Origin of the sequence: Pseudomonas sp. CFBP13508 (assembly GCF_005233515.1) — a bacterium.
In the GTDB taxonomy this organism is placed as follows: domain Bacteria; phylum Pseudomonadota; class Gammaproteobacteria; order Pseudomonadales; family Pseudomonadaceae; genus Aquipseudomonas; species Aquipseudomonas mercuritolerans.
Genome location: NZ_QFZZ01000005.1, coordinates 1 through 115,343, shown reverse-complemented (window position 1 = coordinate 115,343; position 115,343 = coordinate 1). Strand labels below are relative to the sequence as shown.

The following is a 115,343-nucleotide window of genomic DNA, read 5'->3' as shown; positions in this document are numbered from 1 at the left end:
TAGTCGAGACCAAGACGTTGCAGGCTCTGGTCGAGGCTGGCCAGCACGTATTTGCGCGAGCCGCCGCCCTGACCGTACGGGCCGGGCCACATGTCCCAGCCAGCCTTGCTGGAAATGATCAGTTCGTCGCGATACTGCTTGAAGTCTTCGCGCAGCAGGCGACCGAAATTGATCTCGGCGCTGCCGTATGGCGGGCCGTAGTTGTTGGCCAGATCGAAATGGTTGATGCCCAGATCGAACGCGGTGCGCAGCAAGGCGCGCTGGGTGTCGATCGGCGTGCTGTCGCCAAAGTTGTGCCACAGGCCCAGCGACAATGCCGGCAGCACCAGACCGCTGCGGCCGACGCGGCGGTAAGGAATGGAGTCGTAGCGGTTTTCGGCAGCGGTGTAAGTCATCGAATCCTCTCTTGTCTGTCTTGAAATGGGTGTCGACTGCTTCGCGAGCAGGCTCGCTCCCACACCTGGAATGCATTTTCCTGTGGGAGCGAGCCTGCTCGCGAAAGCTGTTACGCAAATCTATTGCCGGGTCGAGCCAGCCCCAGGTTCTGCCGCAACGTGCGCCCTTCATACTCGGTTCTGAACAAGCCACGCCGTTGCAGTTCCGGCACCACGCCATTGGCGAAATCTTCCAGCCCGCCCGGCAGGTGCGGCACCAGCACATTGAAGCCGTCCGCCGCGCCTTGTTCGAACCACTCCTGCAGGCAATCGGCAATCTGTGCCGGCGTGCCGACCAGGCTGTGATGCCCCCGCCCGCCAGCGATCCTGCGACCAAGCTCGGCGAGGGTCAGGTTCTCCCGCCCGGCCAGCTCGGTCAGCAGTTTCTGCCGGCTCTGCTGGCCGCTGTCAGTCAGCGGCAACTCTGGCAGCGGCCCGTCCAGCGGGTACTTCGATAAATCGAAGTTGCCCAGCATACGCCCAAGCAGCGCGACGCCCACCTCGGGTTCGACCAATTGCTGAAACGTTTCACACTTTTCCTGCGCTTCAGCCTCGGTAGCAGCGACCACCACGAACACACCGGGCATGATTTTCAGCGAATCGGTGCTGCGCCCGAACTTGGCCAAGCGTCCCTTGATATCAGCGTAAAACGCCTGTGCGGCGGCCAGCGAAGTCTGCGCGGTGAACACCACTTCCGCCGTTTGCGCCGCCAGTTCGCGCCCGGCTTCGGAAGAACCGGCCTGGACGATCACCGGTTGCCCCTGCGGCGAGCGCGCGACGTTCAGCGGGCCTTTGACCCGGAAATGTTCACCGACATGATCGAGCACATGCAGCTTGTGCGGGTGGTAATAGGCGCCGCTGGCCTTGTCACGGTGGAAGGCATCGTCTTCCCAACTGTCCCAGAGCCCGGTGACCACCTGATGAAATTCACGGGCGCGGCTGTAGCGTTCGGCATGGCCGATGTGTGCGTCGCGGCCGAAATTAAGCGCCTCGGCGGCGTTGTCCGAAGTCACCAGATTCCACCCGGCCCGTCCGCCCGATAAGTGATCGAGCGAGGCGAACTTGCGCGCCACGTGGTACGGCTCGTTGTAACTGGTGGTGGCCGTGGCGATCAGGCCGATGTGCTCGGTCACCGCGCTCAGTGCCGAGAGCAAGGTCAGCGGCTCGAAGTGATCGGAGCGCGCCATGCGGCTGGCGATATCTCCGGTCGGTGCGGCGACGCTGTCGGCGACAAACAGCGCATCGAACTTTGCCGCTTCGGCGATCTGCGCCAGACGTTTGTAGTGGGCGAAATCCAGCCCCGCATCCGCAGGCACATCGGGGTGCCGCCACGCCGCCACGTGATGCCCGGTGGCCATGAGAAATGCACCGAGTTTCATCTGTCTGCTCATCTCAGAAATCCTTGCGCAATTGCACGCCGAAGTAGCGCTCGTCATCGCGAGGCACGGCGCGATAGACGTAGCTACCGCCACTGGCCAGCAACGGCGAATAGGACTTGTCGGCGAGATTCTTGCCGAGCAGCGCGACGCGCCAGCCATTGCTGTAATCGGCCAGGGCGACGCTGGCGTTCCACAGCCCGTAAGCGCCCTCTTTGGTATCGGGGTTCTGGCTGATGTCGTACTGCACTTCGCTCTGCCAGCTGTAGTCGGTGCCCAGTTCGATATCGAGACCGTTGTCCAGCGCAATTGTGTAGTCGGCGCGCACGTAGCTTTTCCAGTCCGGGCTGAACGGCAATGGTTTGCCGTTGACGTTGCACGACGCCGCCGCGCCGGCCGGGCAGGCGAATTCGTCGATGCGTGCGCGGGTGTAGGCCAGTGCGCCGGAGAACTTCAGTTGCTGGGTAGCTTGCAGGGCATAATCGAGTTCGATGCCTTCGCTGGTGACGCTGCCGGCGTTGATCAAACGCGTCACCACTTGCCCGGCGACGGTGTCGAAAAAGTTCGCCTGATAGTTGTCGTACTCGCTGTGGAAGATCGCCAGGTTGGTGGTCAGGCGGTTGTTCCAGGAGGTGGCTTTGATCCCCGCTTCCCAGGTGTTGGAGGTCTCCGGTTTCAGCGCTTCGGTGTCGCGCGGCTGCATGTTGAAAAACACGTTGTACGCCGGGCCTTTGTAACCGCGCGAATAGGTCAGGTACGTGGTGACGGTATCGCTCAGGTCGTACTGCAAACCGAGGCGACCGGACCAGCCATCTTCGTCCACCGAACCTGAGCTGCTGGTCGCCGGTTGAATGCCGCTGACGGTGGTTGCTGATGTTGAAACGCGACGGTGATCGTATTCCAGATCGTCGTGGGTGTAGCGCAGGCCGGCGATGCCGCGAAAGTGCGAAGTGAAGTTCAGCGTGCTCTCACCAAACACCGCGTAGCTGTCGCTGGTGGTGCTGTAATCGGCAACGCCACGGTCGGTGCGTGTGGTGGTCGTGAGGGTGCGCTGATAGGTCTCGTCGTCCTTGCCGTGCATGTAGAACAGGCCGCCGACGTACTCGAGAAACTCGCCCTTCGGTGAGGCCAGCCGCAGCTCTTGCGAATACTGGTCGAAGGCCAGATTGCCCTTGTCGGCGGTGCCGGGGAACGCCGCCGTCACGGTGCCGAGGCGATCACCATCCTGATACTGGGTGTTGTCCCAGCCGCGCCACGCGGTGATCGACGTCAGCGTGAAATCACCCAGTTGCCAGTCGAGCTGGCCGGACAGGCCTTTGTTGATGTCCTCGATGTGAGAGCGGGTATCGGTGTTGATGTCGCGATTGTGGCTGGTCGCATTCACCGGACTCAGCGCGTTGCCGAAGGCCGGCGTCAACGCTTGGCTGACGACGCCATTGGGCGCGTCGTCGTGGGACTGCATGTAGTCCGCGATCAGGGTGAAGGTGATGTCGTCATTCGGAGTGAATTCGAGTTTGCCGCGCACGCCGCGATGGTTGTAACCGTTGACCTCGTGGCCGTTGTGCTGGTTGTCGACGTTACCATCGTACGTGCCGAACAAGGTGCTGATCGAGCCCTTCAGCGTGTCCGGAATCAGACTGCCGCCAAGGCCGAAACGGCTGCGGCTTTCGTTGCCGCTGTAGTACGACTGATCGATGTAGCCGTGGGTCTCGACGGTCGGTGCTTTGCTGGTGATGTTGAGTACACCGGCCGAGGCGTTCTTGCCGAACAGCGTGCCTTGCGGGCCGCGCAGCACTTCGACGCGCTCCAGATCGAGCAGATCCAGCGTGGCCTGGCCGGGACGCGCATACACCACGCCGTCGATGACCGTGGCCACGGTCGGCTCGACGCCGGGCGAGGTGGAAATGGTGCCGACCCCGCGCACGAATAACGAGGTGTCCTTGTTCGAGGCGCCGGTACGGAAATTCAGCGATGGCACTTGCTGAACGATGCTCGCCACGCCGTTGCGGTTGTCGCGTTCGAGCTGTTCGCCGTCGAGCACGGAAACCGCCACCGGTACTTTTTGCAGTGACTCTTCGCGGCGAGTCGCGGTCACCGTGACGGATTTCAGCGTCGGTTCCTGATCGCTGCTGTCAGCGGCAAACGCCGTGGGCAGCGGCAGCGCCGCCAGCCCGGTAAAAATCCAGCCCGCCGCGCGAATCGACTGCGTCAGTGTGTGTAATGCCCCAGGAAAATTACGCATAGATGTTCGCTCGAAAATGGCCCTGAACCGCTGCCGTTCTGTGACGACAGCGCCTGAATCTGTCGTGGGCATTCGCTCGAGCGAGTAGCAGACAACGCGCATTGTTAGCGCTAACATCGCGAATATTGGCGATCTGGCTATAGAGCGTCCAATACTGAAAAATTACTTTTATATGCGATTTGGTTTTTAGAAAGGATCGAGTCTTGAACGTTGAAAAGCCGCGTAAACGCCGGGGCGCCGGACGTGTGACGCTGAACGCCGTGGCGCGCGCAGCCGGGGTGTCGGCGATTACCGTGTCGCGGTATTTCAATCAGCCCGAGCAGGTTTCGCCTGAGCGGCGCGAGCGCATTGCGGCGGTGGTCGCCGAGCTCGGTTATGTGCCTAATCTGGTCGCGGGTGGTCTGGCCTCGGCGCGGGGGAAAATCGTCGGCATGGTCATTCCGAACATCTCCGGGCCGATCTTCGCCAACACGATCCAGGGCTTCAGCGACACCCTCAGTCGTCACGGTTATCAACTGTTGCTGGCGTCGAGTTATTTCGATATCGAGCAGGAAGAAAATGCCGTGCGCGCCTTTCTCGGCTGGTCGCCGGCAGCGCTGGTGCTGACCAGCCACTTCCATAGCGAAGGCACCGAGAAGATGCTCGCCGAGGCCGATATTCCGGTCATCGAAACCTGGGATTACCAGCCGGAGCGCGAGCCCATGCAGATTGGCTTTTCGCACTTCGAAGTGGGCGTGACGGCAGCAAGGCATTTGCTCAAGAAAGGCTACCAACGCATTGCTTTCGTACAGAACAGTGCGCCGGGCGACTTCAGTGCACTGGAGCGCCGCGATGGTTATGCCGCCACTGTGCGTGAAGCAGGACGTGAGCCATGGATCTTCGCCCCAGACGCCGACCGCGCACCGTTCGAGGCCGGCAAGCAAGCGATGGACGCCCTGATGAACGCCTCACCACGCCCCGACGCGATCATCTTCGCCAACGACAACCTCGCCGCCGGAGGTCTCCTCGCCGGACAGCGCGCGGGTATCAAAATCCCCGCAGACTGCGCCGTGCTCGGCTTCGGCGATTACCCGTTTGCCGAGATGTTATTGCCCAGTCTGAGCACGATCAAACCACCGGCACTGGAGATCGGTGTACTCGCCGCGACACGCGTGCTGGAAAGCCTTGGCGTGTTGCCGAGCGACGAAGTGCAGCGGCTGAATCTGCTGCGATGCCAAGTGATCGAGCGCGAAAGCATCTGATGAATATGGCGGGGGCTGGATTGGCTATGCTCTAGGTCATACCGAGGTGGCCCCTTCGCGGGCAAGCCCGCTCCCACAGGTTTCAGTGTTGGATACAAAATCTGTGAACGGCGCAAAACCCTGTGGGAGCGGGCTTGCCCCGGTGGCGGCGGTGGTGCTGTTCATGGTGCTGAGCGCCGAGGCGTAAAAACCTCTCGGCGCTCAGCCGTTGGATCAACGCACCAGATGCAGGAACTGCATGTGCCGTTCGTACTGGTCGAGGATGTCGTTGATGATCTGCTCTTTGGTGTAGCCGACCAGATCGTAGTCCTGACTGCCCTCGCTCAAGTGCACTTCGGCGCGGTAGTAGCGACGATTGTTGAGTTGCTTGGAACCCATGCCGCCGCGCGCGAACGATGGCGTGAAGTAGCCGCGCATCTGCACCTGATAGATGAACGGATGCTGCTCGCCATGGCCGATTTCCAGGCTGACGTTGTCATGCGCCGGATCCGGCTGGGTGACCACGTGCAGACCTTTTTCGACGAACACGGCGGTCACTTCCTCGATCGCCGGGCGCACCGTGCTTTCCATGAAGCGGTACACCTCGTCGCGGGACGGGAAGTGCACCGCCTGACTCAGGCGCTGACGCCAGCCACCGGTGCCACGCCTTGAACCGGACACCGGCGCCAGCGAATGCAGCTGGGCGATCTGCTTCTGCGATTCCAGGTAGAACGCCTTGTGCAGGCCCCACATCATCAGCAGCAGAATCAACGAGAACGGTAACGAGGTCAGCACCACCGCTGACTTCAGCGCGTCGATGCTGCCGGAGAACAGCAGCGCGCTGGTGATCAGCGCGGTCATTGCGCCCCAGAACACCCGCAGCCATTTCGGCCCGTCTTCATCCGGGTTGCCGCCCTTGGCCGACAGGGTCGAGAGCACCACGGTGCCCGAATCCGCAGACGTCACGAAGAACACGAAGCTGATGAACACCGTCACGGCAATAACGGTCTTGCTCCACGGGTAGGTTTCCAGCAGCAGGTAGATACTCATCGACGGATTGTCGATGGCCGACATGCCCAACGCACTCATGCCGTGATTGAGTACCTGATCCAGGGCGCTGTTGCCGAAAATCGACATCCACGCCAGGGTGAAACCGAGCGGAATCAACAGCACGCCGAAGACGAATTCACGGATGGTGCGACCACGGGAAATCCGCGCAATGAACAGGCCCACGAACGGCGACCATGCGATCCACCAGGCCCAGTAGAACACGGTCCAGCCGCCCAGCCAGTCGCTTGGTTTGTCATAGGCGTAGAGGTCGAAACTTTTCATCGGCAGGGCGCCGAGGTAATCGCCGACGTTCTGGATCAGGGTGTTGAGCAGGTGCTGTGTCGGCCCGGCAAACAACACGAACAGCAGCAGCGCACAGGCGAGCAGCATGTTGATGTCGGACATCACCCGCACGCCTTTGTCGACGCCAGAGACGGCAACGATGATCGCCGCGCCCATCATCAGCGTGATCAGGCCGACCTGAATCCACTGGGTGTGGGCGATGCCGAACAGATAATCCAGGCCCGAGTTGAGGTGCAACACGCCGAAGCCCATGTCGGCACCAAGACCGAACACCGTGGCGATGATGCCGAAGCCGTCCACCGCATAGCCGATCGGGCCGTTGATGCGTTTGCCGATCAGCGGATACAGCGCCGAACGCAGGGCCAGCGGCAGATTGTGCCGATAAGCGAAATAGGCCAGTGCCATGCCGACAAAGGCAAACACGCCCCAGCCATGCAGGCCCCAGTGCAGAAACAGAATCTGCATCGCCTGGCGCGCGGCGTCAGCTGTGCCGGCCTCGCCTTGCGGCGGCTGCAACATGTGCGTCAGCGGTTCGGAAACGCAGAAGAAGAACAGCGTGATGCTGATCCCGGCGGCGAACAGCATGCCGGCCCAGGACAGGTAACTGAATTCGGGCTCGTCGTGGTCGGCACCGAGTTTTATCTTGCCGTAGCCGGATAACGCGGTGACCACCACGAAGACCAGATACAGGGTCATCGCGAGCATGTAGTACCAGCCGACCGTATTGGCCGCCCAGTTTTGTGCTTCCAGCAACCAGGCGCCGGCCTGCTCGGGGATGGCAATGACGACAAGACCAAACAGCAGAATGACCGTCGCGGCGAAGTAGAACACCGGCGGATTCATGCGCACCAGACCGCTGGCGGGGGTAGACGATGCACTCATGAAACGTGCACCTCAAGGGGTTGAAACGTGGCTGAAATGATCGGACTCAGCAAAGGCAAGCCTCCTGTTGTGAGCGGGCAGCGAACCACCGGTTTAACTTGAATGAACGTTCAAGTTAAACATGAATGGGGTGGTAAGGACTAATCGCAGGGCTGGGCGGTAGGTTTCCTACAGCGCCCGAGGAGAGGTATGACGTGTGTTTGGAGGGATTCGTTCACTGATGAATTGGCTGAAGGCCACTACCTTGATCCGGCCTGGAGATCTTTCGCGAGCAGGCTCGCTCCCATATATGAAACGCATTCCAATGTGGGAGCGAGCCTGCTCGCGAAGAGGCCCGATACAACAACGCAGATTCAAGACTTACTTCTGCGTCCCGTCATCATGCTGCAGATTCGCCTGAGTCAGATTCGCCCCCGCCGGCACGCTACGCGTCAGCCAGACGTTGCCGCCAATGGTCGAGCCCTTGCCTATGGTGATCCGTCCGAGAATCGTCGCCCCGGCGTAAATCACTACGTCATCCTCAACGATCGGGTGGCGCGGGTGGCCCTTCTGCAACTGGCCGTCCTCATCCGCCGGAAAACGCTTGGCGCCCAAAGTGACCGCCTGATAAATCCGCACCCGCTCGCCGATGATCGCAGTCTCGCCAATCACCACACCGGTGCCGTGATCGATAAAGAAACTGCCGCCGATCTGCGCGCCCGGGTGGATATCGATGCCCGTCGCCGAATGCGCGATCTCCGCGCTGATCCGCGCCAGCAGCGGCAGGCCGGCACGATACAGATGGTGCGCGAGACGATGGTGGATCACCGCGAGAATGCCCGGATAGCACAGCAGCACTTCATCGACACTGCGTGCCGCCGGGTCGCCGTGATAAGCCGCCAGCACATCGGTGTCGAGCAGCGTGCGCAGACCCGGTAACGCGAGAGCGAAGTCCTGCACGATCTGAATGGCCCGGGCCTCGACTTCACTGTCATCCTGCGCGCTGTGGCGAGCAACGTAACGCAGCTCCAGGCGCGTCTGCGCCAGCAATGCATTCAATGCTACATCTAGTGTGTGGCCGACGTAGAAGTCTTCACTTTCTTCACGCAGATCGACCGGCCCCAGGCGCATCGGGAACAGCGCACCACACAGCGCCTCAAGAATTTCCGCCATCGCCGCTCGCGACGGCAACTCGCGGCCGCCCTGCTCCCCTGAAGCGCGACCATTCTGTGCGCGCCACTGATCCCGCGCGCTGCGCAGCTGGCCGACGATGGTCTGCAATTGCCAATGGCTGGAACGCTCGCTCACGGTAAAAGACTCCTTACGGGCGGCCGGACTGTCTGGCCGCGTCATCGCCGCCTACTTTACGGCATGCCTTTGCCGACGAATTAAGAACCGATAGTGCTGGCCTCAGTCCATTTGGCTATAAGCGATTGACGGTTGCCCGGGCAAAAACGCGTGCCTATAGTCCTTTCATTCTTCTGCGCCAGTACAGACCCATGATCAAACAACAGCTGCAACGCTTCCCTCGTCTCGAACTGCTGAGCCACCCCACGCCGCTGGAAAAACTCGAACGCCTGTCCACCTGGCTCGGTCGCGAGGTGTACATCAAGCGCGATGACCTGACGCCGCTGGCGATGGGTGGCAACAAGCTGCGCAAACTCGAATACCTCGCCGCCGACGCGCTGGCACAAGGCGCCGACACGCTGATCACCGCAGGCGCGCTGCAGTCGAACCACGTGCGCCAGACCGCTGCCCTCGCTGCCAGACTTGGTCTGGGCTGTGTGGCGCTGCTGGAAAACCCGCTGGGCACTGACGACAGCAATTACACCGGCAACGGCAACCGCTTGCTGCTGGATCTGTTCGATACCAGGGTCGAGCTGGTCGACAACCTCGACAATGCCGACGAACAACTGGCCGCCCTGGCCGTGCGCCTGCGCAGCAACGGCAAGAAGCCGTATCTGGTGCCGATTGGCGGCTCCAACGCGCTCGGCGCCTTGGGTTATGTGCGTGCCGGGCTGGAGCTGGCTGAGCAGATCAAGGACAGCGGCCTCGATTTCGCCGCGGTGGTGCTGGCCTCCGGCAGTGCCGGAACTCACAGCGGTCTGGGGCTGGCGCTGAATGAGGCGCTGCCGCAACTGCCGGTGATCGGCGTGACCGTTTCGCGCAGTGAAGAAGATCAGCGCCCGAAGGTTCAGGGTTTGGCCGAACGCACCGCTGAGCTGCTGGGCGTCGAGTTGCCGGCCAGCTTCAAGGTCGAGCTGTGGGACGAATATTTCGGCCCGCGTTACGGCGAACCGAACGCCGGAACGCTGGCGGCGGTGAAACTGTTGGCGGCTCAGGAAGGTCTGTTGCTTGACCCGGTCTACACCGGTAAGGCGATGGCCGGTCTGCTCGACGGGATCGGCCGGCAGCGCTTCGATGACGGCCCGATCATCTTCCTGCACACCGGTGGCGCGCCGGCGTTGTTTGCGTATAAGGATTCTTTCTAAGAGCAGATCAAGAGATCGCAGCCTTCGGCAGCTCCAACATGAGATCACCTGTAGGAGCTGCCGAAGGCTGCGATCGTTTAAGAAGTCACTGATATTCCTTAAATGAATAAAAGATTCCATATTAGGTATTTTCAAGTCTAAAACAGACATCTTATAGTCTCGCCGCAGGCGAATTTCGGGCGAGACGCTTAAGCTGCTTTAAGGCAGGATAGCGCTGTCGTTCAAATCACCAACTTGCCTACATTCCTTAAGCGTCTTCCATAAGAAAACACAGGGGCTTGTCATGAATTTTTCCGCACTACGTCGCACTCTGCTGGTCGGTTCGCTGGGTCTGGCGCTCAGCGCTGGCCTGATCGGTCAGGCAGTGGCCGGTGAGCAGTTGCAACAGATCAAGGACAAGGGCGTTCTCAACGTCGGCCTGGAAGGCACCTACCCACCGTTCAGCTTCGTCGACGAGAACGGCAAGCTGTCGGGTTTCGAAGTCGAGCTGTCCGAAGCGCTGGCGCAAAAGCTCGGCGTCAAGGCCAAGATCCAGCCGACCAAATGGGACGGTATCCTCGCTGCGCTGGAATCCAAGCGTCTGGATCTGGTGGTCAACCAAGTGACCATCTCCGACGAGCGCAAGAAGAAGTATGACTTCTCCGAACCCTACACCGTGTCCGGCATCCAGGCCCTCGTGCTGAAAAGCAAAGAGTCGGCCCTGAACATCAAGACTGCCGCTGACCTCTCCGGCAAGAAAGTCGGTGTCGGCCTGGGCACCAACTACGAGCAGTGGGTCCGCGCCAACGTGCCGGGTGCTGACGTGCGCACCTACGATGATGATCCGACCAAATTCGCCGACCTCAACAACAGTCGTACCGATGCCATCCTGATCGACCGTCTGGCTGCCCTCGAATACGCCAAGAAAGCCCCGAAAACCGTGGCTGCCGGTGAGGCCTTCTCGCGTCAGGAAAGCGGTATCGCCCTGCGCAAAGGCGAGCCGGAACTGCTGGCTGCGGTGAACAAGGCGCTCGACGAACTGCGTGCTGACGGCACTCTCGAGAAACTGTCGAAGAAGTACTTCAACGCAGACGTCACTAAATAATGGAAGAGGCTTTCCAACTCGCGCTGGATTCCGCGCCCTTCCTGTTGAAGGGCGCGTATTACACGGTAGTCCTCAGCCTCGGCGGAATGTTCTTCGGTCTGCTGCTGGGTTTCGGCCTCGCGCTGATGCGCCTGTCGCGCTTCAAATCAGTCAGTTGGCTGGCCCGCATCTACGTGTCGTTCTTTCGCGGCACGCCGTTGCTGGTGCAGCTGTTCGTGATCTATTACGGCTTGCCGCAACTGGGCCTGGAGCTTGATCCGCTGCCGGCAGCGCTGATCGGTTTCTCGCTGAACATGGCCGCCTACGCCTGTGAAATCCTGCGTGCCGCGATCGGTTCGATCGAACGCGGCCAGTGGGAAGCTGCTGCCAGTATCGGCATGACCCGCGCGCAGACCCTGCGCCGGGCCATCCTGCCGCAAGCGATGCGCACGGCTTTGCCGCCGCTGGGCAACAGCTTCATTTCACTGGTCAAGGACACGGCGCTGGCCGCGACCATTCAGGTGCCGGAACTGTTCCGCCAGGCGCAACTGATTACCGCCCGGACTTTCGAAGTCTTCACCATGTATCTTGCCGCCGCACTGATCTACTGGATTCTGGCCACGGTGCTTTCGCACTTGCAGAACAAGTTGGAAGAGCGGGTCAATCGGCACGACCAGGAGTCCTGACGCGATGATTGTCGTGGAAAAACTGACCAAGCAATTCAAGGGTCAGGTCGTGCTCAACGGCATCGACCTTGAGGTGAAGGAAGGCGAAGTCGTCGCGATCATCGGCCCCAGTGGCTCGGGGAAAACGACGTTCCTGCGTTGCCTGAATTTCCTCGAAGAACCCACCAGCGGCCGGATCAAGGTCGGCGACATCGAGATCGATACCAGCCGTCCGCTGAACCAGCAGCAAAGCCTGGTACGCAACCTGCGCCAGCACGTCGGCTTCGTGTTCCAGAATTTCAACCTGTTCCCACACCGCACAGCTTTGGAAAACGTCATCGAGGGCCCGATCGTGGTCAAGAAGATGCCGCGCGACCAGGCAGTTGCCCTGGGTAAAAAGCTGCTGACCAAAGTGGGGCTTGCCGGCAAAGAGGACGCGTATCCGCGCCGTCTCTCCGGTGGCCAGCAACAGCGCGTGGCGATTGCCCGGGCGCTGGCGATGGAGCCGGAAGTCATTCTGTTTGACGAACCGACCTCAGCGCTCGATCCGGAACTGGTTGGCGAGGTGCTGGCAACCATTCGAGGACTTGCGGAAGAAAATCGCACCATGGTGATTGTCACCCATGAAATGGGCTTTGCCCGTGACGTGGCCAATCGCGTAGTGTTTTTCGACAAAGGCGTAATTGTCGAGCAAGGTGAAGCCAAGGCACTGTTTGCCAATCCTAAAGAAGAACGCACTCAACAGTTTCTCAGCAAGTTTCTGAATCACGCCTGAGAACTTCTTCTGCAACAACCAAAACTTCCACGGATGGAAGTTACACCTCCCCGCCCCTCACTTGAAACTTCAATTAATCATTGCGAGCGCATACAAATGTACATTGCGCAACGGTTGAGTGCTTACTTGGATCGTCATACTCCTACACGTTTGCCCTTGAATAAACACGCTGGATAAGTCGAGCAATTGCCGATTATTTGTAGCTGGTTTCGCCACTACACCTAGGCGTATTGCCTCGATGACGTAGGAGCTTTCTGATTAGTTTGTAATTTAAGGATTAACTAAACCCCTCTATTGACACCCCTCTCCGCAGACTTTTATCTAGTCGGCAACCGGCGCCACTTAGTTCAAAACCTTGCATTAAAGCCGAGCTAATACTTGTCGCTTTTATTGCCAGTTGATTCGCGCCTTTTTTTGCTTTCCAGAAACGGATTTCGCTGCAAGACTTCAAGGAGAGAAACCGATGACCCGCACTTCGCACACCCCCGAACTTGCAGCGCCAACGCTGGCATGCGCACAAATAACCGGCATCAACCAAGCGACAGCGGCCCACCTGCTGATCGATGTACCGCCCTACGGCGACATGGACGTTGGCGATCTGATCGAACTGTTCTGGAACAAATGCTATGTCGCGTCAAAAGTCCTCAGCGCGGCCGATGTGGGTGAGTCAGTCAGCCTACGGGTGCCGGAGAGTTTCATCAGCAACGGCATCGCGCGCATTCACTACCGCGTGATGCAGGTCGGCCATGGCCCGGCACTGTCGGCAGCGACCCGGGTGCAGGTCAAACTCGATTGCCCCGGTGGCCAGCCCACCGGGCAGTGCGAAGACGAAAATCAGCAACTGGCACCGGTGATCATCCCCGAAGCGATTCGCCGTCAGGGCGTGAACCCCAGCCAGATCAAACGCGGCGTGCCGCTGACCATCGAGCCCTACGTGAACATGGCCGAAGACGACGCCATCACCCTGCGCTGGGGCGATGTGCGCATGGACCTGGCGCCTGTCACGGCGGCCGACGTCGGGCTGCCGATTCAGGTCTGGGTGCCACCAGCGGTCATTGTCGAAGCCGGTGAAGACCTGCGCTTGGACGTGACGTACTGCATTCTCGACCGGGTCGGTAATAACTCGCGCTGGGCGCCGCCGCGTACGTTGAAAATTGGTTGCGTGAATCCGTACGTAAAAGTCCCGTTGAAACCCGAATTCAAGGCTGCCGAATCGCGTACCAAGTGAGACCTGCCTAAGGTGGGAGGTCAGTCACCTCTCACCTGAAACTCGTTAACCAAGCCGAACATCCCTCCTTCTATGCATATTCCTAAAAGTTAGTTTATTTAATATTTATACACGCTTAGGGTATATACACCGGACCACCGGACATTCTTTCAATCGTCGCACTTCGCGGCGTTTTTCATGAGATGTGAGGTAGGTATGGTCCGGAACACAATCACCCCAGTGCAGATCGCCAGGGCATTGCGTGCAGCCAGGGAGCGGCACTGATGTCCAGTCTTGCAGATGCCAACGTGCAGTCCGATCTGGACATCGCCCCGCTGTTGTTGCCCGCGCAAGTACTGCGCAACGATGCTCAAGCGATCAAGGCAGCCCAAGACCTGGCGCAGATCGCCCGCGTGCAGGCGGCCAAACGCGACCGTCAGCGCAAGCTGCCTTGGTCAGAAATTGAGCAGTTCACCCGCAGCGGTCTGGGCAGCATTGCTATCCCGCGCGAATACGGTGGCCCACAGGTTTCGTTCGTTACGCTGGCTGAAGTATTCGCGATCATTTCCGCCGCCGACCCGGCCCTCGGGCAGATCCCGCAGAACCAGTTTGGCATCATCAATCTGGTGCTCGGCAGCGCCACCCAAGCGCAGAAAAAACAGCTTTTCCAGAGCGTTCTGGAAGGCTGGCGCATCGGCAATGCCGGCCCGGAACGTGGCACCAGAAACACCCTGGAACTGAAGGCGCGAATCAGCGCCGACGGCGACGATTACGTGATCAACGGCCAGAAGTTCTATTCAACCGGCGCGCTGTTTGCGCACTGGGTCGCGGTGAAAGCGCTGAACGATGACGGTAAACAGGTGCTGGCCTTCGTCCGGCGCGGCACGCCGGGTTTGCGCATCGTCGATGACTGGTCGGGCTTCGGCCAGCGCACCACCGCCAGCGGCACGATCCTGCTGAACAACGTGCGCGTCGAGTCGAGCCTGGTCATCGACAACTGGAAGATCAACGACAAGCCGAACACCCAGGGCGCAGTGTCGCAGCTGATTCAAGCGGCCATCGACGCTGGCATCGCCCGTGGTGCCATCGACGACGCCATCGACTTCGTCAAAACCCGCGCACGGCCATGGATCGACGCCAAGGTCGAGCGCGCCAGCGATGACCTCTACGTGATTGCCGATATCGGCAAACTGAAAATTGAACTGCACGCCGCCGAAGCGCTGCTGCGCAAGGCCGGGCAAGTGCTTGATCAGGTTCACGCGGCGCCACTCACAGCTGAGTCCGCTGCTCGCGCTTCGATCGCCGTGGCTGAAGCAAAAGTACTGACTACCGAGATCTCGCTGCTGGCCAGCGAAAAGCTCTTCGAACTGGCCGGCAGCCGCGCGACCCTCGCCGAATTCAATCTCGACCGCCACTGGCGCAACGCCCGCGTGCACACCCTGCACGACCCGGTGCGCTGGAAATATCACGCGGTCGGCGCCTATCGCCTGAACGGCACTTTGCCGGCTCGCCATTCCTGGATCTGAGACGACCAGTCATCTGGAGAACCCCCTATGACGCTTTCCCATCACGTCGCGCTCATCACCAGCGATGAGCAAGCCCTGATCGTCGCCAGCGACCTGGCCGAAGATTTCAAACGCGACAGCGCCCTGCGCGACCGCGAACGCCGCCTGCCATTGGCCGAGCTGGAAGTGTTTTCCCGCTCCGGCCTGTGGGGCATCAGCGTGCCGAAAGAATATGGCGGCGCGGGCGTATCCAACGTCACCCTGGCCAAAGTCATCGCACTCATCGCTCAGGCCGACGGCTCGCTCGGGCAGATTCCGCAGAACCATTTCTACGCACTGGAAGTGCTGCGCGTGAATGGCAGCGATGAACAGAAACAGCGCCTGTACGCCGAGGTCCTCGCCGGCCAGCGCTTCGGCAATGCGCTGGCGGAACTGGGTACCAAAACCGCTCATGATCGTGTCACCAGTCTCAAACGCGACGGCGCTGGTTATCGCATCAACGGTCGCAAGTTCTACTCGACCGGGGCGATTTACGCGCAGCGCATTCCGACGTCGGTGGTCGATGAAAACGGCGTGCAACATCTGGCCTTCGTCCCGCGCGAGAGCAAGGGCCTGACGGTGATCGACGACTGGAGCGGCTTCGGCCAGCGCACCACCGGCAGCGGCTCGGTGGTGTTCGAAGATGTGTATGTAGCGGCCGAAGACGTGCTGCCGTTCCAGAGCGCTTTCGAACGCCCGACCACGGTCGGCCCGCTGGCGCAGATTCTCCACGCCGCCATCGACACCGGCATCGCCCGCGCCGCTTACGAAGACGCTTTGCACTTCGTGCGCAGCAAGACCCGTCCGTGGATCGATTCGGGCAACGACAAGGCTACCGACGATCCGCTGACGCTGAAGAGCTTCGGCCACTTGAGCATTCGTCTGCACGCCACCGAAGCCTTGCTCGAACGTGCCGGTGAATTCCTCGATGCCGCGCAAGCTGAAACCAATGCCGAAACTGTCGCCGCCGCGTCGATAGCAGTTGCCGAAGCGCGGGCGATCAGCACGGAAATTTCCCTCGCCGCTGGCAGCACGCTGTTCGAGCTCGCCGGCAGTCAGGCGACGCTGAGCGAACACGGCCTCGACCGGCACTGGCGCAACGCTCGCGTGCACACCCTGCACGACCCGGTGCGCTGGAAGTATCACGCCGTGGGCAATTACTACCTCAACGATGAAAACCCTCCGCTGCGAGGGACGATCTGATGAGCGCTGCGAAAAAGAAGATTCTGCTCAACGCGTTCAACATGAACTGCATCGGCCACATCAATCACGGCCTGTGGACCCATCCGCGCGACACCTCGACGCGCTACAACACGATCGAATACTGGACCGAACTGGCGCAGTTGCTTGAGCGCGGATTGTTCGATGGCTTGTTCATCGCTGACATCGTCGGCGTCTACGACGTCTACCAGAACTCGGTCGACGTCACGCTGAAAGAGTCGATCCAGTTGCCGGTCAACGATCCGCTGCTGCTGGTTTCAGCGATGGCAGCCGTCACCAGAAACCTCGGCTTTGGCCTGACCGCCAATCTCACTTACGAGCCGCCGTATCTGTTCGCCCGACGCATGTCGACGCTCGATCATCTGAGTCGCGGCCGCGTTGGCTGGAACATCGTCACCGGTTATCTGGACAGCGCCGCCAAAGCCATGGGTCTCAACGAGCAGGTCGAACATGACCGCCGCTACGACCAGGCCGAAGAATATCTGCAGGTCTTGTACAAGCTCTGGGAAGGCAGCTGGGAGAACGGCGCGGTGCTCAACGACCGCGAGCAGCGCATCTACGCCAACCCGGACAAAGTGCACAAGGTCGAGCACCAGGGCGAGTTCTATCAGGTCGAGGGTTATCACCTCTGCGAGCCGTCACCGCAGCGCACACCGGTGCTGTTTCAGGCCGGCAGCTCCGACCGCGGCTTGCTGTTTGCCGGGCGTCATGCCGAGTGCGTGTTCATCAGCGGCCAGAACAAACCATCGACCAAAGTGCAGGTCGACAAGGTCCGCGCCAGCGCCGTCGAAGCCGGGCGCGATCCTCGAGACATCAAGGTGTTCATGGGCCTCAATGTGATCGTTGGCGCGACTGAAGAAGCGGCGTGGGCCAAGCATGCCGAGTACCTCAGCTACGCCAGCGCCGAAGCCGGCGTGGCGCATTTTTCCGCGTCCACCGGCATCGACTTTGCCCAATACGAAATCGATGAGCCGATCCAGTACGTGAAGAGCAACGCCATTCAATCGGCAACAAAAAATCTGCAGAACAACGACTGGACCCGGCGCAAATTACTCGACCAGCACGCCCTTGGTGGTCGTTACATCACCGTGGTCGGTTCGCCCGAACAAGTGGCCGATGAACTGGAATCGTGGATCGCCGAAACCGGTCTGGACGGCTTCAACCTCACTCGCATCGTCACCCCGGAAAGCTATGCCGATTTCATCGAACTGGTGATTCCCGAGTTGCAGCGGCGCGGCTCGTACAAGACTGCGTATGACAGCGGCACCCTGCGTGAGAAGTTGTTTCACGGTGAGGCGCAGTTGCCTGAGCAACACAGCGGATCTTCGTACCGGCATTAAAAGCTTCGCGAGCAGGCTCGCTCCCACATTTGAAATGCGTGCCTCTGTGGGAGCGAGCCTGCTCGCGAAGAGGCCCTCCCCGGCACAACAAATTCATGCACTGACTGGAAAAACCACCATGACCAAAAAAAACCTGTCCCACCCAGTCAAAGCACTGGCCTTGGCCTTCGGCCTGTTCAGTTCGGCAATCTTCGCCGCCGACGCCCCGTTGAAAATCGGCACCACTGCCGCTTTCGCCATTCCGCTGGAAGCCGCCGTCGAGGAAGCTTCCAAACAAGGCCTGAAAGTCGAGCTGGTGGAATTCACCGACTGGATCGCGCCCAACGTCAGCCTCGCCGCTGGCGACATTGATGTGAATTATTTCCAGCACATTCCGTTTCTGGAGAATGCCAAAGCCGCGTCCGGTTTCGATCTGGTGCCGTTCGCACCCGGGATCATCAACAACGTCGGCCTGTATTCGAAGAAATACAAAAGCTTCGATGAGCTGCCCGAAGGCGCCAGCGTCGCCATCGCCAACGACCCGATCAACAGCGGACGGGGTTTGCAATTGCTCGCCAAGGCCGGGTTGATCACCCTGAAACCGGGCGTCGGTTACAAGGCCACCGAGGACGACATCGTCGCCAATCCGAAAAAGATCAGGATCCTTCAGGTCGAAGCCGTGCAGCTGGTGCGCGCCTATGACGACGCCGATCTGGTCCAGGGTTATCCAGCCTATATCCGCTTGGCGAAGACCTTCGATGCCGGCTCGGCGCTGCTGTTCGACGGTCTCGACCACAAGGAATACGTGATCCAGTTCGTCATCCAGCCGAAGAGCAAAACCGACCCGCGCCTGATCAAGTTCGTCGACATCTATCAGCATTCACCGGCCGTTCGCGCAGCACTGGACAAGGCCCACGGCAAGCTCTATCAGGCCGGCTGGGAAAGCTGAACATGACTGCGGCGATCCAACGGCGACTGGAGTTTCCAGAGCCACACCACGCTGAAAAAACCGAGCTGCACCCCGAGCTGAATCGCGCCCACGTACGCTTTATCGGCGTGGGCAAAACCTACGACGGCCGACAAGGTCCGGTCGCGGCTTTGCAGGGCATCGACCTGGCGATTCAGCGCGGCGAAGTGTTCGGCATCATCGGCCGCAGCGGCGCTGGCAAGTCGTCGCTGATCCGCACGATCAATCGCCTGGAGCAGCCAACGTCGGGGCGGGTGTTGATCGATCAGGTCGATATCGGCGAGTTCGATGAAAACCGCCTCGTCGCCCTGCGTCGGCGCATCGGCATGATCTTCCAGCACTTCAATCTGATGTCGGCCAAGACCGTCTGGCAGAACGTCGAGTTGCCGCTGAAAGTCGCCGGCGTGCCGAAGGAGCAGCGCGACAACAAGGTCCGCGAACTGCTTGAACTGGTCGGCCTGCAGAGCAAGCACAAGGCCTATCCGGCGCAACTCTCCGGTGGGCAGAAACAGCGTGTCGGCATTGCCCGCGCGCTGGTGCATGACCCGGAAATTCTGCTCTGCGATGAAGCGACATCGGCGCTCGACCCGGAAACCACGCAGTCGATCCTCGGCCTGTTGCGCGAGATCAACAAACGCCTGGGCCTGACCATTGTGCTGATCACTCATGAGATGGCGGTGATACGCGAGATTTGCGACCGCGTCGTCGTCCTCGAACATGGCCATGTGGTCGAGCAAGGGCCGGTGTGGCAAGTGTTCGGCAATCCGCAGCACGAGGTCAGCCAGACCTTGCTCGCACCACTGCAACACGCCTTGCCGGAAGAATTGCAAAGCCGTTTGCAGGCGCAATCCACGGCTTCTGATGCAGCGGTGGTGTTGCGTTTGCAGTTCACCGGCGGTGCCGCTGATGAACCGGATCTGGCTGCATTATTTGCGGCGTTGGGCGGCCGAGTGAAGCTGCTTCAGGGCGGCGTGGAACGGATTCAGGGTCATGCGCTGGGGCAGCTGTTGCTGGCCGTCAGCGGCTCGGCGTACAGCGCCGAGCAATTGCGCGAGCGCGCCGGGCAGTGGGCGCAACGAGTGGAGGTATTGGGCTATGTGGTTTGATCGCTTGCTGCAGGGTTTTATCGACACTTTTTTGATGGTCGGCGTGTCGTCGCTGATCGCGCTGCTGGCGGGGATTCCCATGGCGGTGATTCTGGTCACCAGTGACAAGGGCGGGATCTATGAGGCGCCGCTGTTGAACCGTGCGCTGGGCGCCTTCGTCAATCTGTTCCGCTCGATCCCGTTCCTGATTCTGATGGTCGCGCTGATTCCATTCACCCGCCTGATCGTCGGCACCACGTATGGCGTGTGGGCCGCTGTGGTGCCGCTGACAATCGCCGCAACGCCCTTCTTCGCGCGGATCGCCGAAGTCAGTCTGCGCGAGGTCGATCATGGTCTGATTGAAGCTGCGCAGGCCATGGGTTGCCGACGCTGGCACATCGTCTGGCATGTGCTGTTGCCCGAGGCGCTGCCGGGGATTGTCGGCGGTTTCACCATCACCCTGGTGACGATGATCAATTCGTCGGCCATGGCTGGGGCAATTGGTGCTGGTGGGCTGGGGGATATCGCTTACCGCTACGGTTATCAGCGCTTCGATAGCCAGATCATGTTGACGGTGATCGTCTTGCTGGTGGCGCTGGTGGCGGTGATTCAGTTGGGTGGCGACAGGCTGGCGCGGGGGCTCAATAAGCGCTAAGGTCGATAGCGGCAGGTGGCCATCAACCAGGCCAATGTGATCGCAGTATTTTGGGCGATGCCCTTCGTGAAAATCAGATGCTTCCTACACGAATTTTGTCTTTTCGCCAGCCCGAACCACGCGGGTTTGCAGGACGATTCCTAGAATAATTTACCCGCTTGTACCCGAAATATCCTGTAGCTAATCTCCGGTCGTCACTGTTTTGCGGTGACTGGATTCAGTTGTCCGGCCGGCAACTGATCCGCGTGCAGCCGCCGTCCTGCTCGTTTAGTCGCGAAATGGTTGGCTCCCACTTGAAGTCAGGAGTTTACCCATGGAAAAAAATCTTGCCGATCCGCCACTCAGCCTTACCTCAAGCAAGCGGTTCACCGAGGATTTGCTCAAGGATCGCTCTGCACTGTGCCGCGCCGTCGACTCACATCTGGCCGGCAATCAGGTCACGTTGGCGGGGCAGAAACGCGTCTACAGCATCAGCGAAGATGTGACGCTGGAGGACGCCCAACTGTATGTTGCCGATCTGCTGCGCTGCGCTTCGGTGACCGTCCATCAATGCGGTGACCAGCTCGGGGGCGCGGATCGGGCCATGGTGTTCTCGGTCTGGCATCTGCTGGAAATGGCCAAGGCGATGATGGACCGCTCGATCGATTGTCTGGGAGCGAAGCAGCACTGAAGCCTGGCACCCATCGCCGCCTGCACTGGCCCCAGCGCAGGCGGCGTTTTTTTGCCGGTGAAAAAGCTTATAGTCCGCCCTCACACCGCCAATACAGCATCGATCATGAAGCAAACGCCCAGCGACCTCGAACAGATCACCGCCACTACCCTCGGTCACTACAACTCGGTGGCCGAGGACTTTCGCGAAGGCACTCGCGACCACGATGTCAGCCAGAACATCGAGGCCTTGCTGCGCCACATTCAGTCTGAGTCGCCGTTGACGATTCTCGATTTCGGCTGCGGTCCGGGCCGAGATCTGCAGACCTTTACACGTATGGGCCACGTCGCGATCGGCCTCGATGGCTCGCAGGAATTCGCGCGCATGGCCCGCCAGGACAGCGGTTGCGAAGTCTGGCAGCAGGACTTTCTCAAGCTTGATCTACCCGCCGAGCGCTTCGACGGCATCTTCGCCAATGCCGTGCTGTTTCATGTGCCGTTGCAGGTGTTGCCGCAAGTGCTACGGCAACTGCACGGCACCTTGAAACCGGGTGGCGTGCTGTTCAGTTCCAATCCGCGTGGCGACAACCAAGAGGGCTGGAACGGGCCGCGCTACGGCTCGTATCACGATCTCGAAGCCTGGCGCGGGTTGCTGACGGCGGCGGGGTTCGTCGAGCTGGAGCATTACTACCGGCCCGCGGGCTTACCGCGTGAACAGCAGCCTTGGCTGGCGAGCGTGTGGCGCAAAGTCTGAGTCAGGGCGCTGCCTGTACCTGATATTGGCTGACGCTGCCGTCCGCGAACAATGCAGTCAGGGTGTGTCCCGGTAACGTCCGGCCCTGCCAATTGCGTGGAGCGGCGTCGAAATTGGCCAGCAGTCGCGTGCCGTCGGCAAACGTCGTCTGCTGTACCAGGCGGTCCTCGCTCAACCAGTCAAAAGCGGTCAGCGCTTGCGTCGCCAGACGTTCGTGCAGCGGACGAAAGAATCGATCCTGACGCACGATCAACGGCAAGCGCTGATCAAGGCTGGCCGCACTCAGGTGGTACAGCGGCGGTACGTTGTAGAGCAACTGGGTGAGCTCGTTTTCCACCCGCACGTCGCTCAACTTCAGGTTATCGAACAACCAGTGATGACTGGTGATGACAGAGCCGTGGAATACCGTCTGATACAGCGGTAAACGGCTGGCGGCGGCGAAATGAACGCGTCGGTAGTCAGCCTTCAACCGGGTCGGTTTGAAGAACACCGCTGGCTGCTCCGGTGGGTACCATTGGCCGACGAAAAAGTCCGCTGTGCCCGGCTGCTGCATGTCGCGATCGCCCCAACCGATCACTGGCGTCTGCATGCCATGTGCGAACAGAACTCCCCGAGCGGTGGCGGCATTGCCATCCTCGGAGCCGCTCGGCAGCTGCAACACCTCGTTGATCCAGCGCGATGCTGCAACATTGCCCGCGGCATTCTGCGCCTGGGTCATCGGTGCGCCGGGACGATAACTGTCGAAGAGCATCCCAGCGGCATAGGCATCGAGAAACCAGCTGTTAAAGCCGGCAACCTTCTGGATTGCATCGATGCGCCGCTCAAGCAACGGGCGTACACATCGCGGATCGGTATAGTGGCCGGACTGCTGAAATCCACTTTTCAGCGCACCGTTTTCCTCCACGATCGCGCACTCGGTATTGGCCCGATCACCGAGGTGCGCAGTGGTCCAGTCCGGATTTTCATCCCGGCGCAGCGCGGTTTCGTAGGAGTCATAGGGGGCAATCAGATACCCCGCAGAGACGGCGGCGCGCACCGCCTCGGGATGCCAGAGTCCACCTTCCCAGCCCTCGCCGAGCCCAAGCCATAAACGCGAAAGTCCAGCGCTCTGCAAGCGTTCAATGGTTCGCCGCGACAAGGTACGCCCCCAGCGCGAAGGATCAGGCGCCAGCGTACCCTTCAGAACAACGGCCAGCTGCTCGCGCACCTCAGCGTACCCGTTGACCAGCGCCTGCATGTCCGGCACCGCCCGCGCCTGCCAGGTTTTGCGCGCCTGAGTGTTCAGCGCGCGATTGAGACTGCGCAGCATCACAGTCTGTTGATAGCGATTGAGTACGGTCTCGCTGGCGAGCAACCGCAGCGCTTCAGGATCCATCGCCGCCCGAAGTTCACTGACCAGCACACCCGGGCCGCGCAATCGGGCAATCAGCAGCGGCCAGTTGCGCACATCGTCGGGGCCGAGCAGATCGTTGCCCCACAGATAGACATGCGCGGCACCGATCAGCTTGGCGGCTTGCGGGGTCTTGATCAGCTTGTTCGCCAAGCTTTCAAATTGATCGCTATCGATGAGCCACTGCTTGTAGCGCTTGGCCCCGGCCAACGGATCGGCAGCGCCGAGAAACAGGCTGAAGGTCAGCGGCTTCGAGGGTTCAAGCGTAGTGAAACGGTGCCTGGCCGACAGCCCCAGCGCATCGCCATTGGCCTTGAAGCGCAGTTGATTGTTGTAAGGGTTGGTCAGCAACCAGTGCAGGCTGAACTTCTCGTACTCCATCCCCCAAAGCGGCAGGCTCAAGTCCTGGGTGGTATCGAGCGCGCCCTGCGCGACCAGGAATTTTTGCCACGCCCGGTCACCGCGCGGCACGTAGCGCCCTTCGGCAAGCGGCCAGATCAGCGCCTGGCCCATTGCACTGGCGGGCTGATGAATAAACTCGATTTGCGAGGGCGAGTTAGCCGTAATCGAAAACGTCAGGTCACGCTGGTCCAGGTCAACACTGAGCAACCAGCGCCCATCGTCCCATTGCCAATCAATGCGATTGCCATGCCTGACCATGTCGCTGACCTTGTGCCGCAGCACGCCTGCCGAAGCTTGCACTGGTGGCGCGCCGGCCGATTCAACCCGCACCGCCAGCGTCGCAGGATCGACCTGCACCCGCCACAGCTGGTTTTCCAGCAGCACTTCGGCCAGCACTGCCGGCGACAGGCTCACGCCAGCGAGCAGCAACCATCCGCGCAACCAGCCGGAAACAGTCGACATGGCACGTCCCTCCTCGAATGAAGAAGGGACGTTAGCGCAGTCCTCTTACGCTGTAAGTCAGACCTTTCCCAAATATCGCAGGGCGATCTCACTGCGCCGGTTTTTCATCCTTCTGCGGTTCGCGGATCTTGTACCAGGCGACATACAGCGCCGGCAGAAACAACAGCGTCAGCAGCGTCGCCACGACGATGCCGCCAATCATCGCGTAGGCCATCGGCCCCCAGAACACTTCGCGGGCAATCGGGATCATGCCCATGCTCGCTGCCGCTGCGGTCAGCAGGATCGGCCGGCGCCGGTGTTCGGTTGCTTCCACGACCGCGTCCCACGGCGCATAGCCTTTCTGCTCGAACTCATCGATCTGCGTTACCAGAATCACCGAGTTGCGGATGATGATGCCGATCAGCGCGAGAATCCCCAGGATCGCCACGAAACCCATCGGCGTGCCGGTCGGCACCAGTGCCAGCACCACGCCGATCAACCCCAGCGGCGCAACACTGGCGACCAGGAACATCTTCTGCACGCTGTGCAATTGAATCATCAGGAACGTCGCCATGAGGAACAGCATCAGCGGCAGCACCTTGGCAATCGGCCCCTGGGCCTTGCCGCTTTCCTCAACCGTACCGCCGGTAGCGACCTTGTAGCCGACCGGCAGTTTCGAGGCAAAAGCATCGATCGACGGCTTGAGCAGTTTCACCAGATCGGTCGGCTGGATTTCGTCGCGCACCGAGGCCTTGATGGTGATGGTCGGCAAGCGGTCACGACGCCACACCAGCGGCTGTTCCAGTTCATAACGCACGGTGGCGAACGCCAGCAGCGGAATCGAGGTGCCGCTCGGCGTGACGATCTGCAGGTTCTGCAGGGTTTCCGGCGTGCCGCGTTCGGAATCCACCGCGCGACCGACCACGTTGATCAGATAGATATCGTCATCGACCTGGGTCAACGGCGAGCCACTGACGATGCTGTTCATCAGGTTGGCGACGTCTTCGGACGACAGCCCGAGTTGCCGCGCCTTGTCCTGGGCGATGTCGATGCGCAGGACTTTGCCCGGCTCGTTCCAGTCGTAAATGATTTCGCCGATGTGCGGGTTCTTGTCCAGTTCGGTGGCCAGGTCGATGGCGTGTTTGCGCACCTGATCGACATCTTTGCCGCTGACTCGATACTGAATCGGACGCCCCACCGGCGGGCCCATTTCCAGGGCCTGCACGTAGCTGCCGATGCCGACGAAGTCTTTGTGCAGGCGCTCACGCAGGCGCTGACTCAACGCCTCGCGGGCTTCGAAATCCTTGCTGACGATCACCAGCTGCGCGTAGTACGGGTTCTGCAATTGCTGATCCAGCGGCAGGTAGAAACGGATCGCCCCCTGGCCGATGTAAGTGCTCCAGCGCACGATGTCCGGGTCGCCTTTGAGCGTCGCTTCGAGCTTGTCCACCGCTTTGCGGGTTTCGTCGATCGAGGCGTTTTGCGGCAGGTTCAGGTCGACGAGGATTTCCGGGCGATCCGAAGCGGGGAAGAACTGGTTCTGCACGAAACGCATGCAGAACACCGCCAGCACGAACAGCAGCACGGTGATGCCGATCGCCCACCAGCGGTTGCGCATGGCCCACAACAGGCCGCCGTTGAAGGCGCGACCGATGCGCCCCGGCTCGGCATCATGCGCCTTCACGTTGGCGCTGAGGATGTGCACGCCGATCACCGGTGCAAAGAACACTGCGACTACCCACGAGACGATCATCGCCACGGCGATCACCGCAAACAGCGTGTAGGTGTACTCACCGGCCGAACTGGCATTGAGACCGATGGGCACGAAACCGGCGACGGTCACCAGCGTACCGGTGAGCATCGGGAATGCGGTCGAGGTGTAGGCGAACGTCGCCGCCTGCTCCTTGCTCTCGCCCATCTCCAGGCGCGTGACCATCATCTCCACCGTGATCATCGCGTCGTCCACCAGCAGACCGAGGGCGATGATCAGCGCGCCGAGGGAAATCCGCTGCATGGTGATGCCGCTGTATTCCATGAACACAAAAACCATCGCCAGCACCAGCGGAATCGAGCAGGCCACCACCAGACCGGCGCGCACGCCGAGGCTGATGAAGCTCACCACCAGCACGATGATGACCGCTTCGAACAGCGCGCTGGTGAAACCGCCAACGGCCTCTTCCACCACCACCGCCTGATCGGACACCGTGTGCACGCCGACGCCGACAGGCAAGTCAGCGGTGAGCTGGTCGATGCGCTCGTGCAGCGCCTTACCGAATTCCTGAACGTTGCCGCCCTTCTGCATGGCAATCGCCAGGCCGATCGCCGGTTTGCCGTCGAAGCGGAATTCCGGTGTCGCCGGATCGACGTAGCCACGGCTGATCTCGGCGATGTCCGCCAGACGATAGAAGCGATCGTTGAGCTTGAGATTGACCTCGGCGAGGTCTTTTTCCGAAGCGAACTGGCCCGAGGTGCGCACGGAAATCCGCTCAGGTCCCGCCTCGATCACGCCGGCCGGAGTCACGGCGTTCTGCGATTGCAGGCTCTGCACCACCTGGCGCTGGTCGATACCCAGCGCTGCGAGTTTGCGCGTGGAGAAATTCAGGTAAATCGTTTCGTCCTGCTGGCCGATCATTTCGATCTTGCCCAGCCCCGGCACGTTGCGGATTTCTGCGCGCGCCTGTTCCACGTAATCGCGCAACTGACGCATGGTCAGGCCGTCGGCGGTGAAGGCGTAGACCGAGCCGTACACGTCACCGAACTCATCGTTGAACCCCGGCCCCTGAATGCCCTGGGGAAACTGGCCGCGAATATCGTCGATCTTCTTGCGCACCTGGTACCAGATTTCCGGGATGTCCTTGGCACTGGTGGTGTCGCGCAGGTACACGTACACCGTCGATTCGCCGGGGCGTGTGTAGCTTTTCACGTAGTCGAGGGAATCGAGCTCTTCGAGTTTCTTCTCGATGCGGTCGGTGACCTGCTTGAGGGTTTCTTCCTGGGTCGCGCCCGGCCATTTGGTCTGGATCACCATGGTCTTGATGGTGAACGACGGGTCTTCTTCGCGGCCGAGATTGAAGTACGAAAACACCCCCATCAGCAGCCCGACGAACATCAGGTACCACACGAAAGACTGGTGCTTGAGGGCCCATTCGGAGAGGTTGAAAGAGCCTTTCATTGACTGTCCTCGTCAAGTTTTACCGATTGTCCGGGTTTGAGACTGTTGACGCCGGCGCTGACCACGCGCTCGCCGTTTTGCACGCCACCGGCCAGCACCACGCTGTGGTCGCCACGGCTGACCACACTGACGTCGCGCGGGTTGACGGTTTTGTTTTGCGTGTCGATCACCCAGATTCGGGGTTTGCCATCGACTTCCTGCAACGCCGTCAGCGGCAGTTCGATGCGCGGCTTGATCGCCGAGCTGAGGGTCACGCTGATCGCGGTGCCGAGGCGGAAACCGTCCGGCGTATCCGACAGGGTCAGGCGCGCGCGGCGGGTGCGCGTGGCGCTTTGTGCCTGGGGTTCGATCTCGCGGATGATCGCCGTGGTGTTGATGCTCGGATCGAGTTGCGCAGCCACCGAGAACACCACGTCGCTGGGCAACTGATCGACCAGGGTATCGGGCAGATCGATCACCGCTTCCTTGATGTCCGGTTGCGCCAGCGTCACCACTTGTTGCCCGGCGGTTACCACTTGCCCGGCTTCGGCGTTCCACGCGGTGACCACGGCTTTGTGATCGGAGCGCAGCTCGGTGTAGCTCAGTTGATCCTTGCTCTGGCTGACCGCCGCGCGCGCCTGATCGAGCGAGGCCTGAGTGGTTTTCAGATCGGTGTTGGCGACGTCCAGTTGCGCCTGCGCACCGACGCCGCGATCGAACAGCGCTTGCTGACGGCGCGCGTTGGCCTGGGCGTTGATCAGTTGCGCCTGGATCCTCGCCAGATCGCCCTGGGCCGAACGTAACTGGTTCTGCTGGTCGGATGGGTCGAGAGTGGCGAGCAAGGTGCCCTTCTGCACCTCGGCGCCGACATCGACGTTACGGCTGGCGATGCGTCCGCCGACGCGGAAACCGGTGTTGCTCTCGTAGCGCGCCTGAATGCTCCCGGCAAAGCGTCCGAGGCTTTCTTCGTTGAGCGCTTTGACCGTGACCGAAAGCACCGGGCGTACCGGTTCCGGCGGCGTTTCCTTTTCCGAGCAGGCGCCCAGCAGCAGCGCCATGCACAACAGGCCGAGACGCTTCATGGCTGCGCTCCGGGTTGCAGATCCTTGTAGGTGTTTTCGGCAATCTCGACTTTCATGCCTGGGTGCAGCAACTGGCCGCCGGCGACAATGACTTTCTCGCCGCCCTTGAGGCCTTCGCTGATGATCACTTTGCCGGTCAGGTAACGGCCGACCGTGACCGTATGCAACTGCGCTTCGCCTTTGTCATCGACCAGCCACACCGCCGGGTCGCTGATGTTTTTTGTCAGCGCCGACCAAGGCAGTTCCACCGCCGATTTACCGGTGCCTTTGGCGGTGGCACTCACTACCGAACCGAGCTGCATGCCCGGCGGCAGTTTGTCGAGGCTGACCTTGACCTGCACGGTGCCCGATTGCGCCGACACTGAGGGGGTGATTTCACGCACGGTGCCGGTGGTTTTGATCTCGGGGTTGTCGAGCAGGCTGACCACGATCGAGCGATCGGACGGCCGCTCGGCCAGCAGCGATTCGTAGACATTGAATACCGCGTCGCGGTCGCCATCGCGGGCAAGGCTGAAAATCGGCGCGGTGGCCTGCACCACTTGGCCGACTTCGGCCTGGCGCTCGGTGATTACCCCGGGTGCATCGGCGATCAGCGAGGTGTAACTGAGCTGGTCCCTGGCGTTGGCCAACTGCGCCTGCGCCGCGCTCAATGCGCTCTGGCTGCTGCGCAGCGCCGCTTGTGCCGAATCGTATTCGCTCTGGCTGGTGTAGCCCTTGGGCAGGAGTTTTTGCTGACGCACAAAAGCGGCCGCCGCTTGCTTCACGCGGGCCTGTTCGGCGACAACTTGGGCTTGAGCGGAATCGACGTTGGTCTGCAGATCTTTCGGATCGAGTTTGGCCAGCACCTGTTTGGCGGTGACGCGGTCGCCGACATCGACCATGCGCTGGATGATCTTGCCGCCGACGCGGAATGAAAGCTGCGTCTGCACCCGCGCCTGCACGTCACCGGTGAGGGTCACCGCGGCGGCGTAGTTGGCCGGTTCGACCTCTTGCACAAAGACCCGTGGCAAATATTCCTGAGCAGGTTTCTTGTCGCCGCAAGCGCTGAGCAAAGTGAACAGACTCAGCATGACTGCTGTTTTCATTCCGGGACTTGCCATGCAGACTCCTTCCTGTGTACGAACGTGCAAGTGACGATACGACTGTGAGCTTAGAACAGGGTTCAACGTTCGCCTGAGCGATCACAACATTTCCGTGCAGGAGCTGCCGAAGGCTGCGATCTTTGCTTTTTCAAGATCAAAAGATCGCAGCCTTCGGCAGCTCCTACAAGGGCCGCCCGAAGAGAAGGAATTCCATGCTTTATACCTTGGCCGTGGCCAATTACCGCTCGATCAACAAACTGGTGATTCCGCTCGGGCGTCTGAACCTGATCACCGGGCCGAACGGCAGCGGCAAGTCGAATCTCTATCGCGCGTTGCGCCTGCTGGCGGAAACCGCCCAGGGCGGCGTGGTCAACGCGCTGGCGCGTGAAGGCGGGCTGGACTCGACGTTCTGGGCCGGACCGGAAACCATCAGTCGACGCATGCGCAACGGTGAGGTGGCGATCAAGCCGACTGTGCGCCACAGCGTGAAAAGGTTGCGCCTGGGATTCGCCGGCGAGGATTTCAGCTACGCCATCGGCCTGGGCCTGCCGGAGCCGAGCACTTCATGCTTTTCCCTCGACCCGGAAATCAAGCGCGAGTGCATCTGGGCCGGCCCGGTGTTTCGCCCGGCGAGCCTGCTGGTTGACCGCAACGGCCCGATGATCCGCGCCCGCGAAGGTCGCGCCTGGGATGTACTGGCGCAACACACGCCGAATTTCGACAGCCTGTTCGATCAGGTCGGCAATCTGCGCAGCTCGCCGGAAGTGTTCCAGATGCGCGAATTCATCCGGCGCTGGCGCTTTTATGATCACTTTCGCAGCGATGCCGACGCGCCGGTGCGTCAGCCGCAACTGGGCACGCGCACGCCCGTGCTGCATCACGACGGTCGCGATCTGGCGGCAGCCTTGCAGACAATCATCGAGATTGGCGATCCGCAGGCGTTAACAGCGGCGATCAGCGATGCCTTTCCCGGTGCGCGGCTGAACATCGCGCCGTTGGCCGGTGGACGCTTCGCTATCGAGTTTCATCAGGAAGGCTTGTTGCGGCCATTGTCAGCGGCGGAGCTGTCGGACGGCACCTTGCGTTATCTGCTGCTGGTTGCGGCGTTGCTGACCCCGCGACCGCCAACGCTGATGGTGCTCAACGAACCGGAAACCAGCCTGCATCCGGACTTGCTGCCGGCGCTGGCACGGCTGATCATTCGCGCTTCGGAGCAGTGTCAGGTGTGGGTGGTGTCACATGCACGGCGGCTGATCTCGGCGTTGCAGGAAGATCCCGAGTGCAATTGCATCGTGCTGGAGAAAACGCTGGGGCAGACCGGGATTGTCGGGCAGCGGGTGCTGGATGAGCCGGCGTGGCATTGGCCGGATTGAGCGGTGACTGAAAAATTCGCGAGCAGGCTCGCTCCCACAATCGTACGCGGTCGAATGTGGGAGCGAGCCTGCTCGCGAAAGCGATTCAAGCGTCACCGCTGAATCAAGGCACTAGCCCTGCCACTTGCCCCCTTCAACAATCACACTCTCAGGCCGGGTCTCATCGCTCAGTTCTTTGCGCACATATTGGTCATACAGCTTGAGCAGGTATTTCTCCTCGCCCAATTTGGCCAGCTCGGTATTCACCCAGTCACGCAACTCGAGGTTGCCCTTCTTCACGGCTGGCGCAATCGGCGCCTCGGCTCCGAGCTTTTCTTCGAGCACGCGATAGCCCGGGTTCTGCTTGGCCCAGCTGAACAGCACCAGATTGTCCTGCGCATAGGCATCGCCACGGCCATTGGCCAAGGCTTGCAGCGATTCGGAGTTCTTCTCGAACTTGAGCAGTTTCCAGTCCGGGTGGTTCTTGGTCAGCCAGATATCCGCGGTGGTGCCGGTGGTGACAATCGTGGTGCGCGTCGCCAGGTCATCAAGTTTCTTCACCGAACTGCCCTGCGGCACCAGCGCCTGCACGGCCACCTTGAGGTTCGGGTTGGTGAATTCCACGGCTTCCTTGCGCTCCGGGGTGACGGTCATGTTGGCGAGGATCAGGTCGACCTTGTCGCTCTGCAGAAACGGAATGCGGCTCGCTGGTTCGACGGCGACGAACTCGACCTTGTTTTCATCGCCGAGCAGATCTTTGGCGAAGCGCCGACCGATGTCGGTGTCGAAACCGACGTAGCGTCCGGCCTCATCGACGAAGCCGAACGGCGGTTTGTCGGTAAATACACCGACAATCAGTTTGTCGCGGGCCTTGATCTTGTCCAGATAACCGGCCGGCGCGGCGCTTTCGCTGGCGACTTTCGGCTTTGGTGGCTCTTCGGTCTTACCGCAACCGGCAAGCAAGGCGAGGCTGAGCAGGGGCAGTAACAAAGCGGCAGTTTTCATAGCAGTTCCAGTTCCTTTTTCGGATTCGATTCTGGCGATGTGGCAACGAAGGAGAACTTCTCCAGAAACTGCTGCGCGCGTGCGGTTTGCGGGTTCGTAAAGAAAATCTCGGGTGGGGACTGTTCAAGGATGCGCCCGGCATCCATGAACACGATGCGGTCGGCCACCGCCCGGGCGAAGGCCATTTCGTGGGTGACGATCAACAGGGTCATGCCTTCGCGGGCCAGGCCTTGAATGACTTGCAGCACTTCCTTGACCATTTCCGGGTCGAGGGCAGCGGTGACTTCGTCGAAGAGCATGACCCGAGGATTCATGCACAGCGATCGGACAATGGCGATGCGCTGCTGCTGGCCGCCCGAGAGCTGACGCGGGAAAGCATCGCGCTTGTCCAGCAGGCCGACACGCTCAAGCAAGGCTTCGGCCTGCTGTTGCGCTTCGCGGCGCTGACGCTTCTGCACCTTGAGCGGGCCGAGCAGCAGATTGTCCAGGACGCTCATGTGCGGGAACAGGTGATAGCTCTGGAAGACCATGCCGATCTGCTGACGGATTTCGCGCCAGTCGGTCGCCTTGTCCAGCAGTTCGCGGCCAAGAAATTTCAGACTGCCGCTGTGCGCCTCTTCCAGGCCATTGAGGCAACGCAGCAGAGTGCTTTTGCCGCAACCGCTGGGTCCGAGAATGACCACCACTTCGCCGCTCTGCACTTGCAGATCGATGCCATTGAGCACCTGCTGCGCGGCATAGAATTTATTGAAACCGTGAAACTCGATCAGTGCGCTCATGCTTGCGTCCAGCGCCGCTCCAGCACGCGCGAGGCGGCCGACAACGGGTAGCAGATGAAAAAGAAAAACAGGAACAGCGCACCGTAGATCAGTACCGATTCGTAGGTGCGCTCGATGATCTGCTGGCCGACCTTGATCACATCGACGACGCCGATCAGCACCGCCAGGGAACTGGTCTTGATGATCCGCGTATAGACGTTGATGGTCGGCGGCGTCATGCGCTTGAGCGCTTGCGGCAGCAGCACGTAGCCATAGAGCTGCGCGGCGTTCAGGCCAATCGACAGCCCAGCTTCGCGCTGCCCGCGCGGCAACGAATGCAGCGCACCGCGCACCACTTCGCCAACCTCGCTGGCGCCCCACAGCGACAGCACCAGCACCGCGCACCAGAAGCTCGGCAGGCTCAGGCCGAAGAAAATCGGCAAACCGAAGAACAGCAGATACAACCACACCAGCACCGGAATCGCCCGGAACAGCTCCAGATAGATGCGCAGAATCGCGTTCAGCCACGTTACGTTCAACGTGCGCAGAACACCGTAGAGCACACCGCCGACGGTGCTGATGGCGATGCTCAGAAACGAGATCGAGAGGGTCTGCCCGGCGCCTTTAGCCAGTTGCGGCAACGATATCCACAGCAACTCAAGACCCGAACTGGCCATGCTGGAGCCTCCTTTCCAGACGGCCGAGCAACAGCGACAGCGGCAAGAACAGCAGCACGCAGATCAGCGTCAGCACGGCGAGCATTTCGTAGGTTTTGTAATAGAGCGCGATGTAGCTTTTGGTGGTGTAGAGGATTTCCGGCACCGCTACCGCCGAGACCACGGTGGTTTCCTTCAACAGGAAAATGAAATTGGCGAACAGCGAAGGCAGGCTGAGAATCCCCGCCTGCGGCAGGATCACGTAACGCAGTAATTGCCCGTGAGACAGGCCAATTGACCGCCCGGATTCCAGTTGTGCCTGGGGCACCGCATCGACGCCGGCGCGCAGCACTTCGGTGAGATAGGCGCCGCCAAGGAAAGTCATGGTGATGATTGCCGCAGTGAAACCGGAAACCTGGATCCCCACTGCCGGCAACGCGAAGTAGACGAAGAACAGTTGAATCAGCAACGGCGTGTTGCGCGCCAGCTCTACGTAGAGGCCGACCATTTTCTGCAGGTATGGCGTGCGAAACACCAGAATCGTCGCGTTGAGCAGCGCGACCAGCAGCGAAGTGGCGATCGCAATCAAACCGACCTGCAGAGTCACGCCGACGGCTTTGAGAAAAGCCGGCAGAGTGCTGAGGATAAAGGCGTAGTCGAAAGTCATGAAGCGTCCTGACGCTGCTTGGTAAGCGGCGATGATGCAATCCGTGGACGGCGGATGGCCGTCCGGCAGGCACTGACTTTATAGGTATAAAAACAAGAATTTAAATACCGTTAAAGCATATTGATATCACCCAAAAAACTATCCTGTGGGTTTGCCGGGAAGGAATAAGACGGCTATTTTTCTTTGCGCTGTAGGACGGATCTTTTTTTCACGAAAGACCTCCAAGGAACCACAGCTTTTGGCCAGACTCTCCGGCCCATTCACCACAAGGAAGAAAGACATGGACGTAAAAGTACCGCAGCGGCTGGATCCGCAGGACATTGTGAAATTGCTGGTGGCGTTGAGACGGGCGTTGAAGACCACAGCGTAAATCAAAAGCCCCTCACCCCAGCCCTCTCCCGGAGGGAGAGGGGGCCGACCGAGGTGTCTCGCGTTGTACATCGACCTGGAAGATCTTGGCGATTATGGCTTGGCTGGGCTTCAGCGATGCTGGATTCAGAGCGATACGTTCAGGTCGGCGTATCTCTCGAATATCCCCGTATCGGTTCCCTCTCCCTCTGGGAGAGGGTTAGGGTGAGGGGCTTTTTAACGCACACACAAAAACGCCGATGACCATCAAGGCCATCGGCGTTTTTGCATCTGAAGCAGATTCACTCAAGTCAGATCAGAACGCCGGCAACACCGCGCCGCTGTACTTCTTCTCGATGAACGCTTTGACTTCCGGGCTGGTCAGCGCCTTGGCCAGTTTCTGGATCGCGTCGCTGTTCTTGTTGTCCTCACGGGCCACCAGGAAGTTCACGTACGGCGAGTCAGCGCCTTCGATCACCAGCGCATCTTTCTGCGGGTTGAGTTTGGCTTCCAGGGCGTAGTTGGTGTTGATCATGTCCAGATCAACTTCCTTCAGCACGCGCGGCAGCAGGGCCGATTCCAGTTCCTTGAACTTGAAGTTGTGCGGGTTCTTGGCGATGTCTTTTGGCGTTGCCAGAGCGTTTTTCGGATCTTTCAGCTCGATCAGACCGGCCTTCTGCAGCAGGATCAGGGCGCGGCCGCTGTTGCTGCCTTCGTTGGGGATGGCGATGGTTGCGCCGTCCGGCAGTTCAGCCAGGGTCTTGTACTTGCTCGAGTAACCACCGAACGGTTCAACGTGAACGCCCTGCACGGTCACCAGGTACTTGGACTTGTCTTCCTTGTATTTACCCTGGTTGAAGCTGTTCAGGTACGGCAGGGTCTGGAAGTAGTTGGCGTCGAGACGCTTCTCGCCAACCTGTACGTTCGGTTGCACGTAGTCGGTGAAGACCTTGATTTCCAGATCCACGCCTTCTTTGGCCAGGGTCGGCTTGATCAGTTCAAGAATTTCAGCGTGGGGCACCGGCGTTGCGGCAACCACCAGTTTCTCGCCAGCGTTGGCGAAAGAAGCCGTCAGTGCAGCCGCCAATGCGGTAAACAACAGAACCTTTTTCATGCAGTGTCCTTATCGAAAATCACGGTCGTCATCGACGACGGCATAATACGTGTGCCAGTGAAGTGATATCGCTGGCGTGAGGCGGACAATACCCGGATTTTTTATTCCCGGACAATAACGTTTATTCAGCTTCATATTCCATTTTGTTCATGTTCAAGAAAATGCTCACAACGCCTCGCTCAAGCGAATCAGCCAATCTTTCAAGGTCTTACGCTCTGCACTGCTACCACCTATATGGGTCTGCCTGACCAGACGTTCGATCTGAACCTGCGGCGCAGACGCGTCAGGCAGGTTCAGATGTTCCGGCAGGATCTCGTCGCCGGTGCTGACCAGCAGGGCAAAGTGGATGACGTTTTCCAGTTCGCGAGTGTTGCCCGGCCAGCTGTGTTGTTCGAGTACATGCTGAGCGGCTTCGCTGATCAGCGGCACGGGCAGATCAAGACGCTGGCTGTAGATGCCAAGGAAATACTCGGCCAGCGAGAGAATGTCGCCGGTGCGCGCGCGCAACGCCGGCAGCTCCAGATGCCCCTCGCTGAGGTAGTGATAGAGCCGCTCGTGGAATTTCCCGGCATCCACGGCCTGGGCCAGATCGATGCTGGTCGCCGCCACCAGGCGCACATCCACGGGGCTCGGCTGATGCGCACCGACGCGGGTGACTTCGTGGTTTTCCAATGCCGCGAGCAACTTGATCTGGATCGGCAGCGGCAAATCGCCGATCTCATCCAGGTACAAGGTGCCGCCGTTGGCCGAACCGAACCAGCCGGCGCGACTGCTGGCCGCGCCGCTGTAGCTGCCGGCGGCGTAGCCGAACAGTTCGGCGTCGGCGTAAGTCGGGCTGATCGCGCCGCAGTTCACCGAAACGAACAGACCACTACGGTCGCTGGCGCGGTGAATATGCCGAGCGAGCAGCTCTTTACCGGTGCCAGTCTCACCGCGAATCAACACTGAAATCGAACGTGGAGCCAACTGCTCCAACTCCTCGCGCAATTGCCGCGAGCGCGGGTCGACAAACACCAGCGCCTTGGCGCGAATGCTCAGAGGGCTTTTTTCCGCATCGGGAAAGGTCAGCAAGGGCTGACCGAAGGTTTCGAGACTCATGGCAGGCTCCCGCCCAAAACCGCCAGCCGACGGGGGCGTTGAATAATTAAGGTCAGGCGCGACGGCGGGCGTGGTGTTCCAGGCGGTTCTGCAGGCGATAGAGATAGGCGAAACCCTGCTCCCAACGCTGGTGCCCGGACTTGACGTTGATGTGCCCGGCCCCGGCAAGAATCCCCGCCTCCGCGCCCCAGTTGCGCGCCAGTTCCAATGCGCGCGGCGCGCTGACGGCGGCGTCGTTGTCGGAGCTGACGACCTGACTGGGGAATGGCAACAGATCGGTCGGAATCGGTGCGAAGTTGCGCAGCGCCGGCGCGCACGCGGGGCGCTCGACATCGGCCGGCGCAACCAGCAATGCCCCGCGCACCTGACGCAGGTATTGCAGGGGCGCAGTCGCCGCCCAATGGGCAACGGTAATGCAGCCGAGGCTGTGGGCGATGAGAATCACTGGCGTGCTGTCGGCAGCGATCGCTTCGGCCAGCGCGGCGACCCAGTCCTCACGGCGCGGCGTCAGCCAATCGGCCTGTTCCACCCGCGCGCTGTTTGGCAGGCTGTTCTGCCAATGGCTTTGCCAATGATCTTCTGGCGATCCTTGCCAGCCCGGCACAATCAGGTAACGGATTGATTCGTTGCGCATGGGAAGCTCTCCTGCGGCGTGTCTGTTCCGTGTCGAGTATAGGGAGCGGATTTATATCCGTTAAGGAATAAGAAGCTATTTATTAAGACCTGTATCGAATATGTGATTTGTGTAGGGCATAAGATTCCTCCCCCTCACCCCAACCCTCTCCCCCGAGGGGGCGAGGGGGGAAAGGGAGCCGATCTTCAGGTTCTTCAAATCTTGAGTTCGACTGGATTTCTCATATCGGTGTATAGCCGCCAGACACCCCGGTCAGTCCCCTCTCCCTCCGGGAGAGGGCTAGGGTGAGGGGCTTTTTCAAAAACCGAACGCAAAAAAAAGGGCCGCACCCTGCCAAGGAGACGGCCCCGGAAAAACGAAAACCTGTCACCGCGCGGTAATCACCGACAACCTGGTAATCCCCGCCCGTTCAATCGAAGCCATGGCTCGCGCCACTTCGCCGTAATTCACCCCGTCATCGGCCTGCAATTGCACGCGCACTTCCGGGTCCTTGGCCTTGGCCGACTTGAGGTTGAATTCGAGCAAGTCGGGCTGAATCTCGTCCTTGTTGATAAACAGTTTGCCGGCGCCGTCGATGCTCACCACCAGCGGGTCTTTTTGCTCGACCGGCGCCACCGCTTCGGTCTTCGGCAGGTTGATCGGTATTGCGTTGGTCAGCAGCGGCGCGGTGACGATGAACACCACCAGCAGCACCAGCATTACGTCCACCAGCGGCGTCACGTTGATTTCGCTGAGCACCTCATCCGTGTCTTGCGTGGAGAAGGCCATATCAGGACGCCTCCTTGACTTTTGCCGCGTTGCCCGACGTTGCAACCTTGTGTGCGGTCGGGTGGATCAGCACGCGGAACGCACTCTTCTGCGCCAGGCTGTAGAAGTCGTGGGCGAAGTCATCGAGATCCGCTGCGGTCAGTTTCAGCCTTCGCAAAAAATAGTTGTAAACCAGCACCGCCGGCACCGCGACGGCGATGCCCACGCCAGTCGCGACGAGTGCCGCACCGATCGGCCCGGCCACCGTTTCCAGGCTCGCCGAACCGGCGGCGCTGATGCCTTTCAAGGCCTCCATGATTCCCCACACCGTGCCGAACAGACCAATGAACGGCGAGGTGCTGCCAATACTTGCGACCACTGCCAGACCGGTTTCCAGCGAACGCCGTTCGCGGACGATCTGCTGGCGCAAGGCACGCTCGAGGCGATCCTGATGGTTGATCGCCTGGCTCAGATCATTCGCCTGCGGCGCCTCGCCCACCTGGATCGCTGCATAGCCAGCCTGCGCCACTCGCGCTGCGGCGCCGGGCTGGGTTTCGCTTAATTCGGCGGCGGCATCCAGACTCGATGCTGCCCAGAAACGTTTGTGAAAGCTCCGATCCTGCGCTTTCAGACGACCGAACTGCACAGCCTTGAGCAACGCCAGGCCCCAAGTGGCGACGGAAAAAACCACCAGCAGCCAGATCACAGCGCTTTCGATGGATTCCAGTGGAGATGCCAGTAACGTCATGATGTGTTCCCTCGTGTAAACATTTCGCGCGAATTTGGTTGCGGTTTAATGAATCTTGAAATCGATGGGCACGCTGACCCAGCCGTCCTGGGCGACATCACCCTGCTTGGCCGGGACGAAACTCCAGCGCTTGACGGCATTCAGCGCCGCATCGTCGAGCTGCTGGCGGCCGCTGCTTTTGGCAATCTGAATCTCGCCCGGTTTGCCGCTGGCCAACACATGCACCCGTAACAACACCGTGCCCTCCCAACCGCGACGCTGGGCCAGCGACGGATATTCCGGTGCCGGGTTTTTCAGATACGCAGCGTTGGCTGACGCCGGGGTAACGGGCGCCGGTGCCGGTGGCGCAGGAGGCGCTGGCGCGGCGACCGGGGCTGCGGGCTTCGCTGGCGCTGGCGGTTGCTCTACTGCCTTCGGCGCCGGTTTGGGCGGCGGTTTCACCACCGGTTTGGGTTTGGCGATCGGCTTGGGCGGCGGCGGTTTCACCGCCAACTCGTCCTCCACTGGCGGTGGCGGCTCGACCACCGGTGCCGGTGGTGGCGGCGCAACAACCGGCCGCGCGGGCGGAGCCGGACGCGAAAACTCAATGGTCATCGGCGGAATTTCCGGCGGTACCACCGGCAGCACTGGCGTCGGTTTCTGGCTGACCCAGTAAATCACCGCGCCATGCACGACCAACGCGAGCACACCGAGCAAAAGGGTTTCGCGTCGACTCAAAATGCTCTTTGGCGCACGTTGCAAACGCAACTGCCCCAACGGCACCCGATGCGGCCGGCCAAGATCGACCAGCTCGCCACTCGGCATGTGCCGCCACAGCAATTCCCCTGCGCTGGCGGCGGTCTGGACATTGCCCATTGTTCAACTCCCTGCGGTCTTTTTGCGTTCTCTACAAAAACTGCCGATCAACCGTTTGTTGAATCCCCCACGGTGGATCGATGGGTGAATCATTGAGCTTGCCGCTTATCTCCGAAAGTAATCTTTAACGTTATCCATAGGCTTTTATGGAATATATAAATTGATCAATTCCGCCAAAGCCACGTGCCACGCGGGCTGCAGCGACAGGTGAGAAAGTGCATGCTTTTCAGGCATCGAAAGTATTCATGCAACGCATCAAATTCGCCTGCCCCGGTTTTGCAGGACGACTAATACCAAGTAGATAGTTGATAATGATTTTTTCTGAATAACAAAAAAACCGGAGCACTTTCGTGCGCCGGCCTTTTAATTTTTCAAGCAAGACTACTGTTTTACGAATTCCCCGCCCAAAGTCACCACATCACCATCGAAGTTTGTACGGGAGCCGGCAGCGCGCAATTTTGCGTAGTTATGATCCGGCGAAAACAGTGTCCATGTCTGATAACCGCTATTACCATTCTGAGCAAGTACTGCAATGGTGGTCGGGTTACCGGTACTGTTCTGGAAATGGTAGTTTCCATAACGGATGTCGTAATTCACGCCACCCTGACTCAACGTTCCGCTGAACGAGCCGTTGGAATCATTACCATCGGTAATCACCAGCTTGGCGCCCGAGTTTGAATTTACATAAGTGCCATTAATGCTCGACATAACGAGATTTCCTTTATCGTTGGATAAGTGTCTTCCGATGAGAGCAAGTTTCCTCCTGGAAACTCACGACAGTCAGAATGGTCGGACATTTACTTATTGTCCACGTGACTTACTAACGAATTTGCAATAAGCACTATTCATCCGCCTCATAACTTATCGCCGTTCGTTCGCGCATTAATTCCAATTCAACTAACGGCTGGCGTTGGTTTGGTGCACGCCGCCAACGGGTGCAATAACCGCTGTCTCGGAGCGTGGCGTGCCCGTTGGCACCCAGTCATAACTCACAGGGAGCGCCCGATACACCCAGTTGCTGATCGCATCGCTGCCCGGTGCCTTGCCGAGATACGGGCTGATGTATTCCCAGACGTTTTCACCGTTGGCCGTCACCTGGAAAAACCGTCCGTTCATGCCCTCGTCAATCAGCGTGTTGCCATTGGGCAAGCGCCGCGCACTGCTGATGAAAGAACTGTAGAACGCCCACCCAGGCTGCTTGGAACTTGCCGCACTGTACTGCCAGACGATCTGGTTTTTCTGCGGATCGATTTCCAATACCCGCGAACCGGAAATCAGCCCGAGGGTGACGTTCGGATAACCCGCCGCCCCCTGGTTGTCGAACACCAGCAAATTGCCCGCGCCAGGCAATCCAGCCGGGATGATGTGCGCATCATGCTGACCGACAAACTGATCCACCGGGCGCGGCAGTTTCTGCGCGGTTTTCGGATTGATCAGCGGCAGGTTCGGCCCCAGCCGCCAGACCACTTTGCCGCTGCTTTTGTCGATGATGGCGATGAAATTGGCGTTGCGTGAATCGATCAACAGATTGTCCGGATTGAAGCGCTTGTCACCGGCATCGAACCACTTGTTCGGCCCTACCAGGCTGAGGTTGTTGATATGCAGGTAGTCCGGATTTCCACTGGCACGCACCAGTTTCAACTTCTCGGCAGTGAAGCCGAATTCATTGAGATGTTCGGAGGCCAGCCACTGCCATTTCACCGCACCGTCGGGCCTGACTTCATAGATCGCATCGTCGATCACCTCGGCCACTTTGAAGCCTTTGACCTTGTGCACCTTGTTCGCAAGCACCACGGTGTTGCCGTTGCTCAAACGGCGCTGATCATGGTGCTGTTGCGCCGCGCCACCAGGTGCTTTGTCGCCCCACTGCCAGACGACTTTGCCGTCCCAGTCGAGTTCGCCGACGCTCTGGTTGCCCAGGCCATTCCCTGCCGAGCCGAGCTTGCCGGGGTCCTTGTCACTCAACTGCAACAGCACATGGCCGCGTTTGCCGCCGACCAGTTGCGGGTCGATGATGGCGGACGGGAAACCTGCCTGCGGCCAGGTCTTCACTTCGTTGCCGTTCATGTCGATCAGGTGCGTCTGCTTGTCGGCGCCACTAAAGATTACGTACTGGTTGAACGCCTTGTCCGGGTCATAGCGGGTGACACCGGTCGGGTACACACTGGGCGCGGCGAAAGCACCGCTGCTCAGGACTGCGCCGGATAACAGCAGGGGTAAAGCGCTTTTGATGGGCAACATGGTGCAGCTCCTTGAAGGCAAATCAGAAGTCGTAGCGACCGGTGACGCCTAACGTGCGCGGGGTGCCGAGCAGGCCTTCATAGCCGCCGTTGCCGCCCGTCCACAGGGTCGTGTAATAGGTTTTGTCGAAGGCGTTCTTCAGCCACAGCGAGACGTCCCACTGGCCCTGATTGAAATCACCGCGCAGGCCAGTAGAAAAGTTGACCACCGCGTAACTGGGGATCTGCCCGTAGTCGGAATCCTCGACCGTGCCCACCGCTTTGGAGCGGAACGCGTAGCTGCCGGTGACGTAGGGTTCGAAGCCGTTAGCCAGATTCCATTTGTATTCGCCGTTGGCGTTGCCGATCCATTTCGACGCGCCGACCACTTGATGACCGCTGAGGTCGCAGGACGCCGGTGCACCCGGGGCCTGGCTGACTTCCGGCGGGCACGGTGCATCTTTGTAAGAGAGGTAGCTGACGTCGTTGTACGAACCGTTGAAGTTCAGGGTCAGGCCACGCAGCGGCACCACGGTGCTTTCGAACTCGATGCCGCGTGAGCGTACCGAGCCGGCGTTGGTCAGGTATTGCACGCGGTTGGCGGCGTCGTAGGCATTGGTCTGGTAGGCGTTGACCTGGGTCCAGAACACGTTGGCGTTGAGTTGCAGGCGGCGGTCCCACAGGGTGCTTTTGAAACCAAGTTCGGCGTTGTTGGCGCGCTCGGTGCCGATCAATAGCGAGTCGGCACCCGCGGTGGGCGCAGAACCGACCGCGAGGTTGACCCCGCCGGATTTTTCGCCGTGGGACAGGGTGGCATAACCAAGCACGTCGTCGGTGATGCGATAGCTCAGGTTGAGCAGTCCCGAGGGGCTGGAGCTGTACTGATTCAAGTCACCGGAATCGTAGGCGCCGGCACGCCCGCGGCGCGCATTGGCTGCCGCGCCCGCCACCGCCACACCGCCGAGCGGCGCGTTGCGGCTGACCGAAGCGTTTTTCTCTTCGTAGGTGCCACGCACCCCGGCGGTGAAATCCAGGCGCTCGCTCAGGTGCCAGGTGCCTTGGGCAAACAGGGCGAAACTGTCGGTCTTGATATGGCCGTTGCCGACGCTGGTAACGTTGGCCAGGGCGCCGGCCGGTGTGCCATTCCAGATGTCGGCCTGCGGGCCGACATAGGAGAAGGATTTGTTGTCCAGATCCGAGCCGAAATAGTAGGCACCGACCACGTAATCGAAGAACTCGCCCTTGGGCGAGGCAAGGCGAAATTCCTGTGAATACTGTTTGTCTTCCACCGACACGCCGGCGTTGTAGCTGGCCGGCACGTTGAGGCCATCGTCATTGCGCGGGGTGAAATTCCAGAAGCGGTACGAACTGACCGACGTCAGGGTGAAGTCGCTCGGCAACGTCCAGTTGGCTTCCACCGACGTGCCGCCCTGATGCACGGTGACGTGCTGGTCGTTGTCGAGATTGACCTTGCGATGCCGGCCGTTGACCAGCGTCGCCCCGGCCGCACTGGCCCGCGATTCATACAGGTTGACGCCGTTGATGGTCGGCCCGGTGTTGTACAACACGCGGGTGCCGGCGCTGGAATCTTCTTCGTTGTAATCGCCGATCCAGCGCAGATTGAAATCTTCATTGGGCTTGAACAACAGTTGCGCGCGAAAGCCCTCGCGGGAGCCGCCGTTGAGGTCGTGGCCGTCGTATTCGTTCTTGATGTCACCGTCGCTGCGGGTGCGATACGCCGAGAAACGCCCGGCCAGTTGATCGTTGAGCGGCCCGGAAATCGTGCCCTTGGTCTGGAAATAACCGTCCTCGCCGACCGAGGTTTCGATGCTGCGTTCAGGCGTGAAGGTTGGCGCGCGGGTGCTGATGTTGATCACTCCGGCGGTGGTGTTCTTGCCGAACAGCGTGCCCTGCGGCCCACGCAGAACTTCCAGCTGTTCGATGTCCATCAGATCGAACACCGCCATCCCCGGACGGCCCAGATAAACGTTGTCGATGTACAGGCCAACGCTGCCTTCCAGGCCATCACTGGCCGGGTTGTTACCAAGGCCACGGATCGACACGCTGGACTGCCGCGCATGCATGTAAGCGACGTTGACGCTGGGCACCAGTTGCTGCAAGTCCTGAATCCGGTAAACCCGTTGCGTCTCCAGATTCTGCCCACTGACCACGCTCATTGGCGTCGGCACGTCTTGCGAACTTTCTTCGCGGCGGCGGGTTGTGACGGTCACGGTTTCCAGCTGCGAACCGTTGGCCGCCGCTGTGCCTGCCGGAACCGGCGGCGGGGTTTCGGCTTCGGCGGCATAGCCATGAGTCCAGCTGGCGCTGCCTGCCAGCAACAGCGCCAAAGGCAGGCGTTTGAGCCGTCGGGGAGATGGGGGTAACGCGAGATTCAACGGACTCATGGCGCGGCTCCTGGTCAAAAAACACACAGACATCTTCAGTGCTGCATATTCTTTTCAGTTATTTATTTATGGATTTACAAATATTTACTGCATAAGAGATTGCCTTTATAAGGAGTGCACCTAATGCATATCCAATGCATTTCCCGGATATTTTTTATGTGAAAAATGCATATCGACTTGCGCCAATTGCGTCACTTCATTGCTCTGGTTGAGCAACGCAGCTTCGTCGCTGGCGCTCAGGCGGTGAACCTGTCGCAGTCGGCATTCAGCCGCAGCATCCAAGCACTGGAACACAGCGTCGGCTGCCAGTTGGTTGACCGTGGGCGCAAGGAGTTGCCGCCTACCAAACAGGGCCATGTGCTGCTCGAACACGCACGGCGACTGATCAGCGGTGCGCAGCAGATGGCCAATGAGATCAGCCAGTTCAATGGCCTCGAGGCCGGGGAATTGCGCTTTGGTTGCGGGCCGGCGCCAGCCGCTGGATTGATCCCGCGCGCGATCGGCGCGTTCATCGGCCGCTACCCGAAAGCGCGGGTGCAGTTTCAAGTCGATGACTGGCAGAGCCTGAGCAAACGCCTGCTCAGCGAAGAGTTCGAATTCTTCGTCGCCGATACCCGACAATTCGAGGCCGACCCGGATTACCAGACCCACCGCCTGCGAGCGCGCAAATGGCATTTCTGCTGCCGAGCCGGGCATCCACTGACGGCGTTTGAACGCATCACTGCCGAGCAATTGCTGAGTTATCCACTGGCGGTCAGCATCCGCCCGCCGAACCTGCGCAAAGTCATCGTCGACCTCAGCGGTCGTCCGGATTTCACCCCGAATGTGGAATGCGAAAACGGTTCGACGCTGCTGAGCGTGGTGCTGCGCTCGGAGGCGATCGGAATTGTCGGCGCGTATTCCGATGCGCTGCATCTGGCCAAGGGTGAGCTGGTCTGTTTGAAGATCGAAGGCCTGGCCGATGATTTGGAGGAGCTGTACACCCGCTACGGCATTGTCAGCCGTGCGGGGTATCGGCTGTCGCCGCTGGCCGAAGCGATGATAGAGCAGATCAAAGTGGTTGATGCGGAGGATGAGAAGGTGTGTTCGCTGGAGAATTTCGCGGTCTGAGCTGGCCCCTTCGCGAGCAGGCTCGCTCCCACAGGAATACGCATTTCAAATGTGGGAGCGAGCCTGCTCGCGAAGAGGCTGATGCAATCGCTGCATAAAAACCATTCCCCAAATGCACTTGCCGAAAACCCCCACCGACAGCGAAAACCCTCACCTGTCCCACTGACCGGTGAACTCCATGCCCACCCCATCCAACCCCGTGCGCAACGTGCTGTACATCATGTGCGATCAACTGCGCCGCGATTACCTGTCCTGCTACGGCCACCCGCATCTGCATACACCGAATATCGATCGCCTCGCAGCTCAAGGGGTGCGTTTCAGCCGCGCCTACACCCAAGGCACGATCTGCGGCCCGTCGCGGATGTCGGCCTACACCGGGCGCTATGTCAGCAGCCATCAAGTGGCCTGGAACGCGGTGCCGTTGCCGCTGGATGAATTGACGATCGGCGATTACCTGCGACCTCACGGCATCCGCACCGCGCTGGTCGGCAAGACCCATGCGACGGCCAATGTCGACGCCTTGCAGCGCCTGGCGATCAACCCGGAAAGCGCGCAAGCCGAGTTGCTCAATGAGGTCGGCTTCGAACCCTACCTGCGCCACGACGGTATCTACCCCGACGATCCGTCATTCGACGACAAGCGCGAATCCGCGCCCTATACCCAATACCTTCGCGCGCAGGGCTTCGATGGCAAGAATCCCTGGCACGACTGGGCGAATGCCGCCGAAGGCGAGAACGGTGAAATCCTCAGCGGCTGGAAAATGCGTCATGCGAATTTGCCAGCACGAATTCCCGAGCAACACTCAGAGACTGTCTACACTACAAATCGGGCCATCGACTTCATCACCGAGCAAGGCGAGAAATCCTGGTGTTTACACCTCTCGTACATCAAACCGCACTGGCCCTATATCGTACCTACTCCATACCACGCCTTGTACAGTACGAAATCGATTCTGCAACCGATCCGCGCGACGCTCTCCGAAGCCAGCAAACACCCCGTATACACTGCCTTTCGCCAACATGAGGAAAGCCGCAACTTCTCCCGCGATTCAGTACGATTGAATGTAATCCCCACCTACATGGGCCTGATCAAGCAAGTGGATGATCAGTTGGGGCGGCTGTTCGATTTTCTGCAGAGCAACGGGCGTTGGGATGACACGTTGATCGTGTTCACCAGCGATCACGGCGATTTCCTCGGCGATCATTGGCTCGGCGAGAAGGAGTTTTTACTGGAGCAGGCGGTGGGCGTGCCATTGATCGTGCGCGACCCCCGGGCGGCGGCGGATGTCACTCGTGGCACTGTCGATGAGCGCTTGACAGAAACCATCGATGCGCTGCCGACTTTTCTTCAAGCGCTGGGATTGCCGGCAGCAGAGCATCGGCTTGAAGGGCGTTCACTGATCCCGTTGCTACACGGGGAAAATCCCGATTGGCGCCGTTATGCAATCAGCGAGTACGACTACGCCTTTCAGGCACCGGCGCGGGAACGCCTCGGCCAGCCGATCGACCGTTGCCGCATGACCATGGTGCGCAGCGAGCGCTGGAAATACCTGGCGTACGATGGCTTCCGACCGCAGCTGTTCGATCTGCTGAATGATCCACAGGAGCTGCGTGATCTGGGTGAAGACCCGGCATACGCGGCGGTGCGCGAGGAGCATGCCGGATATCTGTTTGAGTGGGTGCGCGGACTAAAGCGGCGCACGACGATCAGCCATCAGGAGATCGATTTGCGCGGACAGCGGTTTCGTTATGGTGAGCCGGAAACCGAGAAGGTTGTTCAGATCGGAGTGTGGTGAAAGCCCTTCGCGAGCAGGCTCGCTCCCACAGGGATTGGCGTCGATCACATCCTAGCGTTCGGCACAAATCCATTGTGGGAGCGAGCCTGCTCGCGAAGAGGTCCGATCAGACGCCGACGATATCCGCACCCTTGATGGTCTGGCTGCGCTGCCCATTCACCCCCACCGGCACCTCGCCCTTGAGCGTTACCCGGCGCACCACGCGATCCTGGGTGCCGTAATCATCAATGGCGTAATGCTGCGTCGAGCGGTTATCCCAGATCGCCACATCTCCAGCCTGCCAGCGCCAGCGCACGGTGTTTTCCTGGCGGATCACATGGCTCTGCAGCAAGCCGAACAGGTGCGCCGAATCCGCCTGTGAATAACCTTTGATGCGTTTGACGAAATGCCCCAGCAGCAAGCTCTTCTCGCCGCTGATCGGATGCACGCGCACCACCGGATGCTCGGTTTCGTAAACGGTCGAGGTGAAGACTTTGCGGTAGCGCTCCAGCTTCTCTGCCGATACGTCCGGCTTCGCCCCGGCGTAGTCGTATTCGTTGCTGTGCACGGCGGTCAGTTTGTCGGCCAGCTCACGCAGCTCGCTCGGCAAACCGCTGTAAGCGGTCGCGGTGTTGGCCCACAGCGTATCGCCGCCGAATGCCGGCGCAACCACAGAGCGCAGGATCGAGGCTTTCGGATAGGCATCAACGAAGGTCACGTCGGTGTGCCAGGAATTGGCGCGCTGGCCCTCGGCGCCGTCCAGCTCCAGAAGGTAGCGAGTGCCTTCACGCACCGGCACGGTCGGGTGCGCCACCGGTTCGCCAAGCAGATGGGCGAAGGCTTCCTGACGCTGATCGTCGAGTTGCGTCTGCTCGCGGAAGAACAGCACTTTGTATTCGACCAAGGCTTGCTGGATGGCTTCGACAGTGGCGGCGTCCAGCTCTCCGGACAGATGCACGCCGCGGATTTCGGCGCCGATACGACCGGCTACCGGGTGAATTTCCAGCGCGTGAGAAACGGGTTTTACGGCGAGTGCGGCATTGCTCATGGGAAGACCCTCATCGACGGTTTGCGGTTTTGGCGGCAGCGAAACAACGCTCTATCTATATTCCATTTACGTCTAATAGATATTCGCATGCTTCGTTGACGGAATAAGAGCTTGCATTTAAAACCTCAAGCAACCCTCCTCGCAAATGCCTTCGAGCTATTTTTAGGATGCCGGAAAAGCATATGGATCTTCGCCAGTTGCGCTACTTTATCGCTCTCAACGAACACCGCAGTTTTGTCCGCGCGGCCGACGCCATGGGCATCACTCAGCCGGCGTTCAGCCGCAGCATTCAGGGGCTGGAGCAGGAGTTCGGTTGCGTGCTGGTCGATCGCGGCAACAAGGATCTGCGTCCGACGCCCGAGGGCCAGGTGGTGCTGCAACATGCCTTGAGCCTGGTGCAGGGCGCAGCGTTGCTCAGCGCTGAAGTGACGCAAATGACCAAGCTCGACGCCGGCGAAGTGCATTTTGGTTGCGGGCCGGCGCCAGCGGTGAAACTGGTGCCGGATGCGGTCGCGCAGTTCATCAATGCGCATCCGAAAGTGCGCACCTGTTTTCAGGTGGATAACTGGGAAAAACTCAGCCGCGCGCTGAGCCGCGAAGAGATCGAATTCTTCATCGCCGATATCCGCCATTTCGAGTCCGACCCGAATTTCCAGACGCAACCGCTGACGCCCAAGCGCGGCGTGTTTTTCTGCCGGCCGGGGCATCCGTTGCTGGCCAAGGAAAGCCTGTCGACCAACGACATGTTCGACTACCCGCTGGCCGCCACGCTGATCCCGCCGGGCATTCGCAAGTTGCTGGCGAATCTCAGCGGGCGCATTGATTTCTCGCCGACCATTGAGACCGAGCACTTTCCGGCACTGGTCAAAGTGGTACTGCAATCCAACGCGATCGGCGTCGGCACGGAGGAGGCGTTTATTGAGGATGTCGCCAAGGGTTCGCTGGTGCTGCTGCATTGGCGCAACCTGCCGCAGAACCTCGAAAGCATGAACGCCCGCTGCGGCATCGTCAGCCGCACCGGGTTTCGACTATCACCAGCAGCGAGGGCAATGATCGAGACGTTGGTCGCGGTGGATAGGCAGGACGTCAGCGTCGCTGTCTGAAAGATCGCAGCCTTCGGCAGCTCCTACAGGGGAATGCGTTTTCCTGTAGGAGCTGCCGAAGGCTGCGATCTTTTGCTTCTAGAGCTTGGCCGCTGAAAGCTCAGGCGCCACCCAATCACTGACCTTGAACGGCTTGCGAATCAGCTTCTGCTGCGCCGCCAAGTCGACCTTGTCCTGCAGGCCGCTCAAGAACACCGGATCCAGTGTCGACGGGAAAATCTCGCTGAGATTCTGATCCTTCAGATCCTGAGCAAGAATCACCGGCGGATAACTGGCCAGCCCTGATACCAGCTGCACATAGGCGTCCTTGTTGCTGTCCTGAGTCAGCCACTCGACCGCTTGCTGCTGCGCCTTGAGCAGTTTCGCAATGACCTCTGGATGGGCGTCGACAAACTTGCCATTACCCAGCAACACCGCCTGCACGCTGCCAGCGCCGCCAAGGTCCTTGGTGTTGAGCGGCAATTCCGCCAGGCCTTTGGCTTGCAAGGCACTCAGCGCGGAGCTGCCCCACGAGGCATCGATCTGCCTGGCCGCGAGTGCCGAAACCGCCGCGTTGAAATCCAGATTGATCACCTTCAGATCCTTCTCGCTCAGGCCCTGACTGGCGAGCGCCGCATCGAACGACAGCTGCGTCGCCGTCCCGCGAAAGATCGCCACGCGTTTGCCCTTGAGATCCTGCAGCGTCTTGATCCCCGAGCCGGGCACCACGCCGAGGTATTGCTTGACCCCACGCGCCGTGGCGCTGAGCAGGCGCGTGTCCAGACCATTGGATTTGCCGATGATCGCGGCCAGATCGCCGAGATAGGCCAGATCGACCTGGCCATTGGCAAACGCCTCATTGATCACCGGCCCGGCGCCCTTGAAGAAACTCCACTGGATCTTGATGCCCTGCTCGGCGAAGGCCTTTTCAAAGATCTGCTGATCGCGCAGCACATCGACGATGCCGCCGCCGCTGTGTTGAGTGCCGGCGCTGAGGTCGGGCACGGCGATGCGGATTTCCTTGAGTTCTTCGGCTTGGGCGCCAAGCGCAAGAAAGCCTGCAAGTGCCGGGGCGGCCAGCAGGCTGATGATTCGTTTGAAGGGAAGGTTCATGGGTGCGGCTCCTTGATCGCTGAGGAGCCGAAAGTAGGCTGGATGCATACCTTCACTTAAATACTATAAATGCACATTTTTATATCCATATGACCTAAGCGAGGGCGTGTGCGGTTTGCAGCGCGATATGCATTAACAGCATCGAAAATATTCTTCGAATGCATTGGATGCGCGTAAGCAGGCAAGCCTTAAATGGATTCGCTTATCTCCCGATAGCATCTAACGCAACTCTGTTAGATCAGTTTCATATATGACGAAACCCAATGTGGGAGCGAGCCTGCTCGCGAAGAGGCCATGCCAGCCGCCATCAATGCTGCCTTAAACAGCCATTTCGCGAGCAGGCTCGCTCCCACATGAAAAGCGGTTCGCCATGCAACCCGACAACGGAGGTCACCCATGGCCCGTCAATCCCTGCTCAGCCTGCCGCTGGCCGCGCCGCCGCTGAAAAGCCGTCGCACCTGGCCTGGCCTGAACCAGCGTCTGTTGCCCTGGCTGTTGCCCGTCAGCCTGTTCGTCCTGTGGTGGTTGGCCGCGCGCAATCAGTGGATGAGCGAGCAGATCCTGCCGGCGCCATCGCTGGTGTGGAGCAGCGCTGTGGAACTGGCCCAAGGCGAGTTGTGGAGTCATTTGTGGATCAGCCTGCAACGGTTGTTCTGGGGCTTGTTGGCAGGCGTTTCGACCGGCGCGGTGCTTGGCGCCGCACTGGGCTTCAGTCGACGCCTGGAGCGCCTGGTTTTTCCGACATTCGCTGGATTGGCGCAGGTGCCGACGCTGGCGTGGATTCCGCTGTTCATGGTGTTTTTTGGCATCGGCGAACTGCTGAAACTGGTGGTGCTGATCAAGGCCATTGTGGTGCCGGTGACCTTGCACACACTGGTTGGCGTACGCGATGCACAACCGAAACTGCGCGAAGCCGCCGCCGTGTTGCGCCTGCCGCCGCGTCTGCTGATTCGGCGCCTGGTGCTTCCCGCTGCGCTGCCGGCGTTCATGGCCGGCGTGCGCCTGGCACTCGCTGCCGGCTGGACCTCGTTGCTGGCGGTCGAGCTGCTGGCCTCCAGCGAAGGCATCGGCTATCTGATGGTCTGGGCGCGGCAGTTGTTCATGCTCGACATCGTGTTCGTGTGCATCGTGGTCATCGGTGTGATCGGTGTGGCGATGGATCGCGGCATCGGCCTGCTCGACCGCAGACTGGTGCACTGGCCGCACCCGGCCACCGCGCAAATCACTCGCGGCCCGCGCTATCAGGGCTGGCAGCGCCTGCAACCGTGGCTGTTGCCGCTGGGCTTGTTGGCGCTTTGGCAAACGGCCAATGATCAGCAGTGGGTCGACGCGAATATTCTGATCAGCCCTGCGGCTGTGCTGAGCACGACATGGGACGGACTGCTCGACGGCACGCTGGTCAACGGCATGGCGCTGAGCCTGAGCCGCACCCTCGGCGGCTTGCTGATCGGTGGCGGCCTCGGCTTCGCCCTGGGCTTGCTCCTCGGCCTGTCGCGTTTCAGCGAACGCCTGCTCGGCCCGACACTCGCCGCACTGCGGCAGATTGCGATTTTCGCCTGGGTGCCACTAATCACCGCGTGGTTCGGTCTCGGCGAACTGGCCAAGTGGGTCTTTGTCGCCCTCGCTGCTTTCTTTCCGCTGTTCGTCGCCACCCAGCGCAGCGTCGCCAACCTCTCGCCGCAACTCAACGAAGCCGCGCAAGTGCTGCGCCTGAGCCTCGGCCAACGCCTGCGCCGACTGGTCCTGCCCGGCGCTGCGCCGGGGATTTTTGCCGGGCTTCGATTGAGCCTGATCTACGCCTGGCTCGGCACCATCGGCGCTGAATATTTCATGCCGTCCAATGGCGGCATCGGCAGCCAGATGATCGGCGCGCAGCAGCTGTTGCGCATGGATCTGATCATGGCCGGCATGCTGCTGGTCGGCCTCACCGGCGCCCTGCTCAACCTGATCGGCCAACGCCTGGAAATTCGCGCGACCCGCTGGAGACACGCATGAACGCACCGATTGTCAGCTTCAACCACGTAGGCAAATCCTTCGCCGTCAACGGTTTCGAACTGGAGGCGATTCGCGAATTCAACCTGGACATTGCCGAGGGCGAATTCGTCGCCATTGTTGGTTCCAGCGGCTGCGGCAAATCCACTTTGCTGCGGTTGCTGGTCGGCCTCGACACCGAGTTTCGCGGGCAGATCAGTGTCGATGGTAAAGCCGTCAGCGGCATCGGCGGCGAGCGCGGCATCGTTTTTCAGGAGCATCGTCTGTTTCCGTGGCTGACGGTCGCCGACAACATCGGACTAGGCCTGGTAAATGAACCGCTGAGCGGAGCGCAGAAACAACAACGCATCAAAGACTTTATCGAGCTGGTCGGCCTCAGCGATTTCACCGAGGCCTATCCGCATCAACTCTCCGGCGGCATGGCGCAGCGCGTGGCGATTGCTCGCGGCCTTGTCGCCAGCCCGCGCATCCTGTTGCTCGACGAACCCTTCGGCGCCCTCGACGCACTGACCCGCCAGCAAATGCAGGACGAGCTGCTGGCGATCCGCGAGCGGGCACAGATCACCACGATTCTGGTGACCCACGATGTCGAGGAAGCGATTTTTCTGGCCGACCGCGTGGTGGTGATGGAGCCGCGTCCGGGGCGGATCAAGCAAGTGGTCGACATCGCCCTGCCGCACCCGCGCCAGCGCAGCAGTTACGACTTTCATCAGCTGCGCGAAGAACTGCTGCACGAATTGACCAGTGATGACCATTACCAACCGAGCGCACCGGTGCAGATCCGTGATCTGCCGCTGACGTTCATTGCCTGCTGAACAGGAGTTTCGCGATGCCGCAACGTCCCAACTTTCTAGTGATTCTGGCCGACGACCTAGGCTTTTCCGACATCGGTGCGTTCGGCGGCGAAATTGCCACGCCGAACCTTGATGCGTTGGCCGACAACGGCCTGCGTCTGACCGATTTTCACACCGCACCAACCTGCTCGCCGACGCGTTCGATGCTACTGACCGGCACCGATCACCACATCGCCGGCATCGGCACCATGGCCGAAGCGTTGACCCCGGAACTGATCGGCAAACCTGGTTACGAAGGCTACCTGAATGACCGCGTCGTCGCCCTGCCCGAGCTGCTGCGCGAGGCCGGCTATCAAACCTTGATGAGCGGCAAATGGCACTTGGGGCTGAAGGCTGAACTGGCGCCCCATGCGCGTGGTTTCGAGCGTTCGTTTTCACTGTTGCCGGGCGCTGCCAACCACTATGGTTTCGAGCCGACCTACGATGAGCAAACGCCGGGCCTGCTGAAATCCACCCCGGCCCTGTACATCGAGGACGATCAGTTTGTTGACGAGTTGCCGAAGGATTTCTATTCCTCCGATGCCTTCGGCGACAAGCTGCTGCAGTACCTCAAGGAACGCGATCAGACCCGGCCGTTCTTCGCTTACCTGCCCTTCTCCGCGCCGCACTGGCCGCTGCAGGCACCGGCCGAGATCGTCGAGAAATATCATGGTCGCTACGACGCTGGCCCGGAAGTACTGCGCCTCGAGCGCCTGGAAAAACTCAAGGCGCTGGGCCTGATCGAGGCAGACGTCGAGCCGCATCCGCTAATTCAACTCAGCGCGCAGTGGGACGCGTTGAGCGATGAGCAAAAGCAGATCTCCGCTCGGGCCATGGAGGTCTACGCGGCGATGGTCGAGCGCATGGACTGGAACATCGGCCGGGTCGTCGATTACCTGCGCCAGCAGGGACAGCTCGACAACACCTTCATCCTGTTCATGTCCGACAACGGGGCCGAAGGCGCGCTGCTGGAAGCGTTCCCCAAGTTCGGCCCGGAGCTGATGACCTACCTCAACCAGCATTACGACAACAGCCTCGACAACATCGGCCGGGCCAATTCCTACGTCTGGTACGGGCCGAACTGGGCGCAAGTGGCAACCGCGCCGTCACGCTTGTTCAAGGCTTTCACCACCGAGGGCGGGATTCGCGTGCCGGCGCTGCTGCACTATCCGCAACTGCCGCTCGAAGGGCAGATCAGCCATGGTTTCGGCACGGTGATGGATATCACCCCGACCATTCTCGATCTGGCTGGCGTGCGGCATCCGGGCAAACAGTGGAAAGGCAAAGCCGTGGCGCCACTGCGCGGCAAGTCGTGGCTGGGCTTCCTGTCTGGCGAGACCGCGCAGGTGCATGACGAGCATACGGTCACCGGTTGGGAATTGTTCGGACGTCGGGCGATTCGTCAGGGCTCATGGAAAGCCGTGTGGATTCCCGGACCGGTCGGGCCGGCGACCTGGCAGCTTTATGATCTGGCAAGCGATCCAGGGGAGATTCATGATCTGGCGTTGAGTCAGCCGCAGAAACTCACTGACTTGATCGGACATTGGCAACGTTATGTGGAAGAGACCGGAGTGATCCTCAGTGCTTCGCCGTTTCAGCCGGATTGAACCAAGATCAAAAGCCCCCCTCGCCCCAGCCCTCTCCCTGAGGGAGAGGGGGAAAGGGAGCAGATCTTCATGCTTTTCCAACCTGAGGTCGGCTCGAAATTTCAGGTCGATGTATCCAGCATAAACAGCTAGATCAGTCCCCTCTCCCCTGGGAGAGGGTTAGGGGCATCTGTCAGGCCTCCACCGCCTCCCCGGACATCACTTCCTCATCTCCGCGCACAAACCGGTTCGCCCGGCCAAACGTGCCGAAATCATTGAACCGCACACCCATCTCGCGCATCACCTTGTGCGCCACCGGCACGGTCATCTGACGAATGTAAAACGGCTCCTTGACCACAAAATGATGAATCCCGTGACTGCTGCCGAAGTTGAAGCAGAACGCCTGCAACGGCCACAGCCACCAAGGGTTCAGCACCTGACATTGCTGCAGCACATTGCCCGGTTCGACGTCGCCGTAGTAATGCATGTTCGAGCTGATGAAGTGCAGGCAAAAAGTGCGCAGTACGTTGGGCCCGATGATCACTACGGCGGCGATATCGATCACCTGCATCACCGAAAGCGTGGTGGCCGACCACTCGATGGGCGAGCCGAGCAAATGCGCAATGCCATTGGCCGCGTGAAAGCCGAGAAACACATACCACGCGCCCCAATGCAGCAGCGCCAGCGGTGCGTAGACCTTGAGCACGCGTTTGCCGATGCTCCACTTGTGTGCCCAGGTCCTGGCGCGGAGCAGGCGGATGAACGCCGACATGACGTTATCGCCAACCATCAGCAGACGGGCAAATCCCCACGGCTCGCCGTTGGTGATTGCGCGCTCTTCCATGTCGGCTTCAGTGCCGGAAACCTTGTGATGGTTGAGGTGCAGATGACGACGGATCCAAGGATTGATCGTGCTCGGCCGCGCCAGCCAGACCAGGCCCATCATCAGGTTGTGCGGCACGCGTTGTTTGCGGAAGTACATGCTGTGGATCAGGTCGTGTTCCAGCTCATGGGTCAGCGAGGCGAAAAAAGCATTGAGCAGCAGGCACGCCCACCAGGCCATATGGCCAGTGATGTACAGCGCCGCCGAGCCGATCATCCCGGCCAGCGCGAACGCCAGAATCCCCGCACCGAGGGCATCCTGATGCTGAAGAATCGGGTAGCGCTCACGCAATTGCGCACCTTTGGCCAACACCACTTGGCGAATATGTGCCGAGCGCTGCGCCGCATTCAGTCGTTCAGGGCTTGCAGAAGTACCGTCCATGCTTCCATCCTCGGGTCTAAGATGAATGCATCGTGCCTTGCCGGGGTTCGATCCGCGCTAGCCAAGAACGCCAACCTGTTGACCGGACGCGCCAATTCGCATGAAGGAACCGACCTCCCTTGCCAGCTGGACCCGCGCCTTGCGCAAGCAACTCGATGCGCTGGGGCTGGACAGCCTTGCCTTGTGCCAACAGGCCGGGCTCGACCCAGCGCTGATGGACGACCCCAACGCGCGCTATCCGCTATCCGGCACCACGCGCCTGTGGGCGCTCGCCGTCGAAGCCAGCGGCGACCCGGCGCTGGGCTTGCGCGTGTCGCGTTTTGTCAGCCCGACCACCTTCCACGCGCTCGGTTACGCGCTGGTGGCCAGCGGCAGTTTGCGCGAGGTGTTCGAGCGCATCGTGCGTTATCACCCGGTGGTCAGCGATGCGCTGGAACTGGAGCTGAGCCGCAGCGAAGACCGCTATCAATTCCGCCTGAAAATCCCGCCCGGCAACCCGGCGCCGGCCGTCGAAGCCATCGACGCCTTCGCGGCGATCTACGTGCGCACCTGCCGCAATCGCCTTGGCCGTGACTACGCACCGCTGGCGGTGTACTTGCGCCGCCCCGAACCGAGCGATGCCCAGCAATGGCACAAAGTCTTCCGCGCACCAGTGCACTTTTGCGCCGCCGAAGACCGCCTGGAATTCGCCCTCAGCGACTTCGACAGCCACCTCGACGACGCCAACCCGGAACTGGCCGAACACAACGAAGCCGTACTCAAACGCACCCTCGCCCAGCTCAAACCGCTGACCTGGGAGCGCAAGGTGCGCGATGCCATTGAAGAACAACTGCCCGAAGGCGAACCGAGCGCCGAACGCATCGCCCAGGCCTTGCACCTGAGCCTGCGCAGCCTGCAACGGCATCTGGCGGATGAAGGTTGCCGCTTCGACACCCTGCTCAACGAAAGCCGTGAAAATCTGGCGCTGCTGCACCTGCGTGACCCGCAGTGCTCGTTGAGTGAAGTCAGCTATCTGCTGGGATTCGCTGACACCAGCAGCTTCAGCCGCGCCTTCAAGCGCTGGACCGGGATGACGCCGGGGCAGTTTCGGGATCAGTTGCGCTGATCCGAAATCATCACTGTGTGATCCAGCGCCTTCGCGAGCAGGCTCGCTCCCACAGTTGGAATGCGTTTCCTTGTGGGAGCGAGCCTGCTCGCGAAGAGGCCTGTCAATTCACCACAAACCCCAACTCAAACACCATTCCCGACACATCACTACTCACCCGCACCCGCCCGCCATGCAATTGCATGATCGACTGCACGATCGCCAAACCCAGGCCACCCGAATCTCCCGGTTCCGCACGTGAAGGATCGACGCGGTAGAAACGGTCGAACAGTTTGCCCAGATGCTCAGGCGCGATGACCGGGCCGTGGTTGTGCACTTGCAGCCAGCACATACCCGGTTCATCGAACCGTTGCAGGCTGATCAGGGTGCCGGGGTCGGCGTGGCGTACGGCGTTGGCCAGCAGGTTGCCGAGGGCGCGTTGCAGCAGTTGCTGGTCGGCGAGCAGTTCGCCGTGCATGCGGTTTTGCAGTTGAAGATCGCGATCATCGGCCAGGGCTTCGAAGTAATCGCAGAGTTCGTCGCCGACGTTGCGCAAGTCCAGCGTGTGCAGATTGAGCGCACGTTCGGCCTGTTCGGCGCGGGCGAGGAACATCAGGTTCTCGGCCATGCGCTTGAGCCGTTCGAACTCTTCCATGTTCGAGGCCAACACTTCCTGATATTCGGCCGTGCTGCGCGGATGGTTCAGGGCCTGGCCGTTGCTGGCGAGCAAGGTGTGCAGCGGCGTGCGGATTTCGTGGGCGAGGTCGGCGGAGAATTGCGACAGGCGCTGCACGCTGTCGTCCAGCCGCGCCAGCATGGTGTTGAGCGCGTGCACCGGCTCGCGCAGTTCGGTCGGTGTGCCCTCGGTGGGCAGGCGTCGATCGAGGCTGCGCAGATCGATGCTGCGCACCGCTTCGCTCAACTGATGCAAAGGCCGCAAGCCACGCCGCAGCAATAACAGGCCCAGAGCAAACGCGAGCACCGCGCCGAGGCCGACGGACAGATACAGACGCAGGCGATAACTGCCGAGCATCTGCTCGCGCTCGCTGAGCACTTTGCCAGCGATCACCGTCAGGGTTTCACCGTTGGGGCCTTGGGCCTGGCCGGACAGCAAGGCCAGCTCGGCGCCGTCACTGGCCTGCCAGGTGAGCACGTCACGGCGCTGCGGCATTTGCTCTCGCGCTAATGCATTGAGCGCCGGCAATTCACGCTGGCGCGGGTTGATCGCGATCACGCTGGAGCCGTCGGCCCGGCGCACCAGCAGCAGACTGTCGAGATTACCGAGCATGTTCTGATACAACCGTGGCCGCGCCTGCAAGGCGTCGAGGCTGTCGCTGTCGGCGAGCAAGGCGCGTACTTGCTCGAGGCGACCGAGCAGGGCCATGTCGTCACGAAAGGCCAATTCCGAGGCCAGCGAGCGGTAGAGAAACACGCCGATTGCGCTCAGCACCAGCGCGCAGACCATGGCGAAGGCCAGCGCCAATCGCCAGGCGATCGACTTACTCCACATCGTCCGGCGCTTCCAGTTGATAACCGACGCCACGCACGGTGTGGATAAGTTTCGGCATGTACGGGTCATCGACCTTGGCACGCAGACGCCGCACAGCGACTTCGACCATGTTGGTGTCGCTGTCGAAATTCAGGTTCCACACCTGCGAAGCGATCAGCGTGCGCGAAAGCACTTCGCCCTGGCGACTGGCGAGCAGTTGCAACAAGGCGAATTCCTTGTTGGTCAGGGCAATACGCTGGCCGCCGCGACTGACCCGGCGGCGCAGCACGTCGATTTCCAGGTCGGCGATGCTGTACGACTCGGCTTCGCGCATCGGCCCGCGCCGCAGCAGCGTGCGCACGCGCGCGAGCAGTTCGGCGAAGGCGAAGGGTTTGAGCAGGTAGTCATCGGCGCCCAGCTCAAGACCACGGACGCGGTCTTCGATGGCGTCCTTGGCGGTGAGAAACAGCACCGGTGTGGCGCCGCGCTGGCGGATCAGTTGCAGCAATTGCCAGCCGTTGAGGCCGGGCAGCATCACGTCGAGGATGATCAGGTCGTATTCCTGCTGCTCGATAAAATAGCGGCCGTCGAGGCCATTGAGCGCCACATCCACGGCGAAACCCGACTCGCCCAGTCCCTTGGCGAGGAAATTCGCGGTTTTGGCTTCATCTTCTACGACCAGCAAACGCATGGCACACCTCGATTGATCAGGTACACAGGCTAGGCGTGTTCGCCGCCGTTGCCCATTACAAACTTGTAATCCGCCTGACGGGGTTCTGACGAAGTGCGCCGGTTAAGGTGCTGACCTTCCCAACCGGAGCCTGCACATGACCGTCAAATACCTTGTCGCCAGCCTGATCCTCGGCCTCAGCGGCGCCGCGAGCGCCACACCAGAACTGCCGCGCCACGCCGATCTCGACCTGAAAACCGCACGCTGGCTGGCGGACAAGGCGATGAGCAGTTGCCCCGGCACGGTGTCGGTACTCGACCGTGGCGGCAGCCTGCTGGTGACTCTGCGTGGTGACGGCGTTGGCCCGCACAACACCGCCGCCAGCCAGCGCAAGGCCTACACCGCGCTGTCGACCAAGACGCCGACGCGGCTGTTCGCCGAGCGCGCCCGCAGCAATCCGGAAACCGCCAACCTCAACACCCTCGATGAATTGCTCTTGCTCGGCGGCGGCATTCCGCTGTTCGCCGGCAGCGAACTGGTCGGCGCCATGGGCGTGGCCGGTTCCGGCGGCGGTGAGCAAGACGAAAACTGCGCCCGCGCCGCCGCCGACAAGGCCGGCCTGACCATCACCCGTTCCCAATAAGGAGATCCACCATGACCACCCTGCGCATGACTCTCGCCGCGCTCGGCCTGAGCGCTGTTTCCAGCCTGGCGCTGGCCGCCGGCAATCCGTTGAGCGTGCACGTGCTCAACCTGGAAAACGGCCTGCCGTCACCGGGCATCAACGTCACCCTGGAAAAACACGTCGGCGAAAACTGGCAGCCACTGGCCCAAGGCACCACCAACGAACAAGGGCGGATCGCCGAACTGTTCCCGGCCAAACAGCCATTCGAAGCCGGTGAATACCGCGTGGTGTTCAAGACCGGCGAGTACTACCAGAAGATCAAGCACGAGACGTTCTTCCCGGAAATTCCGGTGATCTTCCAGGTCAAGCAGACTGATCAGCACTACCACATCCCGCTGCTGCTGAGCCCGTACGGTTTCTCGACCTATCGCGGCTCGTAATCCAAACGCAGATCCTTCGTAGGAGTGAGCCTTTGTGGTGAGGGGATTTATCCCCGTTGGACTGCGCAGCGGTCCCATTTTTCAGGGCCGCTGCGCGCCCCAGCGGGGATAAATCCCCTCGCCACAGGTGCCAGTTCCGACATTGGATCGGCGTGAGTTTTTAGATCGTGGCCAGGGCACGCAGTCTTGCGGCATCGAGGATTTCGATTTCGCCGTAAGCCAACCCGATAATCCCCTGCCCCTGCAGATCCTTGAGGATCTGATTGGTGGTCTGCCGCGACAGTGACAGCATTGCGGCCAATTGCTCCTGCGGCAGTTGCAGCACCCGACGCGGTGCGTCGAGTTCGCCGTAGCCTTCGGCGATCATTAACAAGCGATGAGCCAAGCGCGCCGGGGCCGGCAGCAGGCTCAGTTGTTCAAGATTGATGAACGCCAGGCGCAACTTGTGGCTCATCAACAGCGCCAGATCCCGCCAGTACTGCGGCTGTTCGTCGAGCAGTTTGAGCAACGCCGCCTGGGGAATATTCAGCAAGGTACACGGCCCGACCGCATAGGCATCGTGCGTACGTGGCTGGCCATCGAACAGGCAGATTTCGCCGAACCAGTGCGGCGCCTCCACCAGACTCAGCAACGCCTCCTTGCCCTGCTCGCTGACCGCCCCGATGCGTACGGCGCCATCGAGCACCGCGTACAGACCGCACGGCGCATCGCCACGCTGGAACAGCCGTTGTCCCGCCGTCAGCCGCCGCTCTCGGGCCAACGCCAGCAGGCTATCCTGAAAAGATGCAGGCAGATGACTGAACCACTGGCCACTGAGCAACCGTGCACGAATTTGCATAACCACTCCTGGAGTGTCGCCTGCCCGACAGAGCGAGCGCGGATCCCGAGGGATGATGCCTTCAACCCCACTGGAGGAACAACAATGAAAAGCCTCGTCGACCATCTCAGTCAATACGCCGCCTATCACCGCGACCCGCGCAACATCGCCAGCCACTTTATCGGCATTCCGCTGATCGTGGTGGCGGTGGCTGTCCTGCTGTCTCGGCCGCAGTGGGCGCTGGGCGGGTTGTGGATATCTCCGGCGGTTTTTTTAGCGCTGGCCTCGGCGTGGTTTTACCTGCGCCTGGAATTGAAACTCGGCGTATTGATGACCGTACTGATGGGCCTGTCAGTCTGGGCCGGGCATGCACTGGCGCAGCAGAGCACCATGGTCTGGCTGAGCAGCGGCCTGGCGATGTTCGTGATCGGCTGGGTGATCCAGTTTGTCGGGCATCACTATGAAGGGCGCAAACCGGCGTTTGTCGATGACATCAGCGGGCTGATTGTCGGGCCGTTGTTTGTCGTGGCCGAGCTGGCGTTTTTGCTCGGGCTGCGGCAGGAATTGAAACAAGAGATCGAGTTGCGGGCGGGGGTGGTGCGGGTCAATCCGAATCGCGCTGCTGTCTAAATCGTATTCGCGAGCAGGCTTGCTCCCACATTTGGAATGAGTTTTCCCTGTGGGAGCGAGCCTGCTCGCGAAGCTTTTGCCTTTAAATATTGGCGACTTTCTGCCAGACCTTCGGCTTGAAGAACAAGGTCTCACCCTTGGCCAACCCGATCAGGCTGTCGTGATCCTTGACCACTTCCGCTTCGATCAGATCGGTCTGCCCCTCCACTTTCAAGGTCACCCGCGTAGTCGCGCCCAGCGGGCGGATATCGCGCACTTCAGCGGCATGGTGATCTTCCAGCTCATGCCTGGATAATGACACTTCGTGCGGGCGGAACAGCACGTGATTGTCGTCGCTCAGCAGCAAGCGGTTCGAGTCGCCGAGAAAGTGATAAACGAAGTCGCTGGCCGGGTTTTCGTAGACGTCGCCCGGTGAGCCGATCTGCTCGATCACACCCTTGTTCATCACCACGATGCGGTCGGCGACTTCCATCGCTTCTTCCTGGTCGTGGGTCACAAACACTGAAGTCAGGTTGATGTCTTCGTGCAGCCGCGCCAGCCAGCGCCGCAGTTCCTTGCGCACCTTGGCGTCGAGCGCGCCGAAAGGCTCGTCGAGCAGCAGCACTTTCGGCTCCACCGCCAAGGCACGGGCCAAGGCGATACGCTGACGCTGGCCACCGGACAACTGCTCCGGGTAGCGATCCGACAGCCAGTCCAGTTGCACCATGTTCAGCAGTTCGTGAACCTTGGTGGCGATCTGGCTTTCGCTCGGGCGCTGGTTTTTCGGTTTCATGCGCAGGCCGAACGCGACGTTGTCAAACACCGTCATGTGGCGGAACAAGGCGTAATGCTGGAACACGAAACCGACGTTGCGATCACGCACATCGTGGCCGGAAACGTCCTCGCCGTGAAAAGCGATGTTGCCCTGATCCGGGGTTTCCAGACCGGCAATAATGCGCAGCAAGGTGGTTTTGCCGCAGCCCGACGGACCAAGCAGCGCGACCAGCTCACCGCTGTGGATATCCAGGCTGATGTTGTCCAGCGCCTTGAACGCGTTGAAATTCTTGCTGACGTTACGCACTTCGATCGACATGAATTATTCCTCCGCGGCGCTGGCGCGCAGGCGGTTGATACGGTTTTCGCTCCACTGCTTGAGCAGCAGGATGAAGAGCGCCAGGATCAGCAACAGGCTCGCCACGGCAAACGCGGCCACGTGGTTGTATTCGTTGTAGAGGATCTCGACGTGCAGCGGCAAGGTGTTGGTCACCCCGCGAATGTGCCCGGAAACCACCGACACCGCACCGAACTCGCCCATGGCCCGCGCGGTACACAGCACCACGCCATAAATCAGGCCCCACTTGATGTTCGGCACGGTGACGTGCCAGAACATCTGCCAGCCGTTGGCACCGAGCAGGCGCGCGGCTTCTTCCTCCTGGGTGCCTTGTTCCTGCATCAGCGGAATCAGTTCACGGGCCACGAACGGCACGGTGACGAAAATCGTCGCCAGCACAATGCCCGGCAGGGCGAAGACGATCTGGATGTCGTGATCCTGCAGCCATGGCCCGAACAGGCCCTGAGCGCCGAACATCAATACGTAGACCAGACCGGCGATCACCGGCGATACCGAGAACGGCAGGTCGATCAGCGTCACCAGCATGCTTTTGCCACGGAACGAGTATTTGCTCACGCACCACGCCGCACTGACACCGAACACCAGGTTCAGCGGCACCGAAATCAGCACCGCGAACACGGTGAGTTTCAATGCCGAAAGCGCGTCCGGCTCAAAGATCGCGGTGAAGAATGCGCCAAGGCCATTCTTCAAACCCTGCGACACCACTATGAACAACGGCAGCAGCAGAAACAGGAAAAAGATCAGCCAGCCAAGACCGATCAGGATTCTGCGCGAAGTGGCACTGCCACGGCGCGCAGCGTTGGCCGAAGAGGCGGCCGCAATGGACGATTGGGACATGTTCGCGCCTCCTTAGGGGGTTTCGATGCGCCGCTGCAGCAAGTTGATCAGCAGCAACAGGATGAAGGAAACCACCAGCATCAGTACGCCGATGGCGGTAGCGCCGGTGTAATCGTACTGGTCGAGTTTGACCATGATCAGCAGCGGCAGGATCTCGGTTTTCATCGGCATGTTGCCGGCAATGAAAATCACCGAACCGTACTCACCGACGCCACGCGCGAACGCCAGCGCAAAACCGGTCAGCCAGGCGGGCAGCAAGGCCGGAACCAGAATGTGGCGAAATACCTGCCATGGCTTGGCACCTAGGCACGCGGCTGCTTCTTCGACCTCACGGGGAATATCGGCCAGCACCGGTTGCACCGTGCGCACCACGAACGGCAAGGTCACGAAGGTCAGCGCGAGGGTGATGCCAAGCGGCGTGTAGGCGATCTTGAAACCAAGGTCGGCGGCGAACTGGCCGACCAGACCGGTAGGCGTATACAGCGCCGTCAGCGCGATACCTGCCACGGCGGTGGGCAAGGCGAACGGCAGATCGATCATCGCGTCGATCACCTTGCGCCCCGGGAACGTGTAGCGCACCAGCACCCACGCCAGTAGCGTGCCGATGATGCCATTGATGATCGCCGCACACAGTGCGGTGCCGAAGCTCAGCTTCAATGCCGCCAGTACCCGCGGTGCGGAGATGATCGTCCAGAACTGATCCCAGGTCAGCTGGGCGGCGTGGACGAACATCGCCGCCAGCGGGATAAGCACAATCAGGCTGAGGTACACCAAGGTGTAACCCAGCGTCAGCCCGAAGCCGGGTATGACGGGGGAGATACGACGCGACATAAAAGTCCCTGGTTGAAAACGCATCAATGTGGGAGTGAGCCCTGTGGTGAGGGGATTTATCCCCTCACCACAAAAGCTCAGTCCCACATGTCATGTGCCCAGACATCAGGCCGGTTGAAGGCGAGATTACTGCGCCTGATAAATCTGGTCGAACACGCCGCCGTCGTTGAAGAATTTCGGCTGCGCGGATTTCCAGCCGCCGAAGTCCTTGTCGATGGTCACCAATTCCAGTTTCGGGAACTGCTGGGCGTACTTGGCCGCTACGTCCTTGTCACGTGGACGATAGAAGTTTTTCGCGGCGATTTCCTGGCCGGCCGGGCTGTACAGATGCTTGAGGTAGGCTTCGGCGATCTGCGCGTTGCCCTTCTTCTCGGCATTCTTGTCGACCACCGCCACGGGTGGTTCGGCAAGAATCGACAGCGACGGCACGACGATGTCGAACTTGTCTGCGCCGCCGTCTTCTTTCAGCGCCAGGAATGCTTCGTTCTCCCAGGCCAGCAACACATCGCCCTGACCGTTGTTGACGAAGGTGATGGTCGAACCACGGGCGCCAGTGTCGAGGATCGGCACATGCTTGAACAGGGTTTGTACATATTCCTTGGCCTTGGCTTCATCTCCGCCGTTGGCTTTCTGGCCATAGGCCCACGCGGCGAGAAAGTTCCAGCGCGCACCGCCCGAGGTTTTCGGGTTTGGCGTGATCACCGAGACATCGTTCTTGACCAGATCGCCCCAGTCCTTGATGCCTTTCGGGTTGCCCTTGCGCACCAGGAACACGATGGTCGAGGTGTACGGCGTGCTCGCCTCCGGCAGACGCTTCTGCCAGTCGGCCGGCAGGCTCTTGCCGAGCTTGGCGATTTCATCGATGTCGCCAGCCAGGGCCAGGGTCACCACGTCAGCACGCAGACCGTCGATCACCGCACGGCCCTGCTTGCCCGAACCGCCATGGGACTGCTGGATTTTCACCGTGTCGCCGGCATGATCCTGATGCCAGAACTTGATGAATTCGGCGTTGTATTCCTGATACAGCTCCCGCGTCGGGTCATACGACACGTTGAGCAGCTCGTAATCCTTGGCAACGGCGGAACCGGCAAACACGGCACTGGCCAGCGCGGCCAAAGCATAACGGCGAATCGACGACATGGTGAAAGCTCCTGGAATTCCTGGTGGTGGCTTTTTCTTATGTATTGCTGGAATCGGTCCCGTTTCAAAGATCGCCGCCTTCGCCAGCTCCTGCACACAGCCCCCTGTAGGAGCCGCCGAAGGCTGCGATCTTTTGATCTCAGCCCGGTTGCTTACCGGGTTGCTGCAAACGGAATTTCTCTTTGCGTTCGATCTGTACGACTTGCGCGTTGTGCACAGTGATCTCCACCGCGCCGAACCGCAGATCGCGCAGGGCGCTCTGGATTTCACGCAAGATGGTGCTTTCGTCCTGACCGTCAACGCTGCGAAGGGATGCGCTCATGGTGCTGCTCCTTTGAAGGGGATTTGCCTGGCAGTGGGCGGCACTGCGTTCGGCGTGGGAGCAATATAAGAGAGGCATGGATATTCTTAAAAAGACTATTTAAGAATGTTTATATAACCAGAAAATAATATGAGCGAGGGCAAGGGGTTTGCGCTGATTTGAAATCGTCAAGAGAACTCGTGGAGAGGGGATTTATCCCCGTTGGGTCGCGAAGCGACCCCAAAAAATGGGACTGCTACGCAGTCCAACGGGGATAAATCCCCTCGCCACAAGCCATATGGCCTATTCAGCCAATCAATGGCGTTTTCGCCCAATCAAGCCGATCCGCAGACACCGGCCGCCCAAACCAGTAGCCCTGCCCCAGATCGCATTCCTGCGCCAACAGAAATGCCGCCTGCTCAGCCTGTTCGATCCCTTCGGCATGGACCTGCATGCCCATGCTGCGGGCCAGCGCGATTATCACCCGGACAATCGCCACGTCATCCTCATCCCACGGCAACCCTGCGACGAAGCCCTGATCGATCTTGAGCTTCTGTACCGGCAAGCGCTTGAGCCGCAGCAACGACGAATAGCCGGTGCCGAAATCATCGATGGCCAGACGCACACCCAGCTCGCGCAAGCGATGCATCTGTTCCAGCGCCACTTCCGGATCATCCATCACCGCACTTTCGGTAACTTCCAGTTCCAGATACGCCGGATCCAGCCCCGTGTCGTGCAGCACCTGCGCTACCTGCTGATAAAGCTCACGCCGGGCAAACAGCCGCGAGGAGACATTAACCGCGACGAACGCCAGCACCACACCGCTCTGCTGCCATTGGCACATCTGCCGGCAGGCCTGCTGCATCACCCAGGCATCGATCTCGGCGATCAGCCCGGTGCGCTCGGCAATCGGAATGAACTCCGCCGGCGACACCAGGCCGCGCTGCGGATGCTGCCAACGCACCAGTGCCTCAACGCCGATCAGACGGCCGCTTTGCAGGTCATGCACCGGTTGGTAGTAGACACGCAGTTCCTCCTGCTCCAGTGCGCGGCGCAGTTCGAAGGCGATTTCGACCCTTTGCTGGGCATGTGCGGTCAGCTCTTCGGTGTACAGCGCGTAGCCGTTGCGCCCGGCGCTTTTGGCCTTGAACAGCGCGCTGTCGGCGTTGCGCAACAACTGCTCGGCGCTCAGGGCATCGCTGGGAAACAGGCTGATGCCGATGCTGGCGTTGATGAACAGTTGATTGCCATCTACCAGCATCGGCTCCTTCAAGGCGTCCAGAGCCCGTTGCGCCAGCCCAGCGGCCTGAGCCGGTTGTGGACAACTTTCCGCGAGCACCGCGAACTCGTCACCACCCAGCCGTGCCAGGGTGATGCCGGCGCCGAACAGATCCTGCAAACGCGTCGCCACCGCTTTCAGCAAGCGGTCGCCGACGTTATGCCCGAGGCTGTCGTTGATCATCTTGAAGTGATCCAGATCGAGCATCAGTAGCGCGCAGCCACGCTTGTGCGCCTGCGCCGATGCCAACGCCTGCTCGGCGCGGTCGCTGAACAGCAGGCGATTGGGCAGATCGGTCAACGGATCGTGATGCGCCAGGTGTTTGAGCTCGGACTCGGAATCCTTGATCGCACTGATGTCGGAGAACACTGCCACGTAATGGCTGAGCCGGCCGAAATCATCGTGAATCACCCGGATGGTCTGCCACTGTGGATAAATCTCGCCGGTCTTGCGCCGGTTCCAGATCTCGCCGCTCCATTCACCTGCGGCTTCAAGGGTTGCGAACATTGCCTGATAGAAGCCCGGCGGATGATGGCCGGACTTGAACAGACTCGGCTGCTGACCGATCACCTCATCGCGCCGATAACCGGTGATCTCGATAAAGGCGCGGTTGACGTGAACGATCAGGCCCCGATGATCGGTGACCAGTACGCCTTCACGGGTGCAGTCGAACACGGCCGCCGCCTGACGAAGACGCTCACGGTCGCTGTGGCGCTCGCACAGGCGGGCCCCGATGCCGAGAAACCGACACAGCCGCGCCCGCGCAAGAAAAATCAGCCCGGCGCTGACGGCTGCCAGCAGATAACCGTTGATCAGTTGCCAGTGGGCCAGCGCACTGGAGTCATCGAAGAATCTGCTTAATAAATGATCGGAAACCCGCAGCCACACGGCGGCGAGGACGAGGTAGAGCAGCGCTGCACGCAAGGCATCGCGGTAAGTCGCAGACATTCGGTCGTCCATGTCCCTACAAAAAGGTTGGAATTATAGGTGAAGAAACATTCAGCGACTTCTTATCTGAAAGGGCGACTGGTTTTATCTGTGTGCTTAGTGATAATGCAACGGCTGTTTTTATCTTTATCGAGGGCCCTATAGCCTATGTGGTACGAAGGTTTTCTTGGCTTGTCGGCCTGGTCACTGGTCGCGGTCACCCTGCTGATGACCCATGTGACGATTGTTGCCGTCACGGTCTATCTGCACCGTTACTCGGCCCACCGCTCGCTCGAGCTGAATGCGGGTCTCAAGCACTTTTTCCGTTTCTGGCTGTGGCTGACCACGGCGCAGAACACCCGCGAGTGGACCGCCATCCACCGCAAACACCACGCCAAATGCGAAACCGAAGATGACCCGCACAGCCCGGTCATCAAGGGCCTGTCCACGGTGCTGCGCACCGGCGCCGAGCTGTATCGCAGCGAAGCGCAGAACCCGGAAACCTTGCGTATCTACGGCAAGAATTGCCCGGAAGACTGGATCGAACGCAACGTCTACAGCCGCTATCCGCTGCTGGGCGTGGCGATCATGGGCGTGATCGACCTGCTGCTGTTCGGCACCATCGGCATCACCATCTGGGCGATCCAGATGATGTGGATTCCAGTGTGGGCCGCTGGCGTGATCAACGGCTTGGGCCATGCCGTCGGCTACCGCAATTTCGAATGCCGTGACGCGGCGACCAATCTGGTGCCGTGGGGCATCCTGATCGGCGGCGAAGAGCTGCACAACAACCATCACACCTACCCCAACTCGGCCAAGCTGTCGGTAAAGAAGTGGGAATTCGACCTCGGCTGGGCGTGGATCAAGGTCTTCTGCTTCCTGCGTCTGGCCAAGGTGCAGCGGGTCGCACCGATTGCCCACCGCGTCGAAGGCAAGGGCAGCCTGGACATGGACACCGCCATGGCGATCCTCAACAACCGCTTCCAGATCATGGCCCAGTACCGCAAATTGGTGATCGGCCCGCTGGTCAAGCAAGAGCTGGCCAAGGTCGATCATTCGGTGCGCCACCAGTTCCACCGGGCCAAACGCCTGCTGTCGCGGGAAACCAGCCTGCTGGAAGACCGTCATCACCTGCGCATCCAGACCATGCTCGAACACAGCCAGGCGCTGAAAGTCATTTACGAAAAGCGCCTGGCTTTGCAGCAGATCTGGGTCAAGACCAGTTCCAATGGCCACGACATGCTGGCCGCCATCAAGGAATGGATTCACGAGGCCGAGGCCAGTGGCATCCAGTCGTTGCATGACTTTGCTGATCAGCTGAAAACCTACTCGCTGCGTCCTGCGGCGGTTTGATCCGACACTGGCTGCGATCTTCTGATTCTGAAGATCAAGAGATCGCAGCCTCGTTGCACTCGTCAGCTCCTACAGCTCACCGCTTGGCGGGACTCGGTAATGGCCGGGAACTTCGCCGAAAATCCTCTATCTCAATGACACTTCGCCATCCCGGCGGGCTGTCCTGTGGCCGTTGTCGACATTGCGGCGCGCCCTTTGAGATTTGTGCCGATGGTCAACAACAACCAGAAAGACACATCCTTCACCCAATGGCCCGAGGCCGCGCAAACGCTGATGGCGCTGATGCACGCGCAAGGCGAAGTCGCGCGCCTGAGCGAGCGCGAACAGTTAATCAGTTCGCTGCTGGTCAGCGTCAACGCCGTGCTCTGGGCTTTCAACTGGGAAACCCGGCAGGTGCTGTACGTCAGTCCGGCCTATGAACGGATCTTCGGCCGTTCCGCCGCGTTGTTGCTGGCGGACTACAACCAATGGCGCGACAGCATTTACCCCGATGATCTGGAGTACGCTGAACAAAGCCTTGCCGAAGTCCTGCACCGAGGTGCGGTGGAAGATCGCGAGTACCGCATCATCGCCGCCGATGGCCAGGTGCGCTGGCTCAGCGACAAATGCTTTATCAATCGCCAGGACGAGCCAGGGCAGCCGGTGATCATCGTCGGCATCGCCGAAGACATCACCGACAAAAAACACATGGAAACCGAGCTGCAACGCTTGGCCACCACCGACGTGCTGACGCAAAGCAGCAATCGCCGCCACTTCTTCGAATGCGCCCACCGCGAGTTCGCCGAGGCGCGGCGCCAGGGCACACCGCTGGCCTTCCTGCTGCTGGACATCGACGATTTCAAAGTGATCAACGACAGCTACGGCCACCCAGAGGGCGACAACGTGCTGCAACGAATCGCCGAATGCGGGCGCGGCTCATTGCGCCGTGGCGACCTGTTTGGGCGAATTGGCGGTGAGGAGTTCGCCGCGGTGTTCCCCGGTTGTGCGCCGGAGATGGCCGTGCAAGTGGCGGAGCGCCTGCAGCAGGAGATCCAGCGACTGCGCTTCAACCACGACGGGCAAGCATTCAGCATCACCGTTAGCCAGGGCCTGACCAATCTCACCGACGAAGACAAGAGCCTGGACAGCCTGTTCGCCCGCGCGGATGCGGCGATGTACGAGGCGAAACGGCAGGGCAAGAACCGGATTATCGCGGCCTGACCCGTATTTTGTGGCTGCCGCAATGCCTGTGGGGGCGGGCTTGCCCGCGATGAGGCCTGCACCTTCAACAAAAATGTTGCCTGCGCTGGCGCCTTCGCGAGCAGGCTCTCTCCCACATCGGAATGTGGTGATCTGTCATTTGCGCATCCGCAGCAACTCCGGCAGCCCGATCTTGAGCAACCGCGCCGTCCGGCTCTTCGCCAGTTCCTCAACGCCTTCATGCTCGGTGAGCCGCGCCATCTGCGCGGCCATGTGCATCACCAGCGCCTCGCGACTGTAAACGCCACCACCGAGCTGGTAGGCCGAAGCAATCAACTCGCGCAACTCCAGCGGCAGGCGCCAGCGAGTGCGCAACGCCGAGCCATAAGAAGCACCAAACTGCGCCAACGCTTCGCCGACCTCTTCCAGTTCGTCCAGCTCGCCGCCGGCTTGCTGCCATTCCTGCAGGCAGCGCAGCAGCGCCAGATCACCGAGCCGATGCAGCATGCCCGCGCAATAGCAGCGCTCCTGATCGAGATCGAGCAGGCGTGCCAGCGTGCGGGCGTATTCCGCCGTGTGCAGTGACAGCCCCCAATAGCGCTCGGCGTAATCCGCCAGGCATGGATCGCTGAGCCGCGCGCTGCGTTTGAGCGCCAGCCCGAGAATCAGGTTCATGCTTTGCCCGGTGCCGAGTCGGTGCAGCGCCTGGGCCAGGGTTTGCACCGGCGCGCCGTAGTGTTGCGCGGCACTGTTGGCGGCTGCGATCAGCACGGCGGTAATCTGCGGATCGGTGCGGACCTCTTCTTCCAGCAGTTTGAGGTCCAGCCCCTCGGGATTGAGGCTGCGCTTGACCGCCACTTGCACGTCGGTCATCAACGGCGCGCCATCGGCCTGCTCGCGACGCCGCTCAAGGAACACCGACAGGGTCATGCCCGGCGCCAGTGCCGGCACTTCGCAAACCACTGCTTCGCCAGCGTTGAGCAGCAACCCCTGCAAGCGCTCGGTCAGGCCTTCCATGTTCAACGGTTTGGTCAGGTACGCCGTCGGCGCCAGCGGAATCGCTTCGCGCACGCTGGCGCTGTCGTTGCGGCTGCTCATCAGAATGAACGGCAGCGGCGGATTGCGTTTGCGCTGGCGGACGCTGCGCAGCACATGCAATCCGTCGATGCCGGGCAGCTCCCAATCAACGATGGCCAGGTCATAGGGCACCTCGCTGAGCAACGACATTGCCTGCTGACCGTCGGCACACAAATCCAGCCGCGCATCGCAGCGCACATTGAGCAGCACTTGTTTGAGCAGGTCGCGGGACCAGGGATCAGCCTCGGCAATCAACACCCGGGGTACGGCGGGTAAATCAACGGCAGTCATGCGCGCTCTCCTTGCAATGCCTGAACCTTAGCCAATGCTGGCGATCCGATACAGCGCTAACAGGTCCGATATGTTTCAAGGGGCAAAAAAAACCCGCCGAAGCGGGTTTTTGTCGAGCGGGTCACACGAGCGGATCAGAGTTCAGAGAAGCACTCTTCGATGATCGCCAGGCCTTTGTCCAGTTGCTCGTCTGGCGACGTCAGCGGAACCAGCACACGCAGCACGTTACCGTAAGTGCCGCAGGACAGCAGGATCAGGCCCTTGTCACGCGCCTTGGCCACCACAGCAGCCACGGCAGTCGGGTTCGGCTTGTGGCTGTCGCCGTTTTCGAACAGCTCGACCGCGATCATTGCGCCCAGCGCACGCACTTCACCGATCACCGGGTACTTGGCCTGAATCGCCTTCAAACCGGTGACCAGGCGCTCGCCGACAGCCTTGCAGCGGTCCAGCAGTTGCTCTTCTTCAAACACTTCCATGACTGCCAGCGCAGCGGCGCAAGCGATCGGGCTACCGGCGTAGGTGCCGCCCAGGCCGCCCGGAGCAATGGCGTCCATGTATTCGGCCTTGCCGCATACGCCGGCCAGCGGGAAGCCGCCAGCGATGGACTTGGCGAAGGTGGTCAGGTCGGCGGCAACGCCCATCTGTTCCATGGCGAAGAAGGTGCCAGTGCGGCCAGCGCCGGTCTGCACTTCGTCAGCGATCAGCAGGATGCCGTGCTGGTCGCACAGCGCACGCAGACGCTTCATGAATTCTTTCGGCGCGACGTAGAAACCACCTTCACCCTGCACCGGCTCGATGATGATCGCAGCGATGTCTTTCGGCTCGGCGTCGTTCTTGAAGATGCGCTCGATGGAAGCGATCGAGTCGTCGATACTCACGCCGTGCAGTTCGTTCGGGTACAGCGCGCGGAAGATGCCGCCTGGCATCAGGCCCATGCCCGCCGAGTAAGGCACGACTTTACCGGTCAGGCCGAGGGTCATCATGGTGCGACCGTGGTACGCGCCGGTGAAAGCGATCACGCCAGCACGGCCAGTGGCGGCACGGGCGATCTTTACGGCGTTTTCCACCGCTTCGGAACCGGTGGTGACCAGAAGGGTTTTCTTAGCGAAATCACCCGGCACCTTGGCGTTGATTTTTTCGCACAGCTCAACGTACGGCTCGTAAGCCAGCACCTGGAAGCAGGTGTGGGTCAGCTTGTTCAGCTGTTCGGTCACGGCGGCGATGATTTTCGGGTGCACGTGGCCGGTGTTCAGTACCGCGATACCGCCGGCGAAGTCGATGAACTCGCGACCTTCAACGTCAGTCACGGTGGCGTTCTTCGCCGACTCGGCGAAGATCGGGTGAATCTGGCCAACACCACGAGGTACGGCATTGGTGCGGCGGGCCATCAGTTCAGCGTTAGTCTTGCTCATTACAGTCCTCATTCGCCGCTCATCGGGCGGCGTGGTTCAAGGATGAAGCGGGAGGAATCAGCGGTGGCAGCATGCGATGATCGACTGCCACGGCGTTCCTGGCCGCAGAGAAAATTCCTGTTTGAAACCACGCAAAGGGACAGCGCTCTCGTGCCCTTTGCGTTTGCAGCGATCCCTTTCCCGGCTTAGATGCCCAGGCAGAGGTATTTGATTTCCAGATAATCTTCGATGCCGTACTTGGAGCCTTCACGGCCCAGGCCCGAAGCCTTGATGCCGCCGAACGGCGCGACTTCGTTGGAGATCAGCCCGGTGTTGACGCCGACCATGCCGTATTCCAGCGCTTCGGCGACACGGAACACACGGCCGAGGTCACGCGCGTAGAAGTAAGAAGCCAGACCGAATTCGGTGTCGTTGGACATGGCGATCACTTCGGCTTCGTCCTTGAAGCGGAACAGCGGCGCCAGCGGACCAAAGGTTTCTTCCTTGGCCACGGCCGCGTTTTTCGGCACGTTGGTCAGGATGGTCGGCTCGAAGAAGTTGCCTTCCATCGCCTTGCCGCCCGCCAATACGGTGGCGCCTTTGCTCACGGCATCAGCGATGTGTTCCTGAACCTTGGCCACAGCCTTTTCGTCGATCAGCGGGCCGGTGGTGGTGCCATCTTCCAGACCGTTGCCGATCTTCAGTTTGGCCACAGCCACTTTCAGCTTCTCGGCGAACGCATCGTAGACCGCGTCCTGAATGTACAGACGGTTGGCGCAGACGCAGGTCTGACCGTTGTTGCGGTACTTGGAAATGATCGCGCCTTCGACGGCCTTATCCAGATCGGCGTCGTCGAACACGATGAACGGCGCGTTGCCACCCAGTTCCAGCGAGACTTTTTTGATGTCCTTGGCGCATTCGGCCATCAACTGGCGACCGATTTCGGTCGAGCCGGTGAAGGACAGTTTGCGCACGATCGGGTTGCTGGTCAGCTCGCTGCCGATGTCGCCGGCGCTGCCGGACACCACGCTGAACACGCCCGCAGGAATGCCCGCGCGCTGAGCCAGTTCGGCCAGGGCGAAAGCGGAAAAGGGAGTTTGCGAAGCCGGCTTGAGCACCATGGTGCAACCGGCGGCCAGTGCTGGGCCGGCCTTGCGAGTGATCATTGCTGCCGGGAAGTTCCATGGAGTGATCGCAGCGGTGACGCCGATCGGTTGCTTGATCACGATCAGGCGCTTGTCCGGCTGATGGCCCGGAATCACATCACCGTAGATGCGCTTGGCTTCTTCTGCGAACCACTCGATGAACGATGCGGCGTAAACGATTTCGCCCTTGGCTTCGGCCAGCGGCTTGCCCTGCTCGAGGGTCATCAGGCGCGCGAGGTCGTCCTGGTTCTCGATCATCAGTTCGAACCAGCGACGCAGCTTGCCGGCACGCTCTTTGGCGGTCAGCGCACGCCAGGCCGGCAGCGCCTTGTCGGCGGCCTCGATGGCACGGCGGGTTTCAGCGGCGCCCATCTTCGGCACGGTGCCGAGGATTTCGCCGGTGGCCGGGTTGTTGACCTTGATCGTCTGACCGTTGTCGGCATCGACCCAAGCGCCATCGATGAAGGCTTGCTGGCGGAACAACTGGGTGTCTTTAAGCTGCATGTCGGCTTTCCTTAACAGCACCGCGGCCTGCGCGGAGCAAATTATGATTGTAGAAAGGCGCCTCGCAAGGCTGCCGTCAGGGAAATCAGTGAACGGATTGTGGCGCATCAACAGTGCACGACCGGGCGCACCTGCGCTGCAAAACCCGCCAAAGAGCGTTTGAAATCTCAAACGGATCGTAGGTTCAAAGGGGGTAAAGGACAATAGGTCGTTCGAAAAAAAGAACAAAAATGCCGCTTTTCAGATCAACGTACTGAAAACCCGTGCCGCAGGAAAAACCTTAGATCAACCCCGGCAAAGCGCCAAGCGAGGGTTTTGCAGGACGTTACCGCTTTAAGGAATGCAGCGATTTTGCGCCGACACGCACACTGACAAAACCCGCCAAACCCGGCATGGACGCCCTGAGCCGACCTAGGTATGATGTCGCCCGCTGCACCAGTAGCTCAGCTGGATAGAGTACTGCCCTCCGAAGGCAGGGGTCGTGGGTTCGAATCCCGCCTGGTGCACCATGAATCAAACGAGAAAGCCCCGGACTGTGATGGTCCGGGGCTTTTTTGTGGGCGATGACAAGATCGCTGGAACGACGTCACTCCGTCGTCCAGTCAAACTCATCATATTCATCGTCGTCATCCCCCTCCTCCTCAACCTCTTCAAACACCTCGTCTTCTTCAACGAGGTCTTCTTCCGGCTGATTCAGCAGAAATTCCTTACGTGTCTCGGTTACTGCACGCCGCATTTGTTCGCCCTTTTCCGGGCAGTTGAGTAGCTGGGCGATGCTGTCGATTTTTGCTGCCACGGTGTCCTCCAGCGCATTGGCAATGGCTCGATAGTGCGCGTTTTCGCGGGGCAATGCCAAATGGCTGGAGAATCAGGGCAGTCAGCCGCCCGGGAGCGGCCGAACCTCAGCGGTGATAACGGCGCACCGCGCTGCTGTTGCGCAGCACATGGCCTTTGATTTTTTCCATCAGCTCGGCGCGGGTCAGGCCGGCGGGCAAGGCGTCCGGGGCAAGATCGAGGGCGTAGATCTGGATGACGTAGTGGTGCGCGCTGTCGCCCACTGGCGGGCACGGGCCCATGTAGTGGGTGTTGCCTTTGCTGTTGGTGCCGCCGACGCCTTCGAGGGCGGATTTGGCACCGACGCCGGCCGCGATCTGGTGGGTGGTGGGCTTGATGCCGTAGTGAATCCAGTGATCGACGCCCAGGCCTCTCTGGCCGTCCGGGTCGTGCATGACGATGGCGTAGCTCTGGGTTCCGGCGGGGCCGGCGTTCCAGCTCAGCGCCGGCGATTGGTTCTTGCCACCGCAGCCGGGTGCGTCACTGGCGGCTGCCGAGGTGAACAGGCGGTTATCCGAAACGCCGGGGATGCTCAGGGTGAAGCGTTCCTGGGCGTGTGCCGGGAACTGCACGCAAAGGATCACGGCGATGGCCGCCAGCCATGGGTTGAGAGAGGTCAATCGGGTCATTCCGGGAGCACCTTGTGCAGTGAGGCCGTCGTCGGCCCGCAAACTATAGCTGTACCGTTCGTGCCTTGGCAGTAGCAAATGGCTGAACCTCGCGCGGCGCCGCCAACTCACAAGAGAAATGCCTGCGAGGAAGCCTAAGATGTCCCTGCACCGTGTCGCCCGTTTCGCCGATGTCCCGCAAGACCGTGGCCTGCAAGTCGAAATCGGCGACTGCAAGATCGTCCTGCTGCGTGCCAACGGCGAGTTGCGGGCGTTTCAGGGCCTGTGTCCACACGCCGGAGCGCCGTTGGCCGAGGGAGCGTTGTGTCACGGCAGGTTGATCTGCCCCTGGCACAAGGCCGCGTACCGTGCCGAGGACGGTGGCCTGTGCGAGCCGCCATCGCTGGACAGTCTCAAGCGCTATCCGCTGGAGTTGCGCGGCGATGAAGTCTGGGTCGATGACCAGCCCTTGCCCGATCCGCACACCCCGCCCGCTGACGACCCAAGAACGTTCGTGGTGGTCGGCGCCGGGGCGGCGGGCACGGCTTGCGCGGCGGCGCTACGGGAGAAGGGTTTCGGCGGACGCATCGTGCTGGTCGATGGCGAACCGGGTGCCGGATACGACCGCACGGTGTTGAGCAAATTTGTCCTCGCGGGGGAGATGTCGTCGAAAGAAGTGCCGCCGCTGCGCGATGAGGCGTTCTATCAAGCGCAACGGATTGAGCGCGTGCAAGGCGAAGTGACTTCACTCGACGCCCCAGGCAAAACGCTTCATCTGCACAACGGCGGCATCCTGCGTTACGACGCCGCTGTACTCGCCACCGGTGGCGCGCCCAATCCGTTGAAGCTGCCTGGTGCCGAGTTGGCCAACGTCTTCGTCCTGCGTTCGAAAGCACAGGCTGAACAGATCATCAACGCCGCTCAACCGGGCCAGCGCGCGGTGATCATCGGCGACAGCTTTATTGCTCTCGAATGCGCGTCAGCCCTGCGCGAGTTCGGCCTCGACGTCACCGTGCTGGCACGCCATGCAATCCCGTTCGCCAAGCAGTTCGGCGAAGCGGTGGGCAAAGCGATTCGCGGGTTGCACGAAGAGCACGGGGTGAAGTTCATCAGCGAACACGAGGCTACGCAGATTCTTGGCGAGGACAAGGTCGAGGGCGTGCTGCTCGATAATGGCTTGAGGCTGGCGGCAGATCTGGTTCTCGCCGGCGTCGGCGTTCACCCGGCCACTGAACCTTTCGAATCATTGCCCAAGGAAGAAGACCAATCGTTGCGTGTCGATGACGGCATGCGCGTCGCCGATGGCCTGTGGGCCATCGGTGATATCGCCACGTTCCCGTTGAATGGCCAGCCAACCCGTATCGAGCATTGGCGCCTGGCCCAGCAACACGCGCGCATCGCTGCGGCCAACATGCTCGGTGGCGAGGAACATTATCTGGATGTGCCGTTTTTCTGGACCTATCACTTCGGCAAGAACTACGACTATCTCGGTCACGCGCAGGAATGGGACGAGGTCGAGTTCAGCGGTGAGCCGGAAAAGCCGCCGTTCATTGGTCTTTTCGCAAAAGACGGCATCGTCGTTGCGGCGGTGGCCTGCGACAAGCAACGCGCAATGGCGCTGCTGGCCGAGCGAATGAAGCAACCTCTGCGGATAAAAGAGGCCTGGACGCTGACCCAGGCCTGACACCGATCCTGTAGGAGCTGACGATTGCAACGAGGCTGCGATCTCTTGATCTTGTTTTTACATAAGCAAAATCAAAAGATCGCAGCCTTCGGCAGCTCCTACACAGGCCGCGTGGAGGTCAGGTCAGGCGTTTCACCGGCTCGCGACTGTCGTCTTCTTCGGCATGCAGAAAGATCACCCGTGGATGCTCCAGGGGTGCCAGCGGCGCCGGTAGTGCTTGCTGCTGAAGCGGCCAGAAATGCGTTTCTACGTGGCTGATGTCGCCATCCTGGTCGTTGTGAATGGTCATCACCCCCGGCGTGCGCAGTTTCTGGAAACGCTCGTCGCACAGCTTGAAGCTTTTGCTCAGCCCTTCATCGCCAATCACCGGTGACGGCAAACGGCGCTGGGCGAAGCTGCGGCTTTTGCGTTGTTGATAACGCGCCCAGCCGATCAGGATCACCGCGTTGACCAGCGCCACCCACATATAAACTTGCAAGGTGCCCAGGGCATCGAACGCCGAATGATCGATACGCGGGCCGCCGCTGGTTTCGATCAATGGCCATAGTCCGCGCACCAGCAGGAACAGCAGGCCAACCCAGGCCAGGACGGTGAGGATCACGTCGATCACCACCAGAAAGGGCCGTTGGCGAGTCCGGATAATTTTCATTTGATGACTTCCTCCTGGTCGTCGCCCAGCGGTTTGATACCCCGATCAGGACTGACCCAGCGCGCGCGTTTTTTGTGTTGGCTGAACAACACCTTGGGGAAGCTGACCAGGGTGGTCAGCAGACTGACGAGCCAGAACACCAGCGGATACCAGACCACCCAGAACATGGTCTTGCCCAGACCCGGTTCATAGCGCCGATCGATGACGATGCTGACAGCGAACTGCACCAGGCAGACGAACGCCAGCAGCAGACCGGTGAAGGCCGGCGGCATCAGGTGATCGACGGCGATCGCGTCGGGCATGACCATGAACTTGCCCATGCCCCAGAAAATCACCGACAGCAGGAAAGTGAACGCCCAACCGGTGGACAGGCAGTATTCGAACAGCAGCGGCCACAGGTAGCGATGGCGGTACTGCCAGATGCCGCGAATGTTCTTGAACAGCACTTCGGCGCCGCCCTGAGCCCAACGCAGACGCTGCTTCCACAGGCCACCGAGGGTTTCCGGCATGAGGATCCAGCACAGCGCACGCGGTTCGTAGAAAATGCTCCAGTGATCGAGTTGCAGCTTCCAGCTGATGTCGATGTCTTCGGTGATCATGTCCGGGCTCCAGTAGCCGACCCGGTTCAGCGCAGTACGACGGAACGCGACGATCACGCCGGAGACGGTGAAGATGCGCCCGAACACCCGTTGCGTACGTTTGATCAGCCCGATGATCGAGGAGAACTCGCCGACCTGCACCCGCCCGATCAAGGTCGAACGCGTGCGGATCCGCGGGTTGCCGGTCACTGCGCCAAGGCGTGCGTTATCCAGCATCGGCGCGACCAGATAAGCCGCAGTGTTCGGCGCCAGCAAGGCGTCGCCATCGATGCACACCAGATACTCGCTGCGCGCAGCGATCGCGCCCATGCGCAGAGCCACAGCCTTGCCCTGGTTTTCCGCCAGATGCAGAACTCGCAGTCGCGGATCTTCCTTGGCCAGCGCATCGAGCACTTCGGCGGTGTTGTCCTTGGAGCCGTCGTTGATCGCGATCACTTCGATGTTCGGGTAGTGCTGGGCCAGCGCCGCGTAAATGGTATCGGCAGCGTTATCGCCTTCGTTGTAGCAAGGAATCAGGATCGAAATCAGCGGCTCGCCTTCCAGCGGCGGCGGCAGCGTGTCGTCCTGCCATGGCCAGTGGCGCTCCCAGTGCAGCCAGAAATACAGGCCGCCAGCGATCCACAACCCGGACATGAACAGTGGGTAGAAGAACACGAACGACATCAGGAACTGGCCGGTCACGAGGAAGATCAGCCCCAGCGGAACGCCAAGGACAATCGCCAGAACAAGCAGGGCTAACAGTCTATCCAGCATGTTATGGATTCCATTTGTTGGAGAGTGCAGGCCTTACGGTTTTCAGGTCTGGCAGGTTGTCGAGGAAGTTGTCCGGGTAGTAACCGAAACTGGTCGCGCCCTGACGCTTGAGCCGGCCCATCCAGTCCGCCAGATGCACGGCGTCGATATCGGCCTGATCCTTCTGGTTCCAGTCACGCGCCTGCAATTCGAACACGGTGCGGTTGAGTGCGCCGGGGCGTTTCTTCACCGTGGCGACCAGTTCTTCCAGCCATGGGCCGGACTCGGCCAGCGTCTGTTTTTCCATCAATGGCATGGCCATCGGCGCCGTCCAGTCGTAGGTGGCGAGGAAGTCATCGAGGTTCTGCGCGAACCACGCTTCGCTCTCTGGATTGAGCATCGGTTCGGCGAAAATGTTGCGTGCGGTCAGCACTTGCGGGCCGCGAATCGCACGGACCTTCGCGGTCAGTTCGTTGGTGAAGTCGATCAGGTAGCGGCTCTTGAAACGCGTCCAGCGTTGCATCGCTGCCGGATCGTCGCGCAGCGCGGCAATCGAACCCGGCAGACCTTGAGCGGCGTAGGCCTTCAGGGCATCCGGGCTGGCGTCTTCGAAATCCGAAAGCACCGCATCGTCGTGGTAGAGAATGCCGTCGACCGAGGTCAGCCGCGCCACGTCTTCATAGATTTCACCGATGATCTTGCGTACTTCAGGATTGAACGGCGAGAGACGTTTGTACTGCTTCGGGTCGACCGACGTTGTGGCGGTTTTCGGGTCCCAGCGAGTCACCCGCGGCAGCTTCGAATCCAGCTCGAAACTCAGCACCGGCATCCACGCAAAGACCTTCACATGAGCACGGGTGCGCAACTGCCAGGCGACGCGGTCGAACAGGTCGGCGCGCATCGGCAGGTGACGGTTGGGGAAGTACAGCGAATGCACCAGACCATCGCCCTTGGGATCGGCGAAGGCTTGCAGGAACACCGTGCTGGCGCCCAGGTCAGCCATGCGCTGCACCAGTTTGCCGAGGTTGATGTCCTGCTGGGCCGGGTCCGGGTCGTAGACGTTGTCGAGATCGACATGCACCACGCGCATCGGCCCTTCGGCCTGCACCGAAACGATGCTGTTGGCGAAATGCTCGCCGTCAGGATCGGACGCGACGAGGAAGCGCGGCCCGCTCATCAGGTTATCGAGGGTGTCGAGGCCGTCGTCCAGCGTCAGGGCCATTTCATAGCCCTCCTCACCGACCACGGTCAGCGAGGTACCGTCGGCGGTGCCGTACGGCCAGACCCAGACGCGTGGTTTGTAACCGGTGGCCTTGCGGATCTTCTCGGAAATGTTCTTCACGTCGGTACGAATGCGTGCCTGGAAATCGGCTTCGGATTCATAGCGCTTGGTCACCGGGTCATAACGCCGGGTCGCGGCGGCCGGCTGCAGGTTGCCCTGCGGGTTGGCAAGGATGCCTTTGTGGTTGGCATCGGTGTGAGCGGCGATCTCTACCAACCCGGACTTGGAGATTTCGCGGATCTGCTGCCAGGTCAGGAAGTTGTCACGGTTACGCGGCGTGCCGGCAAAATCCACCGGTTGATTGAGCGGCGTGTCGATCCAGGTACCCACCGGCGCCAGCAAGGCTGGCCAGTTGTAGGCGCGCAGCACCGGCAGCACGCGGGTATAGAAGCTGGCGTAACCGTCGTCGAAACTGAGCAGCACCGCTTTCGCCGGCAGCTCCGGGCCACCGTTACGCGCGGCCATGATCTGGTCGACGGTCACTGGTTTGTAGCCGTTCTCGCGCAGCCAGGCGAGCTGCTCGATCATGCGCTCGGTGCGCACCGCCACCACGGCCTGATCGGGATCACGGTCTTCGACATCGTGGTAGGCAATGCCGAGCACATGGTTTTTTGGCCACGGTTGTTCACTGGCCGCGGCCGGGCGCTCGGAGGGCGGCGCGAAGGCCGGGGCTTGCTGGGCGCAGGCGCTGATCAGCAGCGCTCCCAGCAGAAGGATGAAACGCGAGATAAAAGGCATCTTCAAACTCTTCTAGAAGCGGAAAGTGAGGTCGACGAGCAGACGCAGATCAGTTTCCCGATCACCGTCGTAAGGCCGGTTGATCACACTGAACATGCCGCCCACATCGAACACGTCGTTCCAGGCGTACCGTTGGCCGTAACCGAGCAACGCCATGCCGCCGGTGCCGTGGTCGCGCTGGCTGTAAGTGCCCGCGCCGGCCTGAAATTGCTGGCTCCAGGAAGTCTCGTAGCGGTGGTAGAGCACGTGGTTGACGTTGACCAGCGGCATCACGCTGAAGTCCGACTTCGGGTTGAAGTAGGGCACGTCGTCGGATTTCGAGTTGTGGCTGGTGCCGACTTCCAGACCGGCGTCGACCTGGATGTTCGGCGCGCTGTAGATGCCCTCGCGCCCGGTGACCAACGCTTCGACGCGGTTGTTGCCATCGCTGAAATGCGACGGGCTGACCGACACGCGCCACTCGCGGCTTTCGTTGGCGCGCCAGCGCAGAAACGCACTGCCGCCGTTGGCCTTGATGTCGCTGTTGAGCGCGCGCAGCGGGGTTTCCGCCGACAGGTATTCGAGGCTGCCGCCGTATTGCCAGTGATCGTTGATGTCGCGGGCAATCGCCAGGCGCGCGCCCTGTTTGTCACCGAAGCCGTAATCGTGATTCGACACCTCGGCTTCGAGGGTCATGTCACGGGTGCGCCGTTCCAGGCCGACACGCTGGAAGCGATGGTGGCCGGTGCCTTCGGCGAAATCACCGGTGGCATAACCGGCGCCGGCGAACACGCGCCAGTCCTCGTTGATCGGTGGGCTGTACAACGTGCTCTGGATACCGAAATCACGGCTGCCGCTGACCGCACCGGCATCGCCGCTGCCGCCACCGTTGGCCTTGCCGCCGTAGGCTTCGACGCGCAGTTCGGCCATGTCATGGACTTCGCGTTCGCGAGCCAGGCGCTGCACTTGGCGGTTGTCCGGATAGCGCGCGACCACGTCGTCGACCAGCGCATCGTTCTGCCGCCACTCCTGCAACTCCATCGCGGTGCGCGCCTGAGCGACTTCCAGGCCGGCATCGCGCGGGGCCATGCTCTCGGTTTCCTTGAGCTGGCTTTCCGCGCGGCGCGGCATCTGGCGGGCGAGGTAGAGATCGGCCTGGGCCAGACGCAAGCCAAGGTTGCCCGGCGCCTGATCGACCAGCGTCTGCAAACGCTCCTCGCCGTGGGGCAGGTCGGAACCGTAGGTGCCGGCCTGCGCCGCGAGCTGCTGCGCGTCCATCCATTCGTCGTTAGGGTTGCCGATCGGCAAGCCCTTGAGCTCGACGCGCGGTCGCTGGGCTTTCGCTGCGTCTTCGGCGACCTTGCGCGCCTCATCGGCGCGGTCGCTTTCCAGCAGCGAGTAGTACAGCGCAGTGGTGTCTTCGAGGCGATCACCGACATCGGCGTCCGGCGCCGAAAGCACCTGGCGATACAGATCGGTAGCAATCTCAGGCTCGCGCTGATCCAGATAAGACGCCGCTACCCAGCGCAGGGCGTAGGTCGGAATCTCCACGCCTTCGGCTTGCAGTTTCTGGTATTCGCTGATCACGTCGGCGGTGCGCGCACGGGCCTTGAGCGCGCCCATACGGTCGATGCGCCAGCGCGTCACGTCATCGTGGGCAGTGGCGTCAGGCGCCCAGGTCGCGAGCAATTTGTCGTAATCGCCCAGCGCGCGGTCGGCGATGACGTAGCGTTCCTTCTCGCTGCGGGTGGCCAGTTCGGCGAGGCGCACGCGTTCGGCGGCGAGATCACCTTCGAGGCGGCGCAAGGTCACCGGATCAATCAGGCCAGGACGTTGACTGGCCAGACGCAGCGCCGGTTCAGGCAGACGGGCCTTTTGCAGGGCGACCACGTACTCACGGGCCACTTCAGGTTTGTTGCCGGCGCGGATGAAGGCTTGATCGAATTCAAACAGCGCATCGTACTGTTTGCCGGCGCGACCGAGGGCATAGCCCAAGGCCAGGCGGCGCGACGGATCGTCGGGTTTGGCGGCGACCAGCGCCTGGGCGCGGGTGACGGCCTGATCGGGTTTGCCGGCATCGGCCTGGGTCAGCGCGAGACCCAGTTGCAGGTCGGCGTTGTCCGGCTCCAGCACCAGCGCCTTGTTGTAGATCTGGGTAGCCTGATCCCAGCGCTTGAGGTTGCGATAGGCACGCGCGGCGGCGGTCAGTGCCTGCACCGGCAGGACGCGGTCGCGGCCTTGGGTTTCATAGACCTTGACCACTTCGGCATCGAGTCCGGCCCAACTGGCGATTTGCAGGTGATCGCTGACCTGGCCGTCGCTGGCCTGGCCCGGCGGCATCTGACGCAAAACCGTCAGCGCAGGCGTGTAGTGCCCGGCGCGGGCATCGCGCACCATCTCGTCGTAGGGTGTGTCGGCCAACGCCAGCACTGGCCAGAGCAACTGGCTGCAGAGGGCGAATCGGAACAAAGGGCGCAAACCACGATGTAATACAGGGCCATCAATACGCGGCATTTGTCAGCATCCTTACATGGCCAGCCGGGTCGCAATGCCCTCCTTGCCCATTCGTAACGGTGGCCGACAATGACAGCCCTCGGCCAAGCTTGGTGAGGCAGTCTGCACGCAAGCGTAGTCGAATTTTCACAACGCAATAATTGTTCAGAATCGGCACGCATGTACAAAACCCGTACAGCAAAACGCCCGGCGCCTGTTCACACAGGGGCCGGGCGTCTGGAGGGTGCGCGGTTGGGCTTATTGCTCTTGGGTGACGCCGGCAAACTTGCTCATGAGGAAGCCGATGAACTGCTCGACGGTCATCTTCTGGCCGTTGAATTCGACCTGATTGGCCGCGTAATGCAGTTTGGTCACCACGTTGGTACCGTCGGCGACGGCCAATTGCGAGCCGACCGCCATGCCGGCGAACATGTCCGCCGCTTCCTTGGACTGATCGACGATGGCTTTGGCGTCAGTCTGGCCATCGAGCTGCGCCTGCACGCTGAGCAGATCGACGAGCATCGGCTTGGACACCTGAATGTTCAGGTCGAGCAGCGCGATCAGTTGCTTGCCGAGTTGATCCGGCGGCAGGTCCATCGATTGCGGCTTGGTCAGGTCGATCACCAGATTGGCGCGGCTTTCACCGTTGGCGGTGTTGAACGACAGGTTCTCCAGCGCCAGTTGCGGACCGGCCGCCAGCAACTTCTGCAGATCGGCTTTGACCTGGGCGTTTTCCGCTTCGGTCAGATTCAGCTCCGGTGCCGGCAACCCCTGCGCAGCGGCCTCGGCGGCAGCTTTTTCATACGGCTGCAATTTGGTCTGGTAGATCTGCATCAGCGACATGGTCGACGGAATGTCGAGGTTCTTCAGGCTCATGGCCATGGCCGCCGAACCGACTTTCTTGTCGTTGAGCGTCACTTCGCCGATTTTGTAGTCGGCACGCCCCGAGGCGTTGCTGCCGCTTTCTTCGGTGCGGTTCTTCATTTCGAAGTTCTTCACGCCCAGCACCATCGGCTTGGCGCCGAAGGTGGTTTTGCTGCTGGTCACTTCCAGGGTGTTTTCCCCGGTGTAGTAGCCGTAGCTGCTCTTGGCGAGGTTGCTGGCCAGGGTCAGGCCGTTGAGCTCGACCTGCACCGGCGCCTGGTCTTCCGACACGGTGACCAGTTTCAGGTTGTCCATGTAGCCGTCGGCCTTGACCTTCTGCGCCTGGGCGCTGGCGGCGATGTCCATGCTCAGACCGGAAAACTTCAGGCTCGATTGCTCATCCAGCGCGGTTTCGAACGGCACCAGATTCAAAGTGCTGGTGGTCGATTCGTCGTAGCCGATGTTGGTCACGCCCTTGAGCGGCGCGGCGCCGTTGGTGGCGGCGAACCATTTTTCCGTGGACGGGCTCTTTTCCAGCTCGTAGTTGCTGGTGGCCATGACCGGCAGCCACTTCAGCGAAACCAGACGCGAAAACGGCAGCGGGCCGTGTTCGATGTGGTCGACGAACAGCAGCTCGACCGGCGCATCGCCAAACATCTCGCCTTCGCTCTTGAGGCGATAGTGCGCGGTGCTGGTGAAGGTGTGGCGTTCCAGCGACACCAGTTCCAGCGACGCGGTGCCGTTGGAGCCGGCCATGGCGGTCTGCAACTCTTTGTTGGCGTTGGTCACGGCGTTGTTCAGTACGCCTTCAATCTTGGTCCCGGTGTACCAGGCCCCGCCTGCGCTGATCGCGCCAATGGCAACAACAATTCCGAGAAGCACGCCTGCTGATTTATTCATGAATGACCTGATCGGTTTCCGTGGCTGTGGGTGAAGTCGTCTTCCTTGAACCCGGGATCGGGCCGCGGCTCGACTGTGCGCAATTAAGCGGTGGAGATTAGCACCGGGCGCGGGCGACGGCCCAATGTTTAAAGGTTAAAGAGTGTCTATGGACACTTGGGAGAGCAAAAAGATCGCGGCCTTCGGCAGCTCCTACATTTGGAATGCGATTCTCCTGTAGGAGCTGCCGAAGGCTGCGATCTTTTGATTTCAGGAATACTGGACTTCGATTTCATCCAGTTGATGATCAAAACTCTTCAGCCGCGCCGTCCAGGTATACACCAGCACTTCGAAGTCACGATCGATCACCGCTCCGCCGGTGGTATCCGCCCGCACATCGCAGAAATCCAGCTGATAGCGTTCGCGGGCCATGGCCGTGGCGACGTCGGACAGCTCGCGGGCGTTGTTCAGCCAGTGCCAGCCGTCATCGGCGATCTGCTTGTCGAGTTCCAGGCATTGCTTCTTCAGGGCTTCGAGGCTTTTTTCCAGCGGCGTGCCGGTGAGCTCGCCCATGACTTCGGCGAAGGTTCGCCCGGGCTGCCAGTAGCTGCCCCAGAAATAGCGGTCGAACACGGTTTCGACCCGGCGCAGGGCGACTTTGGTGTCCCAGATCAGCACGAGCATCTTGCCCCGTTCGAGCTGACGCTTCTTGACCCGTTGCAGTTGAATCGAGGTCCACGCGACGACGACGATCGCCATCACCGCGATCAGCGCAACGGCGCTGTCGAGGAAAATCATCGCCGTATCGATCTGGTGGGCCAGCATGATCCCGTAGAAATACGTGGCCGAGAGCAGCACCAGTGCCACCAGAGCGCACCAGAAGCCGAGAGCGTAAGGGTTTTTCATTATTGTTTCCCCTGGGCCAGCACTAGCAATGTGCATTGCAGGAGCGCTTGGCATGGGGCGCCCCTCCAACACTTCAAAGCATAGCAACGACCTCAGGGTTTGCTGGCGCTCGAGGTGTTCGTTCGTCCGCTTTCCCAGCCACCGCCCAGGGCGAGGAACAAATCGATCTGACTCATCGCGACCTGGGTGTTGGCGGCGGCCAGTTGCGCGGTGACATCGGTGTAGGTGCGGGTTGCTTGCAGGTCGGCAAGGAACGATTCGCGGCCGGCCTGGAAGAAGCGGTGCGTCTGCTCGGCCGCGAGCTTGGCCGACTGCTCGGCTTCGGCCAGCGCATCACGGCGTTGCAACAAGGCGCTGTACTGGGCCAGACCGGTCTGGGTCTCGCGGATGGCGTTGAGCACCACGCCGTCAAAATGCGCCAGCGCGCCTTGAGTGTTGGCCTCGGCTTCACGAATGCGCGCACGGGCGCCGTTGGTCGGTACTTTCCAGCTCAGCGACGGGCCAAAGCCCCAGCGGTTGGTCGACGGGTCGCCAAGGTCATCAATGATGCCGACGGTGCCGATGGTCGCGCCGATGCTGATGTCCGGGTACAGCTCGCCGGTGGCGATACCAATGCCGGCGGTAGCCGCCGCGAGGCGTCGTTCGGCCTGACGAATATCCGGACGGCGCTTGAGCAGCGCAGCGCCGTCACCGACCGGCACCAGTTGCGCGATCTTTGGCAGCTCGGCGCAACTGGCCGTGCCCGCCGGCAATTGCTCGACCGGTCTGGCCAGCAGCATCGACAAACGGAACAGTCCGGCCTGCCGCGCCGCTTCATAACGCGGCAAGTCGGCGCGCAGGGATTTGAATTGGGTCTGCGAACGGGTGACCTGGGTCTCGTCGCCACGTCCGGCATCACGCAGACGCTGAATCAGCGTAGTGCTCTGCGATTGCAGATCGAGAGAATGCTCGGCGATTTCCCGCTCTTCGTTGGCAGCGCAGACCTGGGTGTAAGCACGAACCACGTCCGCCACCAAAGTGATGCGTGCGGTATCGGCGGCAGCCTGAGTCGCATCGGCATTGGCTTTGGCCGCTTCGATGCCGCGTTGCAGAGTGCCCCACAGGTCGAACTGGTACGAAGCGCTGATGCCGATATCGGCAATGTTGGCCACCGGGACTTTCTCCGGCAGCAGGAACGCCTGACCGGATTCCTGCAAACGTTGCGCGCCCATTTTCACCCCGCCGCTCCAGCCGCCAGCGGCCTCGGCTTCATCCACCTGAGCACGTGCCCTCGACAGGTTCGCCGCCGCCACGCGCAGGTCGGTGTTGGACGCCATGGCCTGCTGCACCAGTTGATCGAGGCGCGGGTCTTTATACAGCCGCCACCAGTCCGCCGGCACCGGCGCCGAGATTACCGGTTTGCCGGCGACTGCCAGCTCGCCCTGAATGTCCTTGCGCTGCACCGCCGCGTCGGTGGGCACCTGATAATCCGGGCCGACCATCTGACAGGCCGAGAGCATCACGCCCAACCCGGCGATCAACCAGGCCCTGCTCATGGCTGCGGCTCCTCATGCTGATCGTCGATGATCGACACAGTGGCGGTACGCCCGGCGATCATGCGGAAGTCGGCCGGCACCTCATCAAAAGCGATGCGCACCGGAATCCGCTGCGCCAGACGTACCCAACTGAACGCCGGGTTGACGTTGGGCAGCAGGTTGCTGCCGCTGGTGCGGTCGCGGTCTTCGATGCCGGCGACGATGCTTTCGACATGCCCGCGCAACCTGGCGCGGTCACCGATCACGCGAATATCCACCGATTGCCCGACGTGGATGCCGTCGAGTTTGGTTTCTTCAAAATAGCCGTCGATGTGGAAGGAGTTGCTGTCGACCACCGACAACACCGGACGGCCGGCGGTGACGAATTCCTGCGGACGCGGCGCGCGGTCGTTGACGTAACCGTCGACCGGGCTGCGGATCACCGAGCGATCAAGGTTGAGCTGCGCACTATCGACCGCCACCAAGGCTTCGGCCAATGCCGACTGTGCACGGGCGACGCGCGACTGGCTTTCTTCCAGTTGTTCGGCCGGCACCAGATTGCCGAGGCCACGGTTGCGCTTGGCTTCACGCTGGGCCTGGGCGAGGGTTTCTTCGCGATCGGCGACGGCGGCCTTGGCCTGGCGCAGAGCCAGTTTGAAGCGGTCCTGGTCGATGCTGAACAGCACCTGGCCACGCTTGATCAACTGGTTGTCTTTCACCTCGACCTGCTGAATCAGCCCGGACACATCTGGGGCGATCTGGATGATGTCGGCGCGAATGTGGCCGTCGCGGGTCCACGGCGCGAACATGTAATACATCACCATGCGCCAGACGAGGACAACGGCAAAAGTCACGATCAGCAGGGTCAGGACCACGCGACCGATGGTCAGAAACGGTTTTTTCATGTCATCAGGTATCGACTGAGTGAGTCCACGCCGTACAGCAGCACGGCGTAGAGCGCCACGTTGAACAATGCCCGGTGCCAGACCAGACGGTAAAAGTGCAGGCGTTGCAGCACGCCATGCACCAACAGAAACAGCACATAAGTGATGCCCATCAGCACCAGCAGGGTCGGCAGGAAAATGCCGCTGATATCCAGATCACCGATCATAGGGGCGCTCCATCGGGCAGCGGTTCTTCGGGCTCGGCGCTGGAGACGAATTCGACGCCGGGCAGCAAGGCCAGACGCAGACCGCTCAAGGCGTGCAACAGGTGCAGACGGGTTTCGTCGTCGCCCTGACCGTTCAGCGCACGGCGGGTGCGATCAAGGGTCATCAGCAGACCGCTCGGTGCCGGCAGGCGTTCGTCAGCTTTGAGGCAGGCACGAAAATACTCGCCGACCTCGCCCACCACCTGTCGCAACAGGGCGTTTGGCACGCCGGTGACGCGCGGGGTGTAGGCAAGCAGATCGAGCATATTCAGACCGACGCGCACTTCGCGCATGGCAATGCCCGTGTCCTGACCGGTCAGGGCCAGACGCGGCAGGTGCTGCATCAGCCGATCGAGCAGTTGCACGCCCAAATGCCGATGCTCGGCGAGACTGGCCGGCTCGGTCATGCTGACGATGTCTTTCCAGCTGAACCGGGTCAGACGCTTGGCCGCCAGCTCGGCGCCGAACGGTCGCGCCACCAGCGTCCAGATGAAAGCGAACAACAGCCCCAGCGGCCCGGCGAGGTTGGAGTTGGCAAAGGCGAAAAAGTCCGCGTCGTAGGCGCCCTGAATACTGATGAACGACGAGGTATTGACCAGCGTCAGCAGCATGCCGAGGTAGAAACGCGGCTGCACGGTCAGCGTGCCGACGCAAATGAACGGCACGGCAAACGCCAGCACCAGCATCGGGAAATCATGCAGGTTGGGCAGAATCAGAAACAGATAAAGGCTGGCGAACAGCACCGACATCCCGGTCCAGAAAAAGAACCGATAGATCTGCGGCGCCGGGTCGTCCATCGAGGCGAAGAAGCTGCACGCCACCGCCGCCAGGATCACCGCACTGCCGCCGTCCGGCCAGCCGAGCAGGATCCACAGCACCGAAGCAACGATGATCGCCAGAATGGTCGAGGTCACCGAGTAGAGCATCAGCCCGCGATCGATGAACGGCGTCAACCGGCCCAGGCGCCAGTGCCGGTACACCGCGCGCCAGCTGTCCTGGCGCTCGCACAGAATCGCATCCTGCAGGCTGCGGCAGTCCTGCCACAGATCGATGAATTCACCGAGGCGGTAGATCGCGTTGGAGAACAGCAACTGTTTGCGGTCTTCCAGCGCTTCGGCGCTCGGTTGCAGCGCGTCGAGCTGATCTCTCAGTGCTTGCCAGCGCTCGAGGTTGGCGTCTGCGTGGCCCAGCCATTCGCGGGTCGCGGTCAGCAACGGCTGGAATTTCTCCACCAGTTCCGGGGTACGCCGTTCGAGGGCGTACAGCGAATCCTCGAGGGCATCGATCACCGGCAGCAGATGGATCATGCGCCCGCGCAATTCCTTGGTGTTGCGCACGGTTTGTGGCCGCGCGCCTTCGTGGGGCAACTGGCCGATCATCAACTCGAGGCTGTTGAAATTGGCGACCATGGCCATGCGCAGCGCGGTGACTTCTTCCGGCTGCACATCACGGCTGAGAAACTTCAGGCTGTAGCTCGTCGCATCGGCGAACCACTTGCTCACCGCATCGTTGAACACCGGCGCCAGCCGGCGCGGCCAGAACATTGCACCGACCACCGCAGCAACGGCGATGCCAAGGAAAATCTCTTCGGTACGCGCCTCAGCCACGTCCCACACCGCCAGCGGATTATCGACCACCGGCAGGGCAATCAGCGGCAAGGTGTAGCCGGCCAGCATCAGCGCATAGCTGTTGGCCGTGCGCAGATGCAGGGACATGAACAGCAGAATGCCGGTCCACAACGCGATCACCACCACCAGCACATAGGGGCTCTGCACGAACATCGGCACGAACAGCACCGCTGCCGCCGCACCGAGAAATGTACCGGCCGCGCGGTACAGCGCTTTGGAACTGGTCGGGGCGAGAAACGGGCTGGAGACGATGTACACCGTGGCCATCGCCCAATAAGGACGCGGCATTTGCATGAGCAAGGCGATGTACAGCGCAATCATCGACGCTGCAAAAGTACGCACCCCGTAAAACCAGTCACGGGCCGGCGGCATGCCAGTGAAAAAACCGTTCAAGAATTGACCACCACAGGCGAACTCGCCGCCTCAAAAGCCCTCAGTACCCGAAGCGTAGCTTCCAGATCGCTGCGCTCGATGCCTTCCAGCACTTCGTGGCGCAGGCGCACCAGCTCGGCCTCCACCGCCTGCACCAGCTCGCGGCCGGTATCGGTCAGGCTCAGGCACTTGGCGCGGCGATCCTGAGCGTCTTCGGTGCGACAGACGTAACCGGCATGGCACAGCTGATCGAGCAAGCGCACCAGCGAAGGACTCTCCATCCCCGCGGCCTGGGCGACTTGCACCTGACGCACGCCCTCGCCCAAGCGGCCGATCATCAACAAGGGCACGGCGCAGGCTTCGGAAATTCCATAGTTGACCAGCGTGGTCTGGCAGATCTTCCGCCAATGCCGGGCGGCCACCACCATGGCGCTGCTGATGTTCATCTGGAGACTGTCGAGGGAATCGGACACGGGATAACGGACACTGTTAGTTTGCTAACTATCAATATCGCATTGGAGGGGAATTTCAGTCAAGTTTTGAAACAAATCTCCCCACGCTTGGCCGAGGCGTAACACGAGTTGGATTTGTAATTTTTCGAAGAAAAAATCTAATGCGACGGACAGAACCAAATTTTTTTTACAGTAAGAAGGTTTTTTTTACATCTGAGCCTTTTCGCGCAATTTTTTTTACATGCTGCGCCTCATGCCAGACGATACATCAACTGATCCCACACGTTGGCGGCCCAGTCCGGTCACTCAAGAATCTCATCGACAAACATCGGCCATTTGAATAAAGCGGGGGCTCGTTCAACGGTTCTTGGCAGTATCGTAAACACTGCTGCGTTCGCGCTTGCCAACCGCTAGCACGGAAACCACGACTCGTTCGTCGATGACTTGGTAAACCAATCGATACCCCGAGGCTTTGAGTTTGATTTTGTAGCAGTCGGGCATGCCGTGGAGTGCGTCAGCCGGGATTCTGGGAAGCTTCAGCCTCTCACCCAGCTTCTTTTTGAATTGCTCACGCAATGTATGACCCAGCTTGTTCCACTCTTTGTGCGCAGACGGCAGAAACTCAAGCTTATAAGTCATCCAGGCTTACCGAAATGGGCGTTTCGTGGAGGCGCGAACGAACAATGTCAGCCAGCTCAAGATCATCAAGCCGCTCCATCATTGCTTCATAAACTTCGGCCGGCACCATATAGCCCATGACGCGATTGTGGTTGAGGACAGCGACGGCCCCCCCATGTGCACCGTTCAACACGGCAGTAGGATTTTTCTTTAATTCAGAGACACTGACAGCCATATCGGCGAGAACGCTTTGCATAATAAGAACCTCAAATTAGGACGTGATTTTGGTCTATTTATGCCATGCGGACAACTGTGGCGTTCAACGAGGATACAACTTCGCGATGATCACCCCACCCGCCCCTTACGCAACATCACATTCAACTGATCCACCACCTCCGCCCAATCCGCATCGTCGAGAATCTCCTCGCGCAGAAACTGCGCCTGACCTGCCGTCCAGAAAAACGCGTCAGCCAGATGCAGATCCGGCTTGAGCGGCGAATGGGTAGCGATGAATTGGTCGATGCCGGTCGGATCGTCGGCGAGGCCGAGTTGTTTGAACAGGGCCGGGAGGCTGTGCTGCGGATTTTCCATGATGCAATTCCTCTGCAATTAAGGTCCGGCGTTACGCCGTTTGCTGCAGTGGAGTTGATCATAGCTGTCGCGGCGGGTTCAGGGTCTGGCGGCGTCAGGTGAGCCTGCGGCCAGTTGCGCTGCCGGATAGACCGATTGCCATCCACCGCCAAGCGCCTTGTACAAACCGACCATCGCCAGGGAGACGCCGGTCGAGCTTTCCACCCATTGTTCCTGCGTGGCGAGCAAGGCGCTCTGCACGGTGAGGACGTTGACGAAATCGACCACGCCTTCGACGTATTGCTGTTGCGCGGTGCGCAGGGCGATCTGGTTTTGGCGCACGGCTTCGGCGAGGCTGTCGCGCCGGCGCTGGCTGGCGTTGTAGGCGGTCAGTTGGTCGTCGATTTCATGCCAGGCACGCAGCACGGTCTGCTGGTAGGCGATGGCCGCTTCCTGCTGTTGGGCTTCACGCAATTGGAGCATGCCGCGCAGGCGTCCGCCGTCGAACAACGGCAGGCTGAATTGCGGGCCGATGGCAAAGGCGCGCGAGCCCCATGAACCGAAATCGCTCAGTTGCATCGCTTGCGAACCGAGGTTGCCCGATAGGGTGATGCGCGGATAGAAATCGCCTTGGGCCACGCCGATATTGGCGGTGGCGGCGTGCAGCCGCGCTTCGGCCTGGCGGATATCCGGGCGGCGCTCGGCCAGTTCCGACGGCAGGCCGATGGCGACTTGCAGTGGCGACTGCGGCACTGCCGCGTCTGTGGATAACGCTTGAGCGAGGGCCTGCGGCGGTTCGCCCATCAGCAGACTGATCGCGTTGATCAGTTGCGCCTGACGCTGCTCGAGCGCCGGCAGCCGTGCCTCGATGGCGGCGACTTGCGCGGCGGCTTCGGCGACGTCCAGGTCGGTGGCCACGCCATCGGCCAGCCGCAACTGCGAGAGTTTCAGGCTGTGGCGAGCGACGTCGAGGTTCTGCTCGGTGACGGCGCGGGTGTTCTGCACGCCGCGCAACTGAATGTAGTTTTGCGCGGTGTCGGCGAGCACGGTCAGCAGCACGCCGCGACGATCATTTTCTGCCACTTCGAGATTGGCATCAGCGGCTTCGGTTTCACGGCGCACGCGGCCCCAGAAGTCCAGTTCCCATGACGCCGAGAAGCCGGCACCCCAGAGGTTGAACGCCTCGTCGCCGTTATTTCCCGATGGATCGTTCAAGCCTTTGCCACTGTTGCGTTTGTGCCCGTAGCTGCCAGTGGCAGAGCTGTGCGGATAGCGCTCGGCGGTGATCACCTGACGCGCGGCGCGGCTTTGTTGCAGGCGGCTGCTGGCCAGTTGCAGGTCGAGGTTGCTGTTCAGCGCGCGCTGGGTGAGCGCGGAAAGTTGCGGGTCGTGGAAGGTTTCCCACCAGCGTTCGTTCAGGGGTTCGCTGACGGCCTGGCTTGGGGCGGACCTGGCGGGTTTGGCCCAATCGGAAGGTTGGGTGGCTCCGGGTTTCTGGAAGTCTGGGCCGACAGTGCAGGCGGTGAGACTCATCGTGAGCAAGGCACTGAAGGTTAGCTGCTGCCACTGGCTTTTTCGCGAGCAGGCTCGCTCCCACAGGGGGAACGCATTAAAAAATGTGGGAGCGAGCCTGCTCGCGAAGGCGGCAGCCGATTCAACACCGATCATCGCTGCGTCACCTCGCGCCCGGACGCCTTTGAGCTGGCGGTATCAATACTCGCCTCCACCGACATTCCCACCCGCAAGCGCTCAGCCAGTGGCTGGCCCGGTTCCAGCACGATCTTCACCGGAATCCGTTGCACAACCTTGGTGAAATTACCGGTGGCGTTATCCGGTTTCACCGCCGCAAAGGTCACGCCAGTTGCCGGCGCAATACTCTCGACGCGGCCGGTCAGGGCTTCGCCACCGAGACTATCCACTCGGACTTGCACATCCTGCCCGGGCTGCACATCGGTCAACTGGGTTTCCTGAAAATTGGCCACCACATAGGCCTGCTGCAACGGCACCACCGCCAACAGTTTGCTGCCCGGCGTGACGTAGGCGCCGACGCGCACCGCACGCTCTCCGATCATGCCGTCCTGCGGCGCGGTGATACGCGTGTAGGACAAGTTGAAACTGGCAATCTCCAGCGCAGCCTGCGCGTGTTTCAGATTGCCGTCGGCGGCGTTGCGCTGGGCAGTGAGGATTTCGACTTGTTTGCGTTCGGCCGCCAGTTTCGCCGTCGCGGTGTCGAGGCGCGCCGAGGCCTGATCGATGCGCGTGCGCGCCTGCTGCGCGTTCTGCACGGTGCCAGCGCCGACACCGGCGAGATGGTTGTAGCGGTTCAGTTCCTGCTGCGCAAAAGCCATTTCCGCTTTGGCCGAGACCACGGTGGCCTGCGCCTGAGCAATCAGCGAAGCCTGCCGCTCGAGAGTCGCGTTGGCGTTCTGCAATTGCGCCCGCGCGACCAGGGTTTGCGCGTCCGCCGCTTCCGCCGCTGCGCGCAAATCACGGTCATCGATCAGCGCCAACAATTGCCCGGCCTTGACCTGCTGGTTGTCTTCGACCAGCACCTGCTTGATGAACCCGGCCACGCGCGGCACCACCAGCGTGTAGTCGGCGGAGACGAAGGCGTCATTGGTGGTTTGCTCGGTGCGTTGGCCGAACAGCCCGGGCATCGCCAGGTACACCAGCACGCCCACCGCCAGCGCGGCAGCCACGGCCACCGCGAGTTTTTGCTTGGATTGAGTCATAAAAAACCTTCAGTTTCAGTACAGCGATCAGGTCGGCGCGCGCGGCGGATAAATCCGCGTTGGCAGCCAGAAAATCAGCAGAATCAACGCCACGGCAACGCCGGCCATGCATACGTAGAGATCGGACGAAGTCAGCACCAACGCCTGCTCGTGCACGCGGTGAGCGAGGCCCGGGTCGCTGTGATCGGCCAGCGGCGAATTGCCGAGGCTGTCGACCAACATGGTCGAATGGAAATGCAGGCGCGCGGTGGTCAGCGCTTCGATGACGCCGGTGGCAACCACGGCGGCAAGGCCTTTGACGGTGTTGAACCACGCCGACGCGAACGGCCCTTCCATCGGCGTGATACTGCCGGTCGACAACATCAGCAGCGGCAACACCGCCATCGGCTGGCCGAAAATCTGCAGCCATTGCAGGACGTAGAAATCGTCGCGAATCCACGCCGAAGTCAGGTGCGAACCGCCCAGGCAGGACAGCGCGAGCATGCTCAGACCAATGCCGAGCACCCAGCGGCAATCGACCCAGCGCAAATTGCACAGCGCTGCCACCAACGGCAGCGCAATCAGCTGCGGCAATGCGGCGATGAGCATGATCGGCGCGGTTTGCGCCGGGCGATAACCCTGCACCTGCGCCAGATAACTCGACGGAATCAGCACCACCGCCAGCAGCACGATCAACACCCCGGCGAGGGTGATCAACGCAAACAACAGGTTGCGGATGCCGAGCATCTGCAGCTTGAAAAACGGAATCGGCTGCGACCATTCATTGATCATGAAAGCCACCAGCAGCAGCGAACCGGCACCGAGTAATCCACAGATCAGATTCGACTCGAACCAGTCCAGTCGATTGCCCTGCAACAAACCGATCACCAGCATGCAGATCGCCGGAAAGCCCAGCAGCAGGCCTTTCCAGTTGAACGTCTTGAGACGTTCCAGCCGCAGCGGATCCTGGGGCAATCCGTAAGCCACTGCGGCCATGGCGATCAGGCACGGCACGATGATCTGCCAGAACGTCCACTGCCAGCCGACGTATTCAGTCCACAGGCCGGCCAGCGGCGTGCCGAGTCCCGGGCCGAAAGTCGCGGTCAGTGCGTAGCCGGCCAGTCCGTACAGTTTGATGTTCGCTGGGAGAAAGCGCAGTGCGACGGTCATCAGCATCGGCGGCAATGCACCACCGGCGAGGCCTTGGAGGATGCGCATCAGCAGCAGACTTTCGTAGTTCGGGGCGAACGGGCACAGCACGCCGAGCACGGTAAAAAGACCGATTGCGCAGAGGGTGAAGCGGCGCAGCGAGAAGGTCACCGAGCACCACGGCGCAAAGGCCATGGCCGCGACCGACGTGGCCGTGTAGCTGGCGACCAGCCAAGTGCCTTCGTCGTAACCGATGTGCAGCGCGCCGCGAATGTCGGCGAGTGCGACTTTGGTGACCATCTCGTTGAGGCCCGAGACCAGCACGGCCAACAGCACGCCGACCAGACCAATGATGATCCGCGCCCCGAACACCGCAGGCGCAGCCGCCGTCGCCGGGCTGGTCGCGGCGAGAGGTGCCGGGACCGTCAGGGATGTCATGAATGAAAAGCTCCGGGGGTGAAATACCGGAGCATTTTAGTGGGGCTTGATGCTGACGAAAATTGACTTATTGGCAGGTTATAAGTGCATCAGACACAACGATAAATGCATATGTGGGAGCGAGCCTGCTCGCGAAAGCGGTGGACCAGTCGCCATTGAGGTGACTGATTCGACGCCTTCGCGAGCAGGCTCGCTCCCACAGGATTCGATGGTGTCTGATGATTTATGGCTGTGCCGCCAGCCACGTTTCATCGCAGCAGGTCTTAAGGGTTTCACGCAGCCAGCGGTGGGCCGGGTCCTTGTCGAAGCGCGGGTGCCAGGCCTGGGTCAGCATGAGCATGGGCAGCGGAATTGGCAGATCGAATGAACGCAGTTTCAGGCCCAGCCGCCGCACGCTGAGCAGTGCTTCTTTGGGCACCGGCAGGATCAGGTCGGAGTCGGGCAAGGCAAACATCGCCGCGTGGAAGCTCGGCGCGATCACCGCCACCCGGCGCTCCAGCCCCATCGCATTCAACGCCGTGTCGATCGGGCCGCGAGCGATGCCACGTCGCGACATGCTGATGTGGGAAAAACCGGCGTAGCGCTCGGCAGTGATTTCGCCGTCGAGCAATGGATGATTCTCTCGCACCAGACCGACGAAGTGGGTGGAGAACAGGTTCTGCACTTTCACTTCCGGGGTGAGCGGACGGGTATTGCTGACGCTCAGATCGATGCGCCCTTCGCGCAGCGCCTCATCGTCGCCATCGCCTTCCGGGACGAAGCGCAATTCACAATGCGGAGCGAGCTGGTCGAGGGTGTCGAACAGTTTGCCGCCGTAGACGCCGACGAAGAAATCATTGGCGCGGATGCTGAACCGTCGGCGCAAGGTGCCCAGTTCAACGCTATCGGCGGAGCGGAACAGCAGCGCCGCCTGCTCGACCACATCGCGCACCTGTTCGCGCAGTTCGAGGGCTTTGGGGGTCGGCACCAGACCACGCCCGGCGCGCACCAGAATCGGATCGCCGATGGCTTCGCGAATCCGCGTCAGCGTGCGGCTCATGGCCGCCGGGCTGAGGTTCATGCGCCGCGCCGCACCGACCACACTGCCCTCGTCGAGCAAGGCATCGAGGGCGACCAGAAGGTTCATGTCCGGGAGTTGCATGCTGAGCACTCTTGGCTGATCTGGATTGATCCGGGCGCAATGCTAACAAACATCCCTCAAGAGTGACGATGCCAGCGCTGGGCTCTTCGCGAGCAGGCTCGCTCCCACCTTGGAATGCGTGCTCATGTGGGAGCGAGCCTGCTCGCGAAGAGGCCGGCCCAGCCAACGAAGGGCTCAGCGCTGCATACCCCAGCGCTTGACGGTCACCCGCTCAAGGGTGGCAAACACCAGATTCTCCACCAGCAGACCAATCAGGATCACCACCGCCAACCCGGCGAACACCTTGTCGGTGTACAGCTCATTGCGATTCTGGAAGATGTACCAGCCCAGCCCGCCCTTGCCACTGGTTGCGCCAAACACCAATTCGGCTGCGATCAAGGTGCGCCAGGCGAACGCCCAGCCAATTTTCAAACCGGCGAGAATCGACGGCAGTGCCGCCGGGATCAGGATGAACAAGACCAGGCGCAATCCCCTGAGGCCATAGTTACGCCCGGCCATGCGCAGCGTCTCGGACACACCGAGAAATCCGGCATAGGTGTTCAGCGCCAGCGCCCACAGCACCGAATGCACCAGCACGAAAATCAGGCTGTTCTGGCCCAAGCCAAACCAGAGCAGCGCCAACGGCAGCAGGGCAATCGCCGGCAACGGGTTGAACATCGAAGTCATGGTGCTGAGCAGATCACGTCCCAACTGGGTCGAGACCGCCAATGTCGTCAGGGCGAACGCGAGTACGATGCCGATCAGGTAGCCCTTGATCAGCACCACCAGAGATATCCACACCTTGGCCAACAACTCGCCACTGAGCACACCGTCAAACAACGCCTGTGCGGTTTGCAGAAAGCTCGGCAGCATCAGGTCGTTGTTCTGAATCCGCGCGACCACTTCCCAGACGATGGCCAATACGATCAGGATCAGGCTTTTGCGCAGCCAGCCCTGTTGCCACAGGCGTGTGCCGAGCGGCAATTCGCGCTCGACCGGCACTGCGGTCAGCGGCTCGAGCACGGTTTCGAATTCTTCACGCACGGATGATGAATGGCTCATCGGGTGGTCCTCCTGGCCGCTCAATAGGCGATGCGAATGTCGTTGAAGTGGTGATCACGTTCGGTCTCCGGCGCCTGGCCCTCATCGAACAGCAGACGATGAATGCGCCGCGCCGATTCCTGAAACGCCACGCCGCCGAGGCTGTGCAGGTCGTATTGATGGCTGTGCACTTCGGCGCGCACCCGCCCCGGATGCGGCGACAGCAAGAGGATGCGATTGCCGACCACCAAGGCTTCTTCGATCGAATGAGTGACGAACAGCAGGGTGAAACGAACCTCTTCCCAGAGCAGCAGCAATTCCTCCTGCATCTTGCGGCGAGTCAACGCATCGAGTGCAGCGAAGGGTTCGTCCATCAAGAGGATTTTCGGTTGCATGGCCAAGGCCCGGGCGATCGCCACCCGCGCTTTCATGCCGCCGGACAAGGTGTGCGGATAGGCGTCGGCGAACGCAGCGAGGCCGACCTTTTCCAGATAGTGCAGTGCGCGTTCTTCGGCTTCTTTCTTGTTCAAGGTGCGCGAGGCGAGCAGCGGGAACATCACGTTCTGCTTCACGGTTTTCCACGGCGGCAACTGGTCGAATTCCTGAAACACCACAATGCGGTCCGGCCCCGGCGCATCTACGCGCTGGCCTTGCAGGCGGATCTCACCTTCGCAAGGCTGGATGAATCCGGCGACCGCCTTGAGCAAGGTCGATTTCCCGCAACCGGACGGGCCAAGCAGGACGAACCGGTCAGCCGGGTCGACGGCGAAACTGACTTGATGGGTGGCGCGCACCACGCGCTGCGGCGTGCGGTATTCGAGGCTGACCTGATCGACGGCCAGCAACGCTTCGCCGTGGGCGATCGGGTTGCTGGCCGCGTGGCCTGGCAAAGGGGCGTTCATGATCGATCTCCGGCAAATCAGAAAGGCGCGTCGCCCTGAATGGTCGTGCGATAGAGCTTGCGGCGCAGATGCGCAGGGCAGCCGGCGGCGAGGTGGATCAGCGAGCGGTTGTCCCAGAACACCAGGTCATGCGGTTCCCACTGATGGCGGTAGATGTTTCGCGGCAGCACGCTGTGGGCGAAGAGTTCGCCGAGCAACTGACGACTTTCGTCTTCCGGCAGACCAACAATTCGCGTGGTGAAGCCTTCGCTGACGAACAAGGCTTTGCGGCCGTTTTCCGGATGGGTGCGCACCACCGGATGCACCACTTCGGCGACCTGAGCCAACTGTTCAGGAGTCAGGGTCGGGCGCCAGTTACCCTCAAACTTGGTTTCGCTGTAGCGCGCGGTATAGGAATGCGCAGCGCAACGTCCTTCGACCGCAGTGCGCAACGCAGCGGGCAAGTCGTCCCAGGCTTTGTGCATGTCGGCAAACAGCGTGTCGCCGCCCTCGTTGGGCAGCTCCTGGGCGTGCAGCATCGAGCCGAGGCTCGGCAACTCTTTATAGGAGAGATCGGAATGCCAGAACTTGCCGGCGTCACCGAGACCGATGTTCTGGCCGTTCTCGATAATGTTGGAAACGATGAGGATTTCCGGGTGATTGGCCAGCAGGAACTGCTTGAGCACGTGGATCTGCAACACGCCGAAGCGGCGGCTGAAATCGATTTGCTGCTGCGGGGTGATCTGCTGATCGCGAAAGACCACGACATGGTGATCCAGATGTGCGCGGTGAATCCGCGCGAAGTCCTGATCATTGACCGGCCGGCTGAGGTCGAGGCCAACGATCTCGGCGCCGACGGCACCGCTGAAGGGACGAATTTCGAAAACTTGTGGCGCGGCAGTTGCGGCGCTTTCGGTGGCAGTAGCGGCGGACATCAATCATCTCCCACGCACGGCGCGCTCATGGACGCGCTCGTCGATCAGACACTCACGCTGGATTGCGTGTCGGTTCAGGTCGTGCGGCGCGCCGATTGGTCGGCAGGTACGCAGGTGGGTGACTTTATAGCTATAAGAATTGGAAATTAAATACCGTTAACGAATAACGATATGGCGAATGGTGAGGGGGTGGAGTGACGATTTGTGTCACTTACCGACAGCTTCGTAGCGCCTCAGCGGGCGCCTTCGCGCGCAGGCTCGCTCCCACAGTTGGAATGCAATCTCCTGTGGGAGCGAGCCTGCTCGCGAATGGGCCGTCAACAGCGCTGAAGACCTAGCGCTCGTGCAACGCCTCAGCCCGCGCGCGGATGATCGGCTTGAGCAAATAGCTCAACACCGACTTCTTGCCGGTGATGATATCCACCGACGCGACCATCCCCGGGATGATCAGCAGTGGCTTTTCATCCGTGCCCAGATGGCTGCGCTCGGTGCGCACTTTGATCACGTAGTAGGTGGTTTTCTTGTCTTCGTCGGTGATGGTGTCGGCGCCGATCTGCTCCAGCTGTGCCTTCAGGCCGCCGTAAATGGTGTAGTCATAGGCGGTGAACTTGACGATCGCTTCCTGTCCCGGATGCAGGAACGCAATGTCTTGCGGGCGAATCTTGGCTTCGACCAGCAGGGTGTCATCCAGCGGCACGATTTCGACCATGTCGCTGCCCGGCTGGATCACGCCGCCGATGGTGTTGACCAGCAACTTGTTGACGATACCCCGCACGGGTGAGGTAACCAGCGTACGGCTGACGCGGTCTTCCAGCGCCTTGCCGGTGGCCTGGGCCTTGTTCAGATCGGTGCGCGCTTCGTTGAGCTGGGTCAGCGCTTCGCTGCGGAATTTGCCGCGGGTTTCGTCGATCTTGCGCTGCACTTCCTTGATCGCCGATTCCGCGCGCGGAATGGCCAGCGTGGTCGCATCGAGCTGGCCCCGGGTTTCCACTTCGGCACGCTTGAGGCGCAACACCTCCACCGGCGAGACCGCGCCCTGCGCCACCAGCGGCTCGGACATGTTGATTTCCTGACGCTGCAAGCCGAGCTGCTGACGGTACTGCGCCTGCTTGGAGCTGAACTCACGCAGCTCTTGCTGACGCTGGATCAACTGCTCCTGCAAGCCACCGATTTCGTCGTGCAATTGCTGACGGCGGCTGATGTACAGCGACTCTTCGCTTTTTGCCTGGCCCGGCACGGCTTTGAGCACGTCCTCGGGGAAATTCAGCGGACGATCATCGACTTCCGCGCTCAGACGCTCGACCCGCAGCAGCATCGACAGGCGATCGGCCTCGGTTTCGCCGACGTTGGAGGCAAAACGTGTGTCGTCGAGACGAATCAGCGGCGCGCCGGCCTCGACGATCTGGCCTTCCTTGACGAACAGCTCGGAGACGATACCGCCCTCCAGGTTCTGGATTTTCTGGATCTTCGACGACGGAATCGCCTTGCCGTCGCCCTTGGTCACTTCGTCGATCACGGCGAAGTTGGCCCAGAGCATGAGGAACACGAAGAAGCCGATGATCGCCCAGATGGTCAGGCGCACGACGCGCGGGGCGTCTTCGATCAGCGCCTTGTTGACCTCTGGCAGCGGCTGGCCCTGCAGCGAGGCAGAGCCCTTGAAGTAGCGACGGATCGACTCCTTGACACCGGACTTAAGCAACACTGATCTGCCCCTTCTTCAACGCTTCCATCACGGCGGCTTTCGGGCCGTCGGCGAGAATCTGCCCGCGATCGATCACCAGCAGGCGATCGACCAGCGACAACAGCGATGCCCGGTGCGTGACCAGCACCACGGTCTTGTTTTCAATCACTGCTGCGAGGCGTTGCTTGAGGCGTTCTTCGCCGGTGTTGTCCATCGCACTGGTTGGCTCATCCATCAGCAGAATCGGCGGGTTGAGCAGCAGCGCCCGGGCCAGGGCGACGTTCTGCCGCTGGCCGCCGGAAAGGTTCTGCCCGCGCTCACCGACTTGCAGCTCGTAGCCTTGCGGGTGCAGACGAGCGAATTCATGGACGCCGGCCAGTTCGGCGGCTTGCAGCACCAGCTCGTCTTCGACGTAACGCGCGCCGGACACCAGGTTGTCACGCAGGGTACCGGACAGCAGCTGGATGTCCTGCGGCACGTAGCCGATGTTGTAGCGCAGTTCGCTGACGTCGATCTGACGGATGTCCACGCCGTCGACCAGCAAGGCACCGTCGTCCGGTTGGTACAGGCCCACCAGCAGTTTCGCCAGCGAACTCTTGCCCGAACCGCTGCGGCCGATGATGCCGATCTTCTCGCCGGGACGGATCACCAGGTTGATGTTCTTCAGCGCCGGGTTCTGCTGGTCCGGGTAGGTGAAGCTGAGCTGACGGCATTCGATCGCACCCTGCAGCACCTTGCGGCTCAGCGGGCGCTCCTCGAAGTTGCGTTCCTGGGGCAGCTCCATCATCTGGTCGACCGAAGTCATGGTCACCCGCGCCTGTTGATAGCGCGTGAGCAGGCCGGACAGCGACGCCAGCGGGCTGAGGGCGCGGCCACTGAGCATGTAGCAGGCAATCAGCCCGCCCATGCTCAGGTTGCCGGCGATGATCTGGTACACGCCGAAGACGATCATGATCACCCCGGCCAGTTGCTGAATGAGCAAGGTGATGTTCATCGCCAGGCCGGAGAGCATTTTCACTCGCAGCTCGAGACGGCTGAGGGTGCCGATGGTTTGCTCCCACTGATACTGGCGCTCGCTTTCGGCGTTGTTGACCTTGACCGCATCCAGGCCGGCGAGGGTTTCGATCAGGCTCGACTGGCGCTCAGCGCCCAGCGCCATGGTCCGTTCCATGGTCGCGATCAACGGCTTCTGCAAGGCGTAGCCGATCAACAGGGCAATCGGGAATGCCAGCACCGGGATCCACACCAGATGCCCGCCGAGAATGGCGATGACGATGAAAATCAGGATGGTAAACGGCAGGTCGATCAGACTGGTCAGGGTCAGCGAGGCGAGAAAGTCGCGCAGGCTCTGAAACTCATGGATGTTCTGGGCAAAACTGCCAACCCGCGCCGGGCGGTATTTCATCGCCATGCCGACGATGCGCTCGAACAACGTGGCAGAGATGATCAGGTCGGTTTTCTTCCCGGCCAGATCCAGGCACAGGCTGCGCAAGCTCTTGAGGATCAAGTCGAAGATGTAAGCGCCGGTGATGCCCAGCGCCAGTACCCAAAGGGTTGCTTCGGCCTGGTTCGGCACCACGCGGTCGTAGACGTTCATCACGAACAGCGGCGCGGCCATGGCGATGATGTTGATCAGGAAACTGGCGGCGATCGCATCGGCGTACAGCCAGCGCGAACGCTTGAGGGTGTCGCGAAACCACGAGCGTGCACGCGGGATCAGCGTGCCGTGGTTGACGTCGAATTTGTGCTGCGGCTGGGCGAAGAACACTTTGCCGGTGTAATCGTCGGTCAGCAGTTCGCGGCTGACCACCGATTCGCCGCCATCGCTTTCGCTCAGCAGCACGCGTGCTTCGTTGTCGCCCTGCCAGCCGAGCAGGACGGCACTGCGGCCATCCTTGAGCAGCAACAGCGCGGGCATGGCGATCGCCGGAATTTCTTCGAGTTTGCGCTGCAACACCCGCCCCTGCAGGCCGGCGCGAGCTGCTGCGCGCGGCAGCAACTCGATACTCAAACGTTGTTTGGGCAGCGGCAGGCCGGTGGTCAGCATCGCCGCACTGGCAGGCTTCTGGTGCAGCATGCACAGGGCGAGCAGACCATCCAGCAACGGATCGTCGTGCAACGCGCGTGGATCATGGCTGAGTTGAACTCGACTGACTTCTGATTCCACGCTCGACACTCTTTAACAGTTGAAAGGGATAACTCAGTTCATCCCAGGCAGCTGGACCTTGGGCTTCACGTCGTTCTGCACAACGGATGCCAACGGCGCGACCACTCCCTGGCTTTTGAGCAATTGGCCCATGGTCGCCTTGATTCGGTATTGAGTAAATAACTGAATGTTCTTGATTTCAGCCAGACGCCGCGAGGCGGTGAACAGCTCGTTTTCGCTATCGAGCAAGTCCAGCAGGGTGCGTTCGCCGAGGCTGAATTGACGCTGGTAGGCAGTACGCACCGAAGTGCTGCGATCGACGTATTGCTGAGCGATCGGTACCTGTGCGTTGGCGTTGTTCAGGGCGTTCCAGGCCAGGCCGAGCTCTTCGTTCAACTGACGCAGGGCGTTGTTGCGGATGTCCAGCGCCTGGTTGGCCAGGTACGACTTGGATTCCAGATCGGCCTTGTTGCTGCCACCGGAATACAGGTTGAAGCGCATGCGCAGCATGGCCTGCCATTCATTGTTGTGGCCGTTCTGGCCGTCGATATCGTTATCGGCGGTACGGCCCAGCTCAGCGTCGAAGCGCGGGTAGAAGGTCGATTTGGCGGTGGCGAACTGCTTCTCGGCAGCCGCAATATCCGACTCGGCGGAACGCAGGATCGGGCTGTTTTCCAGCATCTGCGCGCGGGCTTCATTGAGGTTGGCCGGCATCATCGCCATGAACGGCGCCGGGCGCTCGAGCTGGTCGGGCATCTGGCCGACGGCGCTGAGGAAGTTGGTTTCCGCGTCGGCGAGGTTGGTCTGTTCGGTGATCAGGTTGTTGCGGGCCTGGGCCATGCGCGCTTCGGCCTGATCGAGGTCGGCACCGCTGCCGACGCCGCGCTGGGTGCGCAGCTGGATCTGGTCGTAGATGCGCTGGTGGCTCTTGAGGTTCTCCTCGGCCAGACGGACGAATTCGCGACGGGTGAGCACGTCCAGATACACCTGAGCGACAGTCAGTGCAGTACGCTCGGAAGTGCCAAGCAGTGAGTAAGCACGGGAGCTGACGTTGGCTTGTTGACGCGCAACTTCGTTGGACGTCGCGAAACCGTCAAAAACCATTTGCGAGAGACGTAAACTTGACTCGCTGCGGTTCAACGTCTCCCAGTGATTGCTTCCACCGTTCGCTCGAGTGGTCACACTGTCGGTGCCTTCACGGCCATAACCGCCGAGCAGATCGACCTTGGGCAGGTATCCCCCTTTCGCAGCCTTTAACTGATAATCCGCCGCCAATCGACTGTTGACCCCCGCCTGAATCTCCGGATGGACATCCAGCGCCTGTTGCATGGCTTCTGGTAAGGATTGTGCTTGTACAAATGAGGCGGCGAGAGCGAAGGGAGCGGCAAGGAGCAAAAGCGAACGCATGGTTGGAATTTTCCCGGAACTTCTTGTCTTGAATCACAGCAGAAACGTGGTGCTGCGTCGGATGATGGCAACCCGAAAGACCGTATGTCGGAAAGTTCAAAAGAGGAACTGGATGACAGGCTGAAGGACAGGTCGCCGCGGAAATATCAATGTGACATTAGTGGGGCGATTGTTTAGGATGGCTCCCAGAAGGTCAATAGTTTGGCATAAAGTTAATCGCGATAATTTATAGCCAGATTATTGACGGAAATACAGCGTCAATAAGTTATCCATTTATAGAAAGTACGTCCAGACTGAAGTGGCGCCGACGCCCGTCAGGTCCATGGAAGTCAACTGAATGTGACACCCCGGAGAGTCTTCAATGAGCAGTGTTGTTGCCGTCGTCAAAAGCATTGTCGGTCAGGTTTTCGTGGTGTCCCCAGAGGGCGTGCGTCGCGTACTCGTTGAAGGCGATCGCCTGTATGTCGGCGACCAGATCGATACCGGTCTGTCCGGCGCGGTGTCGCTGGAACTTGCCGATGGCCGCATGCTCGATCTGGGCCGTGACACCCAGTGGAGCGCCAGCTCGCCTGACTCCAGCACTGACCTGGCCGAAGCCACCGCGCAGGCCGCGCCTTCTGTAGAAGAACTGCAGCAAGCCATTGCCGCCGGTGTCGACCCGACCACCGCACTCGAATCCACCGCGGCCGGCCCGACCGCCGCAGGTACCGGCGGTGCTGCCGGTGGCGGTCACAGCTTCGTCATGCTCGACGCCACCGCTGGCCGCGTCGATCCGACCATTGGCTTCCCGACGGCGGGCATCAATTCTGCCGGGCAAGTCGCGCAGGACACCACCGGCGGCCTGACCACCGACACTACCACCAACGCGCTGCGTGACTCGACCCTGAGTCTCAGCGCCACGCCGACCATCACCGAAGCCGGCGGCTTGCTGGTGTACACCGCGACCCTGACCCAGGCGCCGCTGACCGACCTGACCATCACCCTGTCCAATGGCGCAGTGATCGTTATCCCGGCCGGCGCCACCACCGGCACCGTCAACGTGCCGCTGGCGCCGAACGACACGGTCTACAACGACCCGAGCCAGATCGACGTGACCGTCACCGGCACCAGCGGCGGCAACGGCATCACCGTGACCCCGCCAACTATCCCGGCGACCACGCAGGTCACCGACACCGTCGATACCACTACCGTCACGCTGACGGCTGGTTCGAGCGTGACCGAAGGCGGTCAGATTACCTATACGGCGACTTTGACCAACCCGGCGCAGACACCGGTAACCGTCACGCTGTCGAACGGCTCGACCATTACCATTGGCGCTGGCCAGACTACCGGCACCGTCAACGTGCCGACTGCGGCCAATGACGTTTACAACAATGGCAGCACCGTTACGACCACGATCACCGGCGCTACCGGTGGCAATTTCGAAAATCTGGTGCCGAATCCGACGCCAGCCGTTACCACCATCACTGATTCGGTTGATAACACCGGCCTGACCCTGACCGCGACCAACAACGTCGTTGAAGGCGGACAGATCACCTACACCGCGACCTTGACCAACCCGGCGCAAACCCCGGTGACCGTCACTCTGTCGAACGGCTCGACCATCACTATTGCGGCTGGTGAAACCGTTGGCACCGTCAACGTGCCGACTGCGGCCAACGACGTCTACAACAATGGCGGCACCGTCAGCACCACGATCACTGGCGCTACCGGTGGCAATTTCGAAAATCTGGTGCCGAACCCGACGCCAGCCGTTACCACCATTACCGACTCGGTCGACAACACCGGCGTGACCCTGACCGCGACCAACAACATTGTTGAAGGCGGTCAGATCACCTACACCGCGACCCTGACCAACCCGGCGCAAACCCCGGTGACCGTCACTCTGTCGAACGGCTCGACCATCACTATTGCGGCTGGCGAAACCGTTGGCACCGTCAACGTGCCGACTGCGGCCAATGACGTTTACAACAATGGCAGCACCGTCAGCACCACGATCACTGGCGCAACCGGTGGCAATTTTGAAAACCTGGTGCCAAGCAACACGCCTGCGGTCACCACGATCACGGATTCGGTCGACAACACCGGCCTGACCCTGACTGCGACGAATAACATCGTCGAAGGCGGCCAGATCACTTACACCGCCACCCTGACCAACCCGGCGCAAACCCCGGTAACCGTCACGCTGTCGAACGGTTCGACCATCACCATTGCGGCTGGCGAAACCGTCGGCACCGTCAACGTGCCGACTGCGGCCAACGACGTCTACAACAATGGCAGCACCGTCAGCACCACCATCACTGGCGCTACCGGCGGCAACTTCGAAAACCTGGTGCCAAACACCACGCCAGCCGTTACCACGATCACTGATTCGGTTGATGACACCGGCCTGACTCTCACCGCGACCAACAATATTGTTGAAGGCGGTCAGATCACCTACACCGCGACCCTGACCAACCCGGCACAAACCCCGGTAACCGTCACGCTGTCCAACGGCTCGACCATCACCATCGCGGCTGGCGAAACCGTCGGCACCGTCAACGTGCCGACTGCGGCCAACGACGTGTACAACAATGGCAGCACCGTCAGCACCACCATCACCAGTGCAACCGGTGGCAACTTCGAAAACCTGGTGCCGAATACCACGCCAGCCGTTACTACGATCACTGATTCGGTCGACAACACCGGCCTGACCCTGACCGCGACCAACAACGTCGTTGAAGGCGGACAGATCACCTACACCGCGACCCTGACCAATCCGGCGCAAACCCCGGTAACCGTCACGCTGTCGAACGGCTCGACCATCACCATTGCGGCTGGCGAAACCGTTGGCACGGTCAACGTGCCGACTGCGGCCAACGACGTGTACAACAATGGCAGCACCGTCAGCACCACCATCACCGGCGCTACCGGCGGCAATTTCGAAAATCTGGTGCCGAATCCGACGCCAGCCGTTACCACCATCACTGATTCGGTTGATAACACCGGCCTGACCCTGACCGCGACCAACAACGTCGTTGAAGGCGGCCAGATCACCTACACCGCGACGTTGACCAACCCGGCGCAAACCCCGGTGACCGTCACTCTGTCGAACGGCTCGACCATTACCATTGCAGCCGGCGAAACCGTCGGCACCGTCAACGTGCCGACTGCGGCCAACGACGTCTACAACAACGGCAGCACCGTCAGCACCACCATCACCGGCGCTACCGGCGGCAACTTCGAAAATCTGGTGCCAAGCAACACGCCAGCGGTGACCACCATCACCGACTCGGTGGATGACACTGGCGTGAGCCTCAGCGCCACCGGTTCTGTGGCCGAGGGTGGCCAGATCACCTACACCGCCACGCTGACGAATCCGGCCGGCACACCGGTAACCGTGACCCTGAGCAACGGCTCGGTGATCACCATTGATGCCGGCAAAACCACCGGCACCGTTACCGTTCCAGCGCCTGCCGATGACGTCTACAAGGACGCCGGCCAGGTCGAAGTCAGCATCAAGGACGCCACCGGCGGCAATTTCGAAAATCTGGTGCCGAACGCTACGCCGGCAGTGACCGAAATCACTGACACCGTCGATACCTCAACGGTGAAGCTGAGCGCAGACACCTCGGTTGCCGAAGGCGGCACCGTAACTTACACCGCCACCGTCGGCGCGCCAGTCACCGGCTCGCCTGTGGTCGTGACGTTGGCCAACGGTCAGAACATCACCATCGCCGTCGGCCAGACCACCGGCTCCGTCACTTACACCGCACCGAACGATGCCTTGACCGGCAACGCTCCGCTGACCAACTCGATCACTGGCGTAAGCGGTGGCAACTACGAAAATCTGGTGGCGGACAAAACCCCAGTTTCGACCACCATCACCGACGTGGCCGACACCACCAATCTCTCGCTGAGCGCGACCGCTTCCGTGGCTGAAGGCGGCCAGATCACTTACACCGCAACCTTGACCAATGCTGCTGGCTCGCCAGTGACCGTGACCTTGTCGAACGGCGCCGTCATCACCATCAAGGCAGGCGAAACCAGCGGTAATGTGACCTTCCCGGCTCCGTCCGACGACGTTTACAAAGACTCCGGCTCCGTGCAGGCCACCATCACCAGTGCCACCGGCGGCAATTTCGAGAACCTCGTTCCGAGCACCACGCCAGCGGTCACTCAAGTCACCGACACCATCGATACCTCGACGGTCAAATTGACCGCCGACACTTCGGTCGCGGAAGGCGGCACCGTCACCTACACCGCCACTGTCGGCGCGCCCGTCACCGGCACGCCTGTTGTCGTGACCCTGGCCAACGGCCAGAGCATCACCATCGCCGTGGGCCAGACCACCGGTAGCGTCACCGCCCCGGTATCGAATGACGTGCAGATCGGTCACGCACCACTGACCAACTCGATCACCAACGTCAGCGGCGGCAACTACGAGAATCTGGTCGCCGACAAGACCCCGGTCAGCACCACCGTGACCGACACCGTCGACACCACCAGCGTTGCGCTGACTGCCACCGGCAACGTCAATGAAGGCGGGCAGATCACCTACACCGCGACGCTGAGCAACCCGGCCGGTACGCCGGTCACCGTCAATCTGAGCAACGGTTCGGTCATCACCATTGAAGCTGGCAAGACCACCGGCACCGTGACCGTTCCGGCACCTGCCGATGACGTCTACAAAGACGCCGGCAAAGTCGAAGTCACCATCAAGGACGCCACCGGCGGCAACTTCGAAAACCTGGTGCCGAGCACTACGCCTGCGGTGACCAACGTCGCCGACACGGTCAACACCACGCACCTGACCCTCAGCGCAGAAAGCTATGTGCTCGAAGGCTCTTCGATCACTTACACCGCAACGCTGACCAACGCCGCGCAAACGCCGGTAACCGTCAACCTGAGCAACGGCCAGACCATCACCATCGAAGCCGGCAAGACCAGCGGTTCGGTGACGATTGCCGCACCGAGCGATGACGTCTACAAGGACGTCAGCAAGCTCACCGTAACCATGACCGACGCCAGCGGTGGCAACTTCGAGAAACTCGACGTCAGCAAGACTCCGGTCAGCACCACGGTCAACGACACCGTCGACACAACCGCACTGACCCTGACCGCCAGCGATACCGTCAGCGAAGGTGGCCAGATCACCTACACCGCGACCCTGAGCAACCCGGCCGGCACTGCGATGACCGTAACCCTGGCCAACGGCGCGGTGATCAACATCGCGGCCGGTGCTACCAGCGGCTCGGTGAATTTCCCGGCGCCCGCCAACACCCCGTACATCGATGGCAGCAACGTGCGGACGGCGATCGCCAGCCACAGCGGCGGCAATTTCGAGCGCGTCGAGGCCGATCGTTCGGCTGTGGTGACTAAAGTCACCGACGCCGTAGACACCACCAACATCAGCCTGAGCGCCACCGGCAGCGTTGCCGAGGGCGGCTCGATCGTCTACACCGCGACCCTGAGCAATCCGGCCGGCACCGCCATGAGCGTGACCCTGAGCAACGGCGCGGTGATCAACATTGCCAAGGGTGCGAGCACTGGCACTGCGACCGTCGCCGCGCCTGGCGATGACGTGTACAAGGACGCCGGCAAGGTCGATGCGAGCATCACCAAGACCAGCGGTGGCAACTTTGAAAATCTGGTGATCGACAAGACTCCTGCGGTAACTGATGTCACCGACACCATCGACAACAGCACTGTTGCGCTGACCGCCAGCGCCAGTGCGGTTGAAGGCGGCGTGGTTGTCTACACCGCGTCCGTGACCGCCCCGGTCACCGGTTCGCCAGTGCTGGTGACCCTGTCCAACGGCCAGACCATCAGCATTCCGGTCGGCGCCAGCAGCGCCAGCGTCAACTTCACCGCGCCGAACGATGCACAGGCCGGCGGCAACACTCTGAGCGTGAAAATCGACGGCGCCAGTGGTGGCAATTACGAAAATCTCGTGGCTGACCAGACCCCGGCGGTGACCTCGGTGACTGACGTCGCCGACACCACCAACCTGTCGCTGTCCGCGACCGGCTCCGTGGCCGAGGGCGGCTCAATTGTCTACACCGCAACCCTGAGCAACCCGGCCGGCACGCCAGTGACCGTGAGCCTGAGCAACGGCGCGGTGATCACCATCGAGGCCGGCAAAACCAGCGGCACCGTCACCGTTCCGGCACCTGCCGATGACGTCTATAAAGACGCTGGCAAAGTTGAAGTCACGATCAAGGACGCGACTGGCGGCAACTTTGAAAACCTGGTGCCAAGCACCACGCCAGCGGTTACTGATGTCACCGACACCGTCGACACCTCGACGGTCAAACTGACCGCCACCGAAACCGCGGCCGAAGGTGGCACCGTCACCTACACCGCCACCGTCGGCGCGCCAGTCACCGGTTCGCCTGTGGTCGTGACCCTGGCCAATGGTCAGAACATCACTATCGAAGTCGGCAAGACCAGCGGCAGCGTGAGCACCACCGCGCCGAACGACGTCCTCGCCGGCCACGCGCCGCTGACCAACTCGATCACCAACATCAGCGGCGGTAATTTCGAAAATCTTGTCGCCGACCAGACCCCGGTCAGCACCACCGTGACCGACACCGTCGACACCACCAACCTGTCGCTCAGCGCGACCGGCGCGGTGAACGAAGGCGGCCAGATTACCTACACCGCGACTTTGAGCAACGCCGCTGGCACACCGGTCACCGTGACCCTGTCGAACGGTGCGACTATCCTCATCGAGGCCGGCAAGACCACCGGCACCGTGACCGTCGATGCACCGAAAGACGACGTCTATAAAGACGCCGGCAGCGTTGAAGCGACCATCCAGAGCGCAACCGGCGGCAACTTCGAAAACCTCGTCGCCAGCAAAGAGCCGGTGGTGACCACGGTCAACGACACCATCGACACCACCTCCGTGTCGCTGAGCGCCACTGCGAACGTCGCCGAAGGCGAAACCGTGGTTTACACCGCCACCGTGGGCGCGCCAGTGACCGGTTCGCCGGTGATCGTGAGCCTGTCCAACGGTCAGACCATCACCATCGCCGTTGGCGAAACCACCGGCAGCGTCAACTACGTCGCGCCGAACAGCCCATTGGCGGGCGGCAGCTCGCTGAGCGTGACCATTGATGGCGCCACCGGTGGCAACTACGAAAAACTGGTGGTCGACGGCAAGTCCGCCGACACCGTGGTTTCCGACACCACCGACACCACCAACCTGAACCTGACCGCCAGCGATTCGGTCGCCGAAGGCGGCCAGATCACCTACACCGCAACCCTGACCAACCCGGCCGGCACACCGGTGACCGTGACCCTGTCGAACGGCGCCACGATCACTATCGACGCGGGCAAAACCACCGGCACCGTGACAGTCGATGCACCGAAAGACGACGTCTATAAAGATGCCGGCAAAGTCGAAGTCACCATCGAGGGTGCGACCGGCGGCAACTTCGAGAACCTGGTGCCAAGCGCGGTTCCAGCGGTGACGAATGTCACCGATACCATCGATACTTCGACGGTCAAACTGACCGCCGATACTTCGGTGGCTGAAGGCGGCAACGTGACTTACACCGCCACGGTTGGTGCGCCAGTTACCGGTTCTCCTGTCGTCGTGACATTGGCTAACGGCCAGACCATCACCATCGGTGTCGGTCAGACTACTGGCACCGCAACCGCTGTTGCTGCGAACGATGCACTCACCGGCAACGCCCCGATCACCAACTCGATCACTGGCGTAACCGGTGGCAATTTCGAAGATCTGGTTGCGGATAAAACTCCAGTTTCGACCACTGTTACGGATGTTGCCGACACTACCAATCTGTCGCTCAGCGCCAGCAACTCGGTGGCTGAAGGTGGCCAGATCACTTACACCGCGACACTGACAAATGCTGCTGGCTCACCAGTGACCGTGACCTTGTCGAACGGCGCCGTGATCACCATCGACGCCGGCAAGACCACCGGCACCGTGAACGTTCCAGCGCCAGCTGACGACGTCTACAAAGACGCCGGCTCCGTCCAGGCAACGATCACCAGCGCTACCGGCGGCAATTTCGAGAACCTCGTTCCGAGCACTGCTCCGGCCGTGACGTCTGTCACCGACACCATCGATACCTCGACGGTCAAACTGACCGCTGATACGTCGGTGGCTGAAGGCGGCACTGTGACTTACACCGCCACCGTTGGTGCGCCAGTTACCGGTTCGCCTGTGGTCGTGACCCTGGCCAATGGTCAGAACATCACTATCGGCGTCGGTCAGACTACTGGCACCGCAACCGCTGTTGCTGCGAACGATGCGTTGGCAGGTAATGCTCCGATCACCAACTCGATCACTGGCGTAACCGGTGGCAACTTCGA

The 115,343-nt window shown here is 60.9% G+C and carries 92 protein-coding genes and 1 tRNA gene (1 of these 93 running past the window's edge); 30 read left to right on the top strand and 63 right to left on the bottom strand.

The window, feature by feature from the left end:
• The 3 genes from mgrA to PspCFBP13508_RS15690 all read right to left on the bottom strand — a co-directional run.
• Window positions 1-395, bottom strand: partial view of an L-glyceraldehyde 3-phosphate reductase gene (gene mgrA, locus PspCFBP13508_RS15700; RefSeq protein ID WP_130912073.1) — the 5' portion only. The gene continues 643 nt to the left of window position 1, outside the view; the window shows 395 of its 1,038 coding nt (coding positions 1-395); the start codon lies at window positions 393-395; the stop codon falls past the left edge of the window.
• 110 nt (window positions 396-505) lie between these two features.
• The gene (locus PspCFBP13508_RS15695) at window positions 506-1,825 is read right to left on the bottom strand and encodes an LLM class flavin-dependent oxidoreductase (RefSeq protein ID WP_137215058.1); all 1,320 of its coding nucleotides are present in this window, start codon (window positions 1,823-1,825) and stop codon (window positions 506-508) included.
• Window position 1,826: 1 nt separating this feature from the next.
• Window positions 1,827-4,052: a TonB-dependent receptor gene (locus PspCFBP13508_RS15690; RefSeq protein ID WP_137215057.1), complete on the bottom strand. Its 2,226-nt coding sequence runs from the start codon at window positions 4,050-4,052 to the stop codon at window positions 1,827-1,829.
• A 203-nt stretch (window positions 4,053-4,255) separates the two neighbouring features.
• On the opposite strand from PspCFBP13508_RS15690, the gene PspCFBP13508_RS15685 reads away from it, so the two are divergent.
• Window positions 4,256-5,293, top strand: a complete 1,038-nt coding sequence (locus PspCFBP13508_RS15685; protein WP_137215056.1) for a LacI family DNA-binding transcriptional regulator — start codon at window positions 4,256-4,258, stop codon at window positions 5,291-5,293.
• Between the two features lie 213 nt (window positions 5,294-5,506).
• Here PspCFBP13508_RS15685 and betT read toward each other — a convergent pair whose 3' ends face one another.
• On the bottom strand, window positions 5,507-7,468 hold the full coding sequence (gene betT / locus PspCFBP13508_RS15680; RefSeq protein WP_161984082.1) for a choline transporter BetT: 1,962 nt from the start codon (window positions 7,466-7,468) through the stop codon (window positions 5,507-5,509).
• Between the two features lie 399 nt (window positions 7,469-7,867).
• The gene (epsC, locus tag PspCFBP13508_RS15675) at window positions 7,868-8,794 is read right to left on the bottom strand and encodes a serine O-acetyltransferase EpsC (RefSeq protein ID WP_137215055.1); all 927 of its coding nucleotides are present in this window, start codon (window positions 8,792-8,794) and stop codon (window positions 7,868-7,870) included.
• Between the two features lie 191 nt (window positions 8,795-8,985).
• Between epsC and PspCFBP13508_RS15670 the strand changes: the two genes are divergently transcribed.
• The 13 genes from PspCFBP13508_RS15670 (at window position 8,986) to PspCFBP13508_RS15610 (ending at window position 21,881) form a co-directional block, all read left to right on the top strand.
• Entirely contained in the window at window positions 8,986-9,978 is a 993-nt protein-coding gene (locus tag PspCFBP13508_RS15670) for a D-cysteine desulfhydrase (protein ID WP_137215054.1), read from the top strand.
• Window positions 9,979-10,261: 283 nt separating this feature from the next.
• Window positions 10,262-11,062, top strand: coding sequence for a cystine ABC transporter substrate-binding protein (gene tcyJ, locus PspCFBP13508_RS15665; RefSeq protein ID WP_137215053.1), 801 nt, complete (start codon window positions 10,262-10,264; stop codon window positions 11,060-11,062).
• A complete protein-coding gene (tcyL, locus tag PspCFBP13508_RS15660; protein ID WP_093106265.1) occupies window positions 11,062-11,727 on the top strand; it encodes a cystine ABC transporter permease in 666 nt (221 codons plus the stop codon). The genes tcyJ and tcyL overlap by 1 nt, the downstream gene beginning before the upstream one ends.
• A 4-nt stretch (window positions 11,728-11,731) precedes the next feature.
• The gene (gene tcyN / locus PspCFBP13508_RS15655) at window positions 11,732-12,481 is read left to right on the top strand and encodes an L-cystine ABC transporter ATP-binding protein TcyN (protein WP_041477470.1); all 750 of its coding nucleotides are present in this window, start codon (window positions 11,732-11,734) and stop codon (window positions 12,479-12,481) included.
• A gap of 463 nt (window positions 12,482-12,944) precedes the next feature.
• The gene (locus tag PspCFBP13508_RS15650; protein ID WP_137215052.1) at window positions 12,945-13,709 is read left to right on the top strand and encodes a hypothetical protein; all 765 of its coding nucleotides are present in this window, start codon (window positions 12,945-12,947) and stop codon (window positions 13,707-13,709) included.
• A 263-nt stretch (window positions 13,710-13,972) separates the two neighbouring features.
• On the top strand, window positions 13,973-15,214 hold the full coding sequence (locus PspCFBP13508_RS15645; RefSeq protein WP_137215051.1) for an SfnB family sulfur acquisition oxidoreductase: 1,242 nt from the start codon (window positions 13,973-13,975) through the stop codon (window positions 15,212-15,214).
• A 27-nt stretch (window positions 15,215-15,241) separates the two neighbouring features.
• The gene (locus PspCFBP13508_RS15640) at window positions 15,242-16,435 is read left to right on the top strand and encodes an SfnB family sulfur acquisition oxidoreductase (protein ID WP_137215050.1); all 1,194 of its coding nucleotides are present in this window, start codon (window positions 15,242-15,244) and stop codon (window positions 16,433-16,435) included.
• Window positions 16,435-17,793, top strand: coding sequence for an LLM class flavin-dependent oxidoreductase (locus tag PspCFBP13508_RS15635; protein ID WP_137215049.1), 1,359 nt, complete (start codon window positions 16,435-16,437; stop codon window positions 17,791-17,793). Before PspCFBP13508_RS15640 ends, PspCFBP13508_RS15635 begins: the two co-directional genes overlap by 1 nt.
• Before the next feature lie 118 nt (window positions 17,794-17,911).
• Window positions 17,912-18,721: a MetQ/NlpA family ABC transporter substrate-binding protein gene (locus PspCFBP13508_RS15630; protein WP_016772206.1), complete on the top strand. Its 810-nt coding sequence runs from the start codon at window positions 17,912-17,914 to the stop codon at window positions 18,719-18,721.
• 2 nt (window positions 18,722-18,723) lie between these two features.
• A complete protein-coding gene (locus PspCFBP13508_RS15625) occupies window positions 18,724-19,845 on the top strand; it encodes an ATP-binding cassette domain-containing protein (RefSeq protein ID WP_137215048.1) in 1,122 nt (373 codons plus the stop codon).
• Window positions 19,835-20,479, top strand: coding sequence for a methionine ABC transporter permease (locus tag PspCFBP13508_RS15620; RefSeq protein WP_016772208.1), 645 nt, complete (start codon window positions 19,835-19,837; stop codon window positions 20,477-20,479). Before PspCFBP13508_RS15625 ends, PspCFBP13508_RS15620 begins: the two co-directional genes overlap by 11 nt.
• A 313-nt stretch (window positions 20,480-20,792) precedes the next feature.
• Entirely contained in the window at window positions 20,793-21,149 is a 357-nt protein-coding gene (locus PspCFBP13508_RS15615) for a hypothetical protein (protein ID WP_041477463.1), read from the top strand.
• A 105-nt stretch (window positions 21,150-21,254) separates the two neighbouring features.
• Complete coding sequence (locus tag PspCFBP13508_RS15610; protein ID WP_130912085.1) at window positions 21,255-21,881, top strand: class I SAM-dependent methyltransferase; 627 nt, start codon at window positions 21,255-21,257, stop codon at window positions 21,879-21,881.
• A 1-nt stretch (window position 21,882) separates the two neighbouring features.
• Here PspCFBP13508_RS15610 and PspCFBP13508_RS15605 read toward each other — a convergent pair whose 3' ends face one another.
• The 4 genes from PspCFBP13508_RS15605 to PspCFBP13508_RS15590 all read right to left on the bottom strand — a co-directional run bounded on the left by PspCFBP13508_RS15605 (window position 21,883) and on the right by PspCFBP13508_RS15590 (window position 29,447).
• A complete protein-coding gene (locus tag PspCFBP13508_RS15605; RefSeq protein WP_137215047.1) occupies window positions 21,883-24,135 on the bottom strand; it encodes a glycoside hydrolase in 2,253 nt (750 codons plus the stop codon).
• 88 nt (window positions 24,136-24,223) lie between these two features.
• Window positions 24,224-27,286 (bottom strand): efflux RND transporter permease subunit, encoded by a 3,063-nt coding sequence (locus PspCFBP13508_RS15600; RefSeq protein WP_137215046.1) that lies wholly within the window; start codon window positions 27,284-27,286, stop codon window positions 24,224-24,226.
• A complete protein-coding gene (locus PspCFBP13508_RS15595; RefSeq protein ID WP_130912088.1) occupies window positions 27,283-28,347 on the bottom strand; it encodes an efflux RND transporter periplasmic adaptor subunit in 1,065 nt (354 codons plus the stop codon). Before PspCFBP13508_RS15595 ends, PspCFBP13508_RS15600 begins: the two co-directional genes overlap by 4 nt.
• Entirely contained in the window at window positions 28,344-29,447 is a 1,104-nt protein-coding gene (locus PspCFBP13508_RS15590; RefSeq protein ID WP_137215045.1) for an efflux RND transporter periplasmic adaptor subunit, read from the bottom strand. The genes PspCFBP13508_RS15595 and PspCFBP13508_RS15590 overlap by 4 nt, the downstream gene beginning before the upstream one ends.
• Window positions 29,448-29,641: 194 nt before the next feature.
• On the opposite strand from PspCFBP13508_RS15590, the gene PspCFBP13508_RS15585 reads away from it, so the two are divergent.
• Entirely contained in the window at window positions 29,642-30,802 is a 1,161-nt protein-coding gene (locus PspCFBP13508_RS15585; protein WP_137215044.1) for an AAA family ATPase, read from the top strand.
• Between the two features lie 111 nt (window positions 30,803-30,913).
• On the opposite strand, the gene PspCFBP13508_RS15580 is transcribed toward PspCFBP13508_RS15585, so the two are convergent.
• From PspCFBP13508_RS15580 to PspCFBP13508_RS15520, 13 genes are all read right to left on the bottom strand, one after another.
• Complete coding sequence (locus PspCFBP13508_RS15580; RefSeq protein WP_137215043.1) at window positions 30,914-31,786, bottom strand: transporter substrate-binding domain-containing protein; 873 nt, start codon at window positions 31,784-31,786, stop codon at window positions 30,914-30,916.
• Complete coding sequence (locus PspCFBP13508_RS15575; protein WP_137215042.1) at window positions 31,783-32,565, bottom strand: amino acid ABC transporter ATP-binding protein; 783 nt, start codon at window positions 32,563-32,565, stop codon at window positions 31,783-31,785. The genes PspCFBP13508_RS15580 and PspCFBP13508_RS15575 overlap by 4 nt, the downstream gene beginning before the upstream one ends.
• Window positions 32,562-33,221: an amino acid ABC transporter permease gene (locus PspCFBP13508_RS15570; protein ID WP_137215041.1), complete on the bottom strand. Its 660-nt coding sequence runs from the start codon at window positions 33,219-33,221 to the stop codon at window positions 32,562-32,564. Before PspCFBP13508_RS15570 ends, PspCFBP13508_RS15575 begins: the two co-directional genes overlap by 4 nt.
• Window positions 33,202-33,867 (bottom strand): amino acid ABC transporter permease, encoded by a 666-nt coding sequence (locus PspCFBP13508_RS15565; protein WP_137215040.1) that lies wholly within the window; start codon window positions 33,865-33,867, stop codon window positions 33,202-33,204. Before PspCFBP13508_RS15565 ends, PspCFBP13508_RS15570 begins: the two co-directional genes overlap by 20 nt.
• A gap of 664 nt (window positions 33,868-34,531) precedes the next feature.
• On the bottom strand, window positions 34,532-35,329 hold the full coding sequence (locus tag PspCFBP13508_RS15560) for a MetQ/NlpA family ABC transporter substrate-binding protein (RefSeq protein ID WP_137215039.1): 798 nt from the start codon (window positions 35,327-35,329) through the stop codon (window positions 34,532-34,534).
• A gap of 165 nt (window positions 35,330-35,494) precedes the next feature.
• Window positions 35,495-36,427, bottom strand: coding sequence for a sigma 54-interacting transcriptional regulator (locus PspCFBP13508_RS15555; protein WP_137215038.1), 933 nt, complete (start codon window positions 36,425-36,427; stop codon window positions 35,495-35,497).
• A gap of 52 nt (window positions 36,428-36,479) precedes the next feature.
• On the bottom strand, window positions 36,480-37,061 hold the full coding sequence (locus tag PspCFBP13508_RS15550) for an alpha/beta hydrolase (protein ID WP_007918704.1): 582 nt from the start codon (window positions 37,059-37,061) through the stop codon (window positions 36,480-36,482).
• A gap of 366 nt (window positions 37,062-37,427) precedes the next feature.
• Window positions 37,428-37,829 carry a biopolymer transporter ExbD gene (locus PspCFBP13508_RS15545; RefSeq protein WP_008045412.1) on the bottom strand — a complete coding sequence of 134 codons (402 nt, stop codon included), beginning with the start codon at window positions 37,827-37,829 and terminating at the stop codon, window positions 37,428-37,430.
• Window position 37,830: 1 nt separating this feature from the next.
• A complete protein-coding gene (locus PspCFBP13508_RS15540) occupies window positions 37,831-38,556 on the bottom strand; it encodes a MotA/TolQ/ExbB proton channel family protein (RefSeq protein ID WP_137215037.1) in 726 nt (241 codons plus the stop codon).
• A gap of 45 nt (window positions 38,557-38,601) precedes the next feature.
• A complete protein-coding gene (locus PspCFBP13508_RS15535; protein WP_137215036.1) occupies window positions 38,602-39,411 on the bottom strand; it encodes an energy transducer TonB in 810 nt (269 codons plus the stop codon).
• Window positions 39,412-39,792: 381 nt separating this feature from the next.
• Complete coding sequence (locus tag PspCFBP13508_RS15530) at window positions 39,793-40,119, bottom strand: hypothetical protein (protein WP_122605710.1); 327 nt, start codon at window positions 40,117-40,119, stop codon at window positions 39,793-39,795.
• Between the two features lie 189 nt (window positions 40,120-40,308).
• The gene (locus PspCFBP13508_RS15525) at window positions 40,309-41,652 is read right to left on the bottom strand and encodes an aryl-sulfate sulfotransferase (protein ID WP_137215035.1); all 1,344 of its coding nucleotides are present in this window, start codon (window positions 41,650-41,652) and stop codon (window positions 40,309-40,311) included.
• A 22-nt stretch (window positions 41,653-41,674) separates the two neighbouring features.
• Window positions 41,675-44,035, bottom strand: a complete 2,361-nt coding sequence (locus tag PspCFBP13508_RS15520) for a TonB-dependent receptor (protein WP_137215034.1) — start codon at window positions 44,033-44,035, stop codon at window positions 41,675-41,677.
• Between the two features lie 165 nt (window positions 44,036-44,200).
• Between PspCFBP13508_RS15520 and PspCFBP13508_RS15515 the strand changes: the two genes are divergently transcribed.
• Both PspCFBP13508_RS15515 and PspCFBP13508_RS15510 read left to right on the top strand, forming a co-directional pair.
• A complete protein-coding gene (locus tag PspCFBP13508_RS15515; RefSeq protein ID WP_137215033.1) occupies window positions 44,201-45,145 on the top strand; it encodes a LysR family transcriptional regulator in 945 nt (314 codons plus the stop codon).
• Between the two features lie 178 nt (window positions 45,146-45,323).
• Window positions 45,324-46,940 carry an alkaline phosphatase family protein gene (locus tag PspCFBP13508_RS15510; RefSeq protein WP_137215032.1) on the top strand — a complete coding sequence of 539 codons (1,617 nt, stop codon included), beginning with the start codon at window positions 45,324-45,326 and terminating at the stop codon, window positions 46,938-46,940.
• A gap of 106 nt (window positions 46,941-47,046) precedes the next feature.
• On the opposite strand, the gene PspCFBP13508_RS15505 is transcribed toward PspCFBP13508_RS15510, so the two are convergent.
• On the bottom strand, window positions 47,047-47,967 hold the full coding sequence (locus PspCFBP13508_RS15505) for a TauD/TfdA family dioxygenase (RefSeq protein WP_137215031.1): 921 nt from the start codon (window positions 47,965-47,967) through the stop codon (window positions 47,047-47,049).
• A gap of 182 nt (window positions 47,968-48,149) precedes the next feature.
• Here PspCFBP13508_RS15505 and PspCFBP13508_RS15500 point away from each other — a divergent pair, with 182 nt between their 5' ends.
• Complete coding sequence (locus PspCFBP13508_RS15500) at window positions 48,150-49,070, top strand: LysR family transcriptional regulator (protein WP_038860809.1); 921 nt, start codon at window positions 48,150-48,152, stop codon at window positions 49,068-49,070.
• A 78-nt stretch (window positions 49,071-49,148) separates the two neighbouring features.
• On the opposite strand, the gene PspCFBP13508_RS15495 is transcribed toward PspCFBP13508_RS15500, so the two are convergent.
• The gene (locus tag PspCFBP13508_RS15495; RefSeq protein ID WP_137215030.1) at window positions 49,149-50,162 is read right to left on the bottom strand and encodes an ABC transporter substrate-binding protein; all 1,014 of its coding nucleotides are present in this window, start codon (window positions 50,160-50,162) and stop codon (window positions 49,149-49,151) included.
• A 396-nt stretch (window positions 50,163-50,558) separates the two neighbouring features.
• On the opposite strand from PspCFBP13508_RS15495, the gene PspCFBP13508_RS15490 reads away from it, so the two are divergent.
• The 3 genes from PspCFBP13508_RS15490 to PspCFBP13508_RS15480 are packed head-to-tail and all read left to right on the top strand — an operon-like array spanning window position 50,559 to window position 54,594.
• Window positions 50,559-52,157, top strand: coding sequence for an ABC transporter permease subunit (locus PspCFBP13508_RS15490; RefSeq protein WP_137215029.1), 1,599 nt, complete (start codon window positions 50,559-50,561; stop codon window positions 52,155-52,157).
• Window positions 52,154-52,969, top strand: a complete 816-nt coding sequence (locus tag PspCFBP13508_RS15485) for an ABC transporter ATP-binding protein (RefSeq protein WP_137215028.1) — start codon at window positions 52,154-52,156, stop codon at window positions 52,967-52,969. The genes PspCFBP13508_RS15490 and PspCFBP13508_RS15485 overlap by 4 nt, the downstream gene beginning before the upstream one ends.
• A 14-nt stretch (window positions 52,970-52,983) precedes the next feature.
• Window positions 52,984-54,594, top strand: a complete 1,611-nt coding sequence (locus tag PspCFBP13508_RS15480) for an arylsulfatase (protein ID WP_137215027.1) — start codon at window positions 52,984-52,986, stop codon at window positions 54,592-54,594.
• Window positions 54,595-54,766: 172 nt separating this feature from the next.
• Here the strand turns inward: PspCFBP13508_RS15480 and PspCFBP13508_RS15475 are convergent, their stop codons facing one another.
• Window positions 54,767-55,837, bottom strand: coding sequence for a fatty acid desaturase (locus PspCFBP13508_RS15475; protein ID WP_137215026.1), 1,071 nt, complete (start codon window positions 55,835-55,837; stop codon window positions 54,767-54,769).
• A 100-nt stretch (window positions 55,838-55,937) separates the two neighbouring features.
• Between PspCFBP13508_RS15475 and PspCFBP13508_RS15470 the strand changes: the two genes are divergently transcribed.
• A complete protein-coding gene (locus PspCFBP13508_RS15470; RefSeq protein ID WP_137215025.1) occupies window positions 55,938-56,942 on the top strand; it encodes an AraC family transcriptional regulator in 1,005 nt (334 codons plus the stop codon).
• Between the two features lie 103 nt (window positions 56,943-57,045).
• On the opposite strand, the gene PspCFBP13508_RS15465 is transcribed toward PspCFBP13508_RS15470, so the two are convergent.
• Both PspCFBP13508_RS15465 and PspCFBP13508_RS15460 read right to left on the bottom strand, forming a co-directional pair.
• Complete coding sequence (locus tag PspCFBP13508_RS15465) at window positions 57,046-58,431, bottom strand: heavy metal sensor histidine kinase (RefSeq protein ID WP_137215024.1); 1,386 nt, start codon at window positions 58,429-58,431, stop codon at window positions 57,046-57,048.
• The gene (locus PspCFBP13508_RS15460) at window positions 58,421-59,101 is read right to left on the bottom strand and encodes a heavy metal response regulator transcription factor (protein ID WP_041477440.1); all 681 of its coding nucleotides are present in this window, start codon (window positions 59,099-59,101) and stop codon (window positions 58,421-58,423) included. The genes PspCFBP13508_RS15465 and PspCFBP13508_RS15460 overlap by 11 nt, the downstream gene beginning before the upstream one ends.
• Before the next feature lie 136 nt (window positions 59,102-59,237).
• Between PspCFBP13508_RS15460 and PspCFBP13508_RS15455 the strand changes: the two genes are divergently transcribed.
• Window positions 59,238-59,723 carry a heme-binding protein gene (locus PspCFBP13508_RS15455; RefSeq protein ID WP_137215023.1) on the top strand — a complete coding sequence of 162 codons (486 nt, stop codon included), beginning with the start codon at window positions 59,238-59,240 and terminating at the stop codon, window positions 59,721-59,723.
• A gap of 11 nt (window positions 59,724-59,734) precedes the next feature.
• The gene (gene uraH, locus PspCFBP13508_RS15450) at window positions 59,735-60,145 is read left to right on the top strand and encodes a hydroxyisourate hydrolase (protein ID WP_042610175.1); all 411 of its coding nucleotides are present in this window, start codon (window positions 59,735-59,737) and stop codon (window positions 60,143-60,145) included.
• Between the two features lie 160 nt (window positions 60,146-60,305).
• Here the strand turns inward: uraH and PspCFBP13508_RS15445 are convergent, their stop codons facing one another.
• Window positions 60,306-60,983 carry a Crp/Fnr family transcriptional regulator gene (locus PspCFBP13508_RS15445; protein ID WP_137215022.1) on the bottom strand — a complete coding sequence of 226 codons (678 nt, stop codon included), beginning with the start codon at window positions 60,981-60,983 and terminating at the stop codon, window positions 60,306-60,308.
• An 84-nt stretch (window positions 60,984-61,067) separates the two neighbouring features.
• Between PspCFBP13508_RS15445 and PspCFBP13508_RS15440 the strand changes: the two genes are divergently transcribed.
• Window positions 61,068-61,592, top strand: coding sequence for an Mpo1-like protein (locus PspCFBP13508_RS15440; protein ID WP_137215021.1), 525 nt, complete (start codon window positions 61,068-61,070; stop codon window positions 61,590-61,592).
• 82 nt (window positions 61,593-61,674) lie between these two features.
• Here the strand turns inward: PspCFBP13508_RS15440 and PspCFBP13508_RS15435 are convergent, their stop codons facing one another.
• The 6 genes from PspCFBP13508_RS15435 to dibA form a co-directional block, all read right to left on the bottom strand.
• Window positions 61,675-62,664: a sulfate ABC transporter ATP-binding protein gene (locus tag PspCFBP13508_RS15435; RefSeq protein ID WP_137215020.1), complete on the bottom strand. Its 990-nt coding sequence runs from the start codon at window positions 62,662-62,664 to the stop codon at window positions 61,675-61,677.
• A gap of 3 nt (window positions 62,665-62,667) precedes the next feature.
• Window positions 62,668-63,540: a sulfate ABC transporter permease subunit CysW gene (gene cysW, locus PspCFBP13508_RS15430; RefSeq protein WP_007917679.1), complete on the bottom strand. Its 873-nt coding sequence runs from the start codon at window positions 63,538-63,540 to the stop codon at window positions 62,668-62,670.
• A 12-nt stretch (window positions 63,541-63,552) separates the two neighbouring features.
• Entirely contained in the window at window positions 63,553-64,371 is an 819-nt protein-coding gene (gene cysT, locus PspCFBP13508_RS15425) for a sulfate ABC transporter permease subunit CysT (protein ID WP_137215019.1), read from the bottom strand.
• Between the two features lie 126 nt (window positions 64,372-64,497).
• A complete protein-coding gene (locus PspCFBP13508_RS15420) occupies window positions 64,498-65,511 on the bottom strand; it encodes a sulfate ABC transporter substrate-binding protein (protein ID WP_137215018.1) in 1,014 nt (337 codons plus the stop codon).
• A 139-nt stretch (window positions 65,512-65,650) separates the two neighbouring features.
• Entirely contained in the window at window positions 65,651-65,833 is a 183-nt protein-coding gene (oscA, locus tag PspCFBP13508_RS15415) for a sulfur starvation response protein OscA (protein ID WP_007917682.1), read from the bottom strand.
• A 286-nt stretch (window positions 65,834-66,119) separates the two neighbouring features.
• Window positions 66,120-68,039 (bottom strand): phosphodiesterase DibA, encoded by a 1,920-nt coding sequence (dibA, locus tag PspCFBP13508_RS15410; RefSeq protein ID WP_137215017.1) that lies wholly within the window; start codon window positions 68,037-68,039, stop codon window positions 66,120-66,122.
• Window positions 68,040-68,186: 147 nt separating this feature from the next.
• On the opposite strand from dibA, the gene desA reads away from it, so the two are divergent.
• Together desA and PspCFBP13508_RS15400 are read left to right on the top strand one after the other, a co-directional pair.
• Complete coding sequence (gene desA, locus PspCFBP13508_RS15405; RefSeq protein ID WP_137215016.1) at window positions 68,187-69,371, top strand: delta-9 fatty acid desaturase DesA; 1,185 nt, start codon at window positions 68,187-68,189, stop codon at window positions 69,369-69,371.
• A 210-nt stretch (window positions 69,372-69,581) separates the two neighbouring features.
• Window positions 69,582-70,571, top strand: coding sequence for a sensor domain-containing diguanylate cyclase (locus PspCFBP13508_RS15400; RefSeq protein WP_122508376.1), 990 nt, complete (start codon window positions 69,582-69,584; stop codon window positions 70,569-70,571).
• A gap of 135 nt (window positions 70,572-70,706) precedes the next feature.
• Here the strand turns inward: PspCFBP13508_RS15400 and PspCFBP13508_RS15395 are convergent, their stop codons facing one another.
• From PspCFBP13508_RS15395 to gabD, 3 genes are all read right to left on the bottom strand, one after another.
• Window positions 70,707-71,918, bottom strand: coding sequence for a response regulator (locus PspCFBP13508_RS15395; protein ID WP_137215015.1), 1,212 nt, complete (start codon window positions 71,916-71,918; stop codon window positions 70,707-70,709).
• Between the two features lie 134 nt (window positions 71,919-72,052).
• A complete protein-coding gene (gabT, locus tag PspCFBP13508_RS15390) occupies window positions 72,053-73,330 on the bottom strand; it encodes a 4-aminobutyrate--2-oxoglutarate transaminase (RefSeq protein WP_016772251.1) in 1,278 nt (425 codons plus the stop codon).
• A gap of 185 nt (window positions 73,331-73,515) precedes the next feature.
• Window positions 73,516-74,958: an NADP-dependent succinate-semialdehyde dehydrogenase gene (gabD, locus tag PspCFBP13508_RS15385; protein ID WP_024011131.1), complete on the bottom strand. Its 1,443-nt coding sequence runs from the start codon at window positions 74,956-74,958 to the stop codon at window positions 73,516-73,518.
• Between the two features lie 432 nt (window positions 74,959-75,390).
• Between gabD and PspCFBP13508_RS15380 the strand changes: the two genes are divergently transcribed.
• Window positions 75,391-75,467, top strand: a tRNA-Arg gene (locus tag PspCFBP13508_RS15380).
• Between the two features lie 77 nt (window positions 75,468-75,544).
• Here the strand turns inward: PspCFBP13508_RS15380 and PspCFBP13508_RS15375 are convergent.
• Together PspCFBP13508_RS15375 and PspCFBP13508_RS15370 are read right to left on the bottom strand one after the other, a co-directional pair.
• Complete coding sequence (locus PspCFBP13508_RS15375) at window positions 75,545-75,814, bottom strand: hypothetical protein (protein ID WP_137215014.1); 270 nt, start codon at window positions 75,812-75,814, stop codon at window positions 75,545-75,547.
• Between the two features lie 46 nt (window positions 75,815-75,860).
• Window positions 75,861-76,421, bottom strand: coding sequence for a YbhB/YbcL family Raf kinase inhibitor-like protein (locus PspCFBP13508_RS15370; protein WP_137215013.1), 561 nt, complete (start codon window positions 76,419-76,421; stop codon window positions 75,861-75,863).
• Window positions 76,422-76,560: 139 nt separating this feature from the next.
• Here PspCFBP13508_RS15370 and PspCFBP13508_RS15365 point away from each other — a divergent pair, with 139 nt between their 5' ends.
• On the top strand, window positions 76,561-78,084 hold the full coding sequence (locus PspCFBP13508_RS15365) for an FAD-dependent oxidoreductase (RefSeq protein ID WP_137215012.1): 1,524 nt from the start codon (window positions 76,561-76,563) through the stop codon (window positions 78,082-78,084).
• Window positions 78,085-78,202: 118 nt separating this feature from the next.
• Here PspCFBP13508_RS15365 and pgaD read toward each other — a convergent pair whose 3' ends face one another.
• The 24 genes from pgaD to PspCFBP13508_RS15245 form a co-directional block, all read right to left on the bottom strand.
• The gene (gene pgaD / locus PspCFBP13508_RS15360) at window positions 78,203-78,733 is read right to left on the bottom strand and encodes a poly-beta-1,6-N-acetyl-D-glucosamine biosynthesis protein PgaD (protein WP_123444120.1); all 531 of its coding nucleotides are present in this window, start codon (window positions 78,731-78,733) and stop codon (window positions 78,203-78,205) included.
• Complete coding sequence (pgaC, locus tag PspCFBP13508_RS15355) at window positions 78,730-80,085, bottom strand: poly-beta-1,6-N-acetyl-D-glucosamine synthase (RefSeq protein ID WP_016772256.1); 1,356 nt, start codon at window positions 80,083-80,085, stop codon at window positions 78,730-78,732. Before pgaC ends, pgaD begins: the two co-directional genes overlap by 4 nt.
• A gap of 1 nt (window position 80,086) precedes the next feature.
• Window positions 80,087-82,084, bottom strand: coding sequence for a poly-beta-1,6-N-acetyl-D-glucosamine N-deacetylase PgaB (gene pgaB, locus PspCFBP13508_RS15350; protein WP_137215011.1), 1,998 nt, complete (start codon window positions 82,082-82,084; stop codon window positions 80,087-80,089).
• A 12-nt stretch (window positions 82,085-82,096) separates the two neighbouring features.
• Window positions 82,097-84,577: a poly-beta-1,6 N-acetyl-D-glucosamine export porin PgaA gene (pgaA, locus tag PspCFBP13508_RS15345; protein ID WP_137215010.1), complete on the bottom strand. Its 2,481-nt coding sequence runs from the start codon at window positions 84,575-84,577 to the stop codon at window positions 82,097-82,099.
• Window positions 84,578-84,814: 237 nt separating this feature from the next.
• A complete protein-coding gene (locus PspCFBP13508_RS15340) occupies window positions 84,815-86,320 on the bottom strand; it encodes a YdgA family protein (RefSeq protein ID WP_137215009.1) in 1,506 nt (501 codons plus the stop codon).
• A 249-nt stretch (window positions 86,321-86,569) separates the two neighbouring features.
• Entirely contained in the window at window positions 86,570-87,205 is a 636-nt protein-coding gene (locus PspCFBP13508_RS15335; RefSeq protein WP_024011125.1) for a hypothetical protein, read from the bottom strand.
• Window positions 87,206-87,297: 92 nt separating this feature from the next.
• On the bottom strand, window positions 87,298-88,740 hold the full coding sequence (locus PspCFBP13508_RS15330) for a TolC family protein (protein WP_137215008.1): 1,443 nt from the start codon (window positions 88,738-88,740) through the stop codon (window positions 87,298-87,300).
• Entirely contained in the window at window positions 88,737-89,624 is an 888-nt protein-coding gene (locus tag PspCFBP13508_RS15325; protein WP_016772263.1) for an HlyD family secretion protein, read from the bottom strand. Before PspCFBP13508_RS15325 ends, PspCFBP13508_RS15330 begins: the two co-directional genes overlap by 4 nt.
• Window positions 89,621-89,830 (bottom strand): DUF1656 domain-containing protein, encoded by a 210-nt coding sequence (locus PspCFBP13508_RS15320; RefSeq protein ID WP_016772264.1) that lies wholly within the window; start codon window positions 89,828-89,830, stop codon window positions 89,621-89,623. Before PspCFBP13508_RS15320 ends, PspCFBP13508_RS15325 begins: the two co-directional genes overlap by 4 nt.
• Window positions 89,827-91,890, bottom strand: coding sequence for an FUSC family protein (locus tag PspCFBP13508_RS15315; RefSeq protein WP_137215007.1), 2,064 nt, complete (start codon window positions 91,888-91,890; stop codon window positions 89,827-89,829). Before PspCFBP13508_RS15315 ends, PspCFBP13508_RS15320 begins: the two co-directional genes overlap by 4 nt.
• Window positions 91,887-92,315 carry a MarR family transcriptional regulator gene (locus tag PspCFBP13508_RS15310; RefSeq protein ID WP_016772266.1) on the bottom strand — a complete coding sequence of 143 codons (429 nt, stop codon included), beginning with the start codon at window positions 92,313-92,315 and terminating at the stop codon, window positions 91,887-91,889. Before PspCFBP13508_RS15310 ends, PspCFBP13508_RS15315 begins: the two co-directional genes overlap by 4 nt.
• A gap of 363 nt (window positions 92,316-92,678) precedes the next feature.
• Window positions 92,679-92,960 carry a type II toxin-antitoxin system RelE/ParE family toxin gene (locus PspCFBP13508_RS15305; protein ID WP_130912319.1) on the bottom strand — a complete coding sequence of 94 codons (282 nt, stop codon included), beginning with the start codon at window positions 92,958-92,960 and terminating at the stop codon, window positions 92,679-92,681.
• Entirely contained in the window at window positions 92,950-93,195 is a 246-nt protein-coding gene (locus PspCFBP13508_RS15300) for a type II toxin-antitoxin system Phd/YefM family antitoxin (protein ID WP_041477418.1), read from the bottom strand. The genes PspCFBP13508_RS15305 and PspCFBP13508_RS15300 overlap by 11 nt, the downstream gene beginning before the upstream one ends.
• Before the next feature lie 89 nt (window positions 93,196-93,284).
• The gene (locus tag PspCFBP13508_RS15295) at window positions 93,285-93,530 is read right to left on the bottom strand and encodes a DUF2789 domain-containing protein (protein WP_130912318.1); all 246 of its coding nucleotides are present in this window, start codon (window positions 93,528-93,530) and stop codon (window positions 93,285-93,287) included.
• A gap of 78 nt (window positions 93,531-93,608) precedes the next feature.
• Complete coding sequence (locus tag PspCFBP13508_RS15290; protein WP_178084494.1) at window positions 93,609-95,177, bottom strand: efflux transporter outer membrane subunit; 1,569 nt, start codon at window positions 95,175-95,177, stop codon at window positions 93,609-93,611.
• On the bottom strand, window positions 95,174-96,241 hold the full coding sequence (locus PspCFBP13508_RS15285; RefSeq protein WP_110602297.1) for an HlyD family secretion protein: 1,068 nt from the start codon (window positions 96,239-96,241) through the stop codon (window positions 95,174-95,176). Before PspCFBP13508_RS15285 ends, PspCFBP13508_RS15290 begins: the two co-directional genes overlap by 4 nt.
• 27 nt (window positions 96,242-96,268) lie before the next feature.
• Window positions 96,269-97,807 carry an MFS transporter gene (locus PspCFBP13508_RS15280; RefSeq protein ID WP_137215005.1) on the bottom strand — a complete coding sequence of 513 codons (1,539 nt, stop codon included), beginning with the start codon at window positions 97,805-97,807 and terminating at the stop codon, window positions 96,269-96,271.
• 223 nt (window positions 97,808-98,030) lie between these two features.
• Complete coding sequence (locus tag PspCFBP13508_RS15275) at window positions 98,031-98,948, bottom strand: LysR family transcriptional regulator (RefSeq protein WP_130912314.1); 918 nt, start codon at window positions 98,946-98,948, stop codon at window positions 98,031-98,033.
• 174 nt (window positions 98,949-99,122) lie between these two features.
• Window positions 99,123-99,989, bottom strand: a complete 867-nt coding sequence (locus PspCFBP13508_RS15270) for an ABC transporter permease (RefSeq protein WP_137215004.1) — start codon at window positions 99,987-99,989, stop codon at window positions 99,123-99,125.
• Window positions 99,990-100,009: 20 nt separating this feature from the next.
• Window positions 100,010-100,870 (bottom strand): ABC transporter ATP-binding protein, encoded by an 861-nt coding sequence (locus tag PspCFBP13508_RS15265; RefSeq protein ID WP_137215003.1) that lies wholly within the window; start codon window positions 100,868-100,870, stop codon window positions 100,010-100,012.
• 17 nt (window positions 100,871-100,887) lie between these two features.
• On the bottom strand, window positions 100,888-101,784 hold the full coding sequence (locus PspCFBP13508_RS15260) for a TauD/TfdA family dioxygenase (RefSeq protein WP_137215002.1): 897 nt from the start codon (window positions 101,782-101,784) through the stop codon (window positions 100,888-100,890).
• 334 nt (window positions 101,785-102,118) lie between these two features.
• Window positions 102,119-103,486, bottom strand: coding sequence for an HlyD family type I secretion periplasmic adaptor subunit (locus PspCFBP13508_RS15255; protein WP_024011116.1), 1,368 nt, complete (start codon window positions 103,484-103,486; stop codon window positions 102,119-102,121).
• On the bottom strand, window positions 103,476-105,632 hold the full coding sequence (locus PspCFBP13508_RS15250; protein ID WP_137215001.1) for a type I secretion system permease/ATPase: 2,157 nt from the start codon (window positions 105,630-105,632) through the stop codon (window positions 103,476-103,478). The genes PspCFBP13508_RS15255 and PspCFBP13508_RS15250 overlap by 11 nt, the downstream gene beginning before the upstream one ends.
• Before the next feature lie 33 nt (window positions 105,633-105,665).
• A complete protein-coding gene (locus PspCFBP13508_RS15245; RefSeq protein WP_016772278.1) occupies window positions 105,666-107,018 on the bottom strand; it encodes a TolC family outer membrane protein in 1,353 nt (450 codons plus the stop codon).
• A 361-nt stretch (window positions 107,019-107,379) separates the two neighbouring features.
• Here PspCFBP13508_RS15245 and PspCFBP13508_RS15240 point away from each other — a divergent pair.
• A partial coding sequence (locus PspCFBP13508_RS15240; RefSeq protein ID WP_137215000.1) for a retention module-containing protein occupies window positions 107,380-115,343 on the top strand: 7,964 nt, incomplete at its 3' end.

Bases quoted from the DNA above. Each gene is read 5' to 3' on its own strand.
- PspCFBP13508_RS15695 (WP_137215058.1), bottom strand. From the start codon at position 1,825: ATGAGCAGACAGATGAAACTCGGTGCATTTCTCATGGCCACCGGGCAT.
- PspCFBP13508_RS15690 (WP_137215057.1), bottom strand. From the start codon at position 4,052: ATGCGTAATTTTCCTGGGGCATTACACACACTGACGCAGTCGATTCGC.
- betT (WP_161984082.1), bottom strand. From the start codon at position 7,468: ATGAATCCGCCGGTGTTCTACTTCGCCGCGACGGTCATTCTGCTGTTT.
- PspCFBP13508_RS15670 (WP_137215054.1), top strand. From the start codon at position 8,986: ATGATCAAACAACAGCTGCAACGCTTCCCTCGTCTCGAACTGCTGAGC.
- tcyJ (WP_137215053.1), top strand. From the start codon at position 10,262: ATGAATTTTTCCGCACTACGTCGCACTCTGCTGGTCGGTTCGCTGGGT.
- tcyL (WP_093106265.1), top strand. From the start codon at position 11,062: ATGGAAGAGGCTTTCCAACTCGCGCTGGATTCCGCGCCCTTCCTGTTG.
- tcyN (WP_041477470.1), top strand. From the start codon at position 11,732: ATGATTGTCGTGGAAAAACTGACCAAGCAATTCAAGGGTCAGGTCGTG.
- PspCFBP13508_RS15650 (WP_137215052.1), top strand. From the start codon at position 12,945: ATGACCCGCACTTCGCACACCCCCGAACTTGCAGCGCCAACGCTGGCA.
- PspCFBP13508_RS15645 (WP_137215051.1), top strand. From the start codon at position 13,973: ATGTCCAGTCTTGCAGATGCCAACGTGCAGTCCGATCTGGACATCGCC.
- PspCFBP13508_RS15640 (WP_137215050.1), top strand. From the start codon at position 15,242: ATGACGCTTTCCCATCACGTCGCGCTCATCACCAGCGATGAGCAAGCC.
- PspCFBP13508_RS15635 (WP_137215049.1), top strand. From the start codon at position 16,435: ATGAGCGCTGCGAAAAAGAAGATTCTGCTCAACGCGTTCAACATGAAC.
- PspCFBP13508_RS15630 (WP_016772206.1), top strand. From the start codon at position 17,912: ATGACCAAAAAAAACCTGTCCCACCCAGTCAAAGCACTGGCCTTGGCC.
- PspCFBP13508_RS15625 (WP_137215048.1), top strand. From the start codon at position 18,724: ATGACTGCGGCGATCCAACGGCGACTGGAGTTTCCAGAGCCACACCAC.
- PspCFBP13508_RS15620 (WP_016772208.1), top strand. From the start codon at position 19,835: ATGTGGTTTGATCGCTTGCTGCAGGGTTTTATCGACACTTTTTTGATG.
- PspCFBP13508_RS15615 (WP_041477463.1), top strand. From the start codon at position 20,793: ATGGAAAAAAATCTTGCCGATCCGCCACTCAGCCTTACCTCAAGCAAG.
- PspCFBP13508_RS15610 (WP_130912085.1), top strand. From the start codon at position 21,255: ATGAAGCAAACGCCCAGCGACCTCGAACAGATCACCGCCACTACCCTC.
- PspCFBP13508_RS15605 (WP_137215047.1), bottom strand. From the start codon at position 24,135: ATGTCGACTGTTTCCGGCTGGTTGCGCGGATGGTTGCTGCTCGCTGGC.
- PspCFBP13508_RS15600 (WP_137215046.1), bottom strand. From the start codon at position 27,286: ATGAAAGGCTCTTTCAACCTCTCCGAATGGGCCCTCAAGCACCAGTCT.
- PspCFBP13508_RS15595 (WP_130912088.1), bottom strand. From the start codon at position 28,347: ATGAAGCGTCTCGGCCTGTTGTGCATGGCGCTGCTGCTGGGCGCCTGC.
- PspCFBP13508_RS15590 (WP_137215045.1), bottom strand. From the start codon at position 29,447: ATGGCAAGTCCCGGAATGAAAACAGCAGTCATGCTGAGTCTGTTCACT.
- PspCFBP13508_RS15585 (WP_137215044.1), top strand. From the start codon at position 29,642: ATGCTTTATACCTTGGCCGTGGCCAATTACCGCTCGATCAACAAACTG.
- PspCFBP13508_RS15580 (WP_137215043.1), bottom strand. From the start codon at position 31,786: ATGAAAACTGCCGCTTTGTTACTGCCCCTGCTCAGCCTCGCCTTGCTT.
- PspCFBP13508_RS15575 (WP_137215042.1), bottom strand. From the start codon at position 32,565: ATGAGCGCACTGATCGAGTTTCACGGTTTCAATAAATTCTATGCCGCG.
- PspCFBP13508_RS15570 (WP_137215041.1), bottom strand. From the start codon at position 33,221: ATGGCCAGTTCGGGTCTTGAGTTGCTGTGGATATCGTTGCCGCAACTG.
- PspCFBP13508_RS15565 (WP_137215040.1), bottom strand. From the start codon at position 33,867: ATGACTTTCGACTACGCCTTTATCCTCAGCACTCTGCCGGCTTTTCTC.
- PspCFBP13508_RS15560 (WP_137215039.1), bottom strand. From the start codon at position 35,329: ATGAAAAAGGTTCTGTTGTTTACCGCATTGGCGGCTGCACTGACGGCT.
- PspCFBP13508_RS15555 (WP_137215038.1), bottom strand. From the start codon at position 36,427: ATGAGTCTCGAAACCTTCGGTCAGCCCTTGCTGACCTTTCCCGATGCG.
- PspCFBP13508_RS15550 (WP_007918704.1), bottom strand. From the start codon at position 37,061: ATGCGCAACGAATCAATCCGTTACCTGATTGTGCCGGGCTGGCAAGGA.
- PspCFBP13508_RS15545 (WP_008045412.1), bottom strand. From the start codon at position 37,829: ATGGCCTTCTCCACGCAAGACACGGATGAGGTGCTCAGCGAAATCAAC.
- PspCFBP13508_RS15540 (WP_137215037.1), bottom strand. From the start codon at position 38,556: ATGACGTTACTGGCATCTCCACTGGAATCCATCGAAAGCGCTGTGATC.
- PspCFBP13508_RS15535 (WP_137215036.1), bottom strand. From the start codon at position 39,411: ATGGGCAATGTCCAGACCGCCGCCAGCGCAGGGGAATTGCTGTGGCGG.
- PspCFBP13508_RS15530 (WP_122605710.1), bottom strand. From the start codon at position 40,119: ATGTCGAGCATTAATGGCACTTATGTAAATTCAAACTCGGGCGCCAAG.
- PspCFBP13508_RS15525 (WP_137215035.1), bottom strand. From the start codon at position 41,652: ATGTTGCCCATCAAAAGCGCTTTACCCCTGCTGTTATCCGGCGCAGTC.
- PspCFBP13508_RS15520 (WP_137215034.1), bottom strand. From the start codon at position 44,035: ATGAGTCCGTTGAATCTCGCGTTACCCCCATCTCCCCGACGGCTCAAA.
- PspCFBP13508_RS15515 (WP_137215033.1), top strand. From the start codon at position 44,201: ATGCATATCGACTTGCGCCAATTGCGTCACTTCATTGCTCTGGTTGAG.
- PspCFBP13508_RS15510 (WP_137215032.1), top strand. From the start codon at position 45,324: ATGCCCACCCCATCCAACCCCGTGCGCAACGTGCTGTACATCATGTGC.
- PspCFBP13508_RS15505 (WP_137215031.1), bottom strand. From the start codon at position 47,967: ATGAGCAATGCCGCACTCGCCGTAAAACCCGTTTCTCACGCGCTGGAA.
- PspCFBP13508_RS15500 (WP_038860809.1), top strand. From the start codon at position 48,150: ATGGATCTTCGCCAGTTGCGCTACTTTATCGCTCTCAACGAACACCGC.
- PspCFBP13508_RS15495 (WP_137215030.1), bottom strand. From the start codon at position 50,162: ATGAACCTTCCCTTCAAACGAATCATCAGCCTGCTGGCCGCCCCGGCA.
- PspCFBP13508_RS15490 (WP_137215029.1), top strand. From the start codon at position 50,559: ATGGCCCGTCAATCCCTGCTCAGCCTGCCGCTGGCCGCGCCGCCGCTG.
- PspCFBP13508_RS15485 (WP_137215028.1), top strand. From the start codon at position 52,154: ATGAACGCACCGATTGTCAGCTTCAACCACGTAGGCAAATCCTTCGCC.
- PspCFBP13508_RS15480 (WP_137215027.1), top strand. From the start codon at position 52,984: ATGCCGCAACGTCCCAACTTTCTAGTGATTCTGGCCGACGACCTAGGC.
- PspCFBP13508_RS15475 (WP_137215026.1), bottom strand. From the start codon at position 55,837: ATGGACGGTACTTCTGCAAGCCCTGAACGACTGAATGCGGCGCAGCGC.
- PspCFBP13508_RS15470 (WP_137215025.1), top strand. From the start codon at position 55,938: ATGAAGGAACCGACCTCCCTTGCCAGCTGGACCCGCGCCTTGCGCAAG.
- PspCFBP13508_RS15465 (WP_137215024.1), bottom strand. From the start codon at position 58,431: ATGTGGAGTAAGTCGATCGCCTGGCGATTGGCGCTGGCCTTCGCCATG.
- PspCFBP13508_RS15460 (WP_041477440.1), bottom strand. From the start codon at position 59,101: ATGCGTTTGCTGGTCGTAGAAGATGAAGCCAAAACCGCGAATTTCCTC.
- PspCFBP13508_RS15455 (WP_137215023.1), top strand. From the start codon at position 59,238: ATGACCGTCAAATACCTTGTCGCCAGCCTGATCCTCGGCCTCAGCGGC.
- uraH (WP_042610175.1), top strand. From the start codon at position 59,735: ATGACCACCCTGCGCATGACTCTCGCCGCGCTCGGCCTGAGCGCTGTT.
- PspCFBP13508_RS15445 (WP_137215022.1), bottom strand. From the start codon at position 60,983: ATGCAAATTCGTGCACGGTTGCTCAGTGGCCAGTGGTTCAGTCATCTG.
- PspCFBP13508_RS15440 (WP_137215021.1), top strand. From the start codon at position 61,068: ATGAAAAGCCTCGTCGACCATCTCAGTCAATACGCCGCCTATCACCGC.
- PspCFBP13508_RS15435 (WP_137215020.1), bottom strand. From the start codon at position 62,664: ATGTCGATCGAAGTGCGTAACGTCAGCAAGAATTTCAACGCGTTCAAG.
- cysW (WP_007917679.1), bottom strand. From the start codon at position 63,540: ATGTCCCAATCGTCCATTGCGGCCGCCTCTTCGGCCAACGCTGCGCGC.
- cysT (WP_137215019.1), bottom strand. From the start codon at position 64,371: ATGTCGCGTCGTATCTCCCCCGTCATACCCGGCTTCGGGCTGACGCTG.
- PspCFBP13508_RS15420 (WP_137215018.1), bottom strand. From the start codon at position 65,511: ATGTCGTCGATTCGCCGTTATGCTTTGGCCGCGCTGGCCAGTGCCGTG.
- oscA (WP_007917682.1), bottom strand. From the start codon at position 65,833: ATGAGCGCATCCCTTCGCAGCGTTGACGGTCAGGACGAAAGCACCATC.
- dibA (WP_137215017.1), bottom strand. From the start codon at position 68,039: ATGTCTGCGACTTACCGCGATGCCTTGCGTGCAGCGCTGCTCTACCTC.
- desA (WP_137215016.1), top strand. From the start codon at position 68,187: ATGTGGTACGAAGGTTTTCTTGGCTTGTCGGCCTGGTCACTGGTCGCG.
- PspCFBP13508_RS15400 (WP_122508376.1), top strand. From the start codon at position 69,582: ATGGTCAACAACAACCAGAAAGACACATCCTTCACCCAATGGCCCGAG.
- PspCFBP13508_RS15395 (WP_137215015.1), bottom strand. From the start codon at position 71,918: ATGACTGCCGTTGATTTACCCGCCGTACCCCGGGTGTTGATTGCCGAG.
- gabT (WP_016772251.1), bottom strand. From the start codon at position 73,330: ATGAGCAAGACTAACGCTGAACTGATGGCCCGCCGCACCAATGCCGTA.
- gabD (WP_024011131.1), bottom strand. From the start codon at position 74,958: ATGCAGCTTAAAGACACCCAGTTGTTCCGCCAGCAAGCCTTCATCGAT.
- PspCFBP13508_RS15370 (WP_137215013.1), bottom strand. From the start codon at position 76,421: ATGACCCGATTGACCTCTCTCAACCCATGGCTGGCGGCCATCGCCGTG.
- PspCFBP13508_RS15365 (WP_137215012.1), top strand. From the start codon at position 76,561: ATGTCCCTGCACCGTGTCGCCCGTTTCGCCGATGTCCCGCAAGACCGT.
- pgaD (WP_123444120.1), bottom strand. From the start codon at position 78,733: ATGAAAATTATCCGGACTCGCCAACGGCCCTTTCTGGTGGTGATCGAC.
- pgaC (WP_016772256.1), bottom strand. From the start codon at position 80,085: ATGCTGGATAGACTGTTAGCCCTGCTTGTTCTGGCGATTGTCCTTGGC.
- pgaB (WP_137215011.1), bottom strand. From the start codon at position 82,084: ATGCCTTTTATCTCGCGTTTCATCCTTCTGCTGGGAGCGCTGCTGATC.
- pgaA (WP_137215010.1), bottom strand. From the start codon at position 84,577: ATGCCGCGTATTGATGGCCCTGTATTACATCGTGGTTTGCGCCCTTTG.
- PspCFBP13508_RS15340 (WP_137215009.1), bottom strand. From the start codon at position 86,320: ATGAATAAATCAGCAGGCGTGCTTCTCGGAATTGTTGTTGCCATTGGC.
- PspCFBP13508_RS15335 (WP_024011125.1), bottom strand. From the start codon at position 87,205: ATGAAAAACCCTTACGCTCTCGGCTTCTGGTGCGCTCTGGTGGCACTG.
- PspCFBP13508_RS15330 (WP_137215008.1), bottom strand. From the start codon at position 88,740: ATGAGCAGGGCCTGGTTGATCGCCGGGTTGGGCGTGATGCTCTCGGCC.
- PspCFBP13508_RS15325 (WP_016772263.1), bottom strand. From the start codon at position 89,624: ATGAAAAAACCGTTTCTGACCATCGGTCGCGTGGTCCTGACCCTGCTG.
- PspCFBP13508_RS15320 (WP_016772264.1), bottom strand. From the start codon at position 89,830: ATGATCGGTGATCTGGATATCAGCGGCATTTTCCTGCCGACCCTGCTG.
- PspCFBP13508_RS15310 (WP_016772266.1), bottom strand. From the start codon at position 92,315: ATGAACATCAGCAGCGCCATGGTGGTGGCCGCCCGGCATTGGCGGAAG.
- PspCFBP13508_RS15305 (WP_130912319.1), bottom strand. From the start codon at position 92,960: ATGACTTATAAGCTTGAGTTTCTGCCGTCTGCGCACAAAGAGTGGAAC.
- PspCFBP13508_RS15300 (WP_041477418.1), bottom strand. From the start codon at position 93,195: ATGCAAAGCGTTCTCGCCGATATGGCTGTCAGTGTCTCTGAATTAAAG.
- PspCFBP13508_RS15295 (WP_130912318.1), bottom strand. From the start codon at position 93,530: ATGGAAAATCCGCAGCACAGCCTCCCGGCCCTGTTCAAACAACTCGGC.
- PspCFBP13508_RS15290 (WP_178084494.1), bottom strand. From the start codon at position 95,177: ATGATCGGTGTTGAATCGGCTGCCGCCTTCGCGAGCAGGCTCGCTCCC.
- PspCFBP13508_RS15285 (WP_110602297.1), bottom strand. From the start codon at position 96,241: ATGACTCAATCCAAGCAAAAACTCGCGGTGGCCGTGGCTGCCGCGCTG.
- PspCFBP13508_RS15280 (WP_137215005.1), bottom strand. From the start codon at position 97,807: ATGACATCCCTGACGGTCCCGGCACCTCTCGCCGCGACCAGCCCGGCG.
- PspCFBP13508_RS15275 (WP_130912314.1), bottom strand. From the start codon at position 98,948: ATGCAACTCCCGGACATGAACCTTCTGGTCGCCCTCGATGCCTTGCTC.
- PspCFBP13508_RS15270 (WP_137215004.1), bottom strand. From the start codon at position 99,989: ATGAGCCATTCATCATCCGTGCGTGAAGAATTCGAAACCGTGCTCGAG.
- PspCFBP13508_RS15265 (WP_137215003.1), bottom strand. From the start codon at position 100,870: ATGAACGCCCCTTTGCCAGGCCACGCGGCCAGCAACCCGATCGCCCAC.
- PspCFBP13508_RS15260 (WP_137215002.1), bottom strand. From the start codon at position 101,784: ATGTCCGCCGCTACTGCCACCGAAAGCGCCGCAACTGCCGCGCCACAA.
- PspCFBP13508_RS15245 (WP_016772278.1), bottom strand. From the start codon at position 107,018: ATGCGTTCGCTTTTGCTCCTTGCCGCTCCCTTCGCTCTCGCCGCCTCA.